This is a genomic window from Streptomyces sp. NPDC048295, assembly GCF_040652135.1.
Taxonomy (GTDB): domain Bacteria; phylum Actinomycetota; class Actinomycetes; order Streptomycetales; family Streptomycetaceae; genus Streptomyces.
Genome location: NZ_JBEZLL010000008.1, coordinates 1 through 115,343, shown reverse-complemented (window position 1 = coordinate 115,343; position 115,343 = coordinate 1). Strand labels below are relative to the sequence as shown.

Below are 115,343 nucleotides of genomic sequence, written 5' to 3'. Positions count from 1 at the left end.
AGCCCTGGAGGGAGGCAACCTTGGAGGCCAGCGCCGACTTCTTGTTGGCGGCGGCGTTCTTGTGGATGACACCCTTCGAGACGGCCTTGTCGAGCGCGCGGGAGGCGTCGCGAGCGGCCGAGGTGGCCTTCTCGACGTCACCGGCGGCGGCAGCCTCACGGGCCTTGCGGATAGCGGTCTTGAGCGAGGACTTGACGGCCTTGTTGCGCAGGCGCGCCTTCTCGTTCGTCTTGTTCCGCTTGATCTGGGACTTGATGTTCGCCACGAAAAGAGCCTTTTCAGGTTCGATGGATCTTCGGTGTGCGCCCCACGGCTCAAGAGAGTCGCCAGGCACAGCTGTCAACGGTACCAGTCCCGCTCCGACCGGCCCAAACCGGTCTCCGCCCCGCAACCATGGGACGATGGAGGCTACGTATCGATCCGACCGAACCGACATCGACCCGAGACACGGCGTTCGGCGTCTCAAGAATCAGGACCCTGCGTGCCCGCGACTCCTACCAACGTGCCCGAGCCGAGCCGTACCGACCCGGCGCTGATCCGCAACTTCTGCATCATCGCGCACATCGACCACGGCAAGTCGACCCTTGCCGACCGGATGCTCCAGCTGACCGGCGTCGTCGACCAGCGGCAGATGCGCGCCCAGTACCTCGACCGTATGGACATCGAGCGCGAGCGCGGCATCACCATCAAGTCCCAGGCGGTGCGTCTGCCCTGGACGCCCGACACGGGCGAGGGCCAGGGCCGCACCCATGTCCTCAACATGATCGACACCCCGGGCCACGTGGACTTCACCTACGAGGTCTCCCGCTCGCTCGCCGCCTGCGAGGGCACGGTCCTGCTCGTCGACGCCGCGCAGGGCATCGAGGCCCAGACACTGGCCAACCTCTACCTGGCGATGGAGAACGACCTCACCATCGTCCCGGTGCTCAACAAGATCGACCTGCCGGCCGCGCAGCCCGAGAAGTTCTCCGAGGAGCTGGCCAACCTCATCGGCTGCCAGCCGGAGGACGTGCTCAAGGTCTCCGCGAAGACCGGCATCGGCGTGGACGCACTGCTCGACCGGGTGGTCAGGGACGTCCCGGCCCCGGTCGGCCAGGCGGACGCCCCGGCCCGCGCGATGATCTTCGACTCGGTCTACGACTCGTACCGGGGCGTCGTCACGTACGTCCGTGTCGTCGACGGCCAGCTCAACAAGCGCGAGCGCATCCGGATGATGTCCACCGGCGCCACCCACGAGCTGCTGGAGATCGGGGTCTCCTCCCCGGAGATGACCCCGGCCGACGGCCTCGGCGTGGGCGAGGTCGGCTACATCATCACCGGTGTGAAGGACGTCCGGCAGTCCAAGGTCGGTGACACCATCACCTCCCTGAACAAGGGCGCGACCGAGGCGCTGGGCGGCTACAAGGACCCCAAGCCGATGGTGTTCTCGGGCCTCTACCCGCTGGACGGATCGGACTACCCGGACCTGCGCGAGGCGCTGGACAAGCTCCAGCTCAACGACGCCGCCCTGGTGTACGAGCCGGAGACCTCCGCGGCACTCGGCTTCGGCTTCCGCGTCGGCTTCCTCGGGCTGCTCCACCTCGATGTGATCCGGGAGCGGCTGGAGCGCGAGTTCGGCCTCGAACTCATCGCCACCGCCCCCAACGTGGTCTACCGCGTCGACATGGAGGACGGCACCGAGCACACCGTCACCAACCCGAGCGAATTCCCCGAGGGCAAGATCGACAAGGTGCACGAGCCCGTCGTGCGCGCCACGGTCCTGGCCCCCAGCGAGTTCATCGGCGCGATCATGGAGCTCTGCCAGCAGCGGCGCGGCACCCTGCTCGGCATGGACTACCTCTCCGAGGACCGGGTCGAGATCCGCTACACCCTGCCGCTCGCCGAGATCGTCTTCGACTTCTTCGACCAGCTGAAGTCCAAGACCCGGGGTTACGCCTCGCTCGACTACGAGCCCACCGGCGAGCAGACCGCCCAGCTCGTCAAGGTCGACATCCTGCTCCACGGCGACAAGGTCGACGCCTTCTCCGCGGTCACCCACAAGGACAAGGCGTACGCGTACGGCGTCCGGCTCGTCGCCAAGCTGCGCGAACTGATCCCGCGGCAGAACTTCGAGGTGCCGATCCAGGCCGCCATCGGCTCCCGGGTCATCGCCCGTGAGACGGTCCGCGCCATCCGCAAGGACGTCCTCGCCAAGTGCTACGGCGGTGACATCTCCCGTAAGCGGAAGCTGCTGGAGAAGCAGAAGGAAGGCAAGAAGCGGATGAAGATGGTCGGCAACGTGGAGGTGCCGCAGGAGGCCTTCATCGCCGTGCTGTCCACGGACGAGTCGGGCGGCGAGGGCAAGGGCAAGAAGTAGTCCGCCCGAGTCCGTTCCCGATCCGGACCCCGGCCGCGGCCGTGAGCCGTCGCGGTCCGGCTCTCTCAGCACCTGTCCGGTGGCAGTCCGAACGGGCCCCCGTGTCGCAGCACCTCGCGACACGGGGGCCCGTTTGTTATGAAGCGGCGGCCCGTTGCCTCTTACGCGGTGGACGCGGGCGCTCTACCCTGATCACGGCTTCGTAGTTACTCGCCAGTTAAACAAGCCCCGCGCGGAACGAGCCCGCAGGACGGTGGAACAAGCCCCGCAGGACGAGCGCCGCAGGATCAAGCACGCAGACACCCGCAGGATCAAGCAGCAACCAGCAGCCGGTCGTGAAGCACTGCCGCAGGCCCGGAGGACGTCGTGAGCGACACACAGACCTTGATCGAGAACCGACCGCCCTCCGTGGCGAACCTCTTCATCGACCGCGTGGCGGCCACCCCGGACGGGGAGGCCTACCGCTATCCCGTCCCCTCGGCCACCGGCGAGGGTCCCGATGAGTGGAAGTCGCTGAGCTGGGCGCAGGCCGCCGAGCGGGTCTACGCCGTCGCGGCAGGGCTCATCGGTCTGGGTGTGCGGCCGGAGGAACGGGTCGCGCTCGCCGCCAGTACGCGAGTGGAATGGATCCTCGTCGACCTCGGCGTGCTGTGCGCGGGTGCCGCCACCACCACGATCTACCCGTCGACCAACGCGGAGGAGTCGGCGTTCATCCTCTCCGACTCCGGGAGCCGGGTGCTGATCGCCGAGGACGCCGCCCAGCTGGCCAAGGCCCGCGAGCGCCGCGCCGAGCTGCCCGACCTCGCCCATGTCGTCGTCATCGACCCCGAGGGCGCCGGACCCGCCGAGGGCGACCCGGAGGGCTGGGTGCTCACCCTCGCCGATCTGGAGGCCCGCGGCGTCGAATGCCTGGCGCAGCACCCCGAGGCCATCAAGGAGCGGGTCGCCGCCATCACGGCCGACCAGCTGGCCACCCTGATCTACACCTCGGGCACCACCGGCCGCCCCAAGGGCGTGCGCCTGCCGCACGACAACTGGTCGTACATGGCCAAGGCCACCGTGGCGACCGGACTCATCGACTCCGACGACGTCCAGTACCTCTGGCTGCCGCTCGCGCACGTCTTCGGCAAGGTCCTCACCTCGGGCCAGATCGAGGTCGGCCACGTCACCGCCGTCGACGGCCGGGTCGACAAGATCATCGAGAATCTCCCGGTGGTCCAGCCGACGTACATGGCCGCCGTGCCCCGGATCTTCGAGAAGGTCTACAACGGCGTCGCCGCCAAGGCGCGGGCCGGCGGCGGGGCCAAGTACAAGATCTTCCAGTGGGCGGCCGGCGTCGCGCGCGAGTACGCGACGGTCTCGCAGGACAACTTCCGGCGCACCGGTACGGCCTCCGTCCCGTTCGCGCTCGGCGCCAAGCACAAGGTCGCCGACACCCTCGTCTTCGCCAAGATCCGCGAGGCCTTCGGCGGCCGGCTGCGCGCCTGTGTCTCCGGCTCCGCCGCGCTCGCCCCCGACATCGGCCTCTTCTTCTCCGGCGTCGGGATCCACGTCCTGGAGGGCTACGGCCTCACCGAGTCCAGCGCCGCCTCCTTCGTCAACCCGGGCGAGGCCTACCGCACCGGCACCGTCGGCAAGCCGCTCCCCGGCACCGAGGTACGGATCGCGGACGACGGCGAGATCCTGCTGCGCGGCCCCGGCGTGATGGAGGGCTACCACGGGCAGCCGGAGAAGACCGCCGAGGTGCTGGAACCGGACGGCTGGTTCCACACCGGCGACATCGGCGAGCTGTCCGTGGACGGCTACCTCCGGATCACCGACCGCAAGAAGGACCTGATCAAGACGTCCGGCGGCAAGTACATCGCCCCGGCGGAGGTCGAGGGACAGTTCAAGGCGGTCTGCCCGTTCGTCTCCAACATCCTGGTGCACGGCGCGGACCGTAACTTCTGCACGGCCCTGATCGCCCTCGACGAGCCCACCATCCTCGGCTGGGCCGCCGAGAACGGCCTGGGCGGGAAACCGTACGCCGAGGTCGTCGCCTCACCGCAGGCCGTCGCGCTCATCGAGGGCTATGTGAAGCGGCTCAACGAGGGGCTTCAGCGCTGGCAGACCATCAAGAAGTTCCGGCTGCTGCCCCGCGACCTCGACATCGAGCACGGCGAGCTGACGCCCAGCCTCAAGCTGAAGCGACCGGTCGTCGAGCGCGCGTACAAGGGCCTCATCGACGACATGTACGCGGGGACCCGCGAGGCATAGGGGCTGTCCGTCCCCACGGTGTTCCTCCCCGCTCTTTTTCTCCGCTCACTTCGGCAACTCGTTGCTTATGAGCATGGTCCATCTGTCACTCTGTCGGTGTCGTCAGCGCCGCCCAACGAGAACAGACAGACAGCAACGAGAACAGACAGAGCGAGAACAGGTCAGGAGCTGCACCGTGGGGCCCATTCCCTTGCAGCGGGACATCGTTCAGCGTCCCGGTGATCCCTCAGGCCGTGCGGACGCGCGGCCGGCCGCCCATACGTCCCTGCCCGGGAACCTCCTCGCACCCTCCGCCGCCCGCCGGTTCGTCCGGGCCGCGCTCGGCGAGTGGACCGGGCTGGGGCTGCCGGCGGCCGTGGGCTTCAGCGAGCGCGTGGCCGAGGACGCGGAAGTCGTCGTCAGCGAGCTGGTCACCAACGCGGTCGTGCACGCCGGGACCAACGTGGAGCTGCTCGCCCGGCTGGAGGAGGCCACCGAGGACGAGGTCGCGGCCCTGGTGCTGGAGGTCTCGGACCACCACCCGGCCCGCGCCGTGCGCAGCGACCGACCGGAGTCCGGGAGCGCGGCCGACGCGGCGGCGGGCACCGGCCTCGTCGGCCCCGACGAGCCCGCCGAGTACGGTCGCGGGCTCCAGCTCGTCGGCACCCTCGCCGAACGCTGGGGCATCACCTACCGCACCGGCCTCAAGACCGTCTGGGCCCGGCTCCCCGTGGACGACTGGAACCCCTTCCCGGAACCGGCGGCCGAGCCCGGGTTCCAGCAGGGTCTGCGCGCCGCCGAACTGCTCGCCCCCTCCGCCCGCCGCGCGCTCCGCGACGACGCGGACTGGGCCGGCCGCGGCGCGCTCTCCTTCCTCGCCGAGGCCTCGGACCTGCTCGCCGGCCAGCTCGACGAGGACATCGTCGCGGCGCTCTCCGGACAGTTACTGGTGCCCAGACTCGCCGACTGGTGCGCGATCTGGCTGGAACCCGAGAACGGCGGCCCCTCCGCCGTCCCCCGGCTCGCCAGCGTCTGGCACCGGGACGAGGCCGAGACCGCGCAGCTGCGCACCCTGCTGGAGCAGGACCCGATCCGGCTCCCCGAACGGGTCGGCACCGGCCCCGTCTCCATGCCGTGGCCCGGGGGCGAGGAGGAGGGCGCGAAGGCCGACGAGCCCGCCGTGTCGGCCCTCGCCTACCGGATCACCTCGGGCGGCCGGACCCTGGGCGCCGTACTTCTCGGCCGGGAGGGCCTGGCCCGCGTCCCCGACGAGGTGACCGCGCTCATCGAGGACTTCGTACGCCGGGTCGGCCTCGCCGTCGGCGCCGCCCGCGCGTACACCCGGCAGGCCACCATCAGCCGCATCCTCCAGCGCGCCCTGCTGCCCGGCAAGGTCGCCGACATACCGGGGGTCACCAGCTCGCTGGTGTACGAGCCCAGCGACGACGGCGTCGTCGGCGGTGACTTCTACGACATCTTCCCGTGCCCCGGCGACCGCTGGTGCTTCGTACTCGGAGACGTGCAGGGCAGCGGCCCCGAGGCCGCCGTCGTCACCGGCCTCGCCCGGCCCTGGCTGCGGCTGCTGGCCCGGGAGGGCTTCGGTGTGGGCGAGGTCCTGGACCGGCTCAACCGGCTGCTCCTCGACGACGCGATGGAGGCCGCCGAGGCCGCCGCGCTCATGGTGGCCGCGGCCGGCGGCCAGCAGACCGCGGACACCGGACAGTCCCGCTTCCTGTCCCTGCTGTACGGAGAGCTCGTACCGCTGCCCGGCGGCGGCGTGCGCTGCACCCTGGCCAGCGCCGGCCACCCGCTGCCGCTGCTGCTGCGGCCCGACGGCGAGGTGCGCCCGGCCGCCGAGCCGCAGATGCTGCTCGGGATCTTCGACGACGTCGCCTACGAGAGCCAGAGCTTCGATCTGGCGCCCGGCGACAGCCTGCTGTGCGTCACGGACGGGGTGACGGAGCGGCGCTGCGGACCGCTGATGTTCGACGACGGGGACGGACTGGCCCAGGCGCTGGCCGACTGCACCGGGCTGTCGGCGGACGGGATCGCGGACCGGATCAAGCGGGCGGTGCACGAATTCGCCGAGCGGCCGCCCGACGACGACCTGGCGCTGCTGGTGCTCCAGGCCGGGTGAGGACCCGCGCCGGGGCACGGGCGGCCCCCGCGGCCACGGACGTGGCCGGGCGTTCCCCGGCGGCGAGCGACAATGGGCGGTATGCCTTCCGTACTGCCCGATGGTGAACCCGTACCCGACGACGGGGCGCTGCCCCGCCACGCCCTGGAAGGCGCGGCCGGCCGGCCGCTCGGCTTCTATCTGCACGTGCCGTACTGCGCGACCCGCTGCGGCTACTGCGACTTCAACACCTACACCGCCACCGAGCTGCGCGGCTCCGGCGGCGCGCTGGCCTCCCGGGACAACTACGCCGAGCACCTGATCGGCGAGGTCCGCCGGGCCCGCAAGGTCCTCGGCGACGATCCGCGTCCGGTCCGCACGGTCTTCGTCGGCGGCGGCACGCCGACCCTGCTGGCGGCGGCGGACCTGGTCCGGATGCTGGGGGCGATCCGGGAGGAGTTCGGCCTCGCGGACGACGCCGAGATCACCACCGAGGCCAACCCGGAGTCGGTCGGCCCGGCGTACCTCGCCGAGCTGCGGGAGGGCGGCTTCAACCGGATCTCGTTCGGGATGCAGAGCGCCCGGCAGCACGTGCTGAAGATCCTGGACCGCACGCACACGCCGGGGCGGCCCGAGGCGTGTGTCGCCGAGGCCCGGGAGGCGGGCTTCGAGCACGTCAACCTCGACCTGATCTACGGCACGCCCGGGGAGTCCGACGACGACTGGCGGGCCTCGCTGGACGCGGCGATCGGTGCGGGGCCGGACCATGTCTCGGCGTACGCGCTGATCGTCGAGGAGGGGACGCAGCTGGCGCGGCGGATCCGTCGCGGCGAGGTCCCGATGACGGACGACGACGTCCACGCCGACCGCTATCTGATCGCCGACGAGGCGATGGCCGCGGCGGGCTTCTCCTGGTACGAGGTGTCGAACTGGGCCCGGACTCCCGAGGGCCGCTGCCTGCACAACGAGCTGTACTGGCGCGGGGCCGACTGGTGGGGCGCCGGGCCCGGGGCGCACAGCCATGTCGGCGGGGTGCGCTGGTGGAACGTGAAGCATCCGGGGGCGTACGCGCAGGCGCTGGCCGAGGGGCGGTCGCCGGGTGCCGGGCGCGAGATCCTCTCCGCGGAGGACCGACGGGTCGAGCGGATCCTGCTGGAGCTCCGGCTCGCCGACGGCTGCCCGCTGTCGCTGCTGGCCCCGGACGGTCTGGCCGCGTCCCGCCGCGCCCTGGCGGACGGGCTCCTGGAGTCCGGGCCGTACGAGCAGGGGCGGGCGGTGCTCACCTTGCGGGGGCGGTTGCTGGCGGACGCGGTGGTGCGGGACCTGGTGGACTGAGGGTGCGGGCCGCGGGCCGTGGCGCGGGGTGCGGTGGTGTGCGGCTGCGGGGTGCGCCTGAGGCGGGCGTGTTCCTCTGCCCCGCCCGTCCCGGTAACCGGGGCCCCGCCTCCGGACCCGCGCTCCTCAAGCGCCGGTGAGCCCCTCCGGAGGGGCCGGAGGGCCCCTGGCCGCGCTCCTATTCCGGCGCCGTCACGAAGTCGATCAGGTGTTCCACCGAACCCAGCAGCGACGGTTCCAGGTCGCGGTACGAGTGGACCGTGGACAGGATGCGCTGCCAGGCCGCGCCGGTGTTCTCCGGCCAGCCGAGCGCGCGGCACACGCCGGTCTTCCAGTCCTGGCCGCGCGGTACCGCCGGCCAGCCCGTGATGCCCACGGAGGACGGCTTCACCGCCTCCCACACATCGATGTAGGGGTGGCCGACCACCAGCACGTCCGCGTCCGACACCCGGTCGGCGATCCGGGACTCCTTGGAGCCGGGGACCAGGTGGTCGACCAGCACGCCCAGCCTGGCGTCCGGGCCGGGGGAGAACTCGCGCACGATGGCCGGGAGGTCGTCGATGCCCTCCAGGTACTCGACGACCACGCCCTCGATCCGCAGGTCGTCGCCCCAGACCCGCTCGACCAGCTCCGCGTCGTGCCGGCCCTCCACATAGATCCGGCCCGCCCGCGCCACCCGGGCACGCGCCCCGGGGACCGCGATCGAACCCGAGGCCGTGCGGGCGGGGCGCACCGGAGCGGCGGCCGAGGGGCGGACGAGGGTGACCACCCGCCCCTCCAGCAGGAAGCCGCGCGGCTCCATCGGGAAGACCCGGTGCTTGCCGAAGCGGTCCTCCAGGGTCACCGTCGGCCCCTGGGCCGTCTTCTCGCAGCGGATCACCGCGCCGCAGAATCCGGTGGAGACCTCCTCCACGACCAGATCGGTCTCGGCGGGGACCTCGGGAACGGGGGCGGACTTCTTCCACGGCGGGGTCAGGTCCGGCTGGTAGCTGCGCATCGGACGACGATAGGACGACAACGCGTCACGACACGCCGAAGCGTACGGCCAGTTGTTCGCGCTGGTCCCGTACGAACGCCGCGTCCACCACCGCCCCGTGCCCCGGTACGTACACCGCGTCCTCGCCGCCCAGCGCCAGCACCCGGTCCAGCGCGGCCGGCCAGCGGGCGGGGAACGCGTCCCGGCCCGCCTGCGGTTCGCCGGACTCCTCGACCAGGTCTCCGCAGAGCACGATCGCGGGAGATCCGGGGACCACCGCCACCAGGTCGTGGCCGCTGTGCGCGGGGCCCACGTCGGCCAGCACCACCTCGCGCCCGCCGCCCAGGTCGAGCGTCCACTCGCCGCACACCTGGTGGTGCGGCGCCACCAGTGCGTCCACGGCCTCCGCCGCGTCGTGCTCGGACACCCCGTGGCGCACCGCCGAGGTGTGCAGCTCCGCCGCCTCCCGCTCCAGCAGCTCGGCCAGGCCGACCGCCCCGTACACCTCGGCGCCGGAGAACGCGGCGGTGCCCAGGACATGGTCGAAATGGGGGTGGCTGAGTGCGATATGCGTCACCCTCCGGCCCAGCAGAGCCTGAGCCTGGGTCCGTACCTCGGCCCCCTCGCGGAGCGACGATCCGGTGTCGTAGAGCAGCACGCCGTCCGTCCCGGCCACCAGTGCGACCGTCGCGTCCCATCCGGGAAGGCGCCGCCGGCCCACTCCGTGACCGAGTCGCTCCCACCCGAACTCTTCCCAAGAGGCATCCATACCGGGACGCTATCGGCAAACGACCTGCACGGTCTCGCGGTAGCGTGGCCGGTCGCCCTTGCTAGGTCCCCACTCGGCCGCCGTACACTGGCCGGGGGATTGCTGGCACTCGCGTTGACAGAGTGCCAAGCGGATTCCTGGGCAGAGAAACAGGAACGTCCCGAGAACCACCGAGGAACACAGCTGGAGGTGTGCGCGATGCTCAGCGAACGCAGACTCGAAGTGCTCCGCGCCATCGTCCAGGACTATGTCGGCACGGAGGAGCCCGTCGGCTCCAAGGCGCTCACCGAGCGGCACAAGCTGGGAGTCTCCCCGGCGACCGTGCGCAACGACATGGCGGTGCTGGAGGACGAGGGCTTCATCGCCCAGCCCCACACCAGTGCCGGACGCATCCCGACGGACAAGGGCTACCGGCTCTTCGTCGACAGGCTCGCGGGGGTCAAGCCCCTCTCGTCGCCGGAGCGCCGTGCCATTCACAATTTCCTCGACGGCGCGGTCGACCTCGACGACGTCGTGGGCCGCACCGTACGGCTGCTCGCGCAGCTGACCCGGCAGGTCGCCATCGTGCAGTACCCCTCGCTGACCCGGTCGACGGTGCGGCACGTGGAGCTGCTGTCCCTGGCGGCCGCCCGGCTGATGCTCGTACTGATCACGGACACCGGCCGGGTCGAACAGCGCATGATCGACTGTCCCGCCCCGTTCGGCGAGACCTCTCTCGCCGATCTGCGGGCCCGGCTCAACAGCCGGGTCGTCGGACGCCGTTTCGCGGACGTCCCGCAGCTGGTGCAGGACCTGCCGGAATCCTTCGAGAGCGAGGACCGGGGAACCGTGTCCACCGTGCTCTCCACCCTGCTCGAAACCCTCGTCGAGGAGACGGAGGAGCGGCTGATGATCGGCGGCACCTCCAACCTCACCCGCTTCGGGCACGACTTCCCGGTGATGATCCGGCCGGTGCTGGAGGCACTGGAGGAGCAGGTCGTGCTGCTGAAGCTGCTCGGCGAGGCCAAGGACTCGGGCATGACCGTACGTATCGGGCACGAGAACGCCCACGAGGGGCTCAACTCCACGTCCGTCGTCGCGGTCGGCTACGGTTCGGGCGACGAGGCAGTCGCCAAACTCGGCGTGGTCGGACCGACCCGCATGGACTACCCCGGAACGATGGGAGCGGTACGCGCAGTGGCACGTTACGTCGGACAGATCCTGGCGGAGTCGTAAGTGGCCACGGACTACTACGCCGTACTCGGCGTGCGCCGCGACGCATCCCAGGACGAGATCAAGAAGGCATTCCGTCGGCTCGCCCGCGAGCTGCACCCGGATGTGAACCCCGATCCGAAGACCCAGGAGCGGTTCAAGGAGATCAACGCCGCCTACGAGGTGCTGTCGGACCCGCAGAAGAAGCAGGTCTACGACCTCGGCGGCGACCCGCTGTCCGCCTCCGGCGGCGGTGGCGCGGGCGGATTCGGACAGGGCGGCTTCGGCAACTTCTCCGACATCATGGACGCGTTCTTCGGTACGTCGTCGCAGCGCGGACCCCGTTCGCGCACCCGGCGCGGCCAGGACGCCATGATCCGGCTGGAGATCGATCTGGCCGAGGCCGCGTTCGGCACCACCAAGGACATCCAGGTCGACACGGCCGTCGTCTGCACCACGTGCAGCGGCGAGGGCGCCGCCCCCGGCACCTCCGCCCAGACCTGTGACATGTGCCGAGGCCGCGGCGAGGTCTCCCAGGTCACCCGGTCCTTCCTCGGCCAGGTCATGACCTCGCGGCCCTGCCCGCAGTGCCAGGGCTTCGGTACGGTCGTGCCGACCCCGTGCCCGGAGTGCGCCGGTGACGGCCGCATCCGGTCGCGGCGCACGCTCACCGTGAAGATCCCCGCCGGTGTCGACAACGGCACCCGCATCCAGCTCGCCGGCGAGGGCGAGGTCGGTCCCGGCGGTGGCCCGGCCGGCGATCTGTACGTGGAGATCCACGAGCTCTCGCACGCGGTGTTCCAGCGCCGGGGCGACGACCTGCACTGCACGGTCACCATCCCCATGACGGCGGGCGCGCTCGGCACCAAGGTGCCGCTGGAGACGCTCGACGGCCTGGAGGAGGTCGACATCCGGCCGGGCACCCAGTCCGGCCAGTCGGTCCCGCTGCACGGACGCGGCATCACGCATCTGCGCGGCGGCGGGCGCGGCGATCTCATCGTGCACGTCGAGGTGATGACCCCGACGAAGCTGGAGCCGGAGCAGGAGCGACTGCTGCGGGACCTGGCGAAGATGCGCGGCGAGGAGCGGCCCACCGGCCAGTTCCAGCCCGGCCAGCAGGGACTGTTCTCCCGGCTGAAGGACGCCTTCAACGGCCGCTGACCGGTCTGCCGCACCCGTTCCGGACGCCGGACGGGCCCGCTCGACGGGCCCGTCCGGCGTTTGAGTACAAAGCGGACCCGTCCCGCGCGCCCCGCGCCGTGCCGGACGTGACACGATGCGGTCATGTCATCCGCGTTGACCGATCTCTGCCGGTATCCGATCGTGCAGGCCCCGATGGCGGGCGGCTCGTCCGGTCCGCAGCTCGCCGCAGCCGTCTCCGAGGCGGGCGGGCTCGGTTTCCTCGCCGCCGGGTACAAGACGGCCGACGGCATGTACAACGAGATCAAACAGCTGCGCGGGCTGACCGGTCAGCCCTTCGGCGTCAATCTCTTCATGCCGCAGCCGGCACTCGCCGACCCGAGCGCCGTGGAGGTGTACCGGCACCAGCTCGCGGGCGAGGCCGCCTGGTACGAGACCCCGCTCGGCGACACGGACTCCGACGGTGACGACAACTACGACGCCAAACTCGCCATCCTCCTGGAGGACCCGGTCCCGGCCGTATCGTTCACCTTCGGCTGCCCGACCCGCGACACCCTCGACGCGTTCGCCGGCGTCGGCACGTACACCGTCGTGACGGTCACCACGCCCGAGGAGGCCCAGGCCGCCCAGTGGGCGGGCGCCGACGCGGTCTGCGTCCAGGGCATCGAGGCGGGCGGCCACCAGTCCACCCACCGCGACGACCCGCAGACCGACGGCACCGGGATCGGGCTGCTCTCGCTGGTGTCCCAGGTCCGCGAGACCGTACAGATTCCGATCGTCGCCGCGGGCGGGCTGATGCGCGGCTCCCAGATCGCCGCGGTGCTCGCCGCGGGCGCGGAGGCGGCGCAGCTCGGTACGGCGTTCCTCGTCTGCCCCGAGTCGGGGGCGAGCCCGCTGCACAAGCAGGCGCTGACCAACCCGCTGTTCGTGCGGACCGAGCTGACCCGGGCGTTCTCCGGCCGCCCGGCCCGGGGCCTGGTCAACCGGTTCATGCGCGAGCACGGACCGTACGCCCCCGCCGCCTATCCGCAGGTCCACTATCTGACCGCCGGGCTGCGCAAGGCCGCGGCGAAGGCCGGGGACGCGCAGGGCATGGCGCTGTGGGCGGGCCAGGGACACCGGATGGCACGCGAGCTGCCCGCGGGCCGGCTGGTCCGGCTGCTCGCCGAAGAACTGGACGCCGCACGGACGGCAGTGAGCACAGGGAGTACGCAGTGACCGCACCGGTCTTCGTCGTCGAACAGGTCCCCGGCGGGCCCGAGTTCGTCCTGGAGGGGCCCGAGGGCCGGCACGCCGTGTCGGTGAAGCGGCTGCGCGCCGGCGAGGAGGTCGTGCTCACCGACGGGCACGGCCACTGGACGGAGGGCGTCGTCCTGGCCGCCGAGGGCAAGGACCGGCTCGTCGTCACCGAGCTGAACGAGATCCGGGAGGAGCCCCGGCCCGCTCCCCGCATCACCGTCGTCCAGGCGCTGCCCAAGGGCGACCGGGGCGAGGTCGCCGTGGAGACGATGACGGAGACCGGCGTCGACGCGATCGTGCCCTGGCAGGCGGCACGCTGCATCACGCAGTGGAAGGGCGACCGCGGCCTCAAGTCCCTCGCCAAATGGCGCAGCACCGCCCGCGAGGCGGGGAAGCAGTCCCGCCGGGTGCGCTTCCCCGAGGTCGCCGACGCGATGACGACCAAGCAGGTCGCGGCGCTGCTGGCCGCGGCGGACTTCGCCGCCGTGCTGCACGAGGACCGGGGGCACGACAGCGAGCCGCTGGCCGCCGTCCGGCTCCCCGACCGGGGCGAGATCGTGCTCGTCGTGGGTCCCGAGGGCGGTGTGTCGCCCCAGGAGCTGACGGTCTTCGCCGCGGCGGGCGCCCGGACCTGCCGGCTCGGGGCGAGCGTCCTGCGTACCTCGACGGCGGGCACGGCGGCGACAGCACTGCTGCTGGGGCGCACCGGCCGCTGGTCGTGAGCCCTGTCCTGAGCGCCGAGCGCCGAGCGCTGAGTGCCGAGTGCCGAGTGCCGAGCGCTGAGTGCCGAGTGCCGAGTGCCGAGTCCTGGTCCCGGGCTCTGGTCCCGGGCTCTGGTCCCGGGACCTGTGCGCCCGCTGTGCGCCCCGTCGCGTGCGCCGGAGTCGCTCGCGGTTCCGGCCGCAAGCCGTCTACCGCTTCACGGGCGAACGGTGGGAAGGTGCCCGTATGGGGACATCAAGGGCATGGGCCCGGGGAAGAGAACGGCGCTTTCTGGCCGTGTCCGCACTCGTGGTGGCGGCGGTCGCGGGTGCTGTGGGCTGTGAGCCCGTGGGCGGGCTGAACTCCGCGTCCATCGCCGTGACCACCGATCAGGTCGGCACCGGCGCACTGGAGCGCAACGGGGTCGATGTGCGGTGGCTGAGCTGCACCGCCGGAGTCGACGGGGAGGGGTTCGGGATCGGGGCCGCCTCGCCCGCCGCCTCCGCGCGCCGGATCGCGGACGTCGACTGCACCGGCAAGACCGGGAGCGGCGAGGCCATCACGCTCACCGGCAAGGTCACCCAGGAGCTCAACGGGCGGTGTGTGCGCGGCGACCTGACCGCGAGGGCGGGCGGGAGGTCCGTCTTCCGGGCGGATGTCCTCGGCGACTGCGACGCCGCCCCCTCGACCGCCGTGGTGAACCCGCGGCCGGCCGCGGGCGGTGCGGGCTTCCGGCCGACGGTCACCGTGACCGTGACGGTGACCGAAGCGCCCCTGGGCAAGTGAGTCCGGCGGGCGCCCGGCGGCCCGTCGTACTCCGGCCAACCCGGTTACGCAGAGCATGGCCGCGGCCTAGGGTGATCGGTGTGACACAGCCTGCCTACCTCCGATACCCCCATGTCCAGGGCGATTCGATCGCCTTCACCGCCGAGGACGATGTCTGGCTGGCGCCGCTGGACGGCGGCCGTGCCTGGCGCGTCAGTGCCGACAACCGGCCTGTCACCGGCCCGCGGATATCGCCCGACGGAACCCGGGTCGCCTGGACGTCCACCCGGGACGGGGTGCCCGAGGTGCACGTCGCACCGGCCGACGGCGGCCCCTCGGAGCGGCTCACCCACTGGGGCGACGGGCAGACCGCCGTCCACGGCTGGACGCCCGGCGGCGAGGTGCTGGTCATCAGCGCCCAGGGTCAGGCCTCGCACCGGCGCACATGGGCCCGGGCCGTCCCGGTCGACGGCGGACCCGCACGGACCCTGCCGTACGGGCCGGTCGGATCGCTCGCGTACGGGCCCGGCGGCCGGGTCCTGCTGCTCTCGGTCACGATGGGCCGCGAGGCCGCCACCTGGAAGCGCTACCGGGGCGGCACGGCAGGCAAGTTGTGGATCGAGCAGGAACCCCCGGCGGACGGCCCGGCGGAGTTCGTACGGATCCACGCGGAGCTCGACGGCAACATCGAGTGCCCCATGTGGGTGGGGGACCGCATCGCCTTCCTCTCCGACCACGAAGGCGTCGGAGCGGTCTACTCCTCGCTCCCCGACGGCTCCGGCCTGCGCCGCCACACCGGCACCGAGGGTTTCTACGCCCGCCACGCGACCACCGACGGCACCCGCGTCGCCTACGCCTCGGCCGGCGAACTCTGGCTGCTGGACGACCTGGAGGGCGACGGCCCCCGCCGCCTCGACATCCGGCTCGGCGGCCAGCGCACCGACCTCCAGCCGCACCCCGTGCACGCCGGCAGCCACCTCGACTCCGCCTCCCCGGACCGCACCGGCCGCGGCAGCGCCGTCGGGACGCGCGGCGCCGTCCACTGGGTCACCCACCACGGGGGCCCGGCCCGCGTACTCACCGCCGAACCGGGCGTACGGGCCCGGCTGCCCCGCACCTTCCAGGCCGACGGCGACCAGCACGTCGTCTGGGTCACCGACGCCGAGGGCGACGACGCCCTGGAGTGCGCACCCGCCACCGGCACCGCCCCCGGTTCCGCACCGCGCCGCCTCGCCGCGGGCCGCGTCGGCAGGGTCCTCGACCTCGCCCCGGCCCCCGACGGCAGCCGGTTCGCCGTCGCCGCGCACGACGGGCGGGTCCTGATCGTCGAGCGGGAGAGCGGTGAGGTCCACGAGGTGGACCGCAGCGAGCACGGCGACGCCTCCGGCCTCGTCTTCTCGCCCGACTCCGCCTGGCTCGCCTGGTCCCACCCCGGGCCCGAGCCGCTCAGCCAGCTCAAGCTCGCGCACCTGGCCGACTTCTCGGTCACCGAGGCCACCCCGCTGCGCTTCCGCGACTTCGCCCCCGCGTTCACCGGCGACGGCAAGCACCTCGCGTTCCTCTCCGAGCGGTCCTTCGACCCGGTCTACGACGCCCATGTCTTCGACCTGGCGTTCATCGGCGCCTGCCGCCCGCATCTGATGACGCTCGCCGCCACCACGCCCTCCCCGTTCGGGCCGCAGCGCCACGGCCGCCCGACCGAGAAGGAGAAGGGCGGCGGCGAGGGCGACCAGGACAACCCGACCGCGCTGCCCGTCACCCGCATCGACCTCGAAGGGCTCGCCGACCGGATCCTGCCGCTGCCCGTCGAGGCCGCCAGCTACTCCACGCTGCGGGCCGCGAAGGACGGCCTGCTGTGGCTGTGCCACCCGGTGACCGGGGTGCTCGGCACGAGCGGAGCCACACCCGAGTCGGGGCGGCCCGAGACCGTGCTGGAGCGGTACGACCTGGAGAAGCTGCGCTGCGAGGAACTCGCCTCGGGCGTCAAGGACTTCGCGGTCAGCGGGGACGGAAAGCGGATCGTCCTGCACACCCGGGGCAAGCTGCGCGTCGTACCGTCCGACAGCCATGTCTCCGCCGACGACGAGGACGGCGGCAGCGACGGCGGCATCACCGTCGACCTCTCCCGGATCCGGCGGATCCTCGAACCGGCCGCCGAATGGCGCCAGATGTACAACGAGGCCGGACGCATCATGCGGGACAACTTCTGGCGCCCCGACATGGGCGGCCTCGACTGGGACGGGGTCCTGGACCGCTACCGCCCGGTGCTGGAACGGGTCGCCACCCATGACGACCTGATGGACCTGCTGTGGGAGGTGCAGGGGGAACTCGGCACCTCGCACGCCTATGTGAGGCCGTCCGGCGGATGGTGCGACGACTCGGCCCGGCAGGGCCTGCTCGGCGCGGACATCTCCCGTGCGGAGGACGGCGGTTGGCGCATCGACCGGATCCTGCCGTCCGAGTCCTCCGACCCGGAGGCCCGCTCGCCGCTCGCCGCGCCCGGGGTGGCGGTGCGCGCCGGGGACACGATCCTCGCCGTCGACGGCTGCCCGGTCGACCCGGTGACCGGGCCAGGACCGCTGCTCACCGGCTCGGCGGACAAGCCGGTCGAGCTGACCGTCTCGCCGGTGGACGGCGGCGGCCCCCGCCATGTCGTCGTCGTACCCCTCGCCGACGAGGAGGCGCTGCGCTACCACGCATGGGTCGCCGGCCGGCGGGCGTACGTGCACGAGCACTCCGGCGGGCGCCTCGGCTACCTCCACGTCCCCGACATGGTCGGCTCGGGCTGGGCGCAGCTCCACCGCGATCTGCGGATCGAAGTGGCCCGCGAGGGACTGGTCGTGGACGTCCGGGAGAACCGCGGCGGCCACACCTCGCAGCTGGTCGTGGAGAAGCTCGCCCGCCGCGTCGTCGGCTGGGATCTGCCGCGCGGCAGACGGCCGTTCAGCTACCCGCAGGACGCGCCGCGCGGGCCGGTGGTCGCCGTGGCCAACGAGTTCTCCGGCTCGGACGGCGACGTCGTGAACGCCGCGATCAAGGCGCTGGGCATCGGGACGGTCGTCGGTACCCGGACCTGGGGCGGCGTGGTCGGCATCGACAGCAGGTACCGGCTGGTGGACGGGACGTTGGTCACCCAGCCCAAGTTCGCTTTCTGGCTGGAGGGTTACGGCTGGGGCGTGGAGAACCACGGGGTCGATCCCGATGTCGAGGTCGTGATGACGCCGCAGGACCATGTGGCGGGGCGGGACCCGCAGCTGGACGAGGCGATCCGGATCGCGCTGGCTTCACTGGCGAGGACGCCGGCGAAGCGGGCGCCGGAGCTGCCGGAGGCGTAGCGGCGGGGCGCGGGTGGGGTGCGGCCGCGGCGGGCGTGTTCCCCCGCCCGCCCCTTCCCGTGACCGGGGGCGCTGCCCCCGGGCCCCGCTCCTTGATTGCCGGAGGGGCTGGATTGCGGGCCCGATAGCATGCCGTACAACGATCACCACGACCATCACCTACCGAGGAGCCGCCCCATGGCAGGAGAACCGCAGCCCGACTGCCTGTTCTGCAAGATCGTCTCGGGCGAGATCCCGGCCACCATCGTCCGCGAGACCGAGACCACCGTCGCCTTCCGCGACATCAACCCGCAGGCTCCCACCCACGTACTCGTCATCCCCCGCGTCCACCACCCGGACGCCGCCGCGCTCGCCGCCGCCGAGCCGGCGATCGCCGCCGACATACTGCGTGAGGCCGGGCAGATCGCCGCCGACGAGAAGATCGTGGACACCGGGTACCGGGTCGTCTTCAACACCGGCTCCGGCGCCGGCCAGACCGTCTTCCACGCGCACGCCCACGTCCTGGGCGGCCGCGGACTGCAGTGGCCCCCCGGCTAGAGCGGCCGGTCGCACACCGTGTCCGTACGCGAACTCGTGGTCCTCGGCACCGCCAGCCAGGTCCCGACCAGACACCGCAATCACAACGGCTATCTGCTGCGCTGGGACGGCGAGGGCATCCTCTTCGACCCGGGTGAGGGAACCCAGCGCCAGATGCTGCGGGCCGGTGTCGCCGCGCACGACATCAACCGGATCTGCGTCACGCACTTCCACGGCGACCACTCGCTGGGCCTGGCCGGGGTGATCCAGCGGATCAACCTCGACCAGGTCCCGCACCCGGTCACCGCGCACTACCCGGCGAGCGGGCAGCACTTCTTCGAACGGCTGCGGTACGCCACCGCCTACCGCGAGTCCGTCGAGCTGACCGAGGTCCCGGTCGCCGCCGACGGGGTGCTCGCCACCACCGACGCGTACACGCTCAGCGCCCATCGGCTCTCGCACCCCGTCGAGTCGTTCGGCTACCGGCTCGTCGAGCCCGACGGGCGGCGCATGCTTCCGGAGAAGCTCGCCGAGCACGGCATCAAGGGCCCGGACGTCGGCCGGATCCGGCGCGAGGGCGCCCTCGGCGACGTCACGCTCGACGACGTCTCCGAGCGCAGGCGCGGCCAGCGGTTCGCGTTCATCATGGACACGAGGCTCTGCGACGGCGTGCATGTGCTCGCCGAGGGCTGCGACCTGCTGGTCATCGAGTCGACCTTCCTGGACGAGGACGAACGGCTCGCCACCGACCACGGCCATCTGACCGCCGGCCAGGCGGCCCGGGTCGCCCGGGACGCGGGCGTGCGGCACCTCGTGCTGACGCACTTCTCGCAGCGGTACGACGACCCGGCCGCCTTCGAGACCCAGGCCCGCGCGGCGGGGTACGAGGGCGAACTGACCGTCGCCCAGGACCTCGGCCGGGTCCCCGTGCCCACCCGGCACCTCTGAACACACCAGCACCACACCAGCACCACCGTCTGTGAGCGTGAAAAACCCGTGCACCTCCCCAAAGCCGAACTCCACCTCCACATCGAAGGCACCCTCGAACCCGAACTGGCCTTCGCGCTCGCCCGGCGCAACGGCGTGCGACTGCCCTACGCGGACACCGAGGAGCTCCGTACCGCCTACCTCTTCGAGGACCTGCAGAGCTTCCTGGACCTGTACTACGCGCTGATGGCGGTGCTCCGGACCGAGGAGGACTTCGAGGAGCTCGCCGACGCCTACCTCGCCCGCGCCGCCGCACAGGGCGTCCGGCACGCGGAGATCTTCTTCGACCCGCAGGCGCACACCGCCCGCGGCGTCCCGATCGGCACCGTCGTCGAGGGGCTCGGCCGGGCGCTGGACCGCAGCGAGGAGAAGCACGGCGTCTCCACCCAGCTGATCATGTGCTTCCTGCGCGACCAGTCGGCCGAGTCGGCGCTGGAGACCCTGGAGGCGGCGAAGCCGTATCTGCACCGGATCAGCGCGGTCGGCCTCGACTCGGCGGAGGTGGGCCACCCGCCCGCGAAGTTCCGCGAGGTGTACGAGGTGGCCGGGGCACTCGGGCTGCGCAAGGTCGCGCACGCCGGCGAGGAGGGCCCGCCCGAGTACATCCGGGAGGCCCTGGACGTCCTCGGGGTGGAGCGCATCGACCACGGGCTGCGCTGCATGGAGGACCCGGAGCTGGTGGAGCGGCTGGTCGCGGGCCGGGTGCCGCTCACCCTCTGCCCGCTGTCCAACGTACGGCTGCGCGCCATCGACACCCTGGAGGAGCACCCGCTGCGGGCCATGATGGCCGCCGGGCTGCTCTGCACGGTGAACTCCGACGACCCCGCCTACTTCGGCGGGTACGCCGGGGACACCTTCCACGCCGTCCGCGAGGCGCTCGGCCTGGACCAGGAGCAGCTGCGCACGCTGGCCCGCAACTCCTTCGAGGCGGCCTTCCTCGACCACGACGAGGAGCGCAGGGCGCGCTATCTGTCCGAGGTCGAGGCGTACGCGTTCGACTGACCGGCCGCGCCCGCCGGGCCGGCCGTCCGGAACGCGGCCCGGACCGGGCGCCTGCGGCGCACGGGCAGGCTGATCTCCGTGACGGCCTGCTCGGGCGCGCCCAGCTTGGGCACGGCGCCCGGCACCGCTCCGGTGGTGACGGCGAGCAGCGCGGCCGGGGCACCGCCCCTGCGGCGCACCGATCCCGGCACCAGCGGGCGGCCGCCGGTGTGCAGGGCGACGGCCGTGAACGGGGCCGCGACCAGGAGGGTGAGGGCGCCCAGGATCAGGCCCATGACCGGGTAGCCGGCCTGCTCGGACAGCACACTGCCGAGCACCGGCCCGCAGGCCACCCCGACGGACGACGCGGAGCCCGCGAGGACCGCCCAGCGGCCGCGTACGTCCAGGGAGGCGGCCAGACCGATCAGGTACGACAGGACCACGGGGTAGACCGTGTTCCAGAGGATCTCGCCGGTCGCGAACCGGCCGAGGCTCCCGGCCGACGAGCTGAGCACGATGCTCGCCGCGATGATCACGGTGCCCAGACCGATCGGCACCGCCCGGCCGAGCCTGGCGCCCAGCACCCCGGCGCCCATCACCCCGAGCAGACCCGCGCCGAGCGCGGCGGCGAACACCGCGCCGATGGTCACCTCGGAGAGCCCCGCCTGAGCCACCCCGATCCGGCTGCTGACGCCCCACAGCGCGTTCTGCGCCATGGACCAGACGAGCATGCCGCCCGCGAGCACGAGACCGGAACGGCGGTGCGGCAGCCGGGCGGCGGCCGGGGCGGCGGGGCCGGCGGGCACGGCGCCGCCGAGCCGTGCGGTGGCCGGCCAGACGACCAGGGCGACCAGGGCGATCGAGGCGAACGGCAGCCGGTGGCCGCCGCCGAGGTGCGGGATCGTCAGATAGAGGGCGCCCGCCGTCGCGGAGACGCTGAGCAGCCCGAGCGACGAGGTCCGGTGCGGATCGCGCTGGGCGGCGATGCCCGAGGCGGCCACCGCGGTCGCCGTACCTGAGCCGAAGCCGCCGATCATCGCGCCCACGACCACCAGCGGGACCGATCCGGCCAGGGCGGCGCAGCCGTACCCCGCCATGGCCAGCACCAGCCCGATCCGGGCCGGCCGCCGCGGCCCGTACGTCTCGACCCGGCCCGCCAGCGTGAACCCGGCGGTCGCCGAACTCAGCAGCAGGGCACTGCCGACCAGACCGGACTGCGCCGTACTGAGGCCGAGATGGACGGAGAGCCGCCCGACGATGGTGGGGAGCAGATAGGCGGCGAGGTAACCGGCGGTGAACACGGCGACCAGGGGCCACGCGGCGCGAGGGCGCGAGGACATGGGCGTTCCTGAAGACATGCCGATACGGCAGAGAAGGCAGGGGAGGGCAATGCGGGAAATACGGGGAAGTCGGGCCACTCGTCGGCAACCGTCGCCGAAGGGGCTCGCGGGCCAATTTGTATCAACCGCGGACAGTCGACCGAAAGGCACCCCCGTGTGATCTGGGTCACGTTTGCGTTTATGCTCCGGGAGTGCGGGTAACAGCGCATGTTTATGCAGGTCAGCGGCTGAATGCGGGGTGCCGCGGCGGGCCTTGTCGGCACCGACGGCGCGCACGCTCCGGTTACGGCGGTGAATCGGGCACACTGGCTGGATCTGCCACGACCGGGGAGTGCAAGGTGAGCACGGACATTCCAGGGATCGACCCACTGGACGGGCTGCGCGCCCCGCAGGACCCGGACTGCGACGTCTTCCTCACCGGCACGGTCTTCCTCGACATCATCTTCACCGGCCTGGACAGCGCCCCGGTGCGCGGCACCGAGTCCTGGGCCCGCGGCATGGGCTCCAGCCCCGGCGGCGTGGCCAACATGGCCACCGCCCTGGCGAGACTGGGGCTGCACACCTCGCTGGCCGCCGCCTTCGGCGACGACCACTACGGGGAGTACTGCTGGGACGCCCTGGAGCAGGGCGAGGGCATCGACCTGTCCATGTCGCACACCGTCCCCGGCTGGCACTCGCCGGTGACCGTCTCGATGGCCTACGAGGGCGAGCGGACGATGGTCTCGCACGGCCACGAGGCCCCCGGCCCCGAGGGCACCCACGGCACCGCCCTGCCCGCCGGGGAACCGTCCTTCCCGCGCTGCCCGCCCCGCGCCCGCGCCGCCATCGCCTCGCTCGCCCCCGGTCGCAGCGAACCATGGGTCGCCACCGCGGCCCGCAACGGCGCCCGGATCTTCGCGGACGTCGGCTGGGACGAGACCGGCCGCTGGGACCTGGACGCCCTCACCGACCTGGAGCACTGCCAGGCCTTCCTCCCCAACGCCGAGGAGGCGATGCGCTACACCCGCACCGGCTGCCCGCGCGCCGCCGCCCACGCCCTGGCCGAGCGCGTCCCGCTCGCCGTGGTCACCCTGGGCGCCGAGGGCGCGTACGCGGTGGACTCGGTGACCGGGGAGAGCGCCGAGGTGCCCGCGATCGAGGTCGAGGCGCTCGACCCCACCGGCGCCGGCGACGTCTTCGTCGCCGGTTTCGTCACAGGCACCCTGGCGGACTGGCCGCTGGCCGACCGGCTGGCCTTCGCCGGGCTGACCGCGGCGCTCTCGGTCCAGGAGTTCGGCGGATCGCTGTCGGCGCCGGGCTGGGCGGAGATCGCCGCCTGGTGGCAGCAGATCCGTACCCTCGCCGACCAGGACCCGGCCGCGCTCCAGCGGTACGCCTTCCTGGAGGAACTGCTGCCCGCCGCCGCCCGGCCCTGGCCGCTGCGCCGCGCGGTCCCGACGATCGGCTTCCGGCATCCCGCCTGACGGCGGGGCACGGCCGTTCGTGAGCGTGTGCGAAAAAGCTCTCGGTGTTGTCGGTGCGGAGTCGTAGGCTTGGTAATCCGAGAGGTTGTCGATCGGCGAGGACCTTGCAACGGGAGGTATGTGCAGGCCACAGAGCCGGCCCATGACTCAGACACCCACAGCCCAGACCCCTGCGCCGAGGCAGGCGCGAGCCCACTTCACCGTCCCCGCCAGCCATCCGATGGTGACCGTTCTGGGCTCAGGCGACGCCTTGCTGCGCGTGATCGAGACGGCCTTCCCGGCGGCCGACATCCACGTCCGGGGAAACGAGATCAGCGCCGCCGGAGACGCGACGGAAGTCGCCCTGATCCAGCGCCTGTTCGACGAGATGATGCTGGTGCTCCGCACCGGTCAGCCGATGACGGAGGACGCAGTGGAACGCTCGATCGCCATGCTCAGGGCGACGGAGAACGGCGAGGGGGACGGCGAGGAGACCCCGGCCGAGGTGCTCACCCAGAACATCCTCTCCAGCCGCGGTCGCACGATCCGCCCCAAGACGCTCAACCAGAAGCGGTACGTCGACGCGATCGACAAGCACACGATCGTCTTCGGCATCGGCCCCGCCGGTACCGGCAAGACCTATCTCGCCATGGCGAAGGCCGTCCAGGCCCTGCAGTCCAAGCAGGTCAACCGGATCATCCTGACCCGTCCCGCCGTCGAGGCGGGCGAGCGGCTCGGCTTCCTGCCCGGCACGCTCTACGAGAAGATCGACCCGTACCTGCGCCCGCTCTACGACGCGCTGCACGACATGCTCGACCCCGACTCGATTCCGCGTCTGATGGCGGCGGGCACGATCGAGGTGGCGCCCCTGGCGTACATGCGCGGCCGCACGCTCAATGACGCGTTCATCATTCTCGACGAGGCGCAGAACACCAGCGCCGAGCAGATGAAGATGTTCCTGACCCGGCTCGGCTTCGACTCGAAGATCGTCATCACCGGTGACGTCACCCAGGTCGACCTGCCGAACGGCACCAAGAGCGGTCTGCGCCAGGTCCAGGAGATCCTGGACGGCGTCGAGGACGTGCACTTCTCCCGGCTCACCTCCCAGGATGTCGTCCGGCACAAGCTCGTCGGCCGTATCGTCGACGCGTACGAGAAGTACGACAACCGAGACAGCCACAAACGGAAGTAGTCGCAGCGCACCATGTCGATCGACGTCAACAACGAGTCCGGAACCGAGGTCGACGAGCAGGCGATCCTCGACATCGCCCGCTACGCGCTCGCGCGGATGCGGATCCACCCGCTCTCCGAACTCTCGGTGATCGTGGTGGACACCGACGCCATGGAACAGCTCCACATCCAGTGGATGGACCTTCCGGGCCCGACCGATGTCATGTCCTTCCCGATGGACGAGCTGCGTCCGCCGGCCAAGGACGACGAGGAGCCCCCGCAGGGGCTCCTCGGTGACATCGTGCTCTGCCCGGAGGTCGCCAAGAAGCAGGGCGAGGACGCGGAGACCCGGCACTCCATGGACGAGGAGCTCCAGCTCCTCACCGTCCACGGAGTGCTGCACCTCCTCGGGTACGACCACGAGGAGCCGGACGAGAAGGCCGAGATGTTCGGCCTCCAGGCGGCGATCGTCGACGGCTGGCGCGCCGAGCACGGTCTGACCGGTCCGTCGCCCGCCCCCACCGTCTCGTGAGCGTTCCTCTCGTACTCGGGGCCGTGCTGCTGGTCGTCGTCGGCTGGCTGGCGGCCTGCGCGGAGGCGGGCATCGCCCGGGTCTCCAGCTTCCGGGCCGCCGAGGCGGTCCGCTCCGGGCGGCGCGGCAGCGGGAAGCTGGAGCAGGTCGCGGCGGATCCGACCCGCTATCTCAATGTCGCCCTGCTGGTGCGGGTCGCCTGCGAGATGTCGGCCGGGGTGCTCGTCACGTACGCCTGCCTGAAGGAGCTCCCGCAGACCTGGGAGGCGCTGGCCGTCGCCATGGGCGTGATGGTCCTCGTCTCCTACGTCGCCATCGGCGTCTCGCCGCGCACCATCGGCCGCCAGCACCCGCTGAACACCGCCACCGCAGCGGCGTACGTCCTGCTGCCGCTGGCCAGGGTCATGGGCCCGATCCCGCAGCTGCTGATCCTCATCGGCAACGCGCTGACCCCGGGCAAGGGCTTCCGCAAGGGCCCGTTCGCCAGCGAGGCCGAACTGCGCGCGATGGTCGACCTCGCCGAGGCGGAGTCGCTGATCGAGGACGAGGAGCGCCGCATGGTGCACTCCGTCTTCGAGCTCGGCGACACGCTGGTGCGCGAGGTCATGGTGCCGCGGACGGACCTGGTGTGCATCGAGCGCTACAAGACGATCCGGCAGGCACTCACCCTGGCCCTGCGCTCCGGTTTCTCCCGGATCCCGGTCACCGGGGAGAACGAGGACGACATCGTCGGGATCGTCTATCTCAAGGACCTGGTCCGCAAGACCCACATCAACCGCGAGTCGGAGGCCGATCTGGTCTCCACCGCGATGCGCCCGGCCGCCTTCGTGCCCGACACCAAGAACGCCGGTGACCTGCTGCGCGAGATGCAGCAGGAGCGCAGCCACGTCGCCGTGGTGATCGACGAGTACGGCGGCACGGCGGGCATCGTCACCATCGAGGACATCCTGGAGGAGATCGTCGGCGAGATCACCGACGAGTACGACCGCGAGCTGCCGCCCGTCACGGTGCTGGGGAGCGACTGCTTCCGGGTGACCGCGCGCCTCGACATCGGCGACCTCGGGGAGCTGTTCGGCCTCGACGAGTACGACGACGAGGACGTGGAGACCGTCGGCGGACTGCTGGCCAAGGCGCTGGGGCGGGTCCCGATCGCCGGGGCCTCGGCCGTCGTCGACCTGCCGGACGGCCGCCGGCTGCGGCTGACCGCGGAGTCCCCGGCGGGCCGCCGCAACAAGATCGTCACGGTGCTGGTGGAGCCCGTGGCACCGCAGGGGGAGGACGAGGAATGACCCCGCAGCAGCTGAGGGCCTTCTGTCTGGAGTTCAACGCGAGCGCCGAGGAGTTCCCGTTCGGCCCCGAGACCTCCGTCTTCAAGGTGCTCGGGAAGATGTTCGCGCTCACCGCGCTGGACGCCCGGCCGCTGACGGTGAACCTGAAGTGCGACCCGGACGAGGCGGTGCGGCTGCGGGAGAAGTACGACGCGGTGGTGCCGGGCTGGCACATGAGCAAGCGGCACTGGAACACGGTGACGGTGTCCGGGGTGCCCGACCGGCTGCTCCGCGAGCTGATCGAGGACTCCTACGACTTGGTGGTGGCGGGACTGCCGAAGGCGGACCGGCTGCGGCTCGACCGGCCGTAGGCGGTGCGCGGGACGGCACGCCCGGTTCGTATGCTCGGCACATGACTGAGAGTACCGACCTCGGCGCCGAGGACCGCAAGATCGTCACGCTGGCGCGCAGCGCCCGCGCCCGCAACGGTGTGCCGGAGGGCGCGGCCGTACGGGACGAGACCGGGCGCACCTACGTCGCGGGCACCGTACGGCTGGAGTCGCTGAAGCTCAGCGCGCTGCAGACCGCCGTGGCGATGGCCGTGGCCAGCGGGGCCACCTCCCTGGAGGCGGCCGCGGTCGTCTCCGAGGCCGAGACCCCGTCGGCCGAGGACCGTGCCGCGGTACGGGACCTGGGCGGCCCGGAGACCCCCGTACTGCTCGCCGGGCCCGACGGCACCCTGCGGGTCAGCGTGACGGCGGGCTGACCCGATCCGCACACCGTGTACGAAAGCCCCGCACCCGGCCGGTGCGGGGCTTTCGCGTCACCGGGCGCGGGAAGCGCGGATCTTGACAGTATCTGATGGGTCATCAGCTCAAGCGTCCCGCTGCCATTGACTTCTTCGGAGCCGGAGCCGTCAATGGGCCCCCGTCGGCGCGGAGAGCCGCCGCGCCGCATCCGCAGGAGGGGGCTCCATGCGCCAGACCGTCCGAAGCATCAGCATGCGAAGATCCGCTGCCCGAAGACGGCCGGGCCGCCGCTGGGCCGCCGCGCTGGGTGTCGGCGCGCTCGTCGTGGCCGCGGGAGGGGGGCTCGCGGGCCCCGCGCAGGCGATGGTCACCGCCTCGGTGCCGGTGGACTTCCCCACCCACTGCATCCCGCCGGCCATCGCGGGCATCCCGCCGATCGACGGGACCACGAAGGCCGAGATCACCGTCGACAACGCCGCCCCGAGGGTGGGCGACACGGTCACGGTCACGTACACCGTGGTCGAGGCCGCCGCGAGCAACCCGGTCGATCTGGCCCTGCCCGCCGACATCATGACGCCGACCGGCAAGGTCACCGTCGGCGGTGCGCAGAGCGCGAGCGTCACCGTCGCGGGCCCGAAGAAGAACGACCCGGTACCCGGCAAGGGCGTCTTCCCGTCGTTCTCGATGACCGGCACCTTCACGGTCACCGCACCCGGACAGATCACGCTCTCGCCCGGCGACTACAACATCCACACCAGCTACATCATGGAGCTGGACACCCCCTGCACGGTGACGAATCCGCCCGCCCCCGTCTCCGAGACGATCATCGCGACGGACGACGGCGGCCAGGTCAACGAGCGTGCCATCCAGCTCGGGGCCGCGTCCGGCAAGGCGGGCGAAGCGGTCACCGTCACCGGGTCGAAGTTCACCCCCGGCGCGGACATCACCCTCGCCGGCCGGGCCGGTGACGCGGCGACCGCCGACACGGCCACCGCCAAGGCGGACGGCTCCGGCAGCTTCAGCGGCCGGCTCACCGTCGACGATCCGGCGACCACCGGCATCGTCGCCTACGAGGGCGGCAGCTGGGACCCGGCCAAGGGCGCCGGCCCGCAGGCCTACACCGTCACCGGTGGCGGCGGCGAGGTCCCGGACGGCAGCCAGCGGCTCAACACCTCCATCGAGGCGGGCACGCTCTCCATGGTCCAGGCCGGGGACACCGTCGAGATGTCGGCAGTCGACTTCGGCCGCGGCGGTGCCTCCCGGGGCTCCTTGCAGACGGTCACGGTCGAGGACTTCCGCGGCGGCCCCGCGGGCTGGTCCCTGACCGGAAAGGTCACCGACTTCAAGGGCCCCGGCGGCGCGACGATCGGCGCCTCCGCGCTCGCCTGGACCCCGGTCTGCGCGACGAAGCCCGGCAGCCCGAGCACCTGCGCGGCGGGTTCCGCGGGATCGGTCGGCAGCGCGGGCGCCACCCTGGCGTCCACACCGAACGGGACCGTCACCGGCGGCGAGTTCACCGTCGACGCCCGGCTCGCGCTGAAAGTACCGGCGTACACCGCCCCCGGCGCGTACTCCGGCGTGCTGACCCTCACCCTGACCTGACCGAGCGGTCCCGACCAGCAGGCGGACCGGGCGCGCACCCGCCCGGACCGCCCGTCCCGACCACCACCCGGGGGCTTCGCACCGTGCGCACCATCTATCTGACTCTCCTGGCCGGCGCCCTCCTGCTGATCGGCGCGCCCGCCGCCCACGCCGCGGACAACGGCAGCTGGTCGGTCTACCCGGCCACCGAACGGGCCGGTCAGCGCCCGTACTTCTACCTCTCGGCCGATCCCGGCGCCACGCTCCACGACAAGGTCACCGTCACCAACAAGACGGACCGGCCGCAGACCTTCCGGCTGTACGCGGCCGACGCCTACAACACCGCGCGCGACGGCGGCTTCGCCGTACGGGCCCGCGACGAGCGGCAGCGCTCGGTCGGCGCCTGGGCCAGGACCGACCGCGACCGGGTCACCGTGGAGCCGCACGGATCGGTCACCGTCCCGCTCACCATCACCGTCCCCGAGAGCGCCGAACCGGGCGACCACCCCGGCGCGCTCGTCGCACTCGACGAACGCGTCGACCCCGCCGACGCCGGTTCCGTCGCCGTGGGCATCCAGAAGGCGGTCGGCGCCCGGATCTATCTGCGGGTGAACGGCCCCACCATGCCCGCCCTCTCCGTGGACGACATCCGGGTCGAGCACACCCAGCCGCTGGTCCCCGGCACCGGACGGAGCCGGGCCGTCATCTCGTACACCCTCCACAACCGGGGCAATGTCACCCTCAGCCCCAAGGTCGCACTCAAGGCCGAGGGGCTCTTCGGACGCACCCTGCTCGCCCGCGACCTGAAGCGCATCCCCTCCGAACTGCTGCCCCGCCAGGAGGTACGGCTGACCGAGCAGTGGGCCGACGCGCCCCAGCTGGAATGGGGCGAGATCCGGCTGACCGCGAGCGCCCGGCAGACCCGCGAGTCCGCCGCCGCCCCGTACTTCGCCCTGCCCTGGCTGATGGCCGGGATCCTGCTGGTGATCGTCGGCGGGGGTACGGCGATGTGGGTACGGGCCCGCCGGAGCCGCGCCCGTACCGCCTGAGGCGACACCCCGGCACGCCCCGCCGCGGCCCTTGGTGCGGCGAGGCCGCCGGGATCGGGGACAATGGGCGCCATGAGCGTTCGACCTGACACAGAAGCCGCTGCGCGGCAGGCCGCGGGCAAGGACCCCCACCGGGCCGGTTTCGCCTGCTTCGTGGGCCGCCCCAACGCGGGCAAGTCCACCCTCACGAACGCTCTGGTCGGCCAGAAGGTGGCGATCACCTCCAACCGGCCGCAGACCACCCGGCACACCGTGCGCGGCATCGTGCACCGCGACGACGCGCAGCTGATCCTGGTCGACACGCCCGGCCTCCACAAGCCGCGCACCCTGCTCGGCGAGCGGCTCAACGACGTGGTGCGGACCACCTGGGCCGAGGTCGACGTCATCGGCTTCTGCCTGCCCGCCGACCAGAAGCTCGGCCCCGGCGACAAGTACATCGTCAAGGAACTCGCGGGCATCAAGAAGACCCCGAAGATCGCCATCATCACCAAGACCGACCTGGTCGACTCCAAGCAGCTCGCCGAACAGCTGCTCGCCGTCTCCCGCCTCGGCGAGGAGCTCGGCTTCGAGTGGGCGGAGATCATCCCGGTCTCCGCGGTCAAGGACACCCAGGTCGGCCTGCTCGGCGACCTGATCGCCCCGCTGCTCCCCGAGAGCCCGCCGCTCTACCCGGAGGGCGACCTCACCGACGAGCCCGAGATGGTCATGGTCGCGGAGCTGATCCGCGAGGCCGCGCTCGAAGGCGTGCGGGACGAGCTGCCGCACTCCATCGCGGTCGTCGTCGAGGAGATGCTGCCCCGCGAGGGCCGCCCGGCGGACAAGCCGCTGCTCGACATCCACGCCAACGTCTACATCGAGCGGCCCAGCCAGAAGGGCATCATCATCGGCCCGAAGGGCAAGCGGCTGAAGGACGTCGGCACGAAGTCCCGCAAGCACATCGAGGCGCTGCTCGGCACACCGGTCTTCCTGGACCTCCATGTGAAGGTCGCCAAGGACTGGCAGCGCGACCCGAAGCAGCTGCGCAAGCTGGGATTCTGAGGCGGTTCGCGAGGGCCCGGGTCACCGGGCGGCAGGTCTCACGCGCCCTCCTTCAGGACACGTGAGACCAGGGCCCGCTGGGCGTCGGTCAGCCTCGGGTCGGCGCAGTGGACCGTCCGGTCGCCGACCGTGATCCGGTACCGGAAGCCGTCCGGCACCCCCTTGGGCGGGGTGTCGTGGCCCGCGGCCAGCGCCGACTCGGCCAGTGCCTCCCACTCCGGGGCGTCGTCCCGCCCGGCGGTGTCGACCTCGCTGTGGCGTGCGATACCGGCGAAGCCGCCGGTCCTGCTGACCTGAATCCGCATGCGATGTCCTCCAACGCCGGGCGTCCGGGTTCTAAGCGGTCGGTACGCCCACTTCCGACCATGCCTTCAGGACGGCCTCGGTCTCGTCGCCCTCGCCGAAGCGGCTGCGGGCAGCGGCGACCGTCAGCCGGGCGAAGGACGCGAAGTCCGCGTCCACGGCCAGTTGACCACCTGTGAGCACATCGAACCAGAGCTGCCCGGCACGCTCCCAAGCATTGCCGCCGAGCGCCGTCGCCAGCAGATAGAACGCGCGGTTCGGGATGCCGGAGTTGAGGTGCACCCCACCGTTGTCCTCGCTGGTGTGGATGTAGTCCTCCATCGACGCGGGCTGCGGGTCCTTGCCCAGCACGTCGTCGTCGTAGGCCGTGCCAGGCGCCTTCATCGAGCGCAGCGCGACACCCTGGACGCCCGGCGCCAGCAGGCCGGCGCCGATCAGCCAGTCCGCCTGGTCGGCGCTCTGGCCCAGCGTGTACTGCTTCACCAGGGAGCCGAAGACGTCGGACATGGATTCGTTGAGCGCGCCGGACTGGCCGTAGTAGCTCAGATTGGCGGTGTACTGGGTCAGGCCGTGGGTCAGCTCGTGGCCGATCACGTCGATGGAGACGGTGAAGTCCAGGAAGACCACGCCGTCCCCGTCGCCGAAGACCATCTGCTCGCCGTCGAAGAAGGCGTTGTTGTACTTCTTGTCGTAGTGCACGGAACCGATCAGCGGCAGTCCGTTGCCGTCGATCGAACGGCGGCCGTACACCTTGAGCAGCAGTTCGAAGGTGGCGCCGAGCCCCGCGTACGCGCGGTTGACGCTCGCGTCCTGCGTCGGATCCTGGCCCTCGGCGCGGACCTTGGTGCCCGGCAGGTGGGTGCCGTGGCGGCAGTCGTAGAGCGTCCGGTCGGGCTTGTCGGAGGCTTCCCCCGCGGTCGCGGGGGCGACGGGCACGGTGACGACCGTGGCCATCTGGCGGCGGGTGCGGCGGGCCGCGTCGCTCTCCAGGGTGCGACGGGAGGGACCGGCGAGATCGGGGTTGTCGGACTGCGACAGCTTGTCGAGGACGTGGGGCGGCACGATCGTGCAGAAGACGGGGTGGAACCCGTGCGGTGACTGAGGCTGCATACCCCCGACTGTGGCATTGGGTAACGATGATGTCACTGGTTGCGATCAGGATTGACGAAATGGAGTGATCGGTCACTGTTGGGCGTTTCCTGCTCCCGGTCCCGCATACTGATACGGGACCGACGTATCAGGCGCCCCTCGGATAGTCTCTTCGCATCATGCGTTTCGGGCTGCTTCTTCTTAGCTGCCGCGGCGAGGGCCTGTAGTCGTAGGCCGACCCCCTCCCCGCGGAGTCTTGTGTTGCAGCGACACAGTCGGCCGTCCCACTGGTTGGACCCCGAGGAGCCCTACGCCATGACTGCCGTAAATCCCGCTCAGAACCGCGCCGAGTCCGCCGTCGGCCGTCCGACGCCGATCACCAACGCGACTCGGCTGCAGAAGCCGTCCGGGATGCCGATCCACAAGTACGGCACCTACGACGCCGTCGACATCCCCGACCGCACCTGGCCGGACCAGCGGATCACGGTCGCGCCCCGCTGGCTCTCCACCGACCTGCGCGACGGCAACCAGGCCCTGATCGACCCGATGTCACCGGCGCGCAAGCGCGAGATGTTCGATCTGCTCGTACGCATGGGCTACAAGGAGATCGAGGTCGGCTTCCCGTCCTCCGGCGAGACCGACTTCGCCTTCGTCCGTTCCATCATCGAAGAGGGCGCGATCCCCGAGGACGTGACGATCTCCGTCCTGACGCAGGCCCGCGAGGACCTGATCGAGCGGACCGTGGAGTCCCTCGTCGGCGCCCACCGCGCCACCGTCCACCTGTACAACGCGACGGCGCCCACCTTCCGCCGGGTCGTCTTCCGCGGCTCCAAGGACGACATCAAGCAGATCGCCGTGGACGGCACGCGACTGGTCATGGAGTACGCGGAGAAGCTGCTGGGCCCGGAGACGACCTTCGGTTACCAGTACAGCCCCGAGATCTTCACCGACACCGAGCTGGACTTCGCCCTGGAGGTCTGCGAGGCGGTCTGCGACGTCTGGCAGCCGGAGGAGGGCCGCGAGATCATCCTCAATCTGCCCGCCACCGTGGAGCGTTCGACGCCGTCCACGCACGCGGACCGGTTCGAGTGGATGTCGCGCCATCTGTCGCGCCGCGAGTTCGTCTGCCTGTCGGTCCACCCGCACAACGACCGCGGCACCGCCGTCGCCGCCGCCGAGCTGGCCATCATGGCCGGTGCCGACCGGATCGAGGGCTGCCTGTTCGGCCAGGGCGAGCGCACCGGCAACGTCGACCTGGTCACCCTGGGCATGAACCTGTTCTCGCAGGGTGTCGACCCGCAGATCGACTTCTCGCAGATCGACGAGATCCGCCGCACCAGCGAGTACTGCAACCAGATGGAGGTCCACCCGCGCCACCCCTACGCGGGCGACCTGGTCTACACCGCCTTCTCCGGCTCCCACCAGGACGCCATCAAGAAGGGCTTCGACGCGATGGAGGCCGACGCGGCCGCCCAGGGCAGGACCGTCGACGACATCGAGTGGGCCGTGCCGTACCTGCCGATCGACCCGAAGGACGTCGGCCGCAGCTACGAGGCCGTCATCCGGGTCAACTCCCAGTCCGGCAAGGGCGGAATCGCCTACGTCCTGAAGAACGACCACAAGCTGGACCTGCCGCGCCGGATGCAGATCGAATTCTCCCGGATCATTCAGGCCAAGACGGATGCCGAGGGCGGCGAGGTCACCCCGACGCAGATCTGGTCCACGTTCCGCGACGAGTACCTGCCCAACCCGGAGAACGCCTGGGGCCGCGTACAGCTGCGCACCGGCCAGACGACGACCGGCTCCGACGGCCAGGACACGATCACCGTCGAGGCGACCGTGGACGGCGCGGACACCGTGCTGACCGGCACCGGCAACGGACCGATCTCCGCGTTCTTCGAAGCGCTGCAGGCCATCGGTATCGACGCCCGTCTGCTGGACTACACCGAGCACACCATGAGCGAGGGCGCCAGCTCCCAGGCCGCCTCGTACATCGAGTGCGCGATCGACGGAAAGGTCCTGTGGGGCATCGGCATCGACGCCAACACCACCCGGGCCTCGCTGAAGGCGGTCGTCTCCGCCGTCAACCGCTCCAGCCGCTGATCCGGCGCCCGCGAGGGCGTCGATCCGCACGGCCGAGGACCCCGTCCACCCGCATCCGGGGGGCGGGGTTCGGCCATCTCCGGAGGGTTGTGACGAGCGAGGTGCTGACGCCACATCACGACTGTGGTTAACATCACGTCCACACGGCAATGTTGCCGGAGCGTTACGGAGGTGTGCGACGTGCGGTCAGCCCTGGGACAACGCGCCATGAAGCTGCGTATCTGCGGCATCCGCACCATCTGGGACCCCGTGGGCGACGGCGAGTTCTTCTGCCCCGGCTGCGGCGGCGACCGCAACTACCGCCGGCTCACCGGCCGTCGGCGCTTCGCGGTGCTCGGCGTGCCGATGCTGGCGCGCGGCACGGTGGGCCCGGTCGTCGAATGCGCCGCCTGCCGCGAGCACTTCGGCACCGACGCGCTCGACCACCCCACCACCACCCGGCTCTCCGCCATGCTCCGGGACGCCGTCCACACCGTCACGCTCGGCGTCCTCGCGGCCGGCGGCACCACCTCCCGCACGGTGCTGGAGACCGCGGCCGCCATCGTGCGCGGCGCCGGATTCGACGACTGCACCGAGGAGCAGCTCTGCACCGTCGTCGAGGTGCTCGCCGCGGACACCGGCGACGGCTCCGCCTTCGGCCCCGCGGCCGAGGCCTGCGGAGCGGCCCTCGCCATCGAACTGCACGAGGCGCTGGAACCCCTCGCCCCGCATCTGGCCCCCGCCGGACGTGAATCGATTCTGCTCCAGGGCGCCCGGATCGCGCTCGCCGACGGCCCGTACGGACAGGCGGAGCGCGAGGTGCTGACCACGGTCGGCGGCGCGCTGCAGCTCTGCGCCCAGGACACGGCCCGGCTGCTCGCCGAGGCGGCGCGCACCCCCTCCTGACCGCCCCGGAGGGCCGGTGAGCCGGCTCCGTACCGGACAATGGTCGTATGAGCTTGTTCCGGGACGACGGCGTGGTGCTGCGCACGCAGAAGCTGGGCGAGGCCGACCGGATCATCACGATCCTGACCCGCGGCCACGGCCGGGTCCGCGCCGTCGCGCGCGGGGTGCGGCGCACGAAGTCCAAGTTCGGGGCGCGGCTGGAACCGTTCTCCCACGTCGACGTGCAGTTCTTCGCCCGCGGCAGCGAACTGATCGGCCGCGGACTGCCGCTCTGCACCCAGAGCGAGACGATCGCCCCGTACGGCGGCGGAATCGTCACCGACTACGCCCGCTACACCGCCGGCACCGCGATGCTGGAGACCGCCGAGCGGTTCACCGACCACGAGGGCGAGCCCGCGGTCCAGCAGTACCTGCTGCTCGTCGGCGGGCTGCGCACCCTCGCCCGCGGCGAACACGAGCCGCACCTCATCCTCGACGCGTTCCTGCTGCGCTCGCTCGCCGTCAACGGCTACGCACCCAGCTTCGAGGACTGCGCCAGGTGCGGAATGCCCGGACCGAACCGGTTCTTCTCCGTGGCGGCGGGCGGTGTCGTGTGCGGCGACTGCCGGGTGCCCGGCAGCGTCGTACCCTCGGCTGAGGCCGTCGCCCTGCTGAGCGCGCTGCTCAGCGGCGACTGGGAGACGGCGGACGCGTGCGAGGCGCGTCATGTCAGGGAGGGGAGCGGACTGGTGTCCGCCTATCTGCACTGGCATCTGGAGCGCGGGCTGCGCTCACTGCGGTACGTAGAGAAGTGACTCAGGCAGATCAGGCACAGGGAGCGAGACAGTTCATGGCAGTACGCGGGATGCTCGGCGGCCGTAACCGGCGCGACTACAAGACCCCGGAGCCGCACCCCTCCGGTGCCACGCCCCCGAAGATCCCCGGCGAGCTGGTGCCCAAGCACGTGGCCGTCGTGATGGACGGCAACGGCCGCTGGGCCAAGGAGCGCGGCCTCCCGCGCACCGAGGGCCACAAGGTCGGCGAGGGCGTCGTCATGGACGTGCTCAAGGGCTGCATCGAGATGGGCGTCAAGAACCTCTCGCTGTACGCGTTCTCCACCGAGAACTGGAAGCGGTCCCCGGAGGAGGTGAAGTTCCTGATGAACTTCAACCGGGACGTCATCCGCCGCCGCCGCGACGAGATGGACGAGCTGGGCATCCGCATCCGCTGGGTGGGCCGCATGCCCAAGCTGTGGAAGTCCGTGGTCCAGGAGCTCCAGGTCGCCCAGGAGCAGACCAAGGACAACGACAGGATGACGCTGTACTTCTGCGTCAACTACGGCGGCCGGGCCGAGATCGCCGACGCCGCGCAGCGCATCGCCGAGGACGTCGCGGCCGGGAGGCTGGACCCGTCCAAGGTCAACGAGAAGACCTTCGCGAAGTACATCTACTACCCGGACATGCCGGACGTCGACCTCTTCGTCCGCCCCAGCGGGGAGCAGCGCACGTCCAACTACCTGATCTGGCAGAGCGCCTACGCCGAGATGGTCTTCCAGGACGTGCTCTGGCCGGACTTCGACCGCCGCGACCTGTGGCGGGCCTGCCTGGAGTTCGCCCAGCGGGACCGGCGTTTCGGCGGTGCGGTGGAGGCGGAGCAGAAGCCGAAGGGCTGAGCGAGGGGGTCCGGGGGCGGCGCCCCCGGACCCTCACTTCTTCGCCTGGGCGCACTCCGCGCAGGTACCGAAGATCTCCACCGTGTGGGCCACGTTCACATAGCCGTGCTGGGTGGCGATGGTCTCCGCCCACTGCTCCACCGCGGGGCCCTCGACCTCCACGGCCTTGCCGCACATCCGGCACACCAGGTGATGGTGGTGCTCCCCGGTCGAGCAGCGCCGGTACACGGACTCACCGTCCGTGGTGCGCAGCACGTCGACCTCGCCGGCGTCGGCGAGGGACTGGAGGGTGCGGTAGACGGTGGTCAGCCCGACCGAGTCGCCGCGGTGCTTGAGCACGTCGTGCAGCTCCTGGGCGCTGCGGAACTCGTCCACCTCGTCGAGCGCCGCCGCCACCGCCGCCCGTTGCCGGGTCGACCGGCCGCGTACCGGGGCCGCGTTCGTTCCACTGATCGGCGCCGTCGCCACAGCAGCCTCCTCGTGTCGCCCGTACCTGTGTCGGGCCATTGTGCCAGCCCGTCCCGGCGCCACGGTCAAACCCGGAGCTCGTCCGGGGCCGGACGGGAGGCCGGTACCTCCAGGGTGCACTCCTCGGACGCCGCTTCGCTCCGTCGGGCGCGGCTCCTGGCCAGCGGGGTCGCCAGCAGCGTCAGCGCGACGAAGACCGCGATGGCCAGCAGAACGATGGTCGCGCCGGGCGGGACGTCCTGGTAGTACGAGGTGACGGTGCCGGCCAGGGTGACCGCCGTGCCGATGACGACCGACAGCACGAATGTCACCCGGAAGGACCTGGAGATCTGCTGCGCGGCCGCGACCGGCACCACCATCAGCGCACTGACCAGCAGCAGCCCGACGACCCGCATCGCGACGGTGACGGTCACCGCTGCCGTCACGGCGACCAGCAGATTCAGCGCCCGCACCGGCAGTCCGGTGACCCGGGCGAACTCCTCGTCCTGGCTGACCGCGAACAGCTGGCGGCGCAGCCCCAGCGTCACCAGCAGCACGAAGGCGGCCAGCAGGCAGATCGAGGTGATGTCCTCGGAGGAGACCGTGGACAGCGAGCCGAAGAGGTACGAGGTGAGGTTGGCGTTGGAGCCGGTGTCGGAGAGGTTGATCAGCAGCACACCGCCTGCCATGCCGCCGTAGAACAGCATGGCCAGCGCGATGTCGCCGCGGGTGCGTCCGTACCAGCGGATCAGCTCCATCACGACGGCACCGGCGACGGCGACCGCGGTGGCCATCCAGACGGGGCTGGTGGAGAGCAGGAAGCCGAGCCCGACGCCGGTCATCGCGATGTGGCCGATGCCGTCGCCCATCAGGGCCTGGCGGCGCTGGACGAGGTAGATGCCGACGGCGGGGGCGATGACGCCGACGAGAACGGCGGCGAGCAGGGCACGCTGCATGAAGGGAGGGTTGAGGAATTCCATGATCAGCTCAGCAGTCCCGTCCGGACGGGCTCGGTGGCCGCGTGGGGGTGTACATGGTCGTGTCCGGGCAGGGCGTGCTGGCCCAGCGCCTTCGGCGGCGGCCCGTCGTGCATCACACAGCCGTCGCGCAGCACGATCGCGCGGTCGATCAGCGGCTCCAGCGGGCCGAGCTCGTGCAGCACCAGCAGCACCGTGGTGCCGGCCGCGACCTGCTCGCGCAGGGTCGCGGCGAGGATCTCCTGGCTGGCCAGGTCGACGCCGGCCATCGGCTCGTCCATGATCAGCAGCTCGGGTTCGGCGGCCAGCGCGCGGGCGATCAGCACCCGCTGGTGCTGTCCGCCGGAGAGCGCGTCCACCGGGTCCTTGGCGCGGTCGGCGAGGCCGACGAGTTCGACGGCCCGGTCGACGGCGGCCCGGTCGGCCTTGCGGAGCAGGCCCAGCCTGGTGCGGGACAGCCGCCCGGAGGTGACGACCTCGCGGATCGTGGCGGGGACCCCGCCGGCCGCCGTGGTCCGCTGGGGCACGTAGCCGATCCGTGCCCAGCTGCGGAAGCGGCGCAGCGGGGTGCCGAACAGCTCGACGGAGCCGCCGGTGAGCGGGACCTGACCGATGACGGAGCGTACGGCGGTCGACTTGCCCGAGCCGTTGGCGCCGAGCAGGGCGGCGACCTCGCCGCGATGGACGGTCAGGTCGATGCCCCGCAGCACCGGCCGTGCTCCGAGCGTGGCCGTGGCGCCCCGCAGGGCTATCACGGGTTCGGTCGTGGTGCTCCCGGTCTCGGGCATGAGCGCCTCCGATGCTGCTGTGACGGGTGGTTCGGGGGTCACTTCGCGCCGAGCGCCTTCTGCAGGGCGGCGAGGTTGGACCGCATGACCTCGATGTAGTCGCCGCCCCGGGACTTGGCCGTGATTCCTTCGAGCGGGTCCAGGACGTCGGTCTTCAGGCCGGTGTCCTTGGCGACGGTCCTCGCGGTCCTGTCGCTGGCGAGCGTCTCGAAGAATACGGTGGTGACCTTGTTCTTCTCCGCGATGGTGTGGATCTCGCTGATCCGGGCGGGGCTGGGCTCGGCCTCGGGGTCGACGCCGGCGATGCCCTCCTGGGTGAGGCCGTAGCGCTCGGCGAGGTACCCGAAGGCGGAGTGGGTGGTGATGAACGTCTTGGTGGAGGTGTTCTTCAGCCCGTTCACGTACGCCGTGTTCAGGCCGTCGAGCTTGGTGACCAGCGCGTCCGTGTTCTTCCGGTAGTCCGCGGCGTGGCCGGGGTCGGCCTTCTCCAGGGACGCGCCCACGCCCTTGGCGACCTCGGCGTACTTCACCGGGTCCAGCCAGATGTGCGGGTCGGCCCCGGCCTCGTCGCCGTGGTGCTCGTGGCCGTGCTCGTCGGCGCCGGTCTCGGTGCCGTGGTCCTCCAGCGTGGTGAGCTTCGCGGCGTCGGTGACGTGCTTCGCGCCGGACTGTGCGATGGCGTCGTCCACGGCGGGCTGGATGCCCTTGAGGTAGAGGACGAAGCCGGCGTCGGTGAGCCCGCCGATCTGCCGCGGGCTGAGCTCCAGGTCGTGCGGCTCCTGGCCCGGCTTGGTCAGCGTGGTGACCGAGACGTGCTTCCCGCCTATCTGCTCGGCCAGGAACTGCATCGGATAGAACGAGGCCACCACGTCCAGTTTGTCGCCGTTCTTGTGGTCCGCGGCGTCCGAGGAGGAGCAGGCGGTGAGGGCGGTGAGGCCGAGGGCGACTGCTCCGGCGACGGCGGCGGTGGGTATGAGGCGGCTTACGTTCATGACAGTCATTTTCAACAAAATTGGAAACGATTGTCAACAAGGCTGATGAGATGACTTTGCGGCCGACCGTGCCGGTACCGATTTGATCCAGGGGCCGTGCCCGCCGGTAATCTGAAGCATTCGCCCGCCCGTATCCCGACCATCACCCCCCACGCAGGCGCTTTGCGCCACCCCTGTCCAAATTTCGTCGTAAATGAAGAGAGCACCGTGGCCGCCGACAAGATCGACTCCATCGTCAGCCTGAGCAAGCGCCGTGGCTTCGTCTACCCGTGCAGTGAGATCTACGGAGGCCAGAAGGCCGCCTGGGACTACGGGCCGCTGGGCGTCGAGATGAAGGAGAACCTCAAGCGCCAGTGGTGGCGCTACATGGTCACCTCGCGCGAGGACGTGGTCGGTCTCGACTCGTCGGTCATCCTCGCCCCCGAGGTCTGGTCCGCCTCCGGCCACGTCGCCACGTTCACCGACCCGCTGACCGAGTGCACCTCCTGCCACAAGCGCTTCCGCGCCGACCACCTGGAGGAGGCGTACGAGGAGAAGCACGGCCACGCGCCCGCGAACGGCCTGACCGAGCTCAACTGCCCCAACTGCGGCAACAAGGGCACCTTCACCGAGCCCAAGCAGTTCTCGGGCCTGCTCTCCACCCACCTCGGCCCGACCCAGGACTCCGGCTCGGTCGCCTACCTGCGTCCCGAGACCGCGCAGGGCATCTTCACCAACTTCGGCCAGGTGCTGCAGACCTCGCGCAAGAAGCCGCCGTTCGGCATCGCCCAGATGGGCAAGTCCTTCCGGAACGAGATCACTCCGGGCAACTTCATCTTCCGCACCCGCGAGTTCGAGCAGATGGAGATGGAGTTCTTCGTCAAGCCGGGCGAGGACGAGGAGTGGCAGCAGTACTGGATGGACCAGCGCTGGAACTGGTACACGGAGCTCGGCATGCGCGAGGAGAACATGCGCTGGTTCGAGCACCCGGCGGAGAAGCTCTCCCACTACTCCAAGCGCACCGCCGACATCGAGTACCGCTTCCGCTTCGGCGGCAGCGAGTGGGGTGAGCTGGAGGGCGTCGCCAACCGCACGGACTACGACCTCAAGGCGCACTCCAAGGCCTCGGGCACCGACCTGGTCTTCTTCGACCAGGAGGCCGGCGAGCGCTGGACCCCGTACGTCATCGAGCCGGCGGCCGGTGTCGGCCGGGCGATGCTCGCCTTCCTCCTCGACGCCTACATCGAGGACGAGGCGCCCAACGCCAAGGGCGTCATGGAGAAGCGCACCGTGATGCGTCTCGACCCGCGCCTCGCGCCGGTCAAGGTCGCCGTCCTGCCGCTGTCCCGCAACCCGCAGCTGTCGCCGAAGGCCAAGGGCCTCGCGGCCGACCTCCGGAAGAACTGGAACATCGAGTTCGACGACGCGGGCGCCATCGGCCGCCGCTACCGCCGTCAGGACGAGATCGGTACGCCGTTCTGCGTCACCGTCGACTTCGACACCCTCGACGACAACGCGGTGACCGTGCGCGAGCGCGACACCATGAAGCAGGAGCGCGTCTCCCTGGACCAGATCCAGACCTACCTCGGCGCCCGCCTGCTGGGCTGCTGACGTACCGCTCGCGCTGACGAGGCCCCCGGTTCCCGGCGCGGAACCGGGGGCCTCCTCGCACGCCGGGCGGCCGGGTGCGGGGGCCGGACCCGAAATCGGGTGCGGGGGCCGACCGGGGCGGGGTACGGTTCCGGCATGTATTCGTTCTTCCAGATCTACGAGTGAGCGCGCGGCGGGTCCGACCATCCGCCGCCCACCGGACCGATCCAGGTCGCTTCAGACCTCACTTCGCACTACGAACGGGAGAACGCCGTGGCCAAGAGCCGTAACAACCTTCTCGGTGTGGGCGGACAGCGCAAGAAGCTGTCCCGCGCCGATCAGCAGGGCGTGGGCGCCGCCCGCACCACCGACCGCAAGGCGGCCGCCGACCAGAAGCAGGAGCTGCTGCGCAAGATGCGTGAGCGCGCGCAGTCCGGCACCGCCTCCCAGGCGGCCCCGGCGGACGGCGCCGCGGACGCGCCCGAGCAGGACGCCCCGGCGGAGAGCTGACGCCTCCTCGCCACCCGTACGACCGTGGGCCCGGATCACCCCGTGATCCGGGCCCACGCCCTTGTCCGCGCCCCGTGTTCACGCCACCCGGCGCGGCAGCCGCAGACTCAGCAGTGTCGTCAGCGCCACCGCGGCCAGCTGCACCAGCAGCGTCACGGCCAGCGCGTCCCGCATGCCCGCGCCCGGGACCAGCGAGAGGAACAGCGTGCCGAGCGTGGCCACCCCCAGGGCCAGCGCGGCCTGCTGAGTCGTCGTCATCACCCCGCCGCCCACCCCGGCACGCGCGGCCGGTACGTCGGAGAGCACGATCCGGAACAGGACGGGCAGCTGGAGCCCCTGCCCGAACCCCGCGACCGCCACCCCCGGCAGCAGCCCCAGCGCCCCGAGACCGGACCACTCCCGCCACACGGTGAGCGTCAGCACCAGCACCCCCACCGCCTGGATCAGCCCGCCTGCCGTCACGACCCGGCTGCCGTACCGCAGGACCAGCCGCGGACCGGCCAGCGACGCCACGAAGAACGCCGCCGCCATCGGCGCCAGCGACAGACCCGCCGCGGCCGGGCCCAGCTCCAGCCCCTGTTGCAGGGACACCGCGATGACGAACATGAAGCCCCCGAAGCCGATCGAGAACGGCACCACCAGCGCCAGCCCGCGGCGCAGCGACTCCAGCCGCAGGAGGCTCGGCGGCACCAGCGGGGTCAGCCCGAGCCGGTCGGCCCGCCGCTCGACCCGGTAGAAGGCGTACGCGGCGAACGGGAACAGGGCCAGCGATATCCAGGTCCACACCGGCCAGCCCGCGGCGCGTCCCTCCGTCAGCGGGGCGAGCAGCGTCACCAGCGACACGGCCAGCAGCAGCGTGCCCGGTACGTCGACCGGCGCCGGTCGCTCCGAGCGCGTCTCCGGCACGACACGGGCGGCCAGCACCAGCCCCACCGCCGCCACCGGAACGTTCACCAGGAACACCGAACGCCAGCCCGCGCTCTCGCCGAACACCGACGACAGCGGCGCCGCAGCCACCAGGACACCGCCGAGGATCTGCCCCGCGACCATGGAGAGCCCGGCCGTCGCCCCGTACAGGCCCATCGCGCGGGCCCGACGCTCTCCCGAGGTGGCCGCCTGGATGGTGGCGAGCACCTGCGGCAGCATCAGCGCGGCCGCCGCGCCCTGCGCCACCCGCGCCCCCACGAGCGTCCAGGCGTCCGGGGCGAGCCCGCAGGCGAGCGAGGTGATACCGAAGGCGGCGATGCCCAGCAGGAAGAGCCGACGGCGCCCGGCCATGTCACCGAGCCGGCCGCCGAGGACGAGCAGCACGGCGTAGGCGAGGCCGTAGCCCGCGACGACCAGTTCGAGCAGCGCGGGACCCGCGTCCAGATCGTGGTCGATCGTCGGCAGGGCGACATTGACGATGAAGAAGTCGATGAGCGGCAGCGCCGCACCGAGCAGCACGGTGAACAGCCCGAGCCTGCCGAGCACCGGAGCGGGGTGGTCGTGCCGCACCACGGCGTCGACGGTGGCGGTCGCTTGCGTCCGAACAGTTGATTCACTCACGCCATCGAGCATCACCGCGGCCCCAGCCTGGTACCAGAGTGTCTTTATCCTGGTACAAGGAGCACCTGGCAGAGCGCCCGGCGGCTCGGCAGGCTGGAGGCATGGCGACGATGGCGAGCGAACTGCCCGAGGTACGCGTGGTGCCCGGGGTCCCGCCGGCTCCGAGGCGGCGGGACCCCTCCGAGCCGGACGTCCGGCGGCAGGAACTCGCGGGCTTCCTGCGCAGCCGCCGCGAGCGGATCACCCCCGAACAGGCCGGCCTGCCCCGGGGCCGCCGCCGGCGCACCCCCGGCCTGCGCCGCGAGGAGGTCGCCCAGCTCTCCGCCGTGGGCGTCACCTGGTACACCTGGCTGGAACAGGCCCGCGACATCCAGGTCTCGCCCCAGGTGCTCGACGCCCTGGCCCGGGCCCTGCTGCTCGACCGCAGCGAACGCGGCCACCTCTTCTCGCTCGCCGGTGCCGTCGACCCGTCACCGGGCGCGGACTGCCCGAGCGTGACCCCCGCGCTGCGCGAGATGCTGCGGCAGCTGGACCCGATCCCGGCCTGCGTCCAGAACAGCCGTTACGACATCCTCGCGTACAACCGGACGTACGGCAGGCTGCTCTGCGACCTGGACGCCGTCGCCCCGGAGGACCGCAACTGCATGATCCTCGCCTACACCAACGCGCAGTGGCGCTCCGCCGTCGTCGACCTCCCCGAGGTGAACCGGCTGATGGCCGCCAAGTTCCGCCGGGCGATGGCCGAGCATCTGGCCGAGCCCGCCTGGAAGGCGCTCCTCGGGCGGCTGGAGGAGACCTCCGCGGAGTTCCGGGAGATCTGGGCCCGGCACGAGGTGGTGGGCGCGGGCGGCCGGACCAAGATCTTCCGCAACGCCCACGTCGGGCTGCTCCGCCTCGAACACACCGATCTCTGGCTGGGTCCGTCGAGCGGGCCGCGCATGGTGACGTACGCCCCCGCCGACGAGGAGACCAGGGAGCGCCTGGAGCGCCTTCAGGCCCTGGAGCCCGCCGACGTCTGATCCCCGGACGGGGCGTCCGCCGGCCGTTCCAGCCGCTCGGCGGTCCGGCGCGCCGTCTCCCGCGCCCACCGCCCGCTCGTCAGCGCCCCCACCAGCAGGACGCACAGCCCGCACCCGCCGAGGATCCACCAGGCGGGCGTGCTCGCGTCCACGAAGGCCGTCGCGTACGCCGCGCCGCGCGGTGCCCCGGCCCCGGCGACCCCCGCCGCCAGTACCGCGCCGATCACGGCGACCCCGAGCGTTCCGCCGATCTGCCGGCTGGTCGAGGCGACCGCGGCCGCCACCCCGGCCTGCGAGCGCGGCATCCCGGAGACGGCCGTATTGGTGATCGGCGCGTTCACCATGCCGAAGCCGAGGCCGAACAGGACATAGCCGGTGAACAGCAGGACGTTGTCGGTCTCCGCGTCGAACACGGCGAACAGCAGCCCGCACGCCGTCATGGCCACGCCCGCCACGAGCAGCGGCAGCCGCGGCCCCCGGCTGCCGACGAGCCGCCCGGACAGCGGCGCGCAGACAAAGGTCAGGGCCGCCATCGGCAGCATGTACAGACCGGCGTGCAGCGCGCTCAGCCCGCGCACGTTCTGCAGGTAGAGGGTGTTGAGGAAGAGGAATCCGCTCAGCGCGGCGAAGGCGCAGACCGCTATGACGGTGGCCCCGCTGAACGGGGCGCTGCGGAAGAAACGCAGATCGATCAGGGGTTCGGCACGCCGGGGCTCGTACAGCAGCAGCCCGATCAGGGAGCACACGGCGAGCGCGGCGAACAGCAGGATCCGCGGCGAGTCCCAGCCCTGGGAGGGCGCCTCGATGATCGCGTACGTCAGCGAACCGAGCAGCCCGATCACCAGCAACTGCCCCACCGGGTCGGGGCGGCGCGGCTTCGGGGCGCGGGACTCGGGGACGTACCGCCAGGTGAGCAGGAGCGCGGCGAGACCGACCGGCAGATTGATCCAGAAGATCGACCGCCAGCCGACCGAGTCCACCAGCAGCCCGCCGATCACCGGGCCCGCCGCCATGGAGATGCCGACGACGCCGCCCCACACCCCGATGGCGCGGGCCCGCTCGCGCGGGTCGGTGAAGGTGTTGGTGATGATCGACATCGCGACGGGGTTGAGCATCGAGCCGCCCACCGCCTGCACCATCCGGAACACCACCAGCGACTCCAGGTTCGGCGCGACGGAGCAGAGCAGCGAACCGAGGGTGAACAGGACGAGCCCGGTCTTGAAGACCTTGCGGCGCCCGATCCGGTCGGCGGCGGAGCCCGCGAGCATCAGCAGCGAGGCCAGGACGAGGGTGTAGGCGTCGATCGTCCACTGCATTCCGGCGACGGTGGCGTGCAGTTCCTTCTGCATGGAGGGCAGGGCGACGTTGAGCACGGTGTTGTCGAGACTGACGATCAGCAGGCTCATGCAGCAGATCGCCAGTACCAACTGCCGCCGACGGTGACTCAGCTCGGGCATACATGGATAGTACGGTTAACTAACGAACTCCGCTGCCGGAGGGCCCGGCCCGGTACGCGACAATGGAGCAATGACCACGCTCGCCCCCTCCCTCCCGTTGCTCCGGATCGGCCCGCACACGGTGCAGCCGCCGGTGGTGCTCGCCCCCATGGCCGGCATCACCAACGCCCCCTTCCGCACCCTGTGCCGGGAGTTCTCCGGCGGCAAGGGGCTGTTCGTCAGCGAGATGATCACCACGCGGGCGCTGGTCGAGCGCAACGAGAAGACCATGCAGCTGATCCACTTCGACGCGAGCGAGACCCCGCGCTCGATCCAGCTCTACGGGGTGGACCCGGTCACCGTCGGCAAGGCCGTCCGCATGATCGTCGACGAGGACCTCGCCGACCACATCGATCTGAACTTCGGCTGCCCGGTTCCCAAGGTGACCCGCAAGGGCGGCGGCTCGGCGCTCCCGTACAAGCGGCCGCTGCTGCGCGCGATCCTCAACCAGGCGGTCTCCAACGCGGGCGACCTGCCGGTCACCATCAAGGTGCGCAAGGGCATCGACGACGACCACATGACCTACCTGGACGCGGGCCGGATCGCAGTCGAGGAGGGTGTCACGGCCGTCGCCCTGCACGGCAGGACGGCCGCCCAGCACTACGGCGGCACCGCCGACTGGGATGCCATCGCCCGCCTCAAGGAACACGTCCCGGAGATCCCCGTGCTCGGCAACGGCGACATCTGGTGCGCGGACGACGCCCGCCGGATGATGCGCGAGACCGGCTGCGACGGCGTGGTCGTGGGCCGTGGCTGTCTGGGCCGTCCCTGGCTCTTCGGTGACCTGGTGAGCGAGTTCGAGGGCACGGGGGCGCGGCAGGCGCCGGGGCTCCGGCAGGTCGCCGACGTGATGCTGCGGCACGCGACGCTGCTGGGGGAGTGGATCGGCGACGAGACGCGCGGGGTGATCGACTTCCGCAAGCACGTCGCCTGGTACCTCAAGGGCTTCGCGGTCGGCTCGGAGATGCGCAAGAAGCTCGCGATCACCTCGTCGCTGGAGGAGCTCGGCGGGCAGTTGCAGGAGCTGGACCTGGACCAGCCGTGGCCGGACGGCGCGGACGGGCCGCGCGGGCGCACCTCGGGCAACAACCGCGTGGTGCTGCCGGACGGCTGGCTGAAGGACCCGTACGACTGCGCGGGCGTGAGCCCGGACGCGGAGCTGGACACCTCGGGCGGCTGAGCGCCGGCCGGAGGTCGGCCGGCAGGCTCTGAGACGGTCCGCCCGGTCTTCCATCCAGGGCTTTCATGGGCACGCGGCGCCATAGGCACCGCGTGCCTCCTCTTTTGGCTCGCTCATTTGAGCGCCGCATTCGGCTGGAATCGACGAGGATTCGGTCAGAGGTGGCTCGAACGAGTCGTAATCGGGCCTCGCGCAGCGTGCCCTCGCCGCCCTGGTCGCACTTCGGTGATCAAGGCGTGACGGGCGGTTGCCGATCAGGCGTCCGGATGGTGACATCTGAGCATCGTCCGCGGAGTGATTCTCGCCACCCTGAGAGTGAGCATGCTCAGATGAGCGCAATTTTGAGGACTTGACTTCTCAAATGATGGCACTCGGTGCCAAGGGTCTCCAGTTTGATCGATCGACGCCTCCGTTGCGGAGTGTCGCCGGATCGCCGAAATCTCGCACCCCTGAGTGATTATGTGTTCAAGAGGTGAATGCATGGCTCCGATCGGGCGACGGACGGCGTCACTTTCGATCTGCTGGCGGACGGGTGGTTGAGACCTCATGACGCGCAAGTGGACGTACCCAGACACCTTCGATCTGGGTATGTTCCTCGCCGTCAGGGCAGCCACCGCGTCCTCGAGGAGTCGAGACCCGTGTCGGAAAACAAAGATCCCCACGTAACCACCCCGGAATCCCGGGAGTCCGCGGGCGAGAAGTTCGTTTATGACTTCACCGAGGGCAACAAGGATCTGAAGGACCTCCTCGGCGGCAAGGGTGCGAACCTCGCCGAGATGACCAACCTCGGGCTCCCCGTCCCTCCGGGATTCACCATCACCACCGAGGCGTGCAAGGTCTACCTCGGGAGCGGCGAGGAGCCGGCCGCGCTGCGTGCCGAGGTCAGCGCGCACCTCGACGCCCTTGAGGCGCGGATGGGCAAGAAGCTCGGCCAGGCCGACGACCCGCTGCTGGTCTCCGTCCGCTCCGGCGCGAAGTTCTCGATGCCCGGGATGATGGACACGGTCCTCAACATCGGCCTCTCCGACGAGTCCGTGGTGGGTCTCACCGCGCAGGCCGGCGACGAGCGGTTCGCCTGGGACTCCTACCGCCGCCTCATCCAGATGTTCGGCAAGACCGTCCTCGGTGTCGACGGCGACCTCTTCGAGGAGGCGCTGGAGGCGGCGAAGGAGGCCAAGGGCGTCACCGTCGACGTCGACCTCGACGCGGCCGATCTGAAGAAGCTGGTCAAGCAGTTCAAGAAGATCGTCGCCAGGGACGCCGGACGCGACTTCCCGCAGGACCCGCGTGAGCAGATGGACCTGGCCATAAAGGCCGTCTTCGACTCGTGGAACACCGACCGGGCCAAGCTCTACCGCCGCCAGGAGCGCATCCCCGGCGACCTGGGCACGGCCGTCAACGTCTGCTCGATGGTCTTCGGCAACCTCGGCCCCGACTCGGGTACGGGGGTCGCGTTCACCCGCGACCCGGCCAGCGGCCACCAGGGCGTCTACGGCGACTACCTGCAGAACGCGCAGGGCGAGGACGTCGTCGCCGGTATCCGCAACACCGTGCCGCTCGCCGAGCTGGAGTCGATCGACAAGAAGTCGTACGACCAGCTGATGCAGATCATGAAGACGCTGGAGACCCACTACAAGGATCTCTGCGACATCGAGTTCACCATCGAGCGCGGCCAGCTGTGGATGCTCCAGACCCGGGTCGGCAAGCGCACCGCCGGTGCCGCGTTCCGTATCGCGACCCAGCTCGTCGACCAGGGGCTCATCGACGAGGCCGAGGCGCTCCAGCGGGTCAACGGCGCACAGCTGGCGCAGCTGATGTTCCCGCGCTTCGACGACGAGGCGAGGACCGAGCTGCTGGGCCGCGGCATCGCCGCGTCCCCGGGTGCGGCGGTCGGCAAGGCCGTCTTCGACTCGTACACCGCGGTCAAGTGGTCCCGCTCCGGCGAGAAGGTCATCCTGATCCGCCGCGAGACCAACCCCGACGACCTCGACGGCATGATCGCGGCCGAGGGCATCCTGACCTCGCGCGGCGGCAAGACCTCGCACGCCGCCGTCGTCGCCCGCGGCATGGGCAAGACCTGTGTCTGCGGCGCCGAGGACCTGGAGGTCGACACCAAGCGGCGCCGGATGACGGTGGGCGGCCGGGTCATCGAGGAGGGCGACGTCGTCTCCATCGACGGCTCCACCGGCAAGGTGTACCTCGGTGAGGTCCCCGTCGTGCCGTCCCCGGTCGTCGAGTACTTCGAGGGCCGGATGCACGCGGGTGCCGACGACGCCGACGAGCTGGTCGCCGCCGTGCACCGGATCATGGCGTACGCGGACCGGGTGCGCCGGCTCCGGGTGCGGGCCAACGCCGACAACGCCGAGGACGCGCTGCGGGCCCGCCGCTTCGGCGCCCAGGGCATCGGTCTGTGCCGCACCGAGCACATGTTCCTCGGCGAGCGCCGCGAGATGGTCGAGAAGCTGATCCTCGCGGACACCGACACCGAGCGCGAGACCGCGCTGGAGGAACTGCTCCCGCTCCAGAAGGCCGACTTCATCGAGCTGTTCGAGGCGATGGACGGACTGCCCGTGACCGTACGGCTGCTCGACCCGCCGCTGCACGAGTTCCTGCCCGACATCACCGAGCTCTCGGTGCGGGTCGCACTCGCCGAGTCCCGCAAGGACGCCAACGAGAACGACCTGCGCCTGCTCCAGGCCGTGCACAAGCTGCACGAGCAGAACCCGATGCTCGGCCTGCGCGGGGTCCGTCTCGGTCTCGTCATCCCCGGACTGTTCGCCATGCAGGTACGGGCGATCGCCGAGGCCGCGGCCGAGCGCAAGAACGCCAAGGGCGACCCGCGCGCCGAGATCATGATTCCGCTCGTCGGCACGGTCCAGGAGCTGGAGATCGTCCGCGAGGAGGCCGACCAGGTCATCGCCGAGGTCGAGGCCGCCACCGGCACCCGGCTGAAGCTCACCATCGGCACGATGATCGAGCTGCCGCGCGCCGCCCTGACCGCGGGCCAGATCGCCGAGGCCGCGCAGTTCTTCTCCTTCGGCACGAACGACCTGACACAGACCGTGTGGGGCTTCTCCCGCGACGACGTGGAGGCCTCGTTCTTCACCGCGTACCTGGAGAAGGGCATCTTCGGGGTGTCGCCGTTCGAGACGATCGACAAGGACGGCGTCGGCTCGCTGGTCCGCAGCGCCGTCGCGGCCGGCCGGGCCACCCGCCCGGACCTGAAGCTCGGCATCTGCGGTGAGCACGGCGGAGACCCGGAGTCGGTGCACTTCTTCCACGAGGTGGGCCTGGACTACGTGTCCTGCTCCCCGTTCCGCATCCCCGTGGCCCGGCTCGAAGCGGGCCGGGCGGCGGCGGGTTCGAGCGGCAGCGACAGCCGCTGACCCGGCACCGAATCCCCTGACTCCGCTTCCGGAGCCGCCGTCGGCCCCTCACCACCCTCACCGGCTCGACGGCGGCTCCGGAACACTCCAGGACGGCGGCACCCTGTGCGGGGGTGCCGCCGTCCCGTTTCGTTCTGGGGAAATCTCTGTTCGGCGTTGTTCCTTTTTCTTCGCGCGTTAGACAGGGTTCGTTCAATAAGACGGGGTTCGTTCAATAAGAAAAGAAATGGGCCGGGATGCGGTCCATGGATCCCCATCCATGGACCGCACCCGGGTTACCCCCATCGGGCGCGGTGCCGCACCGTCGTCCACCGCCGCCGGGCGCGCGAAACCCCCCACGGCCTTCACTCGCCCTTCCGGTGGCGCCGGAATCGTGCCCGACGTCGTACAGCTTTTCGGGTGAGGACGGGTGGGGGCGAGGCGTTTCACCTCTGGCCGAAACCCCGTGGTGACGTGCTGTTACGGATCACCTACCCTGGGGTGGGGGTAATTGCAGGTGCAACAGGTGGGGGACCGGTGCTGCGTATCCATATGTCCGGAGTGGACCTTTCCAAGGTGCGGATGGCCACCCGGCCGGACGCGCTGTGGGAAACCGCTCTGAGTTTCCACCGGCTGCGGGACCGGCGCGGTTCCGCGGTGTTCGGGAAATGGCGTACGGAAACCCGGCGTCGGTTGAATGGTGAAGTACGCCTGCTGTCCGCGCTGATTCCCTCGCGCGGCTATTTCCCGGATTTTCTGACGCCTTCTCAGGAAAGCGGCGAGCCGTACGGCATCGACGCGGGAATGGAGGCATTGCGCGGCACCCCGCCCGGCCGGGTCCTCGCCGAACTCACCCTGCTCGCCGCCGAACGCCGTGATCCGGTCCGCTCGCCGGACATCCGCGCCGAATCCCTCGGCCGCCTCGCCGACGCCCTGCGCGGCTATCACCGCGCCGCCATCGAGCCGTACTGGCCGCACATCCGGGCCAGCGTCGAGGCCGACCGCGCGGTCCGCGGCCGCGCCCTGCTGGACGGCGGCGCGGACGAACTGCTCGCCTCCCTCCCGCCGATGATCCGCTGGCGGGCCCCCGTGCTGGAGGCGGACTACCCCGTCGACCGGGACGTCCGTCTGGACGGCCGGGGGCTGCTGCTCCAGCCGTCCTTCTTCTGCCGCGTCACCCCCGTCGTCTACCGTGACCCCGAGCTGCCGCCGGTCCTCGTCTATCCGGTCACCCACTCCCGCGCCCCGGTCTTCGCCGAACCCGGGCCCTGGCTCGGCCGGCTCCTCGGCAGCACCCGCTCGACGGTCCTGAGCGCCATAGGGAACGGCTGTACGACCAGCGAGCTCGCACTCCGGGCCGGAGTGTCCCTCGCCTCGGCGAGCCAGCACGCCTGTGTGCTGCGCGAGGCAGGCCTGATCCACACCCTGCGTCACGGCGGCTCGGTACTGCACACGCTGACCCCTCTCGGCGGATCGCTGCTCCGGGGCGGCGCACCGCTCGCCATGTCCTGAGCGAGGCGGGCGACAGGCGGGCGCCGGACGTGACGCCACCCGGACGTGACGACACCCGGACGTGACGGCACCCGGACGTGACGGCACCCGGGCGGATGCGACGGCAGGCGGACGGGCTCCCGAGCGGCGAAAGTTTTTTCGAGGACGGCGATGAGTTCCGTGATGCCCCGCCGTCTACCTGTCGTACACGTTCGAACAAGAGAGAGCGAAGCGGCCATGCCTCAGATGATCTTCGTCAACCTGCCGGTCAAGGACCTCGAAGCGACCAAGGCCTTCTTCGGGAAGCTGGGCTTCTCGTGCAACCCGCAGTTCACCGACGAGAACACCGCGTGTCTGGTCATCAGCGACAGCATCTTCGCGATGCTTCTCACCGAGCCGCGCTTCAAGGAGTTCACCAAGAAGGAGATCGCCGACGCCTCGAAGTCCACCGAGGTGATCCTCGCCCTGAGCGCCGAGAGCCGGGAGAAGGTCGACGAGCTGGTCGACACCGCCCTCGCCTCCGGCGGATCGCCGGCCAACGAGACGGTGGACTACGGCCACATGTACGGCCGTTCCTTCCAGGACCCGAACAACCACATCTGGGAGGTCATGTGGATGGACCCGGCGGTCGTCGAGGGCTGAGGGCTGCCGCGTCATCCCTGGCGGGCGTGCGACGACAGCCACTTCCCCAGGCTCTCGGCCGCGCTGGAGCAGGGGAGGCCCGACTCCCGTCGCGTTGTCGGAACGCCCGAACGCATTCGGTATTCGGGCGTCCGTCCGCCTTGCGACGCACCGCGTCCGACGCCGCACGCCGATCCACCAGGGGCTACGGGACAGCCCTAGGGGCCGCTCGTTCGGACCAGGCCGGGCTCAGGGGGCGAGGTCCGGATACGTCACCCCCGTGAGCTGCTCGGACGCCACCCAGAGCCGCTCGCTCGTCACATCGTCGCGCGTCCAGCCCGTCCGCCAGGACGGGGCGGGCGCACCGCGCCAGCCCAGCGGCCCCGGCCCGGTGAACGAGTCGGGGCGCACGCCGGGTGCGGTGGCCGCGTACAGCGTGGGCAGCGCACCGGCCGAAGCGGACTGGGCGACGATCCGGTTGCCCAGCTCGAAGAACCGCTCCACCGCCCGGCGGTTCTCCATCCGGGCGGCGGCGGACTGGAGGTTGGTCGCCGCGTACCCCGGGTGCGCGGCGGCGGCCACCAGCCGGGAACCGGCCCTCGTGAGCCGTCGCGCCAGCTCGTGGACGAAGAGCAGATTCGCGCTCTTCGAGCGCCCGTAGGCGATCCAACGACGGTAGTTCCGCTCGCTGTTGAGATCCCCCATGTCGAGGTCGGACAGCGCGTGCATCCCGCTGGAGACGGTCACCACCCGCGACCCGGGGGTGTCGAGGAGCCGGGGGAGCAGCAGCCCGGTCAGGGCGAAGTGGCCCAGGTGGTTGATGCCGAACTGCCTCTCGAAGCCGTCGGCCGTCGTCCCGTACGGGAGGGCCATCACGCCCGCGTTGTTGATCAGCAGATCGAGCCGGGCGGGCGCGTGGGTCCCGGCGAACTCGCGCACCGAGCCCAGATCGGCCAGATCGAGCGGTACGAACGCCACGTCCGCACCGGTCACGGCCCTGCGTATGCGGGACTCGGCCTCCCTGCCGCGCGTCTCGTCACGGCAGGCGAGCAGGACCCTCGCCCCGTGCCGGGCCAGTTCCCGCGCGGTGTGCAGACCGATGCCGCTGTTGGCTCCGGTGACCACGGCCGTACGGCCCCTCTGGTCCGGGATGTCGTTCGCGTTCCAGCCGTGGCTCATGGGCCCAGCGTACGGCGGCTCCGGAACCTCAGGTTTGGCTCAATCCGATGGACTGTGCATGGATCGCCTCTCTAGGGTCGCGATCATGCCCGATATAACCATCACCACCCTGATCGTCCTCTGCCTCGCCGCAGCCGCCGCGGGCTGGATCGACGCGGTGGTCGGCGGCGGCGGACTGCTTCTGCTGCCCGCGCTGCTCCTGGGTCTCCCGCACGTCCCGGCCGCGCAGGTGCTGGGCACCAACAAGGCCGTCGCGATCGTCGGCACGTCGGGCGCCGCCGTGACGTACGTACGCAAGGCACCGGTGAAGGTCGGGAACGCGCTGCGGATCGGACTCGCGGCGCTGGCCGGATCGATGGCCGGGGCGTTCTTCGCCGCCGGGATCAGCAGCGAGGTGCTGCGCCCGGTGATCATGGTGGTGCTGCTGGCCGTCGCGGCGTTCGTGATGCTGCGGCCCTCGTTCGGCAAGGACACGGGCGACGGGGTGCGGCAGAAGGTCACCCGGGCCCGCGCGATCACGGCTATCGTGGTGGTCGGCGGCGGAATCGGCTTCTACGACGGGCTGTTCGGTCCCGGCACGGGAACATTCCTGGTGCTGGCGCTGACCGCGGTGCTCCGGCTCGACCTGGTCACGGCGTCCGCCACCGCCAAGATCGTCAATGTCTGCACCAACGGGGGCGCGCTGGCGATGTTCGCCTACCAGGGCAGTGTGCTGTGGCAACTGGCCGCCCTGATGGCGGTGTTCAACCTGGCGGGCGGGCTCCTGGGGGCACGGATGGCGCTCAGGAAGGGCAGCGAGTTCGTCCGCGGTGTGCTGCTGGTCGTGGTGTTCTCGCTGGTCGCGAAGTTGGCCTTCGACCAGTGGACGGCCTGAACGCCCCGCGCCCGGCGGCCGGGTTCAGCGGACGGTGGTCAGATGCGCGTACGCCACCACATTGCCCCGGTAGCCCGTCACCTCCGAGAAGCCGCCGCCGCAGGTGATCAGCCGCAGCGAGGCGAAGGACGAGGCGCCGTAGACCCGCTGGTCGGGGAAGTTCTCGTTCTCGTAGACCTCGATCGCGTCGATGGAGAAGACGGCGGTACGGCCGTCCCGGCGGACCACCTCGACCGTGCTGCCCTTCTGCAGGGCGCCCAGGTCGTAGAAGACCGCCCGCCCCTGCGCGTTGTCGACATGACCGGCGACGATCGCACTGCCCTTGGAGCCCGGGGGAGTGCCGTCCCGGTACCAGCCGACGACATTGCGGTTCCCGGCCGGCGGCACGTCGAGACTGCCGTCGGCCCCGAGCCCGAGATTGATCATCGGGGCGTCGACCCGGATGCTCGGGATGCGGATGCGTACGGGGGCCGAGGGTCTCAGCGGTTCGGCGACCGGCGATCCGGGCTGCGGCGTCGGGCCGCCGGCGAAGGCCTGGGCGGCGGTCGGCACGGGCGGGACCAGCTGGTCGTCGGCGCCGTGCCGGATCAGCCAGACACCGGCCAGCGCCGTGATGACCAGCAGCCAGCCCTTGGCCTTCTCTGACACGGTCGTCCTCCGGGAGACGGAATGGGGATGGTCCCGTCCCGGTGGCGCGCGGCCACCGGGACGGGAACCGGGCGGTACGGAGACGTGAATCCGTCTCCGTCAGCCGGCTGCCTGCGTGCCGCTCGCCCGGCGACGCAGGAGCCAGGCTCCGCCGACGGCGGTCGCGGCGAGAACGCCGGCGCCCGCCGCGATCTGGGTGGTGTCGGGCCGGACGCTGCCGCCGACTCCGGTTTTGACGTGCCCGGTGGGGCCCGTCGGGGTCTCCCCGGGGCGGTCTCCCGACGAGGACGAGTTGTCGCGCCCGGACGACGAGCCGTCGTGCTTGCCCGAACCCTCCTCCTCGGACGGACTCTGGCCCTCGCGCCCGCCCGCGCTGTCGTGCCCGGACGAGCTCTCGCCCCGGCCCGCGTCCTCGCCCCGGCCCGTTTCCTCACCACGGTCCGTGCCCTGGCCGCGGTCCGTGCCCGCGTCCCCGGCCGGTTTGTCGCGCCCGCCCTGGTCATTGAGGCCGGAGAGGGCGTCGCCCCCCGAGACGGAGTCGAGCAGCGAGGGTGCGAGGCCGGAGAGCTTGTCGAGGCTGAACGGGGTGTCCGTGCCGGACCCGGTCCCGGTCCCGTCGCCCCCGGTCCCGTCCCCCCCGGCTTCGTCGCCCCCTGCCCCGTCGGCCGTGGTGGCCCGTGCCCCGAGGTCGCCGGCGGTCCGCGACGCGGCACCGGCCGCGCCGGCCCGCAGCGCGCCGGCATCACCCGCGTACGCGGACGGCCCGGCGGCGAGAAGGCCGAGCGTGGCTATGGCGACCGCGGATGCGGCGGCGGTACCGGTCACTAGGCGGGCAGGACGCATGGGGGGTTCCTCCGGCGATGGCGCGAGTAGGCGTGTCCTGACCCCGAGCTAACGGGCGGTCCGCCGCCGACGCCTGCTGACACCGAGTCAGCTCTCCCTCGTACGGACCGGCGTGGCCTCCTTGCCAAGGTGTGAACGTGCAGGTCACGGCGGTGATGGAGGGGGTCGGAGCCGGCCCCGTGTCACCCGGTGCCGATCGGGTGATGCCATCCGGGAGGAAAGTGGCGCACGTCACATGCATGACCTCGCGGGCCCCGGGCACACGTCTCACACCCCCCACGGGACGGTGTACGAGGCCGCCCCCGGCCGCCGCCCCCACCGACCCCTCCCCCCTGGGTCCGGTGGGGGCGGATTCGCGCCGGAGAGGGCCGGACCGTACACGCACAGTCACCGATCGTCGTCGATTGCTGCGGCAGTATGTCGACCTCATGGCGAGAACGGCCAAAGGCTGGTGCGGGCCCGCAGGTGCGGACCAGGCTGGCGTTCGCACATTCGTGCTCACGCTCCGTACGCAGAAAGCCCTCGCCGCACATGCACACGCCCCCCGAACCCGGCACCCCAGAGGTGCACCTCCCACGTTCGGGGAGGAGGTCGCGGACATGGTGCGCCATGTGATCCGCAAGGCGGCCGGCTGGCTCCTGATGATCGTGTTCGCGACCAACGCCACGTACTTCCTGGCCAGTTGGTTCCTGGACCCCAGGTCGAACTTCAGGGAGCTGCGCCCGGTCCGCACCGAGGAGCAGATCGACCGGGCCCTCGCGCCGTACAACCTGGGCCCGCAGGAGCCGCTGGTGCACCGGTGGTGGGACTGGCTCACCTCGGTGGTGTTCCACTTCGACTGGGGCAGGTCGCCCACCGGCGTCTCCGTCAACGGGGAGATCGGCTACCGCGCGCTCATCAGCGGGGAGCTGGTCATCATTGCGACCGTCCTGTCCGTGGTCATCGGCGTCGCGCTGGCCGTGTACACCGCCTCGCGGCAGTACGGGTGGGCCGACCGGATCTCCCAGGCCGTGTCCATCGCGGTGTTCAACATCCCGACGTCCGTCGCCGCGCTCGCCGTGGTCTTCGTCGCCATCTGGCTGAACCAGAACGCCGGGCTGCACTTCCTCTACGTCGCCGGGGAGAACTCACCCGGCGTCGAGGGGCTGCTCCCGACGATCGGCGACCGTCTGCTGCACCTGATCCTGCCGACCCTCAGCCTGACGCTGATGGGCTATGCCGGCTACCACCTGACGCAGAGAGGCTGGAGGTCGGCTACACGATCCTCGGCGACGAGCCGCTGGACAAGGCCATCGCCGGTGCCTTCACCGCGATGCTGAAGCCGGTCGGCGTCGAGGTCGTCACCAGGAAGGCCGACGAGGCGGACTTCTCGAAGATCCTCAGCGAGCGCAGATTCGAACCTCTTCCTGTCCGGGAACCGCTCCATGGACCCGTTCGGCGCCCGCTACCTGTGCGACTTCTACTGCTCGGACCGTGACTCCAACATCACCGGCTCCGGTACGCCGGCCCTGGACAAGGTGATCCGCGCCACCGGCGAGCTGGCGGACCTCGACGAGCAGATCGCGGCGGTCAACAAGGTCGAGCAGAAGGCCCTTCGGCAGTACGGCTTCCAGCGGTCCCTCGACGTACAGCGTGAAGAAGGGCCTCGCCGACGTCGGCGCCACCATCTTCCACAGCCCGCTCCCGGAGACGGTCGGCTGGGAGAAGTAGCCCGCACCCCGGCGGAGTCCCGCCCCGGTACGGTCGCCCGGCCGCACCGGGGCAGGACCGCAGGACCTGACCGAACGAGCTTGACCTCAACCGTGGTTGACATACGAGTCTTTCCGCATGGACCTCACCACAGTTGCCCCGTCCACCGCACCCACGACCGGCTCCACCGCACCCCTGAAGGTCGCGGTCATCCTCGCCAGCAACCGCGAGGGACGGTTCGGGCCCGTCATCGCCGACTGGTTCCTCTCGCACACCGCCCCGCACCCCGACATCGAGACCGATCTGATCGACGTCGCGGAGACCGGCCTCCCGGCCGCCCTCTCCTACCGCCCCGACGCCGGGGCACAGGCCCGGCTCGCGGCCGTCGCGCCCAGGCTGGCGGCGGCCGACGCCTTCGTCGTTGTCACCCCCGAGTACAACCACTCGTACCCGGCCCCGCTGAAGAACCTCATCGACTGGTACCGCGCCGAATGGCAGGCCAAGCCCGTCGCCTTCGTCTCGTACGGCGGGGTCTCCGGCGGGCTGCGCGCCGTCGAGCACCTGCGGCAGGTCTTCGCGGAGCTGCACACCGTCGGCATCCGCGAGACGGTGTCCTTCCACAACGCGGGAGCCCTGTTCGACGACGAGGGCAGGCACCGGGACCCGGAGGGCTGCGACGCGGCGGCCAAGGTGCTGCTCGACCAGCTGGTCTGGTGGGGGCACGCCCTGCGCGACGCCAAGGCCGTCCGCCCGTACGGCGCCTGACCGCAAGCGCCCCGCCGCGGCGTCGCCGACAATCGACGGGTACCGGGACACACAGGACCGACCCCGCAGGAGCCGAAGGTGACGACGCCGGCATGGCTGACCGTACTGACCACGACGGACAGTGAGGAGAAGGCCCACGCCCTGGCGCAGGGCGTGGTGGAGGCACGGCTCGCCGCCTGCGTCCAGATCGCCGCGCCCGTCACCTCGGTCTACCGCTGGCAGAACGCCATCGAGACCACCGAGGAGTGGCAGCTGCTGTTCAAGACGACGACCGAGCGGTACGACGAACTGGAGGCCCATCTCCAGGAGGCGCACGACTACGAGACCCCGGAGATCATCGCGATCCCGGTGGTACGGGGCAGCGCCCGCTACCTCGCCTGGGTCTCGGCCGAAACCGCACCGGTCACGTCCCTGTAGCCCCCGGGCCGGTCCCGGGGGCTACCGCCCGTGCTCCGCCGCCAGCGCCTCCCCGATCCCGGGCTCCCGCGGCCCCAGGAAGTGCGGATCGCGCCCGAACACCACGTCCAGCGCCGCCTTCCCCGCCGCGAACACCTCCCGCGTCCCGCCGTAGTACCAGGTCGCGTCGTGCACGGCGTCCACGCCGACGCCGTACGCGTCGATCCCCGCGGTCCGGCACAGCGCGACCGCCCGACGGATGTGGAAGCCCTGGCTCACCAGCACCGCTCGGTCGACCCCGAAGATCTTCTTGGCCCGCACGCACGAGTCCCAGGTGTCGAACCCGGCGAAATCGCTCACGATCCGCTGGTCCGGCACACCGTGCTCCCTGAGATAGGTGCGCATGGCATCCGGTTCGTCGTACTCCTTCCGGCTGTTGTCACCGGTCACGAGCACGACCTTCACCTTCCCGTCCCGGTACAGCTCGGCGGCGGTCTTCAGCCGGTTGGCGAGATACGGCGAGGGCCTGCCCTTCCAGAGCCCCGCCCCGAACACCACGGCCACCTCGTGCGCGGGCGCGTCCGCCGTCGTCCCGATCCGGGAACCGGCGGCGGCGTACGTCCAGGTCGAGGGCGCCAGCGCGAGCACACACGCGACCATCACCCCCTGCACGGCCCTCCGCTGCCCACGCCGCGTCCGCGGCCACCGGGGCCGCAATCGCCCGGGCAGCTGTCGTCCCGGCCACTTCACCCGCATGGGAATCCCTCGTTCCGTACTCCGTCGTCCATAGGATCGGACGAGTCCCGGGCCGAAAGGGTTCTCGAACGGGCAGAATCCGTCACCCGGCAACAAACGGAACCCGCAGGACCGCAACGGCGGAAATCCGGCCGACGGGCATCTCCGGGCCGCCGCCTGAGCCTTCTTGTCGGCCCGGCCGTTTACTGTCGGACCCATGGACGGCATGGACGGCACACAGGACCACGGCACGGCTCCCTACGGCGCGGCCGACTCCGAGCGCTGGGACACCGAGCCGGACAAACGGCCGGGCCGTACGGCCTTCCAGCGCGACCGCGCCCGGGTGCTGCACTCCGCCGCGCTGCGACGGCTCGCAGGGAAGACCCAGGTCGTCACCCCGGGCACCCGCAGCCGCGCCTGGGACGCCAGCCCCCGCACCCGGCTCACCCACTCCCTCGAATGCGCCCAGGTCGGCCGCGAGCTCGGCGCGGCGCTCGGCTGCGACCCCGACCTGGTCGAGACGGCCTGCCTCGCCCACGACCTGGGCCACCCGCCGTTCGGCCACAACGGCGAGCAGGCGCTCAACGACTTCGCCTCGGACTGCGGCGGCTTCGAGGGCAACGCCCAGTCGCTGCGCCTGCTGACCAGGCTCGAACCGAAGCGGTTCGTCCCCGACACCCGCACCGGCGAGCTGGTCAGCGTCGGGCTCAACCTGACCCGGGCCGCCCTGGACGCCGCCACCAAGTACCCCTGGCCGCGCGGCGCGCACCCCACCGACCCCGGCTCCCCGAAGTTCGGGGTGTACGAGGACGACATGCCGGTCTTCGCATGGGCCCGCGAGGGGGCCCCGAAGGACCGCAAGTGCTTCGAGGCACAGGTCATGGACTGGTCCGACGACGTCGCCTACTCCGTGCACGACTTCGAGGACGGGCTGCACGCCGGCCACATCGACCCCGACCGCCTCCACGCCGAACCGGAGCGCAACGAGATCTGGGCGGTCGCCGTCGGCCGCTACGTACCGGCGGACACCGAGCCCCAGGAGCTGGCCGACGCCCTGGACCGGCTCATCGCCCAGGACTGGTGGCCGCACGGCTACGACGGATCCGCCGTCGCCCAGGCCCGGCTGAAGGACGCGACGAGCCAGCTGATCGGCCGGTTCTGCCTCGCCGCCGAGAGCGGCACCCGGCACACCTACGGAACGGGCCGCCTCGGCCGGTACGCCGCCGAACTGGTCGTCCCCCGCGGGACGCGGAACGAATGCGCCGTGCTCAAGGCGGTCGCCGACCGTTACGTCATGCAGCGCGCCGAGCAGGAGGCCATCCGCGCCGACCAGCGGATCGTGATCGCCGAGCTGGCCGCCGCCCTCACCGCGCGCGCCCCCGAAGGGCTGGAACCGCAGTTCCGGGCACTGTTCGAAGCCGCCCGCGACGACAGGGCCCGCAAGCGGGTCCTGGTCGACCAGATCGCCGCCCTGACCGACGCCTCGGCACGCTCTCTGCACGCGTCGCTCACGGAACCCGGACACCGGGTGTGACCTGATCGGGGTACACCCTCTTTCGCCATCACGCTGCGTGCGGGACGCTCGCAGTTGGCGGCGCCGCGAAGCAAGCACCCAGGAGGCATCAAGTGGTCGACGCACATCGGACGTTCGTCATCGTCGGCGGAGGGCTGGCGGGAGCGAAGGCAGCCGAGACGCTCAGGGCGGAGGGTTTCAGCGGGCGGGTGATCCTGCTCGGCGACGAACGGGACCATCCGTACGAGCGCCCGCCGCTCTCCAAGGGCTACCTCTCCGGCAAGGAGGACCGGGACAGCGTCTTCGTCCACGAGACCGCCTGGTACGCGGGCGCCGACATCGAGCTGCACCTGGGGCAGCCCGTCACCTCGCTCGACCGGGGGGCCCGCGCCGTACAGCTCGGCGACGGCACCGTCGTCCACTACGACAAGCTGCTGCTCGCCACCGGGGCCGAGCCGCGCCGCCTGCCCGTTCCGGGCACGGACCTGGCCGGCGTCCACCATCTGCGCCGCCTCGCCCACGCCGACCGGCTGCGCAACGTGCTGGCCGCACTCGGCCGCGACAACGGCCATCTGGTGATCGCCGGGGCCGGCTGGATCGGCCTGGAGGTCGCGGCGGCGGCGCGCGGCTACGGCGCCGAGGTCACCGTCATCGAACCGGAACCGACCCCGCTGCACCAGGTCGTCGGCCCCGAGCTCGGCCAGATCTTCACCGATCTGCACACCGACCACGGGGTCCGCTTCCACTTCGGCGTCCGCCTCACCGAGATCATCGGCCAGGACGGCCTGGTGCTCGCCGTCCGCACCGACGACGGCGAGGAGTACCCCGCCCACGACGTGCTCGCCGCGATCGGCGCCGCGCCCCGCACCGCCCTCGCCGAGACCGCCGGGCTCGCCATGGCGCCACGCGCGGACGGCGGCGGCATCGCGGTCGACGCCTCCCTGCGCACCAGCGACCCGCACATCTTCGCGGCCGGGGACGTCGCCAATGTGGACCACCCGCTGCTCGGCGCCCGGCTGCGCGTGGAGCACTGGGCGAACGCGCTGAACAGCGGCCCGGCCGCGGCCCGCGCCATGCTCGGCCAGGACGTCGGCTACGACCGGGTGCCGTACTTCTTCTCCGACCAGTACGACCTCGGCCTCGAATACTCGGGCTGGGCGCCGCCGGGCAGTTACGACCAGGTGGTCATCCGGGGCGACGCGGGGAAGCGGGAGTTCATCGCCTTCTGGCTGAAGGACCGCCGGGTGCTGGCCGGGATGAACGTCAACGTATGGGATGTCACCGAGACCGTGCAGGGGCTCATCCGGTCCGGCCGGCAGATCGACCCGGACGCGCTGGCGGACCCGTCCGTACCGCTGGAGACCCTGTCCTGAGCCGTGCCGGACCGGCCCGGCGGGTCCGCGCGGTGCCACCGGGTTCCACGGATCACATCGGCGCGCTCCACGGCTGTCGTACCCCACCCGTAGACTTCACCCGTGGCAGGCAGGATCAATGACGACGACGTGAAGGCGGTAAGGGACGCGGTCCCGATCGACGCCGTCGTTTCCGAGTACCTCCAGCTGCGCAACGCGGGCGGTGGCAACCTCAAGGGCCTCTGCCCGTTCCACGACGAGAAGTCCCCCTCCTTCCAGGTCAGCCCGAGCAAGGGTCTCTTCCACTGCTTCGGCTGCCAGGAGGGCGGCGACACGATCGCCTTCGTGCAGAAGATCGACCATCTGACGTTCGCGGAGGTCGTCGAGCGGCTCGCCGCGAAGGCGGGCATCACCCTGCGGTACGAGGAGGGCGGCTACAACCCCTCCCACCAGCGCGGCGAGCGCATCAGGCTGGTCGAGGCGCACAAGGCGGCCGCCCGGTTCTACGTCGAGCAGCTGGACGGCCCCGAGGCCGGGATCGGCCGGAAGTTCCTCGCCGAGCGCGGCTTCGACCAGGCGGCCGCCGCCCACTTCGGCGTCGGCTACAGCCCGGCGGGCTGGGACCACCTCACCCGCTATCTGCGCGGCAAGGGCTTCAGCGACAAGGAGCTGATCACCTCCGGCCTCTCCCAGGACGGCAGGCGCGGCCCCATCGACCGCTTCCGCGGCCGGCTGATGTGGCCGATCAGCGACACCTCCGGAGACGTCGTCGGCTTCGGCGCCCGCAAGCTGCGCGACGACGACAACGGCCCGAAGTACCTCAACACCCCCGAGACCTCGATCTACAAGAAGTCCCAGGTGCTGTACGGCATCGACCTGGCGAAGAAGGACATCGCCAAGGCCAGCCGGGCCGTGGTCGTCGAGGGCTACACCGACGTCATGGCCTGCCATCTCGCCGGGATCACCACCGCCATCGCCACCTGCGGCACGGCCTTCGGCGGCGACCACATCAAGATCCTCCGCCGGCTCCTGATGGACAACGGCAGCGCCCGGGTGATCTTCACCTTCGACGGTGACGCGGCCGGGCAGAAGGCCGCCCTGCGCGCCTTCGAGGACGACCAGAAGTTCGCCGCGGAGACGTACATCGCGATCGCCCCGGACGGCATGGACCCCTGTGACCTCCGTCTGGTCAAGGGCGACGAGGCGGTCCGTGACCTGGTCGAACCCCGCACCCCGCTCTTCGAGTTCGCGCTCCGCCAGATCGTCGCGCGGTACGACCTGGAGACCCCGGCGGGCCGCGGAGCCGCGCTCGACGAGGCGGCACCCGTCGTCGCCCGGATCAAGAACAGCTCCTCGCAGCACGAGGTCGCCGTCCAGCTGGCCGGCATGCTCGGCATCCTGGACACCCAGTTCGTCGTCAAGCGCGTCGGCCAGCTCGCCCGCTGGGCCCGCGAGCGGGGCGACCAGCGGGGCCCCGCCCAGCCGCCCTCCCGCGGCGGCCGCCGGGACGAGCAGATCCAGGCCCCCGCCACCCCCTCCGGCCCGGCGCTCAACCTCCGCAGCCCCGCCCATCGCACCGAGCGCGAGCTGCTGAAGCTCGCCCTGCAGAAGCCCGCCCTGGTCTCCCCGGCCTTCGACGCCTACGGGGCCGACGAGTTCACCGCCCCGCCGTACGCGGCGGTGAGGCAGTGCATCGCGGAGGCCGGCGGCGCCGAGCTGGGCGTCCCCGAGACCCGCGAATACCTGGTCCAGGTCCTGGACGCGGCCCCCAACGACACGGTCCGCAACCTGGTCACCGAGCTCGCGGTCGAGGTCTTCCACGGCAAGACCATCGACGAGACCTACGCGGGCATGCAGCTCGTCCAGGTCCGGCTGCGCGCCGTGGACCGCCGGATCGACGACGTACAGGGCAGCCTCGCCCGGCTCGGCAGCAACGTAGCCCCGGACCACCTGGCAGCCGCGCAGAACGAGGTCTGGGTCCTCCAGCAGTACGCCCAGTCCCTGCGCAACAACGGGGCGGACGCGCTCTGACCGGCCCCGGGCCGTCCGCGTAACCGGCCGGTCACGGACCGGACTCAGAAAGTCGCCGCACGCCCCTCGTGGCGGCGATGTGTCTTCCCCCACACTGGGGGCGGTGCCTGAGACATCGGAGCGCGGCCGGCCCACCGAACGGTGGTCCTCCATCCCCGCGGTCCGGCAGCGATCACCTGGAGGTCGCCCCCGTGCAGACCCGGACCCTGACCGAAACCGAGCATGTCTCGGCCATCCCCGCGCAGAACCGGGCCGTGCACCATCCGGAGGGCGCGGTGGAGCCGCCGACACCGGACGAGCCGCCGGAGCCGCTCATGGAGGAGCCGCCCCGGGCGCCCGAGCCGCGGGGCCGTCCGGAGACCGCGGGCCCGTCCTCCGACCTCTTCCGCCAGTATCTGCGGGAGATCGGCCGGATCCCCCTGCTCAGCGCCGCCGACGAGGTGGAGCTCGCCCGCCGTGTCGAGGCCGGGCTCTTCGCGGAGGAACGGCTCGCGAGCACCCCCGACCCGGACACCCGGCTGGCCGTCGACCTCGACCGGCTGGTGGTCATGGGGAGGATGGCCAAGCGCCGCCTCATCGAGGCCAACCTCCGGCTCGTCGTCTCCGTCGCCAAACGCTATGTCGGCCGCGGGCTGACCATGCTCGATCTGGTCCAGGAGGGAAACCTCGGGCTGATCAGGGCCGTTGAGAAATTCGACTACGCGCGGGGCTACAAGTTCTCCACGTACGCGACCTGGTGGATCCGGCAGGCCATGTCCCGTGCCCTCGCCGACCAGGCGCGGACCATACGGGTCCCGGTCCATGTCGTCGAACTGATCAACCGCGTCGTACGCGTCCAGCGCCGGATGCTCCAGGAGCGCGGCTACGAGCCGACGGCGGAGGAGGTCGCCGGCCAGCTCGACCTCACCCCGGAGCGGGTCGGCGAAGTCCTGCGGCTCGCCCAGGAACCCGTCTCGCTGCACGCACCCGTCGGCGAGGAGGAGGACGTCGCCCTCGGCGACCTGATCGAGGACGGCGACGCCGCGTCCCCGGTCGAGTCCGCCGCGTTCCTGCTGCTGCGCGAGCACCTGGAAGCGGTGCTCTCGACGCTGGGCGAGCGCGAGCGGAAGGTGGTCCAGCTGCGCTACGGGCTGGACGACGGGCGGCCCCGCACCCTGGAGGAGATCGGCAGGATCTTCGGCGTGACCCGTGAACGCATCCGCCAGATCGAGTCCAAGACCCTCGGCAAGCTGCGCGACCACGCCTTCGCCGACCAACTCCGCGGCTACCTCGACTGAACATGCGAGGGCCCGCACCGCCGGGCGGCGGTACGGGCCCTCGCATCCGAACGGACAGCGCGCGCAAGGTCTTTCGTCCGGGTCGTGCCGGACCCCGCGAGCCCGGCACGATCCCGACGGGAGGTCCTAGTCGACCTCGGCGACCGCCTGCGCGAACTGCGCCGAATACAGCCGGGAGTAGGTGCCCTCGGCGGCCAACAGCTCCTCGTGCGTGCCCTGTTCGACGATCGAGCCGTTCTCCATCACCAGGATCACGTCGGCGTCCCGGATGGTGGAGAGCCGGTGCGCGATCACGAAGCTCGTACGGCCGTGGGCCAGCCGCGCCATCGCCTTCTGGATCAGCACCTCCGTACGGGTGTCGACGGAGCTGGTCGCCTCGTCGAGCACCAGGATCACCGGGTCGGAGAGGAACGCCCGCGCGATGGTGATCAGCTGCTTCTCGCCCGCGCTGACGCCGGTGCCCTCGTCGTCGATCACCGTGTCGTAGCCGTCCGGCAGGGTACGGATGAACCGGTCGGCGTGGGCCGCCCTCGCGGCCTCCTCGATCTCCTCGCGGGTGACCTCGCGCGAAGCGCCGTACGCGATGTTCTCCGCGATCGAACCGCCGAACAGCCAGGTGTCCTGGAGGACCATGCCGATGCCCTGCCGCAGCTCGTCGCGCGACATCTTCGTCACGTCGACCCCGTCCAGCGTGATCCGGCCGCCCGTCACCTCGTAGAACCGCATCAGCAGATTGACGAGCGTGGTCTTGCCGGCGCCCGTCGGGCCGACGATCGCGACCGTGTGACCGGGTTCGACGTTCAGCGACAGATCCTCGATGAGCGGCTTCTCCGGGTCGTAGCGGAACGACACCTTCTCCAGCGCGACGCTGCCCCGCAGCTCCTCGGGACGCTCGCGCTCGCCGGGCGCCGGGTCGGTGCCCTGCTCCTCGGCGTCCAGCAGCTCGAAGATCCGCTCGGCCGAGGCGACGCCCGACTGCACCAGGTTCGCCATCGAGGCGACCTGCGTCAGCGGCATCGAGAACTGCCGCGAGTACTGGATGAACGCCTGTACGTCACCGATCGACAGCGTCCCCGAAGCGACCCGCAGGCCACCCACGACGGCGATCAGCACATAGTTCAGGTTGGAGACGAACATCATCAGCGGCTGCATGATCCCGCTGTTGAACTGGGCCTTGAAACCGGCCTCGTACAGCGCCTCGTTCTGCTCGGCGAAGTCCTTCGCGGACTCCTCCTGCCGGCCGAAGACCTTCACCAGGGTGTGCCCGGTGTACATCTCCTCGATGTGGGCGTTGAGCTTGCCCGTCACCTTCCACTGCTGCACGAACTGCGGCTGCGAGCGCTTGCCGACCTTCGTGGCCACGACCACCGAGAGCGGCACCGTCACCAGTGCGACCAGCGCCAGCAGCGGCGAGACCCAGAACATCATGATCAGCACGCCGACGATGGTGAGCAGGGAGTTGATGAGCTGGCCCATCGTCTGCTGCATCGTCTGCGAGATGTTGTCGATGTCGTTCGTCGCGCGGCTGAGCACCTCGCCGCGCTTGGCCCGGTCGAAGTACGACAGCGGCAGCCGGGACAGCTTCGTCTGGATGTCCTCGCGCAGCTGGAAGATGACCCGGTTGATGACCCGGATCGACAGCCGGGTCGCCACCAGCATCAGCAGACCGGCGCCGACATAGACCGCCAGCGCCACCAGCAGTACGTCGCCCACCGCACCGAAGTCGATGCCGTGACCGGGGACGAAGTCCACCCCGGAGAGCATGTCGGCCAGGCCGCTGTTGCTCTTGCGCAGGCCCTCGACGGCCTGTTCCTTGGTCGTCCCGTCGGGCATCTGCCGGCCGACCACCCCGGCGAAGACCAGGTCGGTCGCCCGGCCGAGGATCTTCGGCCCGATCACCGACAGCGCGACACTGAGCACAGAGGCCACCAGCATCACGTACAGCGGGGTCCTCTCCGTAGCGAAGCGCTTCAGCAGCCGCTTCGAGGACCCCTTGAAGTCCATCGACCGGTCGGTCGGCGCCCCGCCCGCCATCATGCGTCCGCCAGGCCCGGCCATTACGCGGCCTCCGCTTCCGTCAGCTGGGAGAGCACGATCTCCCGGTACGTTTCATTGCCGTCCATCAGCTCGTGATGGGTACCGGAGCCGACGACCCGGCCCTCGTCCAGCACCAGGATCCGGTCCGCCTCGCGGATGGTGGAGACCCGCTGCGCCACGATCACCACGGTCGCCTCGGCCGTCTCCTGGGTGAGGGCACCGCGCAGCGCGGCGTCGGTGGCGTAGTCGAGCGCGGAGAACGAGTCGTCGAAGAGATAGATCTCCGGCCGCTGCACCAGCGTCCTGGCGATGGCCAGCCGCTGCCGCTGCCCGCCCGAGACATTGGTGCCGCCCTGCGCGATCGGCGCGTCCAGACCGTGCTCCAGCGCCGTGACGAACTCCTTGGCCTGCGCGACCTCCAGCGCGTGCCACAGCTCCTCGTCGGTCGCGTCCGGGTTCCCGTACCGCAGGTTCGTCGCGACCGTCCCGGAGAACAGATACGGCTTCTGCGGCACCAGGCTCACGGTCTTCGCCAGCAGCGCCGGCTCCAGCGTCCGCACATCCGTCCCGTCGACCAGCACCTGGCCGTCCGTCACGTCGAACAGCCGCGGTACGAGACCGAGCAGCGTCGACTTCCCGCTGCCCGTCGAACCGATGATCGCGGTGGTCTCGCCGGCGCGGGCCACCAGGTCCACCGACCGCAGCACCGGCTCCTCGGCGCCCGGGTAGCGGAAGTCCGCGCCACGCACCTCCAGATGGCCGCGGGCGAGCAGCTTGCGGACCGGCTTGACGGGCGGGACCACGCTGGACTCGGTCTCCAGGACCTCCTGGATGCGCTCGGCACAGACCTCGGCGCGCGGCACCATCATGAACATGAAGGTGGCCATCATCACCGACATGACGATCTGCATCAGATAGGCGAGGAAGGCGGTCAGCGCGCCGATCTCCATGCCGCCGCTGTCGATGCGGTGGGCACCGAACCAGAGCACGGCGATCGACGAGACGTTCACGACCGTCATGACGGTGGGGAACATCAGCGCCATCAGCCGGCCCGTGGACAGCGCCACGTCCGTCAGCTCGGTGTTGGAGCCGCGGAAGCGCTGCTCCTCGTAGCCGTCACGGACGAAGGCGCGGATGACGCGGTTGCCGGTGATCTGTTCGCGCAGCACCCGGTTCACCGCGTCGAGCCGCTCCTGCATGGTGCGGAAGAGCGGGCGCATCCGCTTCACGATCAGACTCACCGCGATGCCGAGCACCGGCACCACCGCGAGCAGCACCGCCGACAGCGGGACGTCCTGGCCGAGCGCCATGATGATGCCGCCGACACACATGATCGGGGCCGACACCATCAGGGTGAACGTCATCAGCACCAGCATCTGGACCTGCTGGACGTCGTTGGTCGTACGGGTGATCAGTGAGGGTGCCCCGAACCGCCCGAGCTCACGCGCCGAGAAGGACTGCACCTGGTCGAAGACCGAGGCCCGGATGTCACGGCCGATCGCGGACGCGGTACGGGCGCCGAAGTAGACGGCCCCCGTGTTGCAGACCACCTGGCCGATGCTGACGGCGATCATGATGCCGCCGAATTCGAGGATGTAGCCGGTGTCCCCCTCGACGACACCGTTGTCGATGATGTCGGCGTTCAGGGTGGGCAGGTAGAGGCTGGCGCAGGTCTGCAGCAGTTGGAGGAGGACCAGCAGCAGAATGGGCTTTCTGTACGGACCGAGATAGGCCCGCAGGAGTTTTATGAGCACGCGTGTCTCTCGGAGTCGGCAGAGGGCGGGAGTCGATCCATTTTCCGGCACCGGTGGCAGTGACTGCGAGCGATTTTACTCAAGACCAGGTCAAAAAACAGACCGAGTACACAAGTGGAGGGGCTCACCTCCACCGGTGTACCCGGCCGTGTCGCACAGGTGGGCGGCTCAGCCCGCGGGGTCGAACGCTCCGGGGTGGATCTGGTCCCGCGTCGCCACGTACTGCTGGCGCACCGCCTGCCCGGCCGCCAGCTCCTCGCCCGGCTCCAGCACCTGCGCCGCGGCGCCCTGCCAGGCCGGGGGAGCGAGTGGATCGGCCGTCCCCTGCGAGACCCCCAGCGCCCAGGCCGCCTGCCGGGCCGCGCCCAGCGCCGCGTACTCGGCGGGCTGCGGCACGACCACCTGCGTACCGAACAGTGCCGGGGCCAGCCCCCGCACGGCGGGCAGCTCGGCCGCCGCCCCCAGCAGGAACACCCGCCGCACCTCGACGCCCCGGCCGCGCAGCACGTCGAGCGCGTCGGCCAGTGAGCACAGCATGCCCTCGAACGCCGCCCGCGCCAGGTGTTCCGGCTTCATCGACTCGCGCCGCAGCCCGCACAGCGTCCCCGCGGCGTGCGGCAGCCGAGGCGTCCGCTCGCCCTCCAGGTACGGCAGGAGCACCAGCCCGGAGGCGCCCGGCGTGGACTTCAGCGCCAGCGCGGAGAGCTCTTCGAGGCCCTCCACACCGAGCATCTCGGCGGTGCCGCGCAGCGCCCGTACCGCGTTGGAGGTGTGCACCACCGGCAGGTGCTTCCCGGTGGCGTCCGCGAACGAAGTGATCATCCCGGCCGGATCGGACAGCGCCTCGTGATGCACCGCCATGACCGAGCCCGACGCCCCCAGCGACACCACCGCGTCGCCCACCCCGACCCCGAGCCCGAACGCCGCCGCCATCGTCTCGCCGGTCCCGGCGGAGATCAGCAGCCCCTCGGGCGTCGTCCCGGCCGCGTCGGCGGGGCCGAGCACCTCGGGGAGCGCGGCCTGGTGGCCGAGCGCCAGCTCCACCAGATCGGGCCGGTAGGAACCGGTGTCCGCCGACCAGTAGCCGGTGCCGGACGCGGCGCCCCGGTCGGTGGTCCGCCGGGCCGGACGCCCCAGCAGCTGCCACACCAGCCAGTCGTGCGGCTGGAGCACCGCGGCCACCCGCTGGGCCGCCTCCGGCTCGTTGCGCGCCAGCCAGCGCAGCTTCGACACCGGCTGCGCGGCCTGCGGCACCGTCCCGACCGCCTCGGCCCAGGCCTGCCGCCCGCCGAGCGCGTCGATCAGATCGGCTGCGGCGGCCTGCGCCCGCTTGTCGTTGCCGAGCAGCGCCGGGCGGACCGGATTGCCCTGGTGGTCCAGCGGCACCAGACCGTGCTGCTGGGCGGAGACGCCGATGGCCTGCACCCCTTCGAGCAGCCCGCCGGTGGCGGCCTCGCCGAGCGAGAGCAGCCACGCCTGCGGGTCGACCTCGGTGGCCTTCGCCTCGACGGGGTGCGCGGCGAACCCCCGGCGCAGCACGGCGCCGGTGTCCGTATCGCAGACGACGATGTGTGTGAAGGCGGAAGAACTGTCCAAGCCGGCGACTATCCCCATGTACAAGATTCTGCCGCACCGCCGGGGCTTTTCCGTACCGGTGGCGCGGCAGTGGCGGGGGCGGGCCCGCTAAGGGCTGTCCCGTAGTCCCTGGCGGGCGTGCGACGACAGCCACGGCACCTCGCCGCGTTGTCGGAACGCCCGAATACGTCCAGTATTCGGGCGCCCCTCCGCCTTGCGATGCACCGCGTCCGACGCCGCACGCCGATCCACCAGGGATTACGGGACAGCCCTCAGGTGTTGCTGGTGCCCCAGTCGTCCTCGCCGTTCCGGCCGCGGTCCCGCAGCGAGCGCACCCGGCCGGCCACCGAGGCGGGGACCTTGTCGCCGACCTTCTCGCTCACCGCGTGGTACGCCTTGCCGGCCAGGTCGCGGCCGCTCTGCGCCGCGGACTCGGCGGTGTTGCGCACCGCCGGATTCTGGGCGAACTGGCGTGCGGACTTCTTCATCTGCTCGTAGCGCTCGCGCCCGGCCCTCGTTCCGATCACGTATCCGAGGGCCAGTCCGGCGATGAACGTGAGCCGGTACCGCATGGCTGCCACCCTTCCTTGACTCACTGTGAAGCTCAGTGCGACGTGTGCTGCCCGCCTACCCGCGGGCACCGGAGATCACCCCGGGGGATACCGATTGGCAAAGCACCCCCCTGCTTGCGCTAATGTATGTGTCGCAGCGAACGCGCGCCGCCCGGCAGCAGCCAGGCAGGTAGGGTTCGGTGCATACGCAGCAATCCCCTGTAGCTCAATTGGCAGAGCAGCCGGCTGTTAACCGGCAGGTTACTGGTTCGAGTCCAGTCGGGGGAGCGCGATCCCCTGTAGCTCAATTGGCAGAGCATTCGGCTGTTAACCGGAGGGTTACTGGTTCGAGTCCAGTCGGGGGAGCGGAACGGAAGAGGACCCCACGGGGTCCTCTTTCGCATGCCCGGCGGCGGTCGTCACCGTGGTGCGCGCGGGATGCGTGTGACTCTTTCGCATGTACTTCGCCCCACACGGAACCGGACGGCCGACGGCGAGGTCTTCATGGTCATGCGAAGCCGACCATCCGGAGCGAGAGATCGTATGACCGGCTATGCTGCGGCAGACGGCGCGCACACTTGTACGCGCCACGCCGAAAAGGGGCGGTAGCTCAGCCGGTTAGAGCAGCGGACTCATAATCCGTCGGCCGTGGGTTCGAGTCCCACCCGCCCCACCGAGCAACCCCAGGCAGAATCGTTTTGGCCTGGGGAAACACGTGCCTGTGGGGGCCTTTCGCGTGCAGTGGACGCCTCACAGCCGTGCGGCGACCGGCCGGATCCGCCGATGCCGTCCGCGTGCTGCCGGAGCAACGGCCCACGCTTCGGGCCGCACCCCGCACGACAGGGACTGCCCTGCGTCCGTCCCGGTCATGTCATCCGCGTCGGTTATTGTGCGATGGGCTTCGGCCTTCCGGGGCGCAGCTGCCGCGCCGGTGCATGCGCGCGCCGCACCCGTGTCGAGGCAGGGCCCTGTCGCAGGTCCCTGACGGTCGCCGTTGGCGGGTGCGCCGGACGCGGCCGTGAGCCGCAACTGAATGGGGTGGGGAATGTCCAGACACAGGCTGTCCAAGAAGGGCCGTTACATCGCGTGGGCGACCGCGGGTGTCGTCGGGGTCGCGGGTGCCGGGTTTGCGGCGCAGACGTCCATGGCAGCCACCGCCTGGCCCGCACAGAAGACCTACACGGGCCGGGCGTTCGACACCTGTACCGCACCCTCGCTCACCGCGATGAAGGCCTGGCACACGGGGTTCTACGGCGCCGCCGCCGTCTACATCGGCGGGAAGAACCGTGGCTGCGCCCAGCCCAACCTGACCAAGTCCTGGGTGAAGTCGGTCGGCACCACCGGCTGGAAGCTCATCCCGCTCTACGTCGGCGCGCAGCCGCCCTGTCAGAAGAGCGCGAACCCCGAGAAGTTCACCTCCGCCACGGCCGCCTCCGTCGGCGCGAGCAACGCCAAGGACGCGGTGGCCAAGGCATCGGCCCTCGGGATGAAGGCCGGCAGCCCCATCTACCTGGACATGGAGCCGTACGACATCGCCGACAAGGCGTGCAACGACGCCGTCCTGACGTATGTGCGCTCCTTCACCAAGACGCTGCGCAATGCCACGTACCGTGGAGGCTTCTACGGTTTCAGCAGTTCCAGCGCCAAGGCCATCGCCACCGCCACGAACAGGACGGATCTGCCGGGCAACCTCTGGTACGCGCTGTGGGACAAGAAGAACACGACCACCGCGGACTGGCCGTGGAAGCCGGACCAGTACACCGACCACAGCCGCGGCCACCAGTACATGGTCAACAGCAAGGAGACCCGCGGCGGTCACACCATCACCGTCGACCGCAACGCGTGGGACGCCCCGGTCGCGATCATCGGCTGAGGGGGAGGCGCGGTGGGCCGGGCCGGCTCAGGTGAGCGGGCCCGGAGCGGGTGACACGGTCGGTGAGGAGTCGCGCAAGGCCACCGGTTCGCCCATCGCGACGAGGATCCGGCGGCTGCCGCGATAGGCGTCGCGCCCGTGCGCGGACAGGATGTTGTCGACCAGCATGAGGTCACCCGGCTGCCAGCTCTCCCGCCGGGTGGCGGAGTCGTAGGCCTCGTTGAGGGCGTCCACGTCCTGGGCCGTCAGCGCACTGCCGTCGCCGAACGCCGTGTCGAACGGCAGCCCGTCCGTTCCGAAGGTCATCTCCATGACGTCCCGGATGTCCTTGTCCAGGGACCAACGGCTCCAGAAGGCCGCGTGATTGAACCACACCTCCTCATGGGTCCGCGGATGGCGGACGAGCGCAGAGCGCCTCTGGACGGTGCGCAGCCCGGCCTCCCCCTGCCAGGAGTGGCCGATGAGATTGCGTTCGCAGTACTCGGCCACATCCTCGCGTTCGTCGGTCGAGAAGGCGGTCTGCCACGGCAGTCCCGCGTGGGCGTGGTAGTTGCGGTTCAGTAGCCAACCGGTGGCGCGGAAGCGTTCCACGAGGTCGGAGGGGAGAGCCTTCAGTACCTGACGGACGTCGGCGACCGTGGTCGCGCCGCCCGTGTCGGGGGCGTCGAGGCAGCAGAAGAGCAGCAGTCCGGGGAAGTCCAGGGTGTAACTGTTCTCGTTGTGCTGGCGGATCGGCTGCATGGGAGGGAGGTCCGTCGACGAGTAGACGTCGGCGCCGAAGTCGCTGCGGGGGGTGGCCTTTTCCCTGTATGCGGCTCGCTGCCGCACCAGGACGTCGCGCAGGTCGGCGAAGTGCTCCTGCCGCTCGATGGGAAGGCCCCGGATCAGAATGTGTCCGTGGCGCAGGAGTTCGGTGCGGATGGCCTCGGTGTGCTCCACGGCCCAGGCTCGTGCGGAGGCCTGGCCGGCCAGCCGCGGTGTCCGGAGGACCGGCGGCTTGCCGGGCAGGCACTGTACGGGGAGGCCGGTCGGCTGAGGAAGGGCGGTTTCCGGGGTCATCCGGGACGTCTCCGATCCTGGTTCGGGGTAAACAGGTGGGTACACGGCCGGGCGGGCTTCGAACGGCCTCGTCTACGTGCTCCGGTCCTACAGCGACTGCGGGCCGTACGACTGCGCCAGCCACTCGTCGTTGTAGATCGTCTCCAGGTAGTTCGTTCCGAAATCCGGCGAGATGGCAACCGCGGTGACGTCGTCGCTCACCCCGTTCGCCTTCATCCAGGCGAGTGCGCCGCCGACCACGGTTCCGGTCGAGCCGCCGAAGAGGAAGCCGTGTCGCACGAGCTGGTGGCACATCCTGACCGTCTCGGCCTCGGAGACGTGTACGACGTCGTCCACGCAGGACATGTCGAGAATTCCCGGCCGCACCCCGGAGCCGAGACCGGGGATCAGCCGCCGGCCCGAGGATCCGCCGAACGTCACCGAACCGACGGCGTCGACGGCCACGATGGTGACCGACGGCTGGTTCGCGCGGAAATAGTGGGCGCATCCCATCAGGGTCCCGGTCGTTCCCGCTCCGACGAACAACAGGTCGAGAAGGGGGAACGCCTTGGCGATCTCGGCCCCCGTGGTCCGGTAGTGGCCCATCCAGTTGCCGTCGTTGGCGTATTGGTTGAGCCACAGGTATCCGGGGTTCGCCGCGCACAGTTGTCGTACGTACGACAACCGGGCGGCAAGGAATCCGTTCTCCAGGTCCGGCTCGGTGATGACATGCACCTCGCTGCCGAAGGCCTCCATCAGCCGTCGGGCGGCGAGTGTGCAGCGAATGTCGGTGACACAGATGAATCGGTAGCCGCGACTGGCCGCCACGATGCTCAGCGCGACGCCCATATTGCCCGATGAGGATTCGATCAGCGTCGCACCCGGGAACAGCTCCCCGTCACGCTCCTTCGCCTCCACCATTTCGGTGGCAGCCTTCAGCTTGACGGAGCCGGCGAAGTTGAAGCCCTCGCACTTCAGGAGGAGCGGGTACCCCGTGCTCGGGCGCAGGTCGACGTAGAGATCCTCGACATTGAAATCTGTGGGATTCGAGATGATAGCCGTCACGTAATGCAACCCATCCTCGTCAAGAAGCTCCAGCCGGCCCGCTCGTCAATGTTCGCAATTGGTTCGATATTTGAGCTATACGAGATATACGGGCGACCGCGGGTCAGGCTCGGGAGAGTCGTCCGGGCACACAGGGAAAAGGCGGTTCTATCAGACTTCGCAGTCCTCCGGCAGGTACTGGGGAGGGCTGCCGGGGCGATGGATGTGTCATCCGGTGGCTTCCGTGGTGCACTGGATCCGGAGCCTGGCATTCAAATCTGCCAACTTTCTGTTGCACGTTCCTGCCTTGATTTCTTTGCAGGTCATTGAGCAGCGGTGATGCATTGTGCGAGGGTTAATATCGCCATGATTCAGGCATGCCGTAACGACTTGGCCAAATGCATGATCAAAGTGATTCCATCCTGCGTGACCTGGCCGAATATGTGGTCCGAATGCGTGTCGGGCGACCGGTACTTCGCAATTAAATGACTGTTGACTCCTGTCCCTGGGCACACATACAGTCGCTGAGGCGGCGATGAATCGATCACCAGACCGTGTGCTTTTCGGCTCGCGGGCAGGGGACGGGGGCGGGACCGATGCTTCTCTTGCCAGTTCGGCTACTTCACCGGTCGATCTGGGGTTGTTGCGGAAAATGACCGCCTACCCGCCGGCCGCCCCGGACGCCCGCCTTGTGGCGCGGCGTCCGCTCCCGTGATTCTGTGTCCCGTATCGGCCCCGCGCTCATTGTCGCGGTGCAGTGTGCAACTGAAAGCGCGCTGCCCTGTCGAGAGTTCTCCCTATTCCAGAACACGTTACAACGTTGCCTCGTGTGCCATCTGTCCCTGATGTGACCAAGGAGGAGTTCAAGTTGATGGAATTCAGGATTCTCGGCCCGGTCGGAGCATGGGTGGATGGTGAAGAGATTCCGCTCAACGGGACGAAGCAGCGCACCATGCTAGCCGCTTTATTATTGGCCGGTGAACGTGTACTCCCCGACTATCGCTTGGGTGAGGCTCTCTGGGGGAAACGGCCTCCAGGTACTTACCAGGCGCAGATATACACATACGCCTCGCGCCTGCGGCGGCATCTGGAAAATCATGTCGAGATAATGCGCAGAGGATCGGGCTACATGCTGCGGATCACCTCCGGGTGCTTCGACTACGGCGACTTCACCACGCTTTCCCACTCCGGCCGGGCCGCGCTGCGGGAAGGGAGACACGGGCGGGCCGCGGAGTTGCTGCGGGCCGCACTCGGTCTCTGGCGGGGGCCCACCCTGACCGATGTGACCGAGCATCTCGGCGACACCGAGAGGCCGAGCATCGAGGAGGCCTACATGGAGACGCTGGAGAGCCGCATCTCCGCGAACCTGGCGCTCGGCCGGCACGCGCAGCTCACCTCGGAGCTGGTCGGTCTGGTGCACGCCCATCCGCTGCGGGAGCGGCTGCGGGCGCAGCTCATGCTGGCGTTGTACGCCGGTGACCGGCAGGCCGATGCCTTCACGGTCTTCCACGAGGGCAGACAGTTGCTGGACGAAGAACTCGGGGTGGATCCCGGCCCGGCGCTCCGCCGGACGTACCAGGCGATCCTCACCGGCAGCGTCGGCGACCTGGAACGTGAGGTGCTGCTCGGCCCGGCGGAGGCCCACCCGGCCGGCGAGGACTTCCCGTGGCATCGCGAGTCGCTGCTCGCGGTGAACGGCGCCGGTCATCCGTAACGCTTCAGCTCGGTGAAGAAATCGGCGACGGTATGCAGGGAGCGGTTCATGGATACCTGGTTGTAGATGTGGTTGGCCACAGCCAGGTCCAGCACTCCGAGGCCGAACGGGGAGAAGACGACCGGCCGGTCCGGCGGGCAGACCACTTGCCGGGTCAGTACGTCGTACAGGGTGCCGGCCACGAACGCGCGATTGCCGACCAGCTGCTCGGTCAGGTGCAGCGAGGTGTTGGCCTTCATGCAGTGCTCGATGTCGTCGGTGACATTGTGCGACGCCAGCAGGATCTCCGGTGACAGATCGCGCAACGAAATATGCAGGACCAGGGGATTGTGGGTGAACCATTCGGGATCGGTCACATGCGGCTGGGCCGCAGTGGTGGCGAAGACGATCAGATCGGATGACCTGACCAGTTCTTCCGCCGTCCCATGGACCGTGATCCGTCCGTCCTCGGTCCGTGCGAGATAGCCGCGGAAGGCATCTGCGTGCTCGGCCGAGAGATCGTGGATGCCCAACTCGTCGAAGGAGAAGCCGTTTCCGGCCAGATAGGAGTGGATGAAACGGGCGATGAGCCCGGTGCCGAAGAATCCCACCCGGGTCGGACGTCCGCCCCGCTGTTTGCTGAGCTCGACCGCGGCCAGTGCCGCGGACGCCGCGGTGCGCGCCGCGCTGATGACGGAGCTTTCGAGGCAGGCGAACGGATAGCCCGTTCGGGCGTCATTGAGGATCAGGACCGCGGAAGCGCGCGGAATGCCGGCGGCCACGTTCTCGGGGAAACTCGAGATCCACTTGATCCCGTGTACGGCGTCCTCTCCCCGCAGGGAGGCGGGCAGCGCGATGATCCGTGACGAGGGACGGTCCGGGAAGGTGAGGAAGTAGGAGTCGGGATTCACGGTGCGGCCGGTTCCGTGCAAGCGGTAGGCGGCCTCGACGATCCGCGTGACCTCGTCCTCCTTCCCGTTGATCACCTCGTGCACCTGGGCGCCCGGTATCACGCTGAAAGAGGGGGCGAGGGAGGGAGCGGGCTGGTTCATGGCTGCCTTTCCGACAGGTCGGGCCGGTGGGTGGGGATCACGGGACAGCCCTCAGGGCTGTTCCACGGGCCGGAGATCGTCCTTGTGCAGGGTGGACCGGAGGTCGGATCTCCGCAGTTCCTCATCGGCGGTCAGTTCGATCCGGTCCACCGCCCGGCGCAGGATCGGCGGCCCCATCAACGACGTCACCACCGCGATCAGCACGATGACGGTGTACATCGCCGTGCTCAGCACGCCGAGCCGCAGGCCGACCATCGCCACGATCACCTCGACGACACCCCGGGCGTTCATGCCGGCACCGAGCGCTATCGCCTCCCAGCGGTTGAGGCCGCTGGACCAGGCGCCGATGAAGGCCCCCACGAACTTGCCGACGATCGCGATGACCAGCAGGATCACCGCGGTGAGCAGCACGGCCGGATCGGCCAGTGCGGTCAGATCCATCCGCAGGCCGGCCGTCGCGAAGAACAGCGGCGCCAGCACCGCCACGACGAAGGTGCGCAGGGGCGCCAGCCGGGTCAGCACGTCCTTGCCCGCCCCGCGGATCAGGATTCCGGCAACCAGCGCGCCGAAGACGCCCTCGAAACCGATCGCGTGCGTAGCCGCGCTGAACGCGATGACGAGCGTCACGGCCACGCCGAGGGTCACCCCCGGGTCGTCCGACCTGGCGGTCTTCCGCATGGCACGGTGCACGAGCGGGCGGCCGATGAGCGCCGCGCCCGCGAGGAAGAGGAGCAGGAGACCCGCCGACCTGACCAGGCTTCCGGCATTCAGTCCGCTCGTGGCCATCGCGGTGACGACGGAGAGACCGAACCAGCCCAGCACGTCGTCGACCGTTCCCGAGATGAGGATGAGCTGTCCGACGTTGCGGTGCAGCATGCCGAGATCCATCAGGGTCTTGGCGATGACCGGGATGGCGCTCACACACATCGCGATGCCGATGAACAGGGCGAAGACCTTGCGGTCGGAGCCCTCCGCGAGCAGCGAGGCCGGCAGCAGGGATCCCGCGGTGATGCCGAGTCCCAGCGGAATGACGAAGCCGGGCAGGCTGACCCGCACGGCCGTGGTGGCTCTCTTCCGGATCAGTCCGGTGTCCATGTGCAGGCCGGTGATGCCGACCAGCAGCAGGACGCCGAGCTGGCCGACGGCATCCAGCAGATGCGCCTGCGTCGGCACTTCGGGGAAGAGCCATTCGGACACCTGGGGCAGGGTGTGCCCGAGCAGGGACGGTCCGAGGACGATGCCCGTCAGCAGCTCGCCGACGATGGCGGGGAGCGAGCAGCGTGCCGCGAGCCGCCCCAGGAGGGTCGCGACCAGCAGCAGAAGAGCCACCTGGACCAGCAGCATGGCCAGTGGATGCCCGCCCAGGGGCGGCACCGGATCTATCGCGATCACCACGGACTCTCTCCTCGATTCAGTCGGACATGGCCACGAGGACCCGGCGCGGACCGGTGAAGGGCCTGCGGCCGTGACCGACCAGCATGTTGTCGACGAGCAGCACGTCCCCGGTCAGCCAGTCGACGTCCACGGCGGCCTCCAGGCCGCGGTCGCGCACCTGGGTGATGTACTGCGCCGGGATCGGGGAGCCGTCGGCGAAGGTGACCGACTGGGGCAGATCCTTCTCCGGCATGATCCGGTGGAGCGCTGCCGCCGTCTCGTCGCCCAGCCCGGCGGCGTGCCACTGGTCGGCCTGGTTGAACCAGACCTCGGCACCGGTCACCGGATGCCGGGCGGTCGACGGCCGTACCTGGCTCACCCTCAGCCCGCCGTCCCGGGTCCACTCGTGGTCCGCGTCGCTGTCGGCGAGGATCTCCTCGACCACGCTGCGCGAACCGGTCTCGAACGTGTCCTGCCAGCTCTTGCCGAAGCCGTGTCCGCCGTGCAGGTTCTGCGAGTAGCGCACCCCGCCGGCGAAACGCTCGCGCACCTCGGGATCGAGAGCCTCCAGCCAGCGCACCCCGTCCACCAGAGGAGTCGCGCCGCCCGTCCCGGCAGCCCGTTCACAGAAGAAGAGCAGCCGGGCCGGCCACCGGTGGGCGTAGCTCAACTCGTTGTGCATCGAGATGGTGTACTCCGGCGGGTACTCGGTCGACGTGTAGACGTTCTGCCCGACCTTGGTACGGGGCGAGTTGCCGTTGACGTAAGCCAGTCGATTCGGCAGCAGCAGGTCCATCACGGATTCCAGCTCTGCTGTTCCGACATCGAATCCGCGGAATACCAAGGATTTCTCCCGGGTCAGCAGAACGTCCAGATCACCGAGACCGCGCAGATGGCTGATCAGGCCCTCCGGCGTCGCTTCGGCCTTTATGTCGGCCGGCGTGACGACAAGAGGCGCCCAGGCGCTGTAACCGTCCGTCATGGCTTCTCCTAGCGGCAGGACCTTGGTCGGTCCGACCCTGGAGAGCGCGTCTATATTTCTTCGCTACCCGGCCTATCGACCCCTTCCGTACCGGGTCCGGTCGGAACCGGAGGCCGTATAGGCGGTCTATAGCTGCGATACCCAGGGTGGTCTTCACCGTGCAGCTCTGTGTACGGGATTTCCTGGAAACAGCGAGCGACGGAGTCGAGAATGATCGACCGGGACGCGATCCGGCTTCCTTTGTCCGCCGGCCAGCAAGGGGTGTGGTTCGCCCACCAGACGGATTCCTCCGGGTGGGCGTACAACTGTGCGGAGTACATCGCTGTCGACGGCCCGGTCGACGTCGCCCTGTTCGGCAGGGCCTGGAGGATTCTGCACGCCGAGGCCGATGTCGTCCGCATCGGTTCGGTGGTCCAGGACGACGGTCTGTGGCAGGTGCTGGACCCGGGGCACGCGGCCGGTCTGCCGCTGATCGACTTCTCCGGCGACGACGATCCGGACGACCTGGCGCATCGGTGGATGCGCGACGATGTCCGCCGGCCCGTCGATCTGAGCACAGGACCCGTCACCTCGTTCGCCCTGATCAAACTGTCCGGGAAGAGGTTCTTCTTCTACTACCGCATGCACCATGTGCTCATCGACGGCTACGGCGTCCATCTGCTGGGGCAGCGGCTCGCGGAGATATATTCCGCGCTGGCCGCCGGCCGGACCTCCGTCGCCCGGGTGTTCGGTCCGCTGAAGGACCTTCTCGACGGCGAGGCCGAGTACCGTGCGTCCGAGGCCTTCGCGGCGGACCGGGCGTACTGGGTGGAGCACTTCGGTGACCGGCCGGGGCCACTGCGGGTCCCCGGCCGCCGGGGTGCCGCATCGAGCCTGCCGGAGGAGCGGCTGCGGCTGCGGCTGGCGGCCCCGCTCCCCGACGACGCTCTCGAACTGCTGCGGAAGACGGCCGCCGTGTCCGGCACCACGTGGCAGATCCTGCTCATGGCCGTCGTCGGGGCCTATGTCCACCGGGTGACCGGACGCCAGGAGGTGATGCTCGGCGTGCCCGTGGCGGGACGTCGCAGCGTCGCGGCGCGCCGGATCCCCGGCATGGCGACCAACAGCGTGCCGGTGCGTCTGGACGTCGCCCCCGGGACGAGTCTGGCTGACCTGGTGCCGCGCCTGACGAAGGAGGTCGGCAACGCGCTGAAGCACGAACGCTTCCGGCTGGAGGACCTGCAGCGCGAACTCGCCCCGGAGGGCGGAGCGGGCGCTCTGATGGGCCCCGTCGTCAACTTCATGCCGTACGGCGGACCGCTCCGTTTCGGCGACGCCCCGGCCACCAGTCACAACCTGGCCTCGGGACCGGTCCTCGACCTGTTCGTCACCTTCCGTCCCGAGCCCGGCGGCGGCGCCATGTCCATGGTTCTGGACGGGAATCCCGGGACGCAGGACCTGGAGAGCCTCTCGGCGCACCAGGAGCGCCTGATGGCCTTCATCCGTACCGTGGCCGCCGCTCCGGACACCGCGATCGCCGCGATCGACGTGCTCGGCGCGACGGAACGCCGCGCGCTCCTCGTGGAACGCAACGCCACCGCGCTGCACCTGGGCGACGGGACGGTGCCCGGGCTGTTCAGGAGGCGGGCGGCCGCAGCCCCGTCGCACATCGCGCTCGTCCACGGTTCCCGCACCATGACGTACGGGGAGCTCGACGGGCGCGCGGACCTGCTGGCCCGGGCACTGGCCGCGGGAGGCATCGGCGCCGAGGACCTCGTGGCCCTCGCGCTGCCGCGCTCACCGGAGCTGATCGTCGCCATGCTGGCCGTGCTCAAGGCGGGTGCCGCCTTCGTGCCTGTCGACGTGTCCTATCCCACCGAGCGCTTCGTCCACATCGTCGGCGACTCGTCCCCCGCCTGTGTGGTGACCACGAAGGAGGAGACGCGGCTGCCCGACGGCGTTCCCCGCATCCTCCTCGACGGCACGGACCTCCCGCCGGGCCCGGAGCTCCCCGCGGTCGCGCTGCCCGGTCCGGGCCCGGACGATCCCGCCTACGTCATCTACACGTCCGGCTCCACCGGGGCCCCCAAGGGCGTCGTCGTGCCGCACCGGGGTCTCAGGAACCTGGTCGAGGACAACATGCGACGGTACGGCCTCGGCTCCGGGAGCCGCGTGCTTCAACTGGTGTCGCCGAGTTTCGACGTGGCGATGGCCGACATCTGGCCGACCCTGCTGGCGGGCGGCCGGCTGGTGCTGGCTCCCGAGGGAAGAACCCTGACGGGAGAGGAACTGGCCGCGCTGCTGAGCACGCAGCGGATCACGCAGGCCGCGATCCCCCCGGTCTTCCTGGCCCGGACACCGGCCGAGAACCTGCCGGAGCTGAACGTCCTGATCACCGGCGGCGAGCCCCCGGCCCCCGAGACACTGCGACGGTGGGCCCCGGGCCGGCGGATCTTCAACGAGTACGGCGTCACCGAGGCGACCGTCACCACCACCGTGAGCCCGCCGCTGGACCCGGCGGACGCCCCGTCGATCGGCCGTCCCGTCGCCAACTCCCAGGTGTACGTGCTGGACGACGCCGTGCTGCCGGTCCTTCCCGGGGCGGCGGGGGAGCTGTACATCGGGGGAGCCGGGGTCGCCCGGGGCTATCTGCGCCGGCCGGAGCTGACGGCCGAACGCTTCGTGCCGTGCCCCTACGGACCGCCCGGGTCGCGCATGTACCGCACCGGCGATCTCGTGCGCTGGCGGGCCGATGATCAGCTCGGCTACCTCGGGCGCGTGGACAGCCAGGTCAAGGTCCGCGGCTTCCGCATCGAGCTCGGTGAGATCGAGGCGGTGCTCGCCGGCCAGGAGTCGGTCCGGGCCGTGGTGGCGGCGGTATGGGAGGACCGGCCGGGCAACAAGCGGCTGGTCGCCCACGTGGTGCCCGCACCCGGCACCGTGCTGGACACCGAGGAGGTGCGCCGGGAGGCCGCGCTCTCGCTGCCGGAACACATGGTCCCCATGGTGGTGGAGCTGGACGCGGTGCCGGTCACACCGAACGGCAAGGTGGACCGCGGCGCGCTGCCCGCGCCGGACTTCTCCTCCGCCGGGACCGGGCGGCCGCCCGCGGACGACCGGGAGGAGATCCTCTGCGCGCTGTTCGCACAGGTACTGGGGTCGGACCGGTTCGGTGTGGAGGACTCGTTCTTCGGCCACGGGGGCGACAGCATCCTCGCTCTGCAACTGGTCGCCCAGGCGCACCGGGCCGGGCTCGGATTCGAGGTGGGCGATGTCTTCCGCCACCCGACCGTCGCCCAACTCGCCCCGCACACCAGCATGGTCACCCGCCCGGAGGGCCGGGCCGACGAGGCCGGAGGCGGGAGCGGCCCGGTCGCGAGGAGCGGCCCGCCGGTGCACGGCGGCTCGCCCGGCGCCGCCGGCCTCACCCCCGCCGACCTGCCACTGGTCGACCTGGACCAGAGGCAGATCGACACACTGGGCGCCGCCCACCCCGGGATGTCCGACGTACTTCCCCTGACGCCCCTCCAGGAGGGCCTGCTCTTCCACAGCATCCTGGCCGAGGACGGCGTCGACGCCTACGCGGCACAGCTCCGCTTCGACCTCGCCGGTCCGCTGGACACGGCGGTGCTGCGGGCGGCCGGCACGTCGCTGCTGAAACGGCACGCCGGTCTGCGGGCGGCCTTCCGGCACACCGACACCGAGGAGCCCGTACAGATCATCTGCGAAGGGCTGCAGCCGTCCTGGGCCGAGCGGGACCTGTCGGCGCTGCCGGAGGACGAGCGGGAGGCCGAGGCGCAGCGGCTGGCGGCGGAGGAACGGTGTCGCCCCTTCGACATGACGGCACCACCGCTGCTCGGGTTCCTGGTGCTGAAGCTGACCGACGGCCGCCACCGGGTGATCCTGACGGCCCATCACATCCTGTGGGACGGCTGGTCCACGTCGATCCTGGTGCGTGAGCTCTTCACGCTGTACGGGCAGGGCGGCGACGGTGCCGGCCTGCCCCCCGCCCGTCAGCACCGTGACCACCTGGCCTGGCTGTCCACCCGGGACCGGGCCGGGTCCCGGCGGGCCTGGGCCGCCGCTCTGCGGGGCCTGGCCGGCCCCACCTATGTCGCCGACGGCGTGACGGGGCCGGCCGCGGAGCACCAGGCCCATCTCACCCAGGAACTCGGTGCGGTGCTGACCGGCACACTCTCCGCGTCCTGCGTCGACCACGGCATCACGCTGAGCACCGCCGTGCACGGCGCGTGGGGGCTGCTGCTCTCCCGGATCACGGGGAGCGACGACGTGCTGTTCGGCACCTCCGTCTCCGGGCGCCCGTCCCAGCTGCCCGGGGTCGAGAGCATCGTCGGCCTGCTCGCCAACACCGTCCCCTGCCGGGTGCGGCTGCGGGCGGGTGAACCCCTGATGGCGGCCCTGGCACGGCTTCAGGAGGAGCAGCTGTCCCTGGTGCCCCACCACTACCTGGCGCTGGCCGACATCCAGCGGCAGGCGGAGGGCCCACGGGGCGGTGCCGTGCTCGGCTACAGCGGCGGCGCCCTCTTCGACACCGCCATCACGTTCGTCAACGGCGCCCTCGAAGCGGGCGGGCCGACCGGTGTCGACGGTCTGCGGCTGACCGCCCTCGGCGTGGAGGACGGAACCCACTACCCGCTCCGGCTGGTCGCCCTGCCGGGCCGCATGCTGACGCTGAGGCTCGGCTACCGGGCCGACGTCTTCTCCCGGAGCGACGCGAGGCGGCTGCTCACCCGGCTGGTGGAGACGCTGGAAACGCTCGCCGGCCGGGACTGACCGCCACCGGCCGGCCCGACATCCCCGCACCACCCCCACCCATCCCGAGGAGGCGAGGCGGCCTTGCGGACGCCCGACGTATTCATCAAGGGGCTCGGCACCTTCGTGCCCGACCCGGTCGCCACGGAAGAGGCCGTCGAGCAGGGTCACTACCCCGCCATCGACATCGAGCTGCACGAACTGGCCGGCGCGGCGGTGGCCGGAGAGACCCCGGCCCCCGAAATGGCCCTGCGCGCCGCGCAACAGGCGTACAAGCGCTGCGGTCACCGTCCCGAGGACACCACCGTCCTGCTGTACGCCGACTCCTGGCACCAGGGCCCCGACGGCTGGCAGCCCCAGTACTACCTGCAGCGGCACCTGGTCGGCGACGACGTGCTGTCGGTCGAGGTGAGGCAGGGCTGCAACGGCATGTTCGCCGCACTGCAGCTCGCCGCGGGCTACCTGCGGGGCATGCCTGCGGCGCCGGACGGCGGGCCGGCGACCGCGTTGCTCGTCGCGTCCGACAACTTCGGCACCCCGATGATGAACCGGTGGACCATGGGCCCGGGCTACGTCGCCGGGGACGCCGCCAGCGCGGTCCTCCTCACCACCGAACCGTCCTTCGCCCAGCTGCTCGCGGTGGGTTCGGTCGCCGTCTCCGAGGCCGAACAGATGCACCGGGGAGCCGAGCCGCTGTTCCCGCCCGGCCCCACCGTCGGACGCCCCCTCGACTTCCGGGCCCGCAACGCCGAGTACAAGCAGGCCGCTCTCGCGGAGGGCATCGGAACCCGGGCACTGGTCAAGGTCCACGGGGCGACCCTGGCGCTGGTCGAACGGACGCTGTCCGAGGCGGGTATCGGACTGGGCGACGTCACCCGGGTCGCGTACATGAACTACTCCCGGGAGATCGTCGAGCAGCGCTGCATGGCCGCGCTCGGCCTCCCCATGGAGAAGTCGACCTGGGAGTTCGGCCGGACCGTCGGACATCTCGGTGCGAGCGACCAGATCGTATCCCTCGACCACCTGGTGGGGACCGGAGAACTCGCGCCGGGTGACGTCCTGTTGATGCTCGGAGTCGGACCGGGCGTCACCCTGTCGAGCGCGGTCGTACGGATCCTCGACATCGCCCCGTGGCGCAGTTGAACAAGGCTAAGGAGACCGAAGTCGTGTCCATACGAGACGAGTTCGCGGCCGAGGCCGCGGCAGAGACCGGCACATCTCCGGTCACCCCGCCGGAACCGATAGCCGTGATCGGGGCCGGCTGCCGGCTGGCGGGCGACGCCGACTCCCCCGGCGAGTTCTGGGACCTGCTGCTGGCGGGGCGTGACGGCATCGGCGACATGCCCCAGGACCGTTGGGGCATCTACCGGGACCTCGGCCCGGAGCACAGCGCCGTGGTCCGTCGCTCCGACGTGCCCGGCGGCTTCATCCGGGACATCGAGGGCTTCGACTCCGCCTTCTTCGGCCTCACGCCCCGCGAGGCCGAGCTGATGGACCCGCAGCAGAGGCTGCTCCTCGAAGTGGTGTGGGAGGCGCTGGAGGACGCGGGCATCCCGCCGCAGAGCCTCGGCGGCGGGGACACCGGCGTCTTCGTCGGCATCGGCTCGGACGACTACGGGCGACGGCTGCTGGAGGACCTGCCGGCGATCGAGGCCTGGACCGGTATCGGCAGCGCGATGTGTGCCGCCGCGAACCGGATCTCGTACGCCTTCGATCTGCACGGCCCGAGCATGGCCGTGGACACGGCGTGCTCGGCCTCGCTGGTCGCCACCCATCTGGCCTGTCAGAGCCTCCGGGCCCGGGAGAGCGGCATCGCCCTCGTCGGCGGTGTCAACCTGATCATCTCGCCCGGCCTGTCCGCGACACTGGAGTCCGCCGGCGCCACCGCTCCCGACGGCCGCTGCAAGCCCTTCGACGCCTCGGCCAACGGCTACGGGCGCGGTGAGGGCGGGGCGGTCCTGGTGCTCAAGCGACTCGCCGACGCACAACGCGACGGCGACCGGGTACTCGCCGTCGTGCGGGGCAGCCACGTGAGCCAGGACGGCCGGACCAACGGCATCATGGCCCCCAGCGGGACGGCCCAGCAGCGGCTGCTGGAGGAGACCCTCCACCGCACGGGTGTGACCGCGGCATCGGTCGACTACATCGAGGCCCACGGCACCGGCACCCGGGTCGGCGACCCCCTCGAAGCAGGGGCGCTGGCCGCCGTGTACGGCGTGGGGCGGCCCGCCGGTGAACCGCTCCTGCTCGGCTCGGTCAAGCCGAACGTGGGCCACCTGGAGGCGGGTGCGGGCGTCGCCGGTCTGCTCAAGGCCACCCTTGCCCTCGCCCACGGCGAGATCCCGCCGAGTCTCAACCACACCCGGGGCAACCCGGCCATCGACTGGGACTCCAACGGCCTGCGCGTCGTCACCGAGCGCACCCCGTGGCCCGACCGCGGCCGGCCGCGCCGCGCCGGTGTCTCAGGCTTCGGCTACGGCGGCACCATCGCCCACGTCATCCTGGAGCAGGCGCCCGAGCCCGTCGCCCCCGCCGCTTCGATGCCGCGACCGGCCACGGGCCCGCGGCTGTTCCCGCTGTCCGCGAAGTCCCCGGCCGCCCTGCGCGACTACGCCGGCCGGCTGGCCCGATGGCTCGCCGAGGAGGGCCGGGGAAGCGGCCTGGACTCCCTCGGGCACACCATGGCGGTGCGCCGTTCGCATCTGGAGACCCGGGCCGCGGTCGTCGCGTGCGACCGGGAGGAACTGGCCGCCGGGCTGCGGACGATCGCCGAGGGCGACGAGTCGCGCGAGGCGGTCGTCGGCTCGGTCCCGGCGGACCCGGGCAAGGGCCTGGTGTGGGTGTTCTCGGGACACGGCTCGCACTGGGCGGGCATGGGACGCGAACTGCTCGCGTCGGAGCCCGTGTTCGCCGAGGTGATCGACGAACTGGACCCGGTGTTCCTGGAGGAGATCGGCTTCTCCCCCCGACAGGTGCTGCTGGACGGCGACTTCGAGACCGTGGACCGCATCCAGACCATGATCTTCGCGGTGCAGATGGGTCTCGCCAGGGTCTGGCGGGCGTACGGGGTCGAGCCCGACGCGGTGATCGGCCACTCCGTCGGAGAGGTGGGCGCCGCCGTGGCCTGCGGCCTGCTCTCCCTCGTGGACGGCGCCCGGCTGATCTGCCGCCGGTCGAAGCTGCTGCGCCGGGTGGCCGGACACGGAGCGATGGCGATGGTCCCCGTCTCCGCCGAGGAGGCCGCCGAGCGGCTCGCGGGCCGCACCGATGTGGTGGTCGCCATAGCGGCGTCGCCGAACTCCACGGTGATCTCGGGTGACACCGCCGGTGTGGAGGCCCTCGTCGAGGAGTGGCGGGCCGAGGGCCTGCAGGTGCGCCGGGTGGCCTCCGACGTCGCGTTCCACAGCCCGCAGATGGACCCGCTCCTCGCCGAGCTCGCGGCTGCGGCACACGACCTGAGGCCCGGGGAAGCGCGCATTCCCATGTACTTGACCGCGCACCCCGACCCGCGCAGCACCCCCGCCGCCGACGGCGCCTACTGGGCGGCCAACCTGCGCAACACCGTCCGGCTGGCGGCGGCCACCCGCGCCGCCGCAGAGGACGGCCACCGCGCGTTCCTGGAGATCTCGGCCCACCCCGTGGTGGCCCACTCGATCGGCGAGACGCTGGCGGAGGAGGGCATCGAGGACGCCTTCGTCGGCTCCTCACTGCGCCGCAACCAGCCGGAAGCGGACACCTTGCTCTCCGCCCTCGCCGCCGCGCACACCCACGGCATCGGCCTGGACTGGGCACGTCTCCAGCCGGCCGGTGAGCTGATCCCCCTGCCGCGGGTCGCCTGGCAGCGCAGCCCGCACTGGCGGGAGACGGCCTTCCCCGGCGGGGGCCAGGGCCGCGGGCACGATGTGGACGCGCACGAACTGCTCGGGCAGCCCCTTTCCGTCTCCGGCCGGGCCCTGCGGCTGTGGCGCACCCTCCTGGAGGACTCGAACCGGCCCTATCCCGGCAGCCACACCATCAACGGGACCGAGATCGTCCCGGCCGCCGTACTGCTCAACACGTTCCTGGCCGCCTCGGGCGGCGGACCCGGGAACACGGACGGGACGACCTCCGGATGTCTGCGCGAGATCGCGCTGCGACTGCCGCTGCCGGTGTCCGAGCGCCGTGAGCTCCAGGTGGTGCGGGAGGACGACGGGCTCCAGCTTTCCTCGCGGCCGGCCGGGGGCGACGGCTCCTGGCTGACCCATACGACCGCCACGACGGGGACGGCCGATGACGCGCCCCTGGGCGGAATGCCGGCGCCCCCCGACGGCCTGGCCCCCGCCGACCCGGGCGCGATCCAGCGGCACCTCGCCTCGGTCGGCGTCCCGAGCATGGGCTTCGACTGGACCGTCGAGGGCCTCCTGCGCGCCGAGGGCACACTGCACGCCCGGGTGCGGCCGGGCCTGCCGGACCGAGGACCGGTGACCTGGGCCCCGGTCCTCGACGCCGCCCTGTCCATCGCTCCCTCCGCGTACCCCGGGCCCGCGACGCTGCGCATGGTGGCCGGCCTCGACGAGATGCGGGTCGAGGGGAATCCGCCGCCGGTGGCCGAGATCAGGGTCACCCACGACCCGGCGGCCGACCTGGTCGATGTGCTGATCGCGGACCCCGACGGCCAGGTGCTGGCCGCGCTGACCGGCGTACGGTACGGCGGGATCGGCAACGACTCGATGGTGACGGCACCACCCCGTGAGCTGGTCCACGAGATCGCATGGCGCCCGCTGGACCCCGCGCCGGAGACGGTTGAGGGCCCGGAGCGCACCGGGCGGGACGTGGTGCTGATCGGTGCCGTCGACCATCCGCTGGCGGGCGCGCTGCGCGAGCGGGTCACCGCCGAGGGCCGCCGGTTCCTGGCCGTGAAGCGGCCCGGCGACCTCGGAGTACCGGCGGCCGGGTTCGAGGCGGCCACGGACGTACTGGTGCTGCCGCCCCAGCCCGCGCCCCAGGACGCGGTACCCGACGCCGCGGCCGCCAACGCCTGGCTGCTGCTGGAGACGGCACAGTGGCTGGCCGCGCTGGGCACCGTGAGGTTTCCCCGGCTGTGGGCGGTGACCACGGGGGTGCGGGAGAGCCGGGACACGACCGGGCCGGCGCACTCCGCGCTGTGGGGGCTCGGCAGGATCGTCGCCGGTGAGCACGGTGAGCTGTGGGGCGGCATCGTCGACCTGCCGGCCGACGGCGCGCAGGGTGCGGCGGGCCGGCTGCTCGACGTGGTGCGGGCGGCACCGGGGGAGGACGTGGTGTCACTGCGGGCGGACGGTGCCGCGGAGGTGTCCCGGCTGGCCCTCACGGAGCGGGAGGAGCGGCACGAGGCCGTGGCCTGCCGGTCCGACGGCACGTATCTGATCACCGGCGGCCTCGGTGTGCTGGGTCTGGAGGTCGCCAGGTGGCTGGCCGGGCGGGGCGCCCGGCGCCTGGTGCTGGCCGGCCGGCGCGGGCTGCCGCCGCGTGCGGAGTGGGACGGTGCGACCGACGAGGCCACCCGGCGCCACATCGCGGACGTCAGGGCGCTGGAGGCGCTCGGGGTGACCGTGCGCGCGGTGGCCCTGGACATCGGTGACAAGGCCGCCGCGGCCCGGCTGCTCACTCCGGACGCCCTCGGCATGCCGCCGATCAGGGGCGTCGTCCACGCGGCGGGCGTCCTCGACAACCGCATGGTCCCGGATGTCGACGAGGAGTCGCTGCGCGCGGTGATGCGGCCCAAGGCGCAGGGCGCGTGGGTGCTGCACGAGCTGTTCCCGGCCGGCAGCCTCGACTTCTTCGTGCTCTTCTCCTCCTGCGGCCAGCTTCTCGGACTCCCGGGCCAGGCCAGTTACGGCTCCGCCAACGCCTTCCTCGACGCGCTGGCACACCACCGGGGCGACATCACGAGCTTCGGCTGGACGTCGTGGCGTGGTCAGGGCATGGCCGTGAACGAGGTCGTGGACCTGGAGCTGCGCGAGCGGGGCGTCACCGACATCTCGCTGTCCGAGGCGTTCGCGGCGTGGGACCACGCGGCGCGCCGGGGCACGGGGCACTTCCCGGTGCTGCGAACGGTACCGCTGGAGGCGGGCACCGAACGGCTGCCGCTGCTGCGGGAGACCGGCACGGCGGAGCCCGCGGCGGCCGGTCCGGGGCCGGCCGGCGACGACCTCTTCGCAGGCCTGTCGGGGGAGGAGCTGCGCGAGCGGCTGACCGAGGAGATCGCCGGGCAGATCGCCGGCGAGATGAGGCTGCCGGTCGCCTCGCTCGACGTACGGCGTTCGCTGGTCGAGCAGGGCCTCGACTCGGTGATGACGATCGTCATCCGCAAGCGGCTGGAGAAGCGCTTCGGCCACAAGCTGCCGGCCACACTGCTGTGGCACCAGCCGACGGTGACGGCGATCAGCGGGCATGTCGCGGAGCTGCTGTCGGAGCGATGACCCCACCGCACACGAGGCCGCCCCCCTCTCTCCGGCCGGAGAGAGGGGGGCGGCCTCGTGTGCGGGAGCGAGCGGTCCTCACCCCCAGATTCCGCATTGGCCGATGAACTTGCTGTCGAGCACGTTGTCCTGGGTGTCCCGGACCTCGACCGTGTAGTCCCAGCCGCTGTAGTGCGCCTTCTCTACGCTCCAGGTGCCGTCGGCGCCGACGACGAGGGTGTCCTGCGTCACCTGCCAGTCGCCGAGGTGGCGGACGACGATCGTCATGCCCGGCGGGTAGCCCCTGCCCCACGCTTCCGCCACGAACATGTCGCAGTCCAGGTAACCGCCCGTCTGCAGCGCCCGTGCCGACGCCGCGGACGGTGCCGGAGCGGCCGTCGCCGGGGTCACGGCGGCACCCGCGAGGGCCAGTGCCGCCGCCGCGGCCACACCGGCCGCCTTGATGGTGCGAAGCATTCCGAGAACTCCTTCGTAGGGATTCCGAGGAAAGTGTGCGCCAGGATCGTAAACCCCCCTTCTGGAATGCACGGAAGCGCCAGGAGAAATGCACCGGATTGCGGTCGGCGAAGCGCCGCGTATCACCTGCGACTTTCACTGGTCGCTTAAGGGCCTTCCCGGGGTTCCGTAGCGAGCCTAGTCTCGGTTTCTGTCCGGCCTTTGCGTACCAACTGGATGGGGAAGCACGCATGCTCAATAAAGTCGTGATCGTGGGAGGCGGTACGGCGGGTTGGATGACCGCCTCGTATCTCAAGGCCGCTTTCGGTGAGCGGATCGATATCACGCTGGTGGAGTCCGGGAAAGTCGGAGCCATCGGGGTGGGGGAGGCCACTTTCAGTGACATCCGGCACTTCTTCGAGTTCTTGGGGCTCAAGGAGAAGGACTGGATGCCGGCCTGCAACGCCACGTACAAACTGGCGGTGCGTTTCGAGGACTGGCGTGAGAAGGGCCACTACTTCTACCACCCGTTCGAGCAGATGCGTTCGGTCAACGGCCATCCGCTGGCCGAGTGGTGGCTCCATGACGGTCCGACCGACCGGTTCGACAAGGACTGCTTCGTGATGGCCTCGGTCATCGACGCCGGGCTCAGCCCGCGCAGGCTCGACGGCACCCTGCTCGACACGCCCTACGACGAGGGCGCGGACGAGATGCGGGGCCTGACGATGTCCGAGCACCAGGGCAAGACCCAGTTCCCGTACGCGTACCACTTCGAGGCCGCACTGCTGGCCAAGTACCTGACGAAGTACGCCGTGGAGCGTGGCGTCAGACACGTGGTCGACGACGTCGAGACGGTCGAGCTCGACGAACGGGGCTGGATCGGCTCCGTCAGGACGGCCCGGCACGGCGAACTCGGCGGTGACCTGTTCATCGACTGCACCGGCTTCCGCAGCCTGCTGCTGAACAAGGCGCTGGAAGAGCCGTTCATCTCCTTCCAGGACACCCTGCCCAACGACAGCGCGGTCGCACTCCAGGTGCCGATGGACATGGAGAAGCGCGGCATACGCCCGTGCACCACGGCCACCGCCCAGGACGCCGGCTGGATCTGGACGATCCCGCTGACCGGACGGGTGGGAACCGGTTACGTCTACGCCAAGGACTATCTCTCCCCCGAGGAGGCCGAGCGCACGCTGCGCGAATTCGTCGGCCCCGCCGCGGCCGACGTCGAGGCCAACCACATCCGGATGCGCATCGGGCGCAGCCGCAACTCCTGGGTGAACAACTGCGTCGCCATCGGGCTGGCCAGCGGTTTCGTGGAGCCGCTGGAGTCGACCGGGATCTTCTTCATCCACCACGCGATCGAGCAGCTGGCCAGGAACTTCCCCGGCCCGGACTGGCACCCCACCCACCGCGAGCGCTACAACGACGCCGTCGCCCATGTCATGGACGGTGTGAGGGAGTTCCTCGCGCTGCACTACCTGTCGGCCAAGCGTGACGACACGCAGTACTGGCGCGACGCCAAGACGCGTGTCGCCCCGGACGGACTCGCCGAGCGCATCGAGAAGTGGCGCGCCCAGCTCCCGGACAGCGAAACGGTGTTCCCGTACTACCACGGGCTTCCGCCGTACTCGTACATGTGCATCCTGCTCGGCATGGGCGGCATCGACCTGAAGGCGTCGCCCGCGCTCGCCCTCTCCGACCCCGGAGCGGCCCGGCAGGAATTCGAGGCGATCCGCGAGAAGACCGAGCAGCTCGTCAAGGTGCTGCCCGGGGCGTACGAGTACTTCACGCGGATGCGCTGACGCCGCCGTGGCGTCTCACCTCCCGGGTGCCGCGGCGGGACCCGCCGTGCGGGCCCGCCGCGGGCGGCCGTACCGGCAGGAAAGGGCAGTGCGATGAGTGAATCGACCACCCGGACGCCGGCACCGGCGACCCCTGACGAGTTCCGGACGCTGATGAGCGGCTTCCCCACGGGGGTCGCCGTCGTCACCGCGACGGACACCGCCGGCGTGCCGCGCGGGATGACGTGTTCATCCCTGTGCGGAGTGTCGCTGGAGCCGCCGGTGCTGCTGGTGTGCCTGCGGGCCGGCAGCCCCACCCTGGAAGCGGTGCTGGGCTCCGGGGCCTTCGCGGTGAACCTGCTGAGTGCCGGTGCGCGGCCGACGGCGGAGCTGTTCGCCTCGGGCGATCCGCACCGCTTCGGCAAGGTCCTCTGGGAGGCCGGCCCGTCGGCCGCGGGGCCGCATCTGCTGCGGGAAGCGCACACCGTGGCGGACTGCGGGGTGCGCTCGCAACAGGCCGTGGGCGATCACGTGACGGTGTACGGGGAGATCCACCGGGTCACCCGGCGAGGTGACCGTGTCCCGCTGCTGTACGGACTGCGGGAGTTTCGGCCCTGGCGGGAGCACTGACCTCCCCCGCGGTGCCGCGAAGCCGGCCGCCGAGCAGCGCCAGTCCCAGGGGCGTCACCGTGTGCAGCACTCTGTTCCGTACCCGGCGCGTGGTGATGAGCCCCGACTGGCGCAGCACCGTGGCGTGCTGGCTGGCGCCCGCCGACGAGATGCCCAGGCGGGACGCGAGCTGGCCGGTGGTGCAGGCGGCCGTCGTCAGCTCCCGCAGCGCCGCGGCCCTGGTCTGGCCCACCAGGGCGCCGAGGGCCTGCACATCGGCTCCGGTGCCGCCCCACAGGCCGCCGCCGGACCGGGCGACGGAGAAGACGAGCGCCGCCATACCGGTGTCCGGCTCGCACTCGACGACCCGGCCGACCTTGCCGGGCAGGAAGACGGAGGGGCACAGCAGCAGGCCCCTGCCGTCGAGATGGATCTCGCGGTCGGGGCCGTCGGGTATTTCCAGGGCCGAGCCGGTCCACTCGATTCGGGGATGCAGGGTGGCGAGCAGTGCCTCGACGCCGCCGGCCATCACGAGACGGCCACGTGCCTCGCACTCGGCTTCGAGCCGTTCCCCGATGCGGTCCCAGTACGGCGCGACCGACACCCGCCACACCTCCAGGGCCAGCCGGGACGCGTCCGCACGGGTCAGCCCCGACGGCCCGCCGCCCGGCCCCGCCGCCCGCTCCAGGAGGAACAGCAGGTCGTCCGGGGCCTCGGCCGTGCACGGCAGCAGGGCCGACGGGCTGCGGGGGGTGGACTGCCGCAGCAGGCGGTGACGGACCTCGCCGCGCCATCGCGCGTAGTCGGCATGGCCGGATCCGGTCAGTACACCGAGCGCGAAGACGCCTTCGGCGAGAGGGCCGAGCGTGCTCCGCAGCCGGGTACGTGCCAGGTCGGCGGCGGTGAGGTGAACTCTCTGCATGCTCGCTCCCGTTGGCGGTGGTTCCGGGGAACCGTTCACCGACCACTCCTCCCGGCGCCGCGGCAGGCGGCCGCCGGGCGGAGGTCCGTACCGGTGGGCGGACCGTCGGCGGACGGCCCGCCCGGTCAGAAGCCGGGTGCCGCGGCCGGGGCCCGGAGTGTGCCGAGATAGGGATGCCACAGGTGGCCGGGGTTGTTCTCCACCTCCGCCACGATCTCCCGCATCGCGACGAGGGCCTTGGGCTCCTCTCCGTCGTAGACGTCGCCCTGCAGCATCTTCAGCACGTCGATGCGGTAGCGCGGGTCCTGGACGAAGGCGGTGAACAGGACGTTCAGGCGGTAGTAGATGGAGATGAACTCGTACCAGTACTTCACCGCACGGCGGAGCTTGCTCTCGTAGGTCTCGAAGCGCTTCTTGGCGAAGTCGCCCGCCTCGTGTGCCGCGATGATGTCCTGGGCGGCGATGCGCGCGCTGTTGAGGGCGACGCTCACACCGCTGGAGAAGATCGGATCGACGAAGCGGGCCGCGTCTCCGATGAGCACGAAGCGATCGCCGCAGATCTGCTTCATCGCGTAGCTGTAGTCGCCCTCCGCCTTGAACTCCCTGACCCGCTCGGCGTTCTTCAGCGCGTCGCGCAGTTCGGGACGGCTGGAGACGAGGTCCCAGAAGAACTCCTCATGGTTCTGGCCCGCGGCGGCGAAGCGCTTCTTCTGCGTGACGACACCGATGCTGGTGACCGTGTCGCTGATCGGGATCTGCCACACCCAGGCGTCCTTGATGGGCAGGAAGTGCACGAAGATGTGGTCCACCTGCGCGGCGTCGGCGGCGATCGACTCGCGGTCCAGACCCTCGAACCAGGTGTGGACGGCGTACTGGTCGAAGACCGGGTCGGCGACCTTCACCTTGAGCTGCCGCCCCAGCAGAGTGCTGCGGCCGGAGGCGTCGACGACCATACGGGCGGTGAAGTCCGTCTCCTTCGACGCCATGCGGACGGTCAGCCGCACCAGTTCGGGATCGGCGAAGTCCGCCTTCAGCACCCGGGCGCCGTTGAGGACGGTCGCGCCCTGCTCGTCGGCGTGCCTAAGCAGAATGGCGTCGAACCGGCCCCGGTCCACATGGAAGGTGTAGTCGCGCTCGACGCCCGGCTGGTTGCGTTCCACGAACGCGATGTCGGCGGTCCAGCCGTGGCTGAGGCCGCTGTATCCCATGCGGGGTATGTCCCGTGACTCCGCGGAGGTCCACGAGGCACCGTACTTCTTCGGGAACCTGGCCTCGTCGATCTTTCCGAGCGCCCCGATCTCGTGCAGTACGGGTGTGGTCGCCGGGACGAGGGACTCGCCCACGTGCGGCCGGGGGAACGTCTCGCCCTCGAACACGACGACGGAGAGTCCGGCCCTGGCGAGGTAGGAGGCCATGGTCGAGCCGGCGGGCCCGCCACCGATGACCGCGACGTCGAAGTCCGGCTTCATGCTTTCTCCTTCTGGGCGTGGGCGTGGGCGTCCGACGACAGGTCGTGCAGCATGCGGGCGATGGTCCGGATGTCCTTGAAGTGATCGATGTCGATCTTCGCGGGCGAGACGTACAGGCCCAGCTCGTCACGGATGTGGGTCAGCAGGAGCGCGACCCGCAGGGAGTCCAGGACGCCCGAATCCATGAGCGGGGACACATCGGTCAGCTTCGCCTGCTCGTCGCCCTGGAGAAATTCTTCTCCGATGAACTTGACGAGCGCGGAGACGTAATCTTCCTCAGTCATCGGTTCTCGCTTTCTGTGCGGTGCCGATATTTCACATGTGGCCGTTCGGTGAGTTCTGCTCGTCCCACTTCAGTGACTCCGCCCTCAGATCCTCCTGCGACATCTGGTCGATCTCCGCGCGGACCTCTGCCTCCACCACCTCGGCCAGTTCGGCGACCGTGCTGCCCTCGAACACGGCTCGGGTGGGGAAATCGATGTCGAATTCCTGCTGGATCTCCGCTATCAGCCGGATCGCGAGAATCGAGTTCCCGCCGCTGCGGAAGAAATGGCTGTGCGCGCCCGCATGGATTCCGAGGAGCTTCCCGAAGATCTCCGCGACCCGTTCCTCCACGACCCCGCGCGGTTCGACCAGGTCGTCCGCCGTCGCCGCCTCGGGCTTCGGAAGCGCCGACCGGTCCAGCTTCCCGTTGGCGTTCAGCGGGACGCGCTCGATCGGCGTGAAGGTACGGGGGAGCATGTAGGAGGGGAGCCGCTCCGCCACGTGGGCGGCCAGCTCCTCCTGGATCTTCGCCGGTTCCGCTGTCCCGGGGGCGGGAACCCAGTACGCCGCCAGGCTCGTGCTGCCGTCCACGTCCACGACGGCGGTCACGACCGCTTCCGCGACATCGGGATGCGAGTGGAGCACGCTGGTGATCTCGCCGAGTTCGACCCGGTAGCCGCGGATCTTCACCTGGCCGTCCCGGCGGCCGACGTAGTCGACGTGACCGTCGGGCAGCAGCCGCACCAGATCACCGGTCCGGTAGAGCCGTGCCCCCTCCGGACCGTACGGGTCCGGTACGAACGACGCGGCGGTCGGTCCGGGGCGGGAGGCGTAACCACGGGCCACACCGTGGCCGCCGACGTACAGCTCACCGACGACACCGACGGGCGAGGGGCGCATCAGATCGTCCAGGACATGCATCGTCACGCCGGGCAACGGCCGCCCGATGGGCACCGAATCACCGCTCACGGGAGCCGTCACCGGGTAGGTGCAGGTGCCGACGGACGCCTCGGTCGGCCCGTACTCGTTGATGAGCCGTCCGGCGCCCAGCGCCCGCGCCCACCGGTCGGCCGCGTGCACCGGCAGAGCCTCGCCGGCCACCACGATCACCTTCGCCAGGCCAGCCAGCTGCTCGGGTTCGAGCTGCCCCGCGAGGATCTCCATGTGCCCGGGGGTCAGCTTCAGGAAGGAGAACGGTGCGGCGGACCGGAGCCGGGGCCCCAGCTCCGCCAGGTCGAGGTCCTGCGGCAGCAGATGTGCGGGCAGGCCCGCGAGCAGGGGCGCCCAGAGGTTCGGCACCACGAGGTCGAAGGCGACCGACGAGAACACCGCGCTGCCGCCGGGCCCCCGGGAGGCCAGTTCCCCGACCGCCCAGCGGACATGGTTCGCCAGTCCGCGGTGCGTGACCTGCACACCCTTGGGCCGGCCCGTGGAGCCGGAGGTGTAGATCACATAGGCCAGCAGGTCCAGGTCCCCGCCCCGCCCCGGATCCAGGGACGCCGGATGGGCCGGCGGCGTACCGGGCTGCGCCGCGATCAGGTCCGCGTCGTCGTCGGTGGTCACGAACTGTCCGGCGAAGACACCGGCGAGGCGCTCCCGGTGCTCGGACCGGGTCAGCAGCAGCATCGCCCCCGCGTCCGCGAGCACGCTGCCGACGCGGGCCGCCGGGAAGGACGGGTCCAGCGGAAGATAGGCGGCGCCGGCCTTCCAGACGGCGAGCAGCGCCACCGGCAGGTCGATGCCGCGGTCGAGCAGGACACCGACCACCGATCCGGGCCCCGCGCCGAGACCCCGGAGCAGATGGGCCAGCCGGCCGGCCCGCTTGTCCAGTTCGGCGAAGGTCACCGTCGCGCCGTCGGCGACCAGCGCCGTGGCGTCCGGCACCGCCGCGGCCCGTGCCGCGAACAGCGCCGGGACGGATGCCGTCACATCGGCCGCCGGTGTGTGGTTGTGCCGCCCCGGTGCCGAGAGGGCGAGCCGCTCGTCGGCCGGCAGCAGGCCGAGGGTGTCGAGGCGCCCGAGCGGCTCGGCGACGACCGATGCCAGCAGCTGCTGGAAGTGGCCCGCGAGCCGCTCCACGGTGGCGCGTTCGAACAGCGAGGTGGCGTACTCCAACGCGCCCACGAGGGTGCCATCGGGCTGCCTGCGCAGATACAGGGTCAGGTCCGTCTTCGCGACGGACGACACATCGGTCACGGCGTCGAGCTCGTCGGCGTCGGCCGCGGAGCCGGTGAGTTCCTCGCCGTGATAGTCGAACGCCACCTGGTAGAGCGGCGTTCGGGACAGGTCACGCTCGGGCGCGAGTTCGGCGACCAGTTCCTCGAAGGGCAGCTCCTGGTGGCCGAAGGCGTCCTTGCAGACCTCCCTGACCCGCTCCAGCGCCTGCTCGAAGGCGAGCGATCCGTCCAGCCGGCAGCGCAGCACGAGACTGTTGAGGAAGAACCCGACGACGCCGTCGATCTCGGGGCGCTCGCGCCCGGCCACCGGGGTCCCGATCACCACGTCCCACTGCCCGGTGTACCGGGCCAGCAGCGTCGTGAACGCCGTGAGCAGCACCATGAACGGGGTGGCCCCACCGCGGCGCCCCAGCTCGGTGAGCGCGTCCGCGACGTCGGCGGGCAGGGTGAACGTGACGACCGAACCGCGGGCGTCCCGGGCGGCGGGCCGCGGCCGGTCGGTGCGCAGGGCCGACGGGACGGCCCCGTCGAGCACGGCCTTCCAGTGGCCGAGTTCGCGTGCCACGACGTCCTCGGTGAGCCGCTCGCGCTGCCAGACCGCGTAGTCGGCGTACTGCACGGGCAGTTCGGGCAGTACGGGGCTGCGGCCGGCCCGCAGCGCGCCGAGGATCTCGTGGAACTCCTCCCGCAGGACGGTCGCCGACCAGCCGTCGCCGACGATGTGGTGCATCAGCAGGACCAGGGTGCGATCGGCGGCCTTGGTGCCGCGGCCGCCCTCGGGTTCGCTGATCAGCAACGCGCGGGCGACGGGGCCGTGTTCCAGGTCGAACCCCTCGGCGGCGTCCCGCTCGACGATCACGCCGGCCTCGGCCCGCGCGGCCGTGACGCTGCGCAGCGCCATGGGGGCGGGCGGGTCGATGACCTGGACCGGCTCGCCGTCCCGGCCGCCGTCCGCCACGAACCGGGTGCGCAGCGCCTCATGGCGTGCCGCCAGTTCGTCCAGGGCCCGCCGCACCAGGCTCTCGCCATCGGTGGCGGGAACCCGCAGGAACAGGCCGGTCACCCATTCACGGCTGCGCGGGGCGATCCGCTCCAGCAGCCACAGCCGCCGCTGGCCGAACGACAGCGGCAGGTGCCCGGTGCGCGGCACCGGGCGCACCGCGGGAACACCGGCCCGCTCCGTGCCGTCGCCCTCCTCCGTGATCAGCCGGGCCTGCGCGGCGATGGTGGTCGCGCGCAGCAGCCGGGGCAGCGCGATGTCCCGGCCGGTCGCGGCGCGCAGCCGGTTGGCGAGCCGGGTCAGCTGGAGGGAGGAGCCGCCGAGCCGGAAGAAGTCGTCGTGCACTCCGATGTCCTCGGTGCGGAACAACTCCCGCCACTGGCCCGCGACCAGCCGCTCGGCCTCCGTGGTGGGCGCGGCGTCCGGGTGGCCGGCCGGATCGGGGGCGGGAAGCGCCGACCGGTCCAGCTTGCCGCTGGACGTCCTGGGGAGCGAGGCCATCTCGACGTACACGGAGGGCAGATGGCTCTGCGGCAGCCGTCCGGCGAGGAACTCCCGCAGCTCCTCGGGGGCCGCCGGGCGGGCCGCCGGGCGAGGGAGCAGGTAGGCCGCGAGCCGCGTGCCGCCCTCCGGCGTCCGGTACGAGGTGACGGCGGCCTCCCGGATGCCCGGATGGCAGGCCAGGGCGGCCTCGACCTCGGCGGGTTCGATCCGGACGCCGTTGATCTTGACCTGGAGGTCCGTCCGCCCGAGATGTTCGAGACTGCCGTCGGCCCGCTGCCGTACGAGGTCGCCCGTCCGGTAGCGCCGTGCGCCGGCCGGGCCGGACGGGTCGGGCAGGAAGCGCTCCGCCGTCAGATCGGGCCGGCCCAGATAGCCGTGGGCCAGCCCGATGCCACCGAGGTACAGCTCGCCCTGCCGGCCGGGCTCCACGGGATGCCCGTCGGGGCCGGCGACAACGGTGCGGATCCCGTCGACGGGGGTGCCGATGGGCACCGGGCCGGAACGCTGGACCGGGTCGAACCGGTGCCCGGTGACCTCGTTGGTGCACTCGGTGGGACCGTAGGTGTTCCACACCTCGACCTCGGTCTCCTGGTCCCCCCGCGCGCGCAGGAAACGCTGGACGAGTTCGGCGTACAGCTGTTCGCCGCCGGAGGAGAGCAGCCTCAGGTCGGTGCAGTTCCGCCAGGCGGGCTCGTCGACCAGCATGCGCAGCACCGACGGCACGACCTGCAGCACCGTGACGCGGTGTGCCTCGACCGTGCGGACCAGCAGGGCGGAGTCCCGCTCGGCACCGGGGGGCGCCATCACCACGGTGGCGCCGCCGGCCAGCGGGGCGAAGATCTCCCAGCCGGCTGCGTCGAAGGTCAGGGGCGTCTTGTGCAGGACGCGGTCCCCGGGACCGATCCCGTGGGTACGGACCCGCCAGTCGACCTGGTTGGCCAGACCCGCATGGCTGACCACGACACCCTTGGGCCGCCCGGTGGAACCGGAGGTGTGGAGCACGTACGCGGGATGCGCCCCGGAGACCTCGATGTCCGGGCCGTCCTGCGGCAGACCGTCGAGTGCCGCGGCGCCGGCGTCGAACGCCACCGTGCGCACGGCGGAGTCCTCGAAGCGCTCCGCCATGTCCGGGCCGGTGACCACCACCGCGGTCCCGGTGTCCGCCAGCACGGCGGAGGTACGGGCCGCAGGGTGGCCGGGGTCGAGCGGCACATAGGCCGCGCCGGTCTTCCAGACGGCCAGCAGTGTGACGGCGAGGCGCGTGCCGCGCTCCAGGAGGATGCCGACCGGCGCTTCGGGACCGGCCCCCGACCGCACCAGCAGGTGCGCCAGCTGATTGGCCCGGCGCTCCAGCTCGCCGTAGGTCAGCGTCCGCTCCCCGGCCACGACCGCGACGGTGCCGGCGCACGACGCGGCCCGGCGCGTGATGACCTCGTGGAGCGGCTCGGCCGCTGATGGATCCGAAGGGTGGTTCATCGACTCTCCCAAGGGGTCGGCAGTGCTCGGCCCGGGCGCCCCGCGGGCACGGCCGTGTTGTCCGCTGCCCGACACGCGAAGATCTTGCGGAACCGGCCGATACTGCGGCTATATCGCGGTTATCTCTCGGAATCGGACGATGAACCGGCCCGTTCCGCCGTTCCTCCTTCCGGCTCCTCGGCCGGTACGTCCGCTTCGTCGGCACGCCGGGCGCAGCGCACCGCGGGGATCAGCGCCGAGGCCACGAACGTCGCCAGCATCACGGCACCGACCCCCAGCACCGTCCTCGTCGTTCCGACGGAGCTCAGCGCGAACCCGCCGGCCAGTGAGCCCAGCGAACTGGCCCCGGAGCTCAGCAGGCCGGAGACGCCGCCCACCCGGCCCTGCATCTCGTCCGGGGTCATCCGCACCTGGTAGACGCCGGCCAGCACGTTGAGTACGGCCCCGGCGAAGGAGGAGCCCGCGAACAGCGCTGCCAGCAGGTACACCTCCTGAGCGAGCGCGACCAGCGGCATCAGCACCGTCCAGACCCCGAAGATCGCGATGATGACCGGGCCGGGGCGCAGCCGCCGGACGAACTGCGAACCGGACAGGGCACCGGCGATCCCGCCCAGGCCCGACACCAGTCCGATGACGCCGATCGCCGCCGGGGAGCCGCCGTTCTCCTTGACGATCAGGATCAGCGCCAGCGTCAGGGCCTGGAAGAGGATGTTGGTGACGGCGACCAGCGAGATCGCGGCGCGCAGGAAGCGCTGGCCCAGCAGCCAGCGGATCCCCTCGGCCATTTCGGCCCGCAGCCGCAGCGGCGAGCGGCGGCGCTCGGTCTGGAACTCCCGGCGTATCGACAACAGGCTGACCAGGGCGGCGACATGGGACACCGCCGCGAACACGAACGGCGACCACCTGGCCACCCCGTACAGCGAACTGCCGAGCGGCTGCCCCAGCAGGCCCGCGGCCCGGGTCCTGGCCTCGTTCCCCGACAGGGCGGGGGACAGATGGTCCGGGTGGACCACGTTGCGGACCGCCGCCCGTTCGGAGAGCCGGTAGAAGATCGACGCCGTGCCGCCGACGAAGGCGGCGGCCATCATGTGGATCAGCCACAGCCGGTCGCTGAACACCGCCACGGCCACGCTGGTCATGGCCAGCAACGCCACCACATCGCAGACGATCATCGTTCTGCGGCGGTCCAGGCGGTCGACCACCACACCCGCGGGCAGCTGGACGAGCAGCATCGGCAGCAGCCCTGCGAAGCCCACGAATCCGGCGTCGGTGGGCGATCCCCCGTACCAGACCATCAGCAGCGGATAGGCGACGTTGGCCGTCCGGTCGCCCAGCGCCGAGACGCCGGCGCCCAGCCACAGCAGCAGGTAGTCACGGTTTCGGCGCAGCGGCTCGGGGGGCCGCTGCGGGCCGGCCGCGGTGGCCGGCCCGTCAGCCATGCCCTTCACCGGGACGTGTCCCCGGATCCGTCCTGCTCCAGGAGCGAGGTGTGGCGCCTGGCCACCTCGGCCCCGGACTCGCCGTTGGTGAGGACGACGAAGCCGTGTCCCGGCCCCAACCGGCACATCGCCATGGCGTGGTAACCGGCACCGCCGCCGCCGTGCCCGAACTGGATGTCGGGACCGAGGTCGTCGACGACCGTGCCCAGCCCGTAGGAACTGTGGGGGTGCTGCGCCGTGAGCATCTCCTGGGCCGAGCCGGAGGTGAGCAGCGCGAGCGGGCGGGCGAGGCGTGCACGGCGGATCTCCAGCGCGGCCTTCGCCAGGTCGGCCGCCGTCGTCCACAGCCCGGCCGCCGCCGTCTCGGTCCGCGTCAGCCAGCCCCCGTCGAGGGGCCGGCCGTCCGGGTCGTGGCCGAGGGCCACGGGCCGGTCCGGCTGCTCCGGGAACGCCGGGTCGAAGCTGCTGTCCGTCAGGCCCAGCGGCTTGAGGACGACTTCGTCCATGAGATCGGCGAAGGCCCGGCCCGTGGCGTCCTCCAGTACCTGCTGGACCACCGAGTAGTGGACGTTGGCCTTGCGGAAGACCTGCCCCGGCTCCAGTTCGGGGCGCGCGGGCGCGCTCACCCCCGGCCCCCTGCCGTGCAGAAGGTCCGTCAGCGACGGAGTGCGCTGTCCGCGCGGCAGGTGCACGACGGGCGTCGGCGCCAGACCGGAGAGGTGGCCGAGCAGCTGCCGCAGGGTGATCCGGAAGCCGTCCGGTACCCGCCAGTTGCGCAGATACGCGTTGACGTCCTCGTCCAGGTCCACGACCCGCTGCTCGACCAGCCGCAGCACACCGAACGCGGTGATGTGCTTGCTCAGGGACCCGACCTGGAAGACGGTCCCGGGGGTGACCGGGTCGGTGCCGCCCGCCGTCAGGACACCGTGTGCCTCGACGGACACCAGCTCGCCGCCCCGGATCACGGCGATGCTCGCCCCGGGAACGCCGTCCACGCCGTGCAGCGGGCTCGCGGCCGCGCCGGAGGCCACGGGCCGCGCCACTTCCGGTGTCCGGGCCGCAGCGGGCACCGGCCGGCTCTCCGGCAATGCCTCGGCGGCTGCGGCCACCGCCTCCAGCGAGTCGTCCTGGTAGACCGTGAGCAGGGAGATCTGGAGACCGGCCCGGCGGGCCGCCGCGATCATCTGGAACACCACGATGGAATGACCGCCCAGCGCGAAGAACCGGTCGTGCACCCCGACCTGTTCGACCTGGAGGGTCTCGGCCCAGATGGCGGCCAGCGTCCGCTCCACCGGGGTGCGCGGCGAGACGACCGGCGCACGGCCGGGCCCCTGGTCGTCCGGGTCCGGCAGCGCCGCGCGGTCCAGCTTGCCGTTGGCGGTCAGCGGCATCCTCTCCAGCGTCACGAACACCGTCGGCACCATGTACGGGGGCAGGCTCTCGCCGGCCCGGTCCCGCAGGTCCTCGGGGTCCGGCGCTCCGCCGGGCGCGGCCGTCACATAGGCGACGAGCCGTTCGGCCCCGTGGGAGGCGCCCTTCCGCAGGAGGACCCGGGCCTCGGAGACCTCCGGGTGGGTGACCAGGACCCGTTCGATCTCACCCGGTTCCACCCGGTGGCCGCGAATCTTGATCTGGTCGTCGGTGCGGCCGAGGAACTCCACGTTTCCGTCCGGCAGCGTCCGGGCCAGGTCCCCGGTCCGGTACAGCCGGCCGCCGGGCACGCCGTACGGGTCCGGTACGAACCGGTCGGCCGTCAGGCCGGGCCGGCCGGCGTATCCGCGGGCCACCCCGGTCCCCCCGATGTACAACTCGCCCGTCGTTCCCCTGGGCACCGGCTCCAGACCGCGGCCCAGCACCAGCAGCCGTGCACCGGGGACCGCCCTTCCGACGGGAACCGTCCCGCCCTCGCGCAAGGCGGGGATCACGGTGTCCACGGCGCAGCCGGAACTCGCCACCGTCGTCTCGGTCGGTCCGTAGGAGTTCAGGAGCCGCCCCTCGCCCAGCGCCCGCGCCCAGGTCCGGGCCTGCTCCGCCGGCAGCGCCTCGCCGGCCACCACGACCACGTCCGTCACCTCGGCCAGCCGCTCGGGGGCGATCTGCTGGCCGAGGATCTCCAGGTGGCCGGGCGTCAGCTTGACGAAACCGTAGGGACCGCCGTCCAGGAGCCGCTGTCCGAGCGTGTCGAGATCGGCGTCCTCGGGCAGCAGCCGCACCGGCTGCCCGGCCAGCAGCGGCGCCCAGAGGCTGGGAACCACGAGGTCGAAGGCGACCGAGGAGAACAGCGGGGCGCCACCGCCGCCGCCGGCCAGATAGGCGTGCAGCGCCCACCGCAGGTAGTTCGCCAGCCCCCGGTGGGTGACCTGTACGCCCTTGGGGCGTCCGGTCGACCCGGACGTGCAGATCACGTAGGCGAGGGTGTCGGGGTCCGTGAACTGCTCGGGCGCCGTCCCCGGCAGGGCCGCGACCGCCTCCCGGTCACGGTCGAGAAGTATGTGTTCTCCGTCGAACGCGACCGGTTCCACGAGGTCCGAGACGGTCACCAGTAGATCGGCTCCGGCATCGGCGAGCATGTCGCGCAGCCGCCCGGCGGGGACGGACGGGTCCAGCGGCAGGTACGCCCCGCCCGCCTTCCACACGCCCAGCAGCGTGGCCATCAGGCCGGTACCGCGCTCCAGCAGCACCCCCACGACGGACTCGGCGCGGACGCCGGCCGCCCGCAGGCGGTGCGCGATCCGGTTGGCACTGACGTCCAGCTCCGCGTAGGACGTCGTCGTGTCGCCGGTGGACAGGGCCACCGCGTCAGGGGTCCGGGCCACCTGTTCCCGCCACGCCAGGGGCGCGGTCCAGGAGACCGGCTCCACCGGATCGCCGGGGGCGGCCGCCCCCGGGCCGGTCAGCTCGTCCCGCTCGCCCGGCGGCAGGAAGACGGTCCGGGTGTCGCCGTCGCCGCCGGCGGCGATCGATTCCAGTACCGACCGGTACATGGCGGCCAGGCGCTCGACACCGTCCCGGCCCAGGAAGGCGCTGTCGGCGTTGAGCTGGAGGCCGCCCTCCACGGTCGAGACGCCGAGCGGCACCTCGATACGGCTGAAGCCGCCGATGTCGCCGGAGGCGGCGGGGGCCGCGACGCCCGCACCGGCGGCGGCGAAGTCGTGGTAGCTGAAGCGGACGTCGATGAGCGGGCCGCCGTCGCCCAGCTCGTGCTGGATGGCGTGCATCGGGAAGTGCCGGTGCGGCCAGGCCTCGATCTCCCGGTCGCGGACCTGCCGCACCAGGTCGTGCCAGGTCGCGGCGGACAGGTCGACGGGGAACGGCAGCGGGTTGAGATGCGATCCGTACACCCGGTCCGCTCCTGGTGCCTCGGGGCGGCAGTGGGTGACCAGGCCGGTGAAGAACCGGCGCTCGGGTGTCAGCTGGCTCAGTACCTTCAGGTGCGCCGCCAGCAGGACGCTCTTCAGCGACGCCCCGGCGTCGGCCGCCACCGCGCGCAGACCGGTCAGCAGGTCGTCCAGCGGCACCCGGGTCCGGTACCGGTCGTCCGGGCCGTCCGGGTCGCCCCAGCCGGTCGGGAGGGCGAACCTGGCATGGCCGTCGACGATGCCGCTCCAGTACGCGCGGTCCTCGGCCGAGGCCAGGGCACGCTGCTCGGCGTCGACGGTGTCGGCGAACCGGACGGCGGGCGGCTCGTACGGCGCGACGGCCCGCCCGTCGCGGAAGGTCCGGTAGAGATCCAGCAGTTCGGCGCGGAACAGCCCGAACGTCCAGCCGTCCATGATCAGATGGGACTGGACGACGGTGAGCTGCCAGTCGCCGCCCGGGAACCTGTGGATCACCAGCCGCAGCAGCGGGGCCGTGCCGTGCGGGAGCGGTGTGCCGCTCTCCTCCTCCACCAGCTCCCGCAGCGCCCGGTCCCGTTCGTCGGGGCTCGCGGTGGTCAGGTCCACGACCCGCAGCGGCACCTCCGCGGTGGTGTGCACCAGTTGCAGGGGCACCGAGTACGACTCGGTGTCCACACCGGTGCGCAGCGCGTCCTGGCGGGTGACCAGCTCGCGCAGGGCCCGCTGGAGCGGTTCGCGGGAGAACGGTTCCGCGGCGCCGATGCGTACCGACGAGACCCGGTGGTAGTTCAGCGGACCGTCGCCCGCCAGCATCTCCACGAGCATGCCCTTCTGGGCCTGCGTCAGGGGGTAGGCGTCGGCCACCCCCTCGGGCAGCAGGGCCCGGTCCGCCTCGGTCAGCAGCGCGAACGGCGCCACCGCCGACGGAGCGGGCGCCGCCGTCCCCCCGGCCGGTCCGGCGCAGAGGGCGTCGATGGTCTGGTGCTTCAGCACGTCGCGTGCCGTGACGGTCACCCCCGCCGCCGCCATCCGGGATGCGATCACCAGGGCGTTGAGGGAGTCGCCGCCCAGCTGGAAGAAGCCGTCGTGGACACCCACCCGGTCCCTGCCGAGCGCGTCCCGCCAGATGCCGGCGACCCGCTCCTCGACCGGGGTGCGCGGCGCGACGTAGGAGGCTCGGGCGAACGCGTCCTCGTCGGGTGCGGGCAGGGCGCCCTTGTCGAGCTTGCCGTTGGCGGTCAGCGGGATCCGCTCGATGTCCTGGTACGCCGCCGGGACCATGTAGTCGGGCAGCGAACGGCTGAGGTGGGTCCGCAGCTCCGCGGGGCCGGGCAGCGTGTCGCCGTCGGGCACGAGGTAGGCGATGAGGCGTTTCTCGCCGGGGGTGTCCTCACGTGCGGTGACGACGGCCTCGCGCACCCCCGGATGGGCCGCGAGGGTGGTCTCGATCTCGCCGAGTTCCACCCGGTAGCCACGGATCTTGACCTGGTGGTCGATCCGGCCGAGGAAGTCCAGGCTTCCGTCGGGACGGCGGCGCGCCAGGTCGCCGCTGCGGTACAGCCGTGCCCCCGGCGGCCCGAACGGATCGGGTACGAACCGCTCCGCCGTGAGGTCCGGCCGGTTCAGATAGCCCCTGGCCACCCCCGGTCCGCCCACGTGGATCTCACCCGCGGTTCCCTCGGGCACCGGATGGCCGTTCGGGTCGAGCAGATGGACGTCGAGGTCGCTGAGCGGGCGCCCGATCGGGTTGCCGGTGTCCGCGTCGAGGTCCTGCCTGGTGATCCGGTGGTACGTCGTGTGCACCGTCGTCTCGGTGATGCCGTACATGTTGGCCAGCGCCACCCGGCCCAGGCTCAACCGCTTGGCCCACGGCCGCAGATCGGCTGTCTCCAGCCTCTCGCCGGCGAAGATCACGGCCCGCAGCGACAGCCGTTCGACGCGCGGGTCACCGTCCGCCGCCGGAGCCAGCAGCGAGCGGAACGCCGACGGTGTCTGGCAGAGCACCGTCACCTCCCGCTCGACGAGCAGGTCCAGGAAGACATCGGGCGAACGAGTCGCGTCCTGGTCGACCACGACCAGGGTCCCGCCGTGCAGCAGGGCGCCCCACAGCTCGAACACGGACACGTCGAAGGCGTAGCTGTGGAACATCGCCCAGACATCGGCCTCGTCGTAGGCGTAGTGCTCCTGGGCGGTCCCCATGAGGCGCACGACGTTGCGGTGAGCGAGGGTGACGCCCTTGGGGCGGCCGGTGGATCCGGAGGTGTACATGACGTAGATCGCGTTGTCCGGCGAGACCTCCGGCGCGGGGGCCGTCGTCGGCTCGGCGCCGAGTGTCTCCCGGTCCCGGTCGAGCACCACGAGCGGCCCTTCGTGGGCGTCCTCGACCAGGGCCAGCGAGGCCGAGTCGGTGACCAGCACCGACGCCCCGGCGTCCTTCAGGATGTACGCCAGCCGGTCGGCCGGGTTGGCCGGGTCCAGCGGCAGATAGGCGGCTCCCGACTTGAGGACCCCGAGCAGTGTCGGGATCAGGTCGGCACCGCGCGGCAGGCACACCCCGACGAGCTTCTCCGGGCCCGCGCCCAGGGCCCGCAGCCGGTGGGCCAGCCGGTTGGCGCGTGCGTCGACCTCCGCGTACGACAGCGACACGTCCCCCGCCACCACCGCGACGGCGTCCGGCGTCCGGGCCGCCTGCCGCTCGAACAGCTCGTGGACGCAGTCCCCGGAGGCTTCCGGCACGAGGGGAGCGGCCGCCAGGGCGGCGGTCCGGCCGAGGGGCCGCTCGCGCTCGCCCTCCGGCAGGTACACGGCCTGCGCGTCGCCGTCGTGATCGGCGGCCATGGCCTCCAGCACCGTGCGGTACATGCCGGCCACCCGTCGCGCGTGGTCCGCGTTCATGAAGCTGTCCCGGGTGTTCACGTAGAGCCGGTCTCCTCGGTTGAAGACGGTGAAGTCGAACTCGTTCGTCGCACTGGTCATGCGCGTCCCGGTGGCGACCTTCCCGGTGTCGACCTGCCGGAAGTCGATGTAGTTGAAGTAGGTGTTGATGAGCCGTCCGCCGCCCCACTCGTGCTGGACGACGGGCATCGGACAGCGGCGATGCGCCCACAGCTCGACCTCGCGGTCGAAGACCTGGGTGACCAGCTCCCGCCAGGTACGGGCGGAGCGGTCCATCGCGAAGGGCAGGGTGTTGAGGTACATGCCCAGCACCCTGTCGGCGCCCAGGGCTTCGGGCCGGGTGTCGACGACGAGCCCAGAGTGGTACGCGGGTTCGTCGGTGAGCTGGCCCATCACCTTCATGTGGGCGGCCATCAGCACACTCTTCAGGGACACCCCGGCCGACGCCGCCAGCTCCCTGAGCCGGCCGGCGAGATCGTCGAACGGCACCTCGTTGTAGAGGGGGTCGTCCGTGCCGCCCGCCCACTCGGGAGGCACGGTCACGGGGACGTATCCGGAGGTGATCCGTCGCCAGTACGCGCGGTCGTCGGGGGACCGGAGGGACTCCAGTTCGGCGGCGATCGCGTCGGCGAACCGTACCCGGGGCAGGTCGTACGGTTCCGGCTCCGCGCCGTCCCGGACCGCCCGGTAGCAGTCGAGGAGTTCCACCAGGAGCTGGTGGTAGCTCCAGCCCTCGGTGATCGCGTGCGACTGGGTGAAGGTCACCCACCACGCGTCGTCGCCCTCGTCGTGGGCGACGATCCGGAACAGCGGCGCCCGTTCGATCGTGAAGGGCTCGGCGCGCTGCTGCGCGACCAGCTCCGAGCGGACGGCGACCAGCTCGTCCTCGGAGAGCCCGCGGACGTCATGGACCTGCACCGGGATCTCCGCGGTGGCGTGCACCAACTGCAGCGGCGCGGAGTAGCCGGTGAGCCGGAAGGAGGTGCGCAGCACCTCGTGGCGCGCGGCCAGCACCGCGGCCGCCCGCCGCAGCGCGTCGGGGTCCAGCGGCTTGTCGTCGGCCACCCGGAAGGTGTTGATGATGTGGTATGCGCTCCGCTCGCTGTCCATCATCTCGATGAGCATGCCGATCTGGGTCCGGCCGACCGGGTAGGCGTCGGTGACACCCTCCGGCAGCTCCGCCCGGTCCTCGTCGGTGATCAGCGCGAACCGCTCGGTGAAGACCTGGTCGGCCGGCTCCAGACCGTCCCGTTCGGCGATGAGCCCACACAGCCGTTCGACGGTACGGGCCTCCAGCACGTCCCGTACGGCGATGTCGACGCCTTCCGCGCGCAGGGCACCGACCAGGGCCACCGCGCGGATGGAGTCGCCGCCCAGGTCGAAGAAGCCGTCCCGTACGCCGACCCGTTCGACACCGAGCGTGTCCCGCCAGATCTCCGCGACCCGTCGTTCGTTCTCCGTGCGCGGGGCCACGTACTCGCCCCGTACGAAGGACTCGTCGCCGGGGGCGGGCAGGGCCCGCTTGTCGACCTTGCCGTTGGGCGTGAGCGGGACGGCCGCCAGCCGGACGAACGCGGTGGGCAGCATGTAGTCGGGCAGGGTCCGGGCGAGCCGTTCGCGCAGTTCGTCGGGGGGCAGCGGCTGTTCGTCCAGGGCGGTGAAGTAGCCCACCAGCCGTTCGTCGCGCACCACCACGACGGCCTGGCGCACCCCGGGGTGGGTGCCGAACGCCTCTTCGATCTCCCTGAGTTCGACGCGGTGGCCGCGGATCTTCACCTGGTCGTCGACGCGGCCGAGGAAGTCCAGGGCACGGTCGGCGCGCCAGGCGGCCAGGTCACCGGTGCGGTACAGCCGCGCGCCGGGCGGCCCGAACGGGTCGGGCAGGAACCGTTCCGCGGTGAGCGCGGGCCGATGGAGATAGCCGCGGCCGACGCCGGCCCCGCCTACGTACAGCTCGCCCGCGGCGCCGACGGGAACCGGCTGGAGCCATGCGTCCAGCGCGTACAGCCGGGTGTTGCGCACCGCCTCGCCGATGGGCACCCGGCCCTCGCCCGGCCGGTCCGGCACGAAGGCGTGCGTGACGTCGTCCGAACACTCGGTGGGGCCGTAGGCGTTGACGAGCGGGATGTCCGGATAGCGGTCCAGCCAACGGTCGCACAGTTCCGCGGGCAGGGCCTCGCCGGTCACCACCAGCCTTCGCAGGCAAGGCAGTTCGGGGGCGGGAGCCCCGGCGTCCCAGAAGTCCAGACTGGTGCGCAGGAGGGACGGCACGACCTCCAGGACGGTGATCCCCTCGTCGGCGACGCACCCGAACAGTGCGCTCGGATCGAGAGCGGTGTCGCCGTCCACGATCCGGACCCGGCCGCCGGTGACCAGGGCCGCCAGCATCTGCCAGACAGAGATGTCGAAGGCCGGCGGGGCGTTGAACACCACACCGTCCGCCGGGCCGAGCCCGAGGTCCTCGATCTTGGCCAGCAGATGGTTGCCCATGCCGCCGCGGTGGACCATGGCACCCTTGGGCCGGCCCGTCGAGCCCGAGGTGTAGATCACATAGGCCAGGTCGTCGTCCGCGGCGACGGGTTCGAGGCCGGTGGAAGGATGCCTCGACCACGCCTGCTCGTCGTCCAGCAGTACGGTCACGATCGCGTCGTCCATGGGAACCGCGTCGGCCGGCCCGCGCCGGGTCAGCACCATGCGCACCGCGGCGTCGTGGAGCATGAAGTCGAGCCGTTCCGCGGGAGTTTCGGGATCGAGCGGCAGATACGCGCCGCCGGCCTTGAGCACCGCCAGCACGGAGAGGACCAGCTCGGGCGAGCGCTCCAGGCAGATGCCCACGACGACACCCGGGCCCACACCGAGCTCCCGGAGCCGGTGGGCGAGCCGGTTGGAGCGGGCGTCGAGCTCCTGGTAGGTGGTCACCGAGCTGCCGGTGACCACCGCGGTGGCGTCCGGAGCGGCCGCGGCCCGGCGCCGGACCTCGTCCGGCACCCGCAGGGTCACGGGGGTCCGCCCGGTCGCGGTCAGTTCGTCGAGCAGGAGGCGGCGTTCGTCACCGGGCAGGTGGGTGGCACGGGCGTCGCCGTCGGCATCGGCGGCCATCGCCTCAAGCACGGACCGGTACATGCCGCACAGCCGCTCGCCGTCGGCCCGGCTCAGAACGGCCGTGTTCGTCGTCAGGTTCAGCCGGTCGCCGCGGCAGTGCACCGTGATGTCGAACTCGGTCTGCGAGACGCCGAACCGGGCGTCGGCGCGGACGTCACCGGAGGCGCCGCCCGGTTCGGCGCCCGCGGCATCGAGTTGCGGCAGGTCGACGTAGTTGAAGGCGACATCGACCAGACGGCCGCCGTGCCAGTCCCGTTGCATGGCGGGGAACGGGTAGCGCCGGTGCGGCCACAACTCGGCCTCGCGGTCGAAGACCTGGGTGACCAGCTCCCGCCAGGTGCGGGCGGAGCGGTCCGCCGGGAACGGCACCGTGTTCAGGTGCATGCCGTAGACGCGGTCCGCACCCGTCAGCTCGGGACGTGCGTCGCAGACGAGGCCGACCTGGAAGGCCGGGGACTCGGTGAGCTGGCTCATGACCTTGACGTGCGCGGCGAGCAGCACACTCTTGACGGAGACCCGCAGTTCGGTCGCCAGGTCCCGCAGGGAGCCCTCGATGTCGTCGAGCGGCACCCTCAGGTCGTAGCTCTCGCCCGGGCCCTCCTCGCGGCCCCAGCCGTCGGGCAGGGTGAACGGCGTGTGTGTGTCCACCACGTTCCGCCAGTAGGCGGCGTCGTCCTTCGACCGCAGGGCCGCCAGTTCGGCGGCGATGTAGTCGGCGTACCGGACGGCGGGCGTGTCGTACGGCTCCGGCTCCAGGCCGTCGCGCAACCGCCCGTAGACGCCCATCAGTTCAGTCAGCAGCCAGTTGTGGCTCCAGCCCTCGGTGGTGGCGTGCGGCCGCGCGAGCGACAGCCACCAGCCGGCTTCGGCGTCCGGTCCGGCATAGGCGGCCACCCGCAGCAGCGGAGCGCGGCTCAGGTCGAACTCGGCGTCCCGCTCCGCGCCGAGCAGACTCATCAGCTCGGCGCCGGGAGCACCGTCGGCGCCGGCTGCCGTGGTGGGCACCCGGTGGACGGTGACCGGTACGTCCACCGCGGCGTGCACCAGCTGCATGGGCAGCGAGCAGGAGTGCAGGTCGAAGGAGGTGCGCAGCATCTCGTGCCGGCCGACGACCCTGCGGGCGGCCTCGCGCAGCGCCTCCTCGGAGAAGGCACGGCTGTCGGAGATCCGGTAGGAGATGAAGCTCCGGTAGGTGTCGCCACCGCCCAGCATCTCCACCACCATGCCGGTCTGCACCTGGGACATCGGGTAGGCGTCGGCGAGGCCGTCGGGCAGCTTCGCCCGGTCCTCGTCGGAGATCAGCGCGAACGGTTCCACCGGTTCGTCGGCCGTCGTCAGCCCGGCCCGCCCGGCGAGGAGCCCGCTCAGCTCACCGACCGTCCGGTGAGCGAGGACATCGCCGACCGAGACGTCCAGCAGCTTCTCGCGCAGGGCGCCGACGAGTGCGACGGCGCGGATGGAGTCGCCTCCCAGGTCGAAGAAGCTGTCATGGACACCGACCCGGTCCACACCGAGGACTCCGCGCCAGACTGCGGCGATTCGTTCTTCTGCGGGGTTGCGGGGTGCGGTGTATGTGGTGTGTGCGTAGGCGTCGTGTCCGGGGGTGGGGAGGGCTTTTT

General features: G+C 71.2%; 81 protein-coding genes, 3 tRNA genes and 1 pseudogene (1 of these 85 running past the window's edge). 52 read left to right on the top strand and 33 right to left on the bottom strand.

The annotated features are described in order from the left end of the window. Positions 1–265: the 5' portion of a 30S ribosomal protein S20 gene (gene rpsT, locus AB0D53_RS14360; protein WP_072483588.1), read on the bottom strand. The gene continues 2 nt to the left of window position 1, outside the view; the window shows 265 of its 267 coding nt (coding positions 1–265); the start codon lies at positions 263–265; its stop codon straddles the left edge of the window (only 1 of its three bases is visible, at position 1). A gap of 216 nt (positions 266–481) precedes the next feature. On the opposite strand from rpsT, the gene lepA reads away from it, so the two are divergent. The 4 genes from lepA (at position 482) to hemW (ending at position 8,042) form a co-directional block, all read left to right on the top strand. Further along, positions 482–2,356 carry a translation elongation factor 4 gene (gene lepA / locus AB0D53_RS14355; protein ID WP_362445081.1) on the top strand — a complete coding sequence of 625 codons (1,875 nt, stop codon included), beginning with the start codon at positions 482–484 and terminating at the stop codon, positions 2,354–2,356. A gap of 366 nt (positions 2,357–2,722) precedes the next feature. Further along, on the top strand, positions 2,723–4,612 hold the full coding sequence (locus AB0D53_RS14350; RefSeq protein WP_362445078.1) for an AMP-dependent synthetase/ligase: 1,890 nt from the start codon (positions 2,723–2,725) through the stop codon (positions 4,610–4,612). A gap of 190 nt (positions 4,613–4,802) precedes the next feature. Then, complete coding sequence (locus tag AB0D53_RS14345; protein WP_362445636.1) at positions 4,803–6,728, top strand: ATP-binding SpoIIE family protein phosphatase; 1,926 nt, start codon at positions 4,803–4,805, stop codon at positions 6,726–6,728. Positions 6,729–6,800: 72 nt separating this feature from the next. Next, positions 6,801–8,042 (top strand): radical SAM family heme chaperone HemW, encoded by a 1,242-nt coding sequence (hemW, locus tag AB0D53_RS14340; RefSeq protein ID WP_362445075.1) that lies wholly within the window; start codon positions 6,801–6,803, stop codon positions 8,040–8,042. A 178-nt stretch (positions 8,043–8,220) separates the two neighbouring features. On the opposite strand, the gene AB0D53_RS14335 is transcribed toward hemW, so the two are convergent. Next, positions 8,221–9,039, bottom strand: coding sequence for a DUF3097 domain-containing protein (locus AB0D53_RS14335; protein ID WP_362445072.1), 819 nt, complete (start codon positions 9,037–9,039; stop codon positions 8,221–8,223). Positions 9,040–9,064: 25 nt separating this feature from the next. Next, a complete protein-coding gene (locus AB0D53_RS14330; RefSeq protein WP_362445069.1) occupies positions 9,065–9,787 on the bottom strand; it encodes an MBL fold metallo-hydrolase in 723 nt (240 codons plus the stop codon). A gap of 198 nt (positions 9,788–9,985) precedes the next feature. Here AB0D53_RS14330 and hrcA point away from each other — a divergent pair, with 198 nt between their 5' ends. The 9 genes from hrcA to AB0D53_RS14285 all read left to right on the top strand — a co-directional run bounded on the left by hrcA (position 9,986) and on the right by AB0D53_RS14285 (position 20,664). Beyond that, positions 9,986–11,002: a heat-inducible transcriptional repressor HrcA gene (hrcA, locus tag AB0D53_RS14325; protein ID WP_266419393.1), complete on the top strand. Its 1,017-nt coding sequence runs from the start codon at positions 9,986–9,988 to the stop codon at positions 11,000–11,002. Then, positions 11,003–12,139: a molecular chaperone DnaJ gene (gene dnaJ / locus AB0D53_RS14320; RefSeq protein ID WP_329821068.1), complete on the top strand. Its 1,137-nt coding sequence runs from the start codon at positions 11,003–11,005 to the stop codon at positions 12,137–12,139. A gap of 123 nt (positions 12,140–12,262) precedes the next feature. After that, positions 12,263–13,336: a nitronate monooxygenase gene (locus AB0D53_RS14315; protein WP_362445064.1), complete on the top strand. Its 1,074-nt coding sequence runs from the start codon at positions 12,263–12,265 to the stop codon at positions 13,334–13,336. Next, on the top strand, positions 13,333–14,079 hold the full coding sequence (locus AB0D53_RS14310) for a 16S rRNA (uracil(1498)-N(3))-methyltransferase (protein WP_362445061.1): 747 nt from the start codon (positions 13,333–13,335) through the stop codon (positions 14,077–14,079). The genes AB0D53_RS14315 and AB0D53_RS14310 overlap by 4 nt, the downstream gene beginning before the upstream one ends. Before the next feature lie 277 nt (positions 14,080–14,356). Further along, on the top strand, positions 14,357–14,845 hold the full coding sequence (locus AB0D53_RS14305) for a hypothetical protein (protein WP_362445058.1): 489 nt from the start codon (positions 14,357–14,359) through the stop codon (positions 14,843–14,845). An 80-nt stretch (positions 14,846–14,925) separates the two neighbouring features. Beyond that, positions 14,926–18,159, top strand: coding sequence for a S41 family peptidase (locus AB0D53_RS14300; protein WP_362445055.1), 3,234 nt, complete (start codon positions 14,926–14,928; stop codon positions 18,157–18,159). 177 nt (positions 18,160–18,336) lie between these two features. After that, positions 18,337–18,696, top strand: coding sequence for a histidine triad nucleotide-binding protein (locus AB0D53_RS14295; RefSeq protein WP_329821073.1), 360 nt, complete (start codon positions 18,337–18,339; stop codon positions 18,694–18,696). A gap of 18 nt (positions 18,697–18,714) precedes the next feature. Continuing rightward, positions 18,715–19,623: a ribonuclease Z gene (locus AB0D53_RS14290; RefSeq protein ID WP_362445051.1), complete on the top strand. Its 909-nt coding sequence runs from the start codon at positions 18,715–18,717 to the stop codon at positions 19,621–19,623. A 48-nt stretch (positions 19,624–19,671) separates the two neighbouring features. Then, positions 19,672–20,664, top strand: coding sequence for an adenosine deaminase (locus AB0D53_RS14285; RefSeq protein WP_362445048.1), 993 nt, complete (start codon positions 19,672–19,674; stop codon positions 20,662–20,664). Here the strand turns inward: AB0D53_RS14285 and AB0D53_RS14280 are convergent. Continuing rightward, complete coding sequence (locus AB0D53_RS14280) at positions 20,628–21,983, bottom strand: MFS transporter (protein ID WP_362445045.1); 1,356 nt, start codon at positions 21,981–21,983, stop codon at positions 20,628–20,630. The genes AB0D53_RS14285 and AB0D53_RS14280 overlap by 37 nt on opposite strands. Before the next feature lie 338 nt (positions 21,984–22,321). Between AB0D53_RS14280 and AB0D53_RS14275 the strand changes: the two genes are divergently transcribed. The 9 genes from AB0D53_RS14275 (at position 22,322) to era (ending at position 30,812) form a co-directional block, all read left to right on the top strand. Beyond that, positions 22,322–23,446 (top strand): PfkB family carbohydrate kinase, encoded by a 1,125-nt coding sequence (locus AB0D53_RS14275; protein ID WP_362445042.1) that lies wholly within the window; start codon positions 22,322–22,324, stop codon positions 23,444–23,446. A gap of 142 nt (positions 23,447–23,588) precedes the next feature. Continuing rightward, the gene (locus tag AB0D53_RS14270) at positions 23,589–24,617 is read left to right on the top strand and encodes a PhoH family protein (RefSeq protein WP_362445039.1); all 1,029 of its coding nucleotides are present in this window, start codon (positions 23,589–23,591) and stop codon (positions 24,615–24,617) included. Between the two features lie 12 nt (positions 24,618–24,629). Then, positions 24,630–25,127: an rRNA maturation RNase YbeY gene (gene ybeY / locus AB0D53_RS14265; RefSeq protein ID WP_072483570.1), complete on the top strand. Its 498-nt coding sequence runs from the start codon at positions 24,630–24,632 to the stop codon at positions 25,125–25,127. Next, positions 25,124–26,416, top strand: coding sequence for a hemolysin family protein (locus AB0D53_RS14260; RefSeq protein ID WP_362445035.1), 1,293 nt, complete (start codon positions 25,124–25,126; stop codon positions 26,414–26,416). The genes ybeY and AB0D53_RS14260 overlap by 4 nt, the downstream gene beginning before the upstream one ends. Further along, on the top strand, positions 26,413–26,766 hold the full coding sequence (locus tag AB0D53_RS14255) for an MmcQ/YjbR family DNA-binding protein (RefSeq protein ID WP_362445032.1): 354 nt from the start codon (positions 26,413–26,415) through the stop codon (positions 26,764–26,766). The genes AB0D53_RS14260 and AB0D53_RS14255 overlap by 4 nt, the downstream gene beginning before the upstream one ends. A gap of 41 nt (positions 26,767–26,807) precedes the next feature. Further along, entirely contained in the window at positions 26,808–27,161 is a 354-nt protein-coding gene (locus tag AB0D53_RS14250; protein ID WP_329821081.1) for a cytidine deaminase, read from the top strand. Between the two features lie 235 nt (positions 27,162–27,396). Further along, positions 27,397–28,746 carry a beta-xylosidase gene (locus AB0D53_RS14245; protein WP_362445633.1) on the top strand — a complete coding sequence of 450 codons (1,350 nt, stop codon included), beginning with the start codon at positions 27,397–27,399 and terminating at the stop codon, positions 28,744–28,746. Between the two features lie 83 nt (positions 28,747–28,829). Beyond that, positions 28,830–29,774 (top strand): DUF916 domain-containing protein, encoded by a 945-nt coding sequence (locus tag AB0D53_RS14240; RefSeq protein ID WP_362445028.1) that lies wholly within the window; start codon positions 28,830–28,832, stop codon positions 29,772–29,774. 72 nt (positions 29,775–29,846) lie between these two features. Further along, the gene (era, locus tag AB0D53_RS14235; RefSeq protein WP_329821083.1) at positions 29,847–30,812 is read left to right on the top strand and encodes a GTPase Era; all 966 of its coding nucleotides are present in this window, start codon (positions 29,847–29,849) and stop codon (positions 30,810–30,812) included. 38 nt (positions 30,813–30,850) lie between these two features. Here the strand turns inward: era and AB0D53_RS14230 are convergent, their stop codons facing one another. Continuing rightward, positions 30,851–31,117, bottom strand: a complete 267-nt coding sequence (locus AB0D53_RS14230; protein WP_266733137.1) for a protealysin inhibitor emfourin — start codon at positions 31,115–31,117, stop codon at positions 30,851–30,853. A 31-nt stretch (positions 31,118–31,148) separates the two neighbouring features. Continuing rightward, complete coding sequence (locus AB0D53_RS14225; protein ID WP_362445023.1) at positions 31,149–32,225, bottom strand: M4 family metallopeptidase; 1,077 nt, start codon at positions 32,223–32,225, stop codon at positions 31,149–31,151. A gap of 294 nt (positions 32,226–32,519) precedes the next feature. Here AB0D53_RS14225 and leuA point away from each other — a divergent pair, with 294 nt between their 5' ends. From leuA to AB0D53_RS14205, 4 genes are all read left to right on the top strand, one after another. Further along, positions 32,520–34,307, top strand: a complete 1,788-nt coding sequence (gene leuA, locus AB0D53_RS14220) for a 2-isopropylmalate synthase (RefSeq protein ID WP_362445020.1) — start codon at positions 32,520–32,522, stop codon at positions 34,305–34,307. 207 nt (positions 34,308–34,514) lie between these two features. Then, positions 34,515–35,192 (top strand): TerB family tellurite resistance protein, encoded by a 678-nt coding sequence (locus tag AB0D53_RS14215; protein WP_362445629.1) that lies wholly within the window; start codon positions 34,515–34,517, stop codon positions 35,190–35,192. 47 nt (positions 35,193–35,239) lie between these two features. Beyond that, positions 35,240–35,986, top strand: coding sequence for a DNA repair protein RecO (recO, locus tag AB0D53_RS14210; protein ID WP_362445017.1), 747 nt, complete (start codon positions 35,240–35,242; stop codon positions 35,984–35,986). Positions 35,987–36,021: 35 nt separating this feature from the next. Continuing rightward, complete coding sequence (locus tag AB0D53_RS14205; protein ID WP_362445014.1) at positions 36,022–36,843, top strand: isoprenyl transferase; 822 nt, start codon at positions 36,022–36,024, stop codon at positions 36,841–36,843. Between the two features lie 33 nt (positions 36,844–36,876). Here the strand turns inward: AB0D53_RS14205 and AB0D53_RS14200 are convergent, their stop codons facing one another. The 4 genes from AB0D53_RS14200 to AB0D53_RS14185 form a co-directional block, all read right to left on the bottom strand. Continuing rightward, the gene (locus tag AB0D53_RS14200; RefSeq protein WP_362445011.1) at positions 36,877–37,311 is read right to left on the bottom strand and encodes a Fur family transcriptional regulator; all 435 of its coding nucleotides are present in this window, start codon (positions 37,309–37,311) and stop codon (positions 36,877–36,879) included. Between the two features lie 65 nt (positions 37,312–37,376). After that, a complete protein-coding gene (locus AB0D53_RS14195; protein ID WP_329821088.1) occupies positions 37,377–38,270 on the bottom strand; it encodes a metal ABC transporter permease in 894 nt (297 codons plus the stop codon). Between the two features lie 2 nt (positions 38,271–38,272). Next, entirely contained in the window at positions 38,273–39,055 is a 783-nt protein-coding gene (locus AB0D53_RS14190; protein ID WP_362445007.1) for a metal ABC transporter ATP-binding protein, read from the bottom strand. Positions 39,056–39,093: 38 nt separating this feature from the next. Beyond that, positions 39,094–40,047, bottom strand: coding sequence for a metal ABC transporter substrate-binding protein (locus AB0D53_RS14185; RefSeq protein ID WP_362445004.1), 954 nt, complete (start codon positions 40,045–40,047; stop codon positions 39,094–39,096). A 207-nt stretch (positions 40,048–40,254) separates the two neighbouring features. Between AB0D53_RS14185 and AB0D53_RS14180 the strand changes: the two genes are divergently transcribed. Together AB0D53_RS14180 and AB0D53_RS14175 are read left to right on the top strand one after the other, a co-directional pair. Further along, the gene (locus tag AB0D53_RS14180; protein ID WP_362445001.1) at positions 40,255–41,637 is read left to right on the top strand and encodes a glycine--tRNA ligase; all 1,383 of its coding nucleotides are present in this window, start codon (positions 40,255–40,257) and stop codon (positions 41,635–41,637) included. 252 nt (positions 41,638–41,889) lie between these two features. After that, positions 41,890–42,126, top strand: a complete 237-nt coding sequence (locus AB0D53_RS14175) for a DUF6243 family protein (RefSeq protein WP_362444998.1) — start codon at positions 41,890–41,892, stop codon at positions 42,124–42,126. 78 nt (positions 42,127–42,204) lie between these two features. Here the strand turns inward: AB0D53_RS14175 and AB0D53_RS14170 are convergent, their stop codons facing one another. Continuing rightward, positions 42,205–43,686, bottom strand: coding sequence for an MFS transporter (locus AB0D53_RS14170; RefSeq protein WP_362444995.1), 1,482 nt, complete (start codon positions 43,684–43,686; stop codon positions 42,205–42,207). Between the two features lie 98 nt (positions 43,687–43,784). Between AB0D53_RS14170 and AB0D53_RS14165 the strand changes: the two genes are divergently transcribed. Further along, on the top strand, positions 43,785–44,693 hold the full coding sequence (locus AB0D53_RS14165) for a helix-turn-helix domain-containing protein (RefSeq protein WP_362445626.1): 909 nt from the start codon (positions 43,785–43,787) through the stop codon (positions 44,691–44,693). Here the strand turns inward: AB0D53_RS14165 and AB0D53_RS14160 are convergent. After that, a complete protein-coding gene (locus AB0D53_RS14160) occupies positions 44,666–46,150 on the bottom strand; it encodes an MFS transporter (RefSeq protein WP_362444992.1) in 1,485 nt (494 codons plus the stop codon). The genes AB0D53_RS14165 and AB0D53_RS14160 overlap by 28 nt on opposite strands. Before the next feature lie 70 nt (positions 46,151–46,220). On the opposite strand from AB0D53_RS14160, the gene dusB reads away from it, so the two are divergent. The 4 genes from dusB to AB0D53_RS14140 all read left to right on the top strand — a co-directional run bounded on the left by dusB (position 46,221) and on the right by AB0D53_RS14140 (position 52,867). Further along, positions 46,221–47,369, top strand: coding sequence for a tRNA dihydrouridine synthase DusB (dusB, locus tag AB0D53_RS14155; RefSeq protein WP_362444988.1), 1,149 nt, complete (start codon positions 46,221–46,223; stop codon positions 47,367–47,369). Between the two features lie 638 nt (positions 47,370–48,007). Next, positions 48,008–50,755 (top strand): pyruvate, phosphate dikinase, encoded by a 2,748-nt coding sequence (gene ppdK / locus AB0D53_RS14150; protein ID WP_362444985.1) that lies wholly within the window; start codon positions 48,008–48,010, stop codon positions 50,753–50,755. Between the two features lie 516 nt (positions 50,756–51,271). After that, positions 51,272–52,246, top strand: coding sequence for a helix-turn-helix domain-containing protein (locus AB0D53_RS14145; protein ID WP_362444982.1), 975 nt, complete (start codon positions 51,272–51,274; stop codon positions 52,244–52,246). Positions 52,247–52,462: 216 nt separating this feature from the next. Further along, complete coding sequence (locus tag AB0D53_RS14140) at positions 52,463–52,867, top strand: VOC family protein (RefSeq protein WP_329821098.1); 405 nt, start codon at positions 52,463–52,465, stop codon at positions 52,865–52,867. A 228-nt stretch (positions 52,868–53,095) separates the two neighbouring features. Here the strand turns inward: AB0D53_RS14140 and AB0D53_RS14135 are convergent, their stop codons facing one another. Continuing rightward, on the bottom strand, positions 53,096–54,025 hold the full coding sequence (locus tag AB0D53_RS14135; RefSeq protein ID WP_362444978.1) for an oxidoreductase: 930 nt from the start codon (positions 54,023–54,025) through the stop codon (positions 53,096–53,098). 85 nt (positions 54,026–54,110) lie between these two features. Between AB0D53_RS14135 and AB0D53_RS14130 the strand changes: the two genes are divergently transcribed. Further along, positions 54,111–54,899, top strand: a complete 789-nt coding sequence (locus AB0D53_RS14130; RefSeq protein WP_362444975.1) for a TSUP family transporter — start codon at positions 54,111–54,113, stop codon at positions 54,897–54,899. A 24-nt stretch (positions 54,900–54,923) separates the two neighbouring features. On the opposite strand, the gene AB0D53_RS14125 is transcribed toward AB0D53_RS14130, so the two are convergent. Next, positions 54,924–55,547: a class F sortase gene (locus AB0D53_RS14125; RefSeq protein WP_362444972.1), complete on the bottom strand. Its 624-nt coding sequence runs from the start codon at positions 55,545–55,547 to the stop codon at positions 54,924–54,926. Positions 55,548–55,646: 99 nt separating this feature from the next. Then, a complete protein-coding gene (locus AB0D53_RS14120) occupies positions 55,647–56,390 on the bottom strand; it encodes a hypothetical protein (RefSeq protein WP_362444969.1) in 744 nt (247 codons plus the stop codon). Positions 56,391–56,989: 599 nt separating this feature from the next. Between AB0D53_RS14120 and AB0D53_RS14115 the strand changes: the two genes are divergently transcribed. Further along, positions 56,990–57,709 (top strand): hypothetical protein, encoded by a 720-nt coding sequence (locus AB0D53_RS14115; protein ID WP_362444966.1) that lies wholly within the window; start codon positions 56,990–56,992, stop codon positions 57,707–57,709. 60 nt (positions 57,710–57,769) lie between these two features. On the opposite strand, the gene AB0D53_RS14110 is transcribed toward AB0D53_RS14115, so the two are convergent. Then, positions 57,770–58,057: a hypothetical protein gene (locus tag AB0D53_RS14110; RefSeq protein ID WP_362444963.1), complete on the bottom strand. Its 288-nt coding sequence runs from the start codon at positions 58,055–58,057 to the stop codon at positions 57,770–57,772. 160 nt (positions 58,058–58,217) lie between these two features. Here AB0D53_RS14110 and AB0D53_RS14105 point away from each other — a divergent pair, with 160 nt between their 5' ends. Both AB0D53_RS14105 and cutA read left to right on the top strand, forming a co-directional pair. Then, on the top strand, positions 58,218–58,844 hold the full coding sequence (locus AB0D53_RS14105; RefSeq protein ID WP_362444960.1) for an NAD(P)H-dependent oxidoreductase: 627 nt from the start codon (positions 58,218–58,220) through the stop codon (positions 58,842–58,844). 78 nt (positions 58,845–58,922) lie between these two features. After that, positions 58,923–59,261 carry a divalent-cation tolerance protein CutA gene (gene cutA / locus AB0D53_RS14100; RefSeq protein WP_362444957.1) on the top strand — a complete coding sequence of 113 codons (339 nt, stop codon included), beginning with the start codon at positions 58,923–58,925 and terminating at the stop codon, positions 59,259–59,261. Positions 59,262–59,282: 21 nt separating this feature from the next. Here cutA and AB0D53_RS14095 read toward each other — a convergent pair whose 3' ends face one another. Beyond that, positions 59,283–59,996, bottom strand: coding sequence for an ElyC/SanA/YdcF family protein (locus AB0D53_RS14095; RefSeq protein WP_362444954.1), 714 nt, complete (start codon positions 59,994–59,996; stop codon positions 59,283–59,285). A gap of 205 nt (positions 59,997–60,201) precedes the next feature. Between AB0D53_RS14095 and AB0D53_RS14090 the strand changes: the two genes are divergently transcribed. The 4 genes from AB0D53_RS14090 (at position 60,202) to AB0D53_RS14075 (ending at position 66,148) form a co-directional block, all read left to right on the top strand. Next, positions 60,202–61,509, top strand: a complete 1,308-nt coding sequence (locus AB0D53_RS14090) for a deoxyguanosinetriphosphate triphosphohydrolase (protein WP_362445623.1) — start codon at positions 60,202–60,204, stop codon at positions 61,507–61,509. Positions 61,510–61,601: 92 nt separating this feature from the next. Continuing rightward, complete coding sequence (locus tag AB0D53_RS14085; protein ID WP_362444951.1) at positions 61,602–62,861, top strand: FAD-dependent oxidoreductase; 1,260 nt, start codon at positions 61,602–61,604, stop codon at positions 62,859–62,861. Between the two features lie 102 nt (positions 62,862–62,963). After that, entirely contained in the window at positions 62,964–64,871 is a 1,908-nt protein-coding gene (gene dnaG / locus AB0D53_RS14080; RefSeq protein WP_362444948.1) for a DNA primase, read from the top strand. A gap of 191 nt (positions 64,872–65,062) precedes the next feature. Then, complete coding sequence (locus AB0D53_RS14075) at positions 65,063–66,148, top strand: RNA polymerase sigma factor (protein WP_362444945.1); 1,086 nt, start codon at positions 65,063–65,065, stop codon at positions 66,146–66,148. Between the two features lie 126 nt (positions 66,149–66,274). Here the strand turns inward: AB0D53_RS14075 and AB0D53_RS14070 are convergent, their stop codons facing one another. The 4 genes from AB0D53_RS14070 to AB0D53_RS14055 all read right to left on the bottom strand — a co-directional run bounded on the left by AB0D53_RS14070 (position 66,275) and on the right by AB0D53_RS14055 (position 72,086). After that, positions 66,275–68,206, bottom strand: a complete 1,932-nt coding sequence (locus tag AB0D53_RS14070) for an ABC transporter ATP-binding protein (protein WP_362444942.1) — start codon at positions 68,204–68,206, stop codon at positions 66,275–66,277. Next, on the bottom strand, positions 68,206–69,939 hold the full coding sequence (locus AB0D53_RS14065; RefSeq protein WP_362444939.1) for an ABC transporter ATP-binding protein: 1,734 nt from the start codon (positions 69,937–69,939) through the stop codon (positions 68,206–68,208). Before AB0D53_RS14065 ends, AB0D53_RS14070 begins: the two co-directional genes overlap by 1 nt. Before the next feature lie 168 nt (positions 69,940–70,107). Continuing rightward, positions 70,108–71,553: an FGGY family carbohydrate kinase gene (locus AB0D53_RS14060; RefSeq protein ID WP_362444935.1), complete on the bottom strand. Its 1,446-nt coding sequence runs from the start codon at positions 71,551–71,553 to the stop codon at positions 70,108–70,110. A gap of 233 nt (positions 71,554–71,786) precedes the next feature. After that, positions 71,787–72,086, bottom strand: a complete 300-nt coding sequence (locus AB0D53_RS14055; protein WP_362444932.1) for a YtxH domain-containing protein — start codon at positions 72,084–72,086, stop codon at positions 71,787–71,789. Between the two features lie 194 nt (positions 72,087–72,280). On the opposite strand from AB0D53_RS14055, the gene AB0D53_RS14050 reads away from it, so the two are divergent. The 4 genes from AB0D53_RS14050 (at position 72,281) to AB0D53_RS14035 (ending at position 73,938) form a co-directional block, all read left to right on the top strand. Next, positions 72,281–72,353 (top strand) — tRNA-Asn (locus AB0D53_RS14050). 5 nt (positions 72,354–72,358) lie between these two features. After that, positions 72,359–72,431 (top strand) — tRNA-Asn (locus AB0D53_RS14045). Positions 72,432–72,664: 233 nt separating this feature from the next. Next, positions 72,665–72,738: transfer RNA gene (locus AB0D53_RS14040), tRNA-Ile, on the top strand. A gap of 372 nt (positions 72,739–73,110) precedes the next feature. Next, positions 73,111–73,938 carry a glycoside hydrolase domain-containing protein gene (locus AB0D53_RS14035; RefSeq protein WP_362444929.1) on the top strand — a complete coding sequence of 276 codons (828 nt, stop codon included), beginning with the start codon at positions 73,111–73,113 and terminating at the stop codon, positions 73,936–73,938. 27 nt (positions 73,939–73,965) lie between these two features. Here the strand turns inward: AB0D53_RS14035 and AB0D53_RS14030 are convergent, their stop codons facing one another. Both AB0D53_RS14030 and sbnA read right to left on the bottom strand, forming a co-directional pair. Next, complete coding sequence (locus AB0D53_RS14030) at positions 73,966–74,997, bottom strand: TauD/TfdA family dioxygenase (protein ID WP_362444927.1); 1,032 nt, start codon at positions 74,995–74,997, stop codon at positions 73,966–73,968. Between the two features lie 87 nt (positions 74,998–75,084). After that, a complete protein-coding gene (sbnA, locus tag AB0D53_RS14025; RefSeq protein ID WP_362444924.1) occupies positions 75,085–76,041 on the bottom strand; it encodes a 2,3-diaminopropionate biosynthesis protein SbnA in 957 nt (318 codons plus the stop codon). 850 nt (positions 76,042–76,891) lie between these two features. On the opposite strand from sbnA, the pseudogene AB0D53_RS14020 reads away from it, so the two are divergent. Both AB0D53_RS14020 and AB0D53_RS14015 read left to right on the top strand, forming a co-directional pair. Further along, positions 76,892–77,143, top strand: a pseudogene (locus AB0D53_RS14020) (winged helix-turn-helix domain-containing protein); the annotation flags it as partial. 6 nt (positions 77,144–77,149) lie between these two features. Beyond that, on the top strand, positions 77,150–77,734 hold the full coding sequence (locus tag AB0D53_RS14015) for an AfsR/SARP family transcriptional regulator (RefSeq protein ID WP_362445620.1): 585 nt from the start codon (positions 77,150–77,152) through the stop codon (positions 77,732–77,734). Here the strand turns inward: AB0D53_RS14015 and sbnB are convergent. The 3 genes from sbnB to AB0D53_RS14000 are packed head-to-tail and all read right to left on the bottom strand — an operon-like array spanning position 77,725 to position 81,121. Then, positions 77,725–78,765: a 2,3-diaminopropionate biosynthesis protein SbnB gene (sbnB, locus tag AB0D53_RS14010; RefSeq protein ID WP_362444921.1), complete on the bottom strand. Its 1,041-nt coding sequence runs from the start codon at positions 78,763–78,765 to the stop codon at positions 77,725–77,727. The two genes, AB0D53_RS14015 and sbnB, sit on opposite strands and share 10 nt — an antisense overlap. A gap of 51 nt (positions 78,766–78,816) precedes the next feature. Then, complete coding sequence (locus tag AB0D53_RS14005; RefSeq protein WP_362444918.1) at positions 78,817–80,160, bottom strand: cation:proton antiporter; 1,344 nt, start codon at positions 80,158–80,160, stop codon at positions 78,817–78,819. A 16-nt stretch (positions 80,161–80,176) separates the two neighbouring features. Beyond that, positions 80,177–81,121 (bottom strand): TauD/TfdA family dioxygenase, encoded by a 945-nt coding sequence (locus AB0D53_RS14000; RefSeq protein ID WP_362444915.1) that lies wholly within the window; start codon positions 81,119–81,121, stop codon positions 80,177–80,179. 210 nt (positions 81,122–81,331) lie between these two features. Here AB0D53_RS14000 and AB0D53_RS13995 point away from each other — a divergent pair, with 210 nt between their 5' ends. The 3 genes from AB0D53_RS13995 to AB0D53_RS13985 all read left to right on the top strand — a co-directional run bounded on the left by AB0D53_RS13995 (position 81,332) and on the right by AB0D53_RS13985 (position 92,313). After that, positions 81,332–85,894 (top strand): amino acid adenylation domain-containing protein, encoded by a 4,563-nt coding sequence (locus tag AB0D53_RS13995; protein WP_362444912.1) that lies wholly within the window; start codon positions 81,332–81,334, stop codon positions 85,892–85,894. 63 nt (positions 85,895–85,957) lie between these two features. Continuing rightward, positions 85,958–87,016: a ketoacyl-ACP synthase III family protein gene (locus tag AB0D53_RS13990; RefSeq protein WP_362444909.1), complete on the top strand. Its 1,059-nt coding sequence runs from the start codon at positions 85,958–85,960 to the stop codon at positions 87,014–87,016. Positions 87,017–87,039: 23 nt separating this feature from the next. Further along, positions 87,040–92,313 carry a type I polyketide synthase gene (locus tag AB0D53_RS13985; protein WP_362444906.1) on the top strand — a complete coding sequence of 1,758 codons (5,274 nt, stop codon included), beginning with the start codon at positions 87,040–87,042 and terminating at the stop codon, positions 92,311–92,313. A gap of 78 nt (positions 92,314–92,391) precedes the next feature. On the opposite strand, the gene AB0D53_RS13980 is transcribed toward AB0D53_RS13985, so the two are convergent. Further along, entirely contained in the window at positions 92,392–92,769 is a 378-nt protein-coding gene (locus AB0D53_RS13980; protein WP_362444903.1) for a hypothetical protein, read from the bottom strand. Between the two features lie 230 nt (positions 92,770–92,999). On the opposite strand from AB0D53_RS13980, the gene AB0D53_RS13975 reads away from it, so the two are divergent. Then, a complete protein-coding gene (locus tag AB0D53_RS13975) occupies positions 93,000–94,550 on the top strand; it encodes a tryptophan halogenase family protein (protein WP_362444900.1) in 1,551 nt (516 codons plus the stop codon). A gap of 93 nt (positions 94,551–94,643) precedes the next feature. Next, positions 94,644–95,159, top strand: a complete 516-nt coding sequence (locus AB0D53_RS13970) for a flavin reductase family protein (RefSeq protein WP_362444897.1) — start codon at positions 94,644–94,646, stop codon at positions 95,157–95,159. Here the strand turns inward: AB0D53_RS13970 and AB0D53_RS13965 are convergent. The 6 genes from AB0D53_RS13965 to AB0D53_RS13940 form a co-directional block, all read right to left on the bottom strand. Next, positions 95,089–96,060: a winged helix-turn-helix domain-containing protein gene (locus tag AB0D53_RS13965; RefSeq protein ID WP_362444894.1), complete on the bottom strand. Its 972-nt coding sequence runs from the start codon at positions 96,058–96,060 to the stop codon at positions 95,089–95,091. The two genes, AB0D53_RS13970 and AB0D53_RS13965, sit on opposite strands and share 71 nt — an antisense overlap. A 125-nt stretch (positions 96,061–96,185) precedes the next feature. Then, positions 96,186–97,529, bottom strand: coding sequence for an NAD(P)/FAD-dependent oxidoreductase (locus AB0D53_RS13960; RefSeq protein WP_362444891.1), 1,344 nt, complete (start codon positions 97,527–97,529; stop codon positions 96,186–96,188). After that, positions 97,526–97,813: an acyl carrier protein gene (locus tag AB0D53_RS13955; protein WP_362444888.1), complete on the bottom strand. Its 288-nt coding sequence runs from the start codon at positions 97,811–97,813 to the stop codon at positions 97,526–97,528. Before AB0D53_RS13955 ends, AB0D53_RS13960 begins: the two co-directional genes overlap by 4 nt. Positions 97,814–97,844: 31 nt before the next feature. Next, positions 97,845–102,950, bottom strand: coding sequence for an amino acid adenylation domain-containing protein (locus AB0D53_RS13950; RefSeq protein WP_362444885.1), 5,106 nt, complete (start codon positions 102,948–102,950; stop codon positions 97,845–97,847). A 119-nt stretch (positions 102,951–103,069) separates the two neighbouring features. Next, entirely contained in the window at positions 103,070–104,389 is a 1,320-nt protein-coding gene (locus AB0D53_RS13945) for an MFS transporter (protein WP_362444881.1), read from the bottom strand. A 5-nt stretch (positions 104,390–104,394) separates the two neighbouring features. Continuing rightward, positions 104,395–115,263 carry an amino acid adenylation domain-containing protein gene (locus tag AB0D53_RS13940; protein ID WP_362445617.1) on the bottom strand — a complete coding sequence of 3,623 codons (10,869 nt, stop codon included), beginning with the start codon at positions 115,261–115,263 and terminating at the stop codon, positions 104,395–104,397. Positions 115,264–115,343 lie beyond the last annotated feature (80 nt).

Coding starts and splice junctions, on each gene's coding strand:
- ybeY (WP_072483570.1), top strand. CDS start 24,630: ATGTCGATCGACGTCAACAACGAGTCCGGAACCGAGGTCGACGAGCAG.
- AB0D53_RS13960 (WP_362444891.1), bottom strand. CDS start 97,529: ATGAAGCCGGACTTCGACGTCGCGGTCATCGGTGGCGGGCCCGCCGGC.
- AB0D53_RS14120 (WP_362444969.1), bottom strand. CDS start 56,390: ATGCGTCCTGCCCGCCTAGTGACCGGTACCGCCGCCGCATCCGCGGTC.
- AB0D53_RS14115 (WP_362444966.1), top strand. CDS start 56,990: ATGGTGCGCCATGTGATCCGCAAGGCGGCCGGCTGGCTCCTGATGATC.
- AB0D53_RS14110 (WP_362444963.1), bottom strand. CDS start 58,057: ATGGTGGCGCCGACGTCGGCGAGGCCCTTCTTCACGCTGTACGTCGAG.
- AB0D53_RS14030 (WP_362444927.1), bottom strand. CDS start 74,997: ATGACCCCGGAAACCGCCCTTCCTCAGCCGACCGGCCTCCCCGTACAG.
- AB0D53_RS14055 (WP_362444932.1), bottom strand. CDS start 72,086: ATGCGGTACCGGCTCACGTTCATCGCCGGACTGGCCCTCGGATACGTG.
- AB0D53_RS13955 (WP_362444888.1), bottom strand. CDS start 97,813: ATGACTGAGGAAGATTACGTCTCCGCGCTCGTCAAGTTCATCGGAGAA.
- AB0D53_RS14060 (WP_362444935.1), bottom strand. CDS start 71,553: ATGGGGATAGTCGCCGGCTTGGACAGTTCTTCCGCCTTCACACACATC.
- hemW (WP_362445075.1), top strand. CDS start 6,801: ATGGGCGGTATGCCTTCCGTACTGCCCGATGGTGAACCCGTACCCGAC.
- AB0D53_RS14170 (WP_362444995.1), bottom strand. CDS start 43,686: ATGCTCGATGGCGTGAGTGAATCAACTGTTCGGACGCAAGCGACCGCC.
- AB0D53_RS14130 (WP_362444975.1), top strand. CDS start 54,111: ATGCCCGATATAACCATCACCACCCTGATCGTCCTCTGCCTCGCCGCA.
- AB0D53_RS14315 (WP_362445064.1), top strand. CDS start 12,263: ATGTCATCCGCGTTGACCGATCTCTGCCGGTATCCGATCGTGCAGGCC.
- AB0D53_RS14015 (WP_362445620.1), top strand. CDS start 77,150: ATGCTGCGGATCACCTCCGGGTGCTTCGACTACGGCGACTTCACCACG.
- AB0D53_RS14190 (WP_362445007.1), bottom strand. CDS start 39,055: ATGCCCGAGACCGGGAGCACCACGACCGAACCCGTGATAGCCCTGCGG.
- AB0D53_RS13970 (WP_362444897.1), top strand. CDS start 94,644: ATGAGTGAATCGACCACCCGGACGCCGGCACCGGCGACCCCTGACGAG.
- AB0D53_RS14335 (WP_362445072.1), bottom strand. CDS start 9,039: ATGCGCAGCTACCAGCCGGACCTGACCCCGCCGTGGAAGAAGTCCGCC.
- AB0D53_RS13995 (WP_362444912.1), top strand. CDS start 81,332: ATGATCGACCGGGACGCGATCCGGCTTCCTTTGTCCGCCGGCCAGCAA.
- AB0D53_RS14215 (WP_362445629.1), top strand. CDS start 34,515: ATGAAGCTGCGTATCTGCGGCATCCGCACCATCTGGGACCCCGTGGGC.
- AB0D53_RS13980 (WP_362444903.1), bottom strand. CDS start 92,769: ATGCTTCGCACCATCAAGGCGGCCGGTGTGGCCGCGGCGGCGGCACTG.
- AB0D53_RS14280 (WP_362445045.1), bottom strand. CDS start 21,983: ATGTCCTCGCGCCCTCGCGCCGCGTGGCCCCTGGTCGCCGTGTTCACC.
- recO (WP_362445017.1), top strand. CDS start 35,240: ATGAGCTTGTTCCGGGACGACGGCGTGGTGCTGCGCACGCAGAAGCTG.
- AB0D53_RS14035 (WP_362444929.1), top strand. CDS start 73,111: ATGTCCAGACACAGGCTGTCCAAGAAGGGCCGTTACATCGCGTGGGCG.
- AB0D53_RS14330 (WP_362445069.1), bottom strand. CDS start 9,787: ATGGATGCCTCTTGGGAAGAGTTCGGGTGGGAGCGACTCGGTCACGGA.
- hrcA (WP_266419393.1), top strand. CDS start 9,986: ATGCTCAGCGAACGCAGACTCGAAGTGCTCCGCGCCATCGTCCAGGAC.
- AB0D53_RS14255 (WP_362445032.1), top strand. CDS start 26,413: ATGACCCCGCAGCAGCTGAGGGCCTTCTGTCTGGAGTTCAACGCGAGC.
- AB0D53_RS14140 (WP_329821098.1), top strand. CDS start 52,463: ATGCCTCAGATGATCTTCGTCAACCTGCCGGTCAAGGACCTCGAAGCG.
- AB0D53_RS14000 (WP_362444915.1), bottom strand. CDS start 81,121: ATGACGGACGGTTACAGCGCCTGGGCGCCTCTTGTCGTCACGCCGGCC.
- AB0D53_RS13965 (WP_362444894.1), bottom strand. CDS start 96,060: ATGCAGAGAGTTCACCTCACCGCCGCCGACCTGGCACGTACCCGGCTG.
- AB0D53_RS14195 (WP_329821088.1), bottom strand. CDS start 38,270: ATGGAATTCCTCAACCCTCCCTTCATGCAGCGTGCCCTGCTCGCCGCC.
- AB0D53_RS14205 (WP_362445014.1), top strand. CDS start 36,022: ATGGCAGTACGCGGGATGCTCGGCGGCCGTAACCGGCGCGACTACAAG.
- leuA (WP_362445020.1), top strand. CDS start 32,520: ATGACTGCCGTAAATCCCGCTCAGAACCGCGCCGAGTCCGCCGTCGGC.
- AB0D53_RS14090 (WP_362445623.1), top strand. CDS start 60,202: ATGGACGGCACACAGGACCACGGCACGGCTCCCTACGGCGCGGCCGAC.
- AB0D53_RS14165 (WP_362445626.1), top strand. CDS start 43,785: ATGGCGAGCGAACTGCCCGAGGTACGCGTGGTGCCCGGGGTCCCGCCG.
- era (WP_329821083.1), top strand. CDS start 29,847: ATGAGCGTTCGACCTGACACAGAAGCCGCTGCGCGGCAGGCCGCGGGC.
- AB0D53_RS14250 (WP_329821081.1), top strand. CDS start 26,808: ATGACTGAGAGTACCGACCTCGGCGCCGAGGACCGCAAGATCGTCACG.
- AB0D53_RS14095 (WP_362444954.1), bottom strand. CDS start 59,996: ATGCGGGTGAAGTGGCCGGGACGACAGCTGCCCGGGCGATTGCGGCCC.
- AB0D53_RS14225 (WP_362445023.1), bottom strand. CDS start 32,225: ATGCAGCCTCAGTCACCGCACGGGTTCCACCCCGTCTTCTGCACGATC.
- AB0D53_RS13945 (WP_362444881.1), bottom strand. CDS start 104,389: ATGGCTGACGGGCCGGCCACCGCGGCCGGCCCGCAGCGGCCCCCCGAG.
- AB0D53_RS13950 (WP_362444885.1), bottom strand. CDS start 102,950: ATGAACCACCCTTCGGATCCATCAGCGGCCGAGCCGCTCCACGAGGTC.
- AB0D53_RS13975 (WP_362444900.1), top strand. CDS start 93,000: ATGCTCAATAAAGTCGTGATCGTGGGAGGCGGTACGGCGGGTTGGATG.
- AB0D53_RS14135 (WP_362444978.1), bottom strand. CDS start 54,025: ATGAGCCACGGCTGGAACGCGAACGACATCCCGGACCAGAGGGGCCGT.
- AB0D53_RS14245 (WP_362445633.1), top strand. CDS start 27,397: ATGCGAAGATCCGCTGCCCGAAGACGGCCGGGCCGCCGCTGGGCCGCC.
- AB0D53_RS14295 (WP_329821073.1), top strand. CDS start 18,337: ATGGCAGGAGAACCGCAGCCCGACTGCCTGTTCTGCAAGATCGTCTCG.
- sbnB (WP_362444921.1), bottom strand. CDS start 78,765: ATGAACCAGCCCGCTCCCTCCCTCGCCCCCTCTTTCAGCGTGATACCG.
- AB0D53_RS14270 (WP_362445039.1), top strand. CDS start 23,589: ATGACTCAGACACCCACAGCCCAGACCCCTGCGCCGAGGCAGGCGCGA.
- dusB (WP_362444988.1), top strand. CDS start 46,221: ATGACCACGCTCGCCCCCTCCCTCCCGTTGCTCCGGATCGGCCCGCAC.
- AB0D53_RS14160 (WP_362444992.1), bottom strand. CDS start 46,150: ATGCCCGAGCTGAGTCACCGTCGGCGGCAGTTGGTACTGGCGATCTGC.
- AB0D53_RS14070 (WP_362444942.1), bottom strand. CDS start 68,206: ATGGCCGGGCCTGGCGGACGCATGATGGCGGGCGGGGCGCCGACCGAC.
- AB0D53_RS14185 (WP_362445004.1), bottom strand. CDS start 40,047: ATGAACGTAAGCCGCCTCATACCCACCGCCGCCGTCGCCGGAGCAGTC.
- AB0D53_RS14105 (WP_362444960.1), top strand. CDS start 58,218: ATGGACCTCACCACAGTTGCCCCGTCCACCGCACCCACGACCGGCTCC.
- AB0D53_RS14230 (WP_266733137.1), bottom strand. CDS start 31,117: ATGCGGATTCAGGTCAGCAGGACCGGCGGCTTCGCCGGTATCGCACGC.